This is a genomic window from Thermococcus cleftensis (assembly GCF_000265525.1).
GTDB classification, from domain to species: Archaea; Methanobacteriota_B; Thermococci; order Thermococcales; family Thermococcaceae; genus Thermococcus; species Thermococcus cleftensis.
The window spans coordinates 595,539-704,274 of sequence record NC_018015.1 but is presented as its reverse complement, the minus strand read 5'-3'; the positions used below and the strand labels follow the sequence as shown (position 1 = coordinate 704,274).

Here is a 108,736-nt window from a genome sequence, read left to right as displayed (position 1 = left end):
AAGTTTTCCAGGAGGTACATGAAGCCCGTGTAGCTGGAGGTTATGTTGTAAACCTTCACCAGTCCGGGATCATCGACGTTGAGTGAGTTGGACTTATAGTTCACGTAGATCGTGGTACCGCTACCTATTCCTATCTCTCCCGCGTAGCCGTCTTGGGCCTTGTAATCCCGGAAGACCATCTTCACCTCGTTATCGCCTGGGACGAGGTACCTCTCGAGGTTCGGGGCGTTGGGCTCTGAATAGGTCAGCGTCACCTTCTGCCCGTTTATGTACACGTCCTCTTCCTCGTAGAGCCTGTGTATGAAGTTGCCGTCGGCCTCGTATATGGAATCCTCATCTACTGCCGGAATGTTTATCTTCCTCGTGACCGTCAGGGTGTTGCTTGTACCATCACTCGACTCCGCCGCGGCGAGAACCCTGAACCAGCCGAAGAGGTCGCTCCTCGTGTACTCCGCCTTGGTCAGAAACGCCCTCGCCATATAGCCCCTGGGGGTCTGGTTGTAGGCGTAGCCGCTTATTATGAGGGTGGCGGGAATTACGTCGGGTGAGGCAGAGGAGTCGGAGCCGGTCTTTTTAAGGTACGGGCTGGTGTAGTCGTTTATCATCATCTCGTAGTTGTAGCCCTTCAGGGTGTTGTTGAGTACGTAACCCATTATTATCTCGGCCTTGTGTTTAAAATCGACTTCAGGATAGAGCGGGTCGGTGGCCCAGTAAGTTGAGACTATGTCTATCGGCGACATGTCCGGAGTCACGAGTGTTGTGTTGATGACCGGGTCGGTTCCGCTCATCCACTCCTCCAGCTTCTCCGGCGGCACCAGTTCTCTCAGCGGTACTGTTCTAAGCATCGTTAGCGTGTCCTCGGCCATGTACTTGCTCTGGGAGCGCATGTAGGTTGAGTAGACCTGGCTTGACGTGCTCGTGACCTGGACCATGCTGACCACGAACATGGTTACCAGGAGTACTGCGAGGACCGCGTCCAGGGTGAACACGAAACCCCGTCTCCTCATGAGTCATCCCACACGCTGAGTCTTAAAACTGCCAGGCTCACCTGGGGTTTCATCAGGGTGTTTATCCCGTTGAGGTCGATGAACTGCATAACGTTGACGTCCTTCATCTTGTAAACCCACACGTAGATGTCAAGGCTCTCGCCCTGCTTCACCGTGGTCAGGAAGTCGTTCCAGGGTATGACGATGTAATCCGGGCTGGGGGAGGAGTAGTAGTGCACCACGTTGTTTCCGTTGATGGTCTGGTTGATTATGGCCTTCATGGTGGGATCCTCCTCGGTGCGGTACGCGGCGAGGACGGAGTAGCCTGAGACGTTGGTGCCCCTGAGCCACGCCACGAGCACGACGTAACCCGGGTCGGAGAACTCTATCTTGAAGCTCATGTAGTCTGGAACCGTCGTGGTTAGAGTGCCCACGTACATCTCCTTTGGAAGGTCGGAGGGGGTCACGGTATACTGGCTTGAGTATATCATCTTGCTCATCGGCACGCGCCTCTCGGAGTAGGTCACCCAGGGCGACCTGTCCATCGAGGCCTTTATTTCGTCAGGATCGTTTACAAACTCGCCGTTAATCAGGGTGATGTTGTAATCGGCGTGAACGACTTCCGTAGCGTAGATGTACTTTATCACCAGATCGGACGAGGAAACCCCGCCCTGCTGTCCCCACCAGACCGTGCCTTCCCAGGTCGTCCTCACCTGCTGGCCCTGGCGGTGGTAGGGTATCCAGAGCTCGTAGGTACCGTTGTCAAGCTTTGCCCAGCCTATCAGGAGGTAGCCGGTCTCCACCTCTATGTGAACCGTGACTCCTGTGGGTATCTCGTAGTTCACCGGCCCGCCGGGACTTCCCCCACCTGGAACATCAACCCTCACGCTTCCACCTTCGATGAGCTTGAAAACGAAGGTCTCGCCGGCACTGATGTTTATCACGTTGGGAATGTTTCCAACACCCTCAAGGTCCACCCTCTCGGGGTCTATCCACTCCGCGTATATGCCCCTCCCATAGGCGTATCCCCTGACTGGGGTTATGGAGAGGTGTCCTCCTGAGGGGACATCAACCGAGCCTTCCGTGGTGGGTGGCACTACTGTGACGTCGCCCTCGATCTCGATTCTGGTAAGGAAAAAGCCCAGGCTGAAGTCCTTCCCGAGGCTGAGGTTTGAGAGCGCCTCCTTGAGAGCCTCGTCGTTGTTCTGGTACGCCTCGTTCAGGGCCTCGATTTTGTTGTAGTCAATTGTGTCGGGGTAATCTGGGTTTTCCAGTCCTAGCTGTACCATAGATGAGGGATTGGTCTCCCAGTTGTCCGGGCTTCCGGGGGTTTTCATTATCAGATCGAGCATGTTGTCGCCTATGTTGCTTCTCTCGTACCAGCCTACCATCGTGGTTATCTCGTTCTTCATTGCCGTCGAGGTCGTGCTGACCATACCGAGGATCATGATCACTATTATCAGTGAGAGCATCGCGTCCAGCGAAAGTACCTGTCCCCTCCTTCTCATGCTCTCACCACACTCACGACTATTACCACCTCTCGCCCCCCATAGTATAGGGTGTCCCCAACGAGCCTCGCGTTGCCGCTCTCGGCGAGGTCGCTGATTATGAATGCCCTTATCGTTCCGGCTATCGCGTCGTCCCCGAGGTCAATCTTTCCCGAGTACTCTATTATGATGCCTACCGTTATGGTGTCCTCGCTCTCGCTGGAGGTCACTCCCACAACACGGAATGCCTTGTAAGTGTAGTTGGACTCCGTTATGATTGCGTTGAGGATTCTTTGGGGATATCTATCTGTCGTGACTCCAGAGTTCAGGTAGGCGCAGGCGCTCGCGGCCGAGTTCTTAACGTAGGCCACTACCGTGGCCGTGTCGCTTTCCTTAATATAACCGGGTGTCATCAAGGCTATGCCGGTGAGGATTATGCCCACGATGAAGAGCACCTCAATGGCCGTCTGTCCCCTACGGCGACGTCTGGATTTCAACATACGTCACACCCCCTTCCTCTCGCGCGACGATCCAAACCTCGTCGGTATCCTGATTTAACTGCACCGAGCTGTCGGTGTATATGGGCACCGGGCTCTTCTGGACCACCGTGTACGTATTCCCTCCGATGATACCTATGACCGTTATTGTGTCGTCATCGGCGTTCAGTCTGATTACTATCCCCTCCCCGCTCTTGAGGGGGAACGGTGAGGTTTTCCTCACGCTGAACCCGTCCCCGGAGGCGTATACCTTGGCCACGGTGTCCCTGATGTCCACAGAGAACACCTTGAGCCTCGCGGTCACGTCAAAGGTTTCGGCGTTGCCCTTCTCGCTCGTGGCTATGTAGACCACGTTGAGCATCGTTATCATCACAAGCGTAACTGCGAACAGAAAGTCAAGGCTTATCTGGCCCTTTCTCATCTTCACCCACCGGGGTTGATGTTTATCGTGATTTCCAGGTAGCTGCCGACGACGGCGGCGCTCCAGTCCTCGTCCCTGCTCGGGTCCCACTCAACGATTATCCTGATGGACTTTGAAGGGAGACCGTCTGGGAACAGTATTCCCTTTCCCTTAGAAGTGTAGGGCATCTCCGTCGTGACCGTGTTCTTCTCGGCGCCGTTCGCGTCTTCCGTTATGAGGTTGTCACCGACTCCCACGAACACCAGGTTGCCGGACGACCCGACGCTCACCTTGGCCGAGCCAAAGGCCTTCTGGAGGTAGTCGGGCTCGGCCAGGTAGGTTACCTTTGCGTATGTGGTAGATTTCGCCCCAGGCCCCTGGGCGTAGACCTGCGCTATCGTACCTGCTATCGCATTGGCGAGGCTTTTCTCCTCGAGGAGCACCTGCATCTTGAGGGTTTCCGTTGATGTTGATCCTTCCTTGAACGTCACGCTGTTCACGGAGTACAGCATAAGCACGAGCATTATTCCAAACACGAGCATAAACTCCAGCGAAACCTGACCACGTCTCACTAACCTCATCTTTCTCCCCTCACTATCGGTATATCTTTGAACATCTATTTAATGGTTGCCCCTGGAGTTTTCGGCCCGTACCACTGCGAAAAGCCCCGTTCTGAGTTTCCTGGTTTCTATTCCAAAGTAATCCCCACTGAAAAGCTTGAACTTGTAACGCTCCGGGTCGAGACCGTGCTTATTGACGAGGGTTCTAAGCTCGTCTATGAAGAACTGGGTGAGTTCATGGTAGATTAGGTCAAAGCGCTCCCTGCTCGAATCCCGAATGAAAACTGCCAGCGGGAGGATTGAGAGGCCGAGGAGAAAGTACGGCTGGCCCGTGAGGGCCGAGACAACTACGGAAGCGGTTACAACGACGCTCAGAATGGTATAGCCAATTTTCTCTAGCCTCTTTAGTTTTTTTATCTCCTTCACCTTCCGCTCCCAGATGTCAAGCAGAGCGGGGTTGTAGAAGTCGAAGGCGGTGTGGCGCTTCCCCTTCGCCATTCTCTCCCTTATCAGGTCGTCCCAGTCGTCCTTGTAGTAGATGACCTCGCCGTGGAGCTTTGCCCGCTCGGCATCGAGGGAGGAGATTATCCTTATTATGTCCTCAGCACTCTCGTGGGCAATGTGGGAGTAAACTTCTCTCTCATCGAGGTCCAGCGCCGCCTCCACGGAGTCCCTGACGACCTCGCTCATTCCCCTCCCTCCCCCGCTTCGTCCTCAGCGGGATAGATGTCGTCGAAGTCGGGCAGGCCGCTCAGGAGCTCTCTCTTCCTAGTCTCTGCCTCCTCCTTGGCCTTCATGAATGACTTGGCGTAGTTCTTGGCGGTCACTATTATCTCCTCGATGCTCCTGCTCTCGTAGATTCCGCTCAGCAGGGTCACCACCTCGACCTCCCTCTCCCTGGGGTCAGGATAGAAGCCCCTGAAAATCTGCTTGCCCCTTATCTTGTTGGTGAGGTAATCCAAGGCCTCAAAGATGTCGCCGGCTTTCAGAACCTCCGGTGGACCGTGGACGGCGACGAGGCCGTAGAGGGCCGATTCGATGTTTGCGTCTAGGTAAAGGCCTTCGCTCTCGAACGACCTGATGATGAGCCTTGACAGGCTCTTGACCTTGCCTGCATCTGCCTTTGCGTAGCCGACCGTCGCGAAGCTTCCGAAGGCCTTGAGGACGAACTTCAGATCGCTGGCATCGAGGGTCTGTTCGCCAGGGACATCGACCAGGGCCAAAAGCGAGGCTATGCGCTCTACTATCGTGTAGTTGATTCTCTCGTAGGCATGGCTTATGTCGTCGTTGCCCTCCTTGAGCTTGTTGTTGTCTATGGCTATTATCGAGTCCGCTATCTTGGAGAGCTTATCTATCGTTATGGCGGCGTTGATGGTAGGCCTTATGCCCTCCTCCCTGAGGGGGAGTGCCCCAATAGCAACGACGAGTGAATCCGGGTACTCCTCCTTGAGGGCCTCCGCCAGAACCGGCGTTCCTCCAGCTCCAGTACCTCCACCGAAGCCGAAGGTGAGGAAGAAGATGTCCACGTCCTCATAGCCGATTATCGAGCCTATCTTCCTCATCACCATCGGAAGGTCCCTCTTCATTGCCTCCCTTCCGAGGAGGGGGTTAGCGTTGACGCCCTTTCCGCCCGTTATGCTCTCGCCTATGAGTATCCTCCTCTCCGCCGGAATGTGTTTGAGGTACTCGAGGTCGCCCCGGGAGGTGTTTATCGCAAGCGCCTCAAAATCAACGAGAGAAAAGAGGTCGGCGATTTTAGTTCCGCACTGGCCGACCCCGATGATTAGAGCCCTCACTTCCCTATCACCCCACCACTATTACTCTCACCCTACCGTTCTCGCTGACGAAGACCATTGCGCTTCCGCCTATGTACTTGATGAATCCGGTTGTGAAGATGTCCCTAACTGTCTCCTCGCCTCCCTGCCCGTAGAGGACGAAGAGAACAACTCCTTCTGGCGTCTTGCCGGGTATCAGGGCAACCGACCCGTTCATCGGGACGGTGACGTTGCCGACGGTGACGTTATCGCTGCCGATGTGGAATGGCAGGTAGGGGTTGTAGGGTCTTATGCTGTAGTCGCCGAAGTTGGCTATGACTATGTAGCTACCATCGCCGATCTCGGTGCCGTTGGAAGCAATGAAACCGCCGCTGAAGGCGTCGTTCAGGTAGTCCACTATCTCCGCCACGCTCTCGTTCTCCATCTCGGGGGCAATGACCTCAAAGAGGTCGGTGTCCATGTATGCCCTCACGTCGTTGAGGCTGACCGGGGGTATGTACTGGAAGCGGCTGAGGTAGAGTATCGCGCTGGCGGTTTCTATGGGTTTGTTCCTTATCAGCCCGCTGTCCCTGGCGTTCATCACGAAGTCAAGGGTCTCGGAGGTGTAGTTGTAGCCGTGCCTCAGGAGCAGGTCAGTGGCGCGGACCGTCAGCTCGACGCTCGGAGTCCCGGGGTACTCCCTGTTCTTCTGCCAGACGTAGTAGGCCTTCCAGTAGGCCCAGCCCCCGTTCACCCTCTGCTCGATCAGCCACTCAAGGTGGGGTTTGAGCTCGTCCGGGGTGGCTATTTCCTCAAGGGCCTCGAGGACGGTTATCGTGGTGAGGACGTCGGGCTTGAGCATGTAGGAGAAGTGGGGCGTCGTGACGTGGGTTCCCCAGCCGCCGCTGCTTATGCTTAAAAGCCACTCCTTGGCGGCCTGGATAAGGGTGTCGTTTGCGGGTACGCCGAGGTCGAGGAGGGCCTTTACCGCCAGGGCCGTGTCGTAGGGCTGGGGGCCGAGGACTGTGTTGCCCCAGAGGCCGTAGTCGAGCTGGGCGTTCCTTATGGTTTCTATCGCCTGGGCCTTCTCCTCCTCACCCAGCAGGCCGTAGTGGAGGAGGGTCTCAAGGGCGTAGTAGTAGCCGACGGACATTCTTCCGTTTTCCCTCACCCACAGGGAGTCCCTCTCGTAGGCCCCCCTGACCCAGCTGAGGGCCCTCTCAACGCTCTCATTGGTTGGGTAGCACTTCTCGAGCCCGAGCAGGGCATAGTAAGTGGCCTTCTCGTCGCTTGGCTCGTTGAGGACCAGCCCCCAGCCGCCGTCAGGATTCTGCATGTTCTTCAGCTCCCTGCAGGGCATGGCGTAGGGGTTGATGGCCTCGCTTGGAATGGTGACCTTTAGGGGGTGCGAGAGCGCCATCAGGGCGAAGGAAGTGGAAGCTATTACCTCGGTCTGGGAGGTCAGCTTGGGGGTGTTGAACCAGAAGAAGACGTCGCCGGAAGCCCTGCCCTCTTCCTCAAGCATCTTGAGGGCCCTGGCAACGTCGAGATCCAGGGGGGAGACGAGAACGAGGGCGTAGGTCAGCATGGCCCTCTCCTTGGTCTCAAGGTTCTCCTTCAGCAGAACGTCCTTTAGCTGGTCCGCAACCTCGCTCCCCAGCGGGTAGCCCGTGCTGTGGTAAGCTATGACCCTAAGGGCAAGGAACTCGTAGCTCGAGATCTCGCAGGAAGAGGCATTGACGCTCTCCAGGTATTTAACTGCATCACGGACGGTTCTGCTGTTGTAAGTGTAGCCGTTCTCTCCGAGGGCCCAGAGGGCCACGACGGTTGGATAGCAGGAGACCGGTGTCCCGGGTACGTAGCCCCAGCCGTTTTCCTCCTTGGCTGAGAGGAGGTAGTTAATCCCGGCGTCAATGGCTCTCTTGACGTCCCTTGCCTCCCAGACGTCCATCAAGGGGTATGCCCTGGTGAGTGCTATCACGGCGTAGGACGTGTCAAGGACGTTGCTGGGTTCGTTGAAGTAATATCCCCAGCCACCGTCTGCGTTCTGCTCCTTTAAAAGCTCGTCCACGAGGACCTCGATATCGGGAGTTACGTCCCACTTAACATCATCGCGTGCCGAGATCAGGGCCATGAGTGCCAGGCTTACCTCCCTTGTCTGCTTTGTGCTCTGGGAAACCCCGCTGAGAAACGTCACGGAGCCGTCTATCGTTCCGGCGCCAACGGCTGGAATCAGCATGAGAACAATCATTATTGTGGCCAGAGCCTTCTTCATCACCTTACACCCCTAAGCAGATTCTAAGGGCTGGGAATAAATAAACTTTTTCCATCTGGCGGCAAAATAAAGGGAAGAAGCTCAGTGCTTTATGAATCTGCCGCCGATTCCAGTTCCGTGGGAATCGACGTCGTCGCGCATTATGAGCACGACCCTGCTCGGCTCGTACTCGTCCTCGATGTGGTAGCCGGGTAGGTGTTTGACGAGCTCCTCGGCGAAGGCCCTGATCTCCCCGTGCCTCGGCATGTTGTTGATGGTGAGCCTATTGCGCGAGAAGCCGACAAACATGTAGGCCTTTGCCTCGACGAACATCGGGCTGGCGAGCCTTATCAGCTTTGCATAGCCCTCTGGGTTGTGCATATTCTCCCCCTTGACGAGGGTCAGCCTTATCACCGTCCTGGTCTGGGCGTCCTTCATGAGCCCCAGCGTCTCCTTTATCTTCTCCCACCCGTCGGGAATCATCGGGACGTTCACACGGTTGTAGGTCTCGATGTCCGGGGCTGTCAGCGAGACGTAGAGCTGGGTCGGTAGCTTGTCCTCCTTTATCATCTCCTCAAGCCTCTCCGGAACCGTTCCGTTGGTGACTATGAAGGTGGTGAAGCCCCTTTTGTGGAACTCTTCGACGAGGTCGCCCATGTAGGGGTAGAGCATTGGCTCGCCCGAGAGGCTTATTGCGGCATGCCTGGGGTTCCATGCCTCCTCGAACTTCTTCATGTTTATGCCCGGCATGCCTTTGTAGCCCACGAGGAGCTTCCTCTGGGCCTTTATGCTCTCCTCGACGATGAAGGCCGGGTCGTCCCAGGGCTGGGGCAACTCGGTTCCCAGGAAGCCCTCCATCGGGCGCCAGCAGAATATGCAGTTGTGGGTGCACCATGCCGTAACCGGCGTCATCTGCAGGCAGCGGTGGCTCGCTATGCCGTAGAACTTCTGCTTGTAGCAGAAGCGGTCGTGCTTTATGCTCTCCTTGAGCCAGTGGCAGAGCTTCACCGAGCTGTGCCTGCCCACGAGCGCGTAGTGCTGCTTCCTGAAGAGGCTCGCTATCTCCTCCGGCATGTTCGGGTTGGACTTGAACGTTAACGCCATTAGCCTCACCTAACACTCTCTCTGGGTTGGCTTTGGGCGAGCCTTTTAAAAAGGTGATGGGTCGGGACTGCGTAGTGTTTCATCGTCGAAAAATGCTTCGTCAATCTGCGAAAGGTTTAAAAGATGCCACCCGCTTTCCTCTTCATGCTCGAGGTAAAGCCCGGATCCGCGCTGAAGGCAAGGGAGATTGAGGTGGACTTTTTTGAGGAGGACGTGGACGCCCCGGAGAGGCCGAGGGTGAGGCTCCTCTTCGAGGTCAGACGCGCCCTCTTGGCATAACGGCGTTTATAAGAACGATATCCTCAAAAAAGACGTGTCTCTTAGCCACTACCTTTCCCACCAAACCAACTTCGTCCAGCATTTTTAGCGTCTCTTCCACCCCGGTTATGGAGCTCTGGACTATCTGGACGGTTCCGCCGGGTTTGAGATGTTTTGGGACCTCCCGAATGAACCGGTCGAGGACTTCCCTTCCGGTTTCGCCGCCCACGAGTGCCAGGTCTATCGGCTCCTCCGGCTCCCCGGGCAGGTAGGGGGCGTTGAAGGTTACCACGTCGAACTTCCCCTCAACCCTCTCAAACAGGTCGCTCAGGCGGAACTCGACGTTTTTCACGCCGTTTAGTTGGGCGTTTTGGTTGGCGAGCTCGACCGCGAGGGGGTTGATGTCCACGCCCAGAACAAAGCGGGCTTTTCTCGCCATCAGGAGTGCTATAAGCCCCGTGCCTGTTCCAACGTCGAGGGCGAGATCGCCCTCCCTAACCGCGAGGTTCTCCGCGAGCAGGAAGGTATCCTCTGCCGGCTCATACACCTGGGGGTGTAGTTCAATCTTAATTCCGTAGTAGGTTGGCATGGTGCACTTATGGCGTTCTCTCTTTTTTAGCTTAATGCCGGCAGGGATTCCGAAAATTTTTCGAAATTTCTCGTTGTTGTCTTCTAATTTGTCCATTTTTTAACGTATGACGTCTTTAGAAAGTCATATGACAACAAATTCCTCTTTCTGGTGTCATTGTGTCATATGCAACATGGATAAGACTTAAGTAGTCCACTATTTAGGCATGTATGCACAACTTAGTCTGGAGGTGAGTTAAAGTGGACTATAGAGCAACTATGGGGGTCTTAATGGCCCTTGTGGTACTTGGTGCTCTCTTTGTGGTGCCTGTTGCGGCACAAGGTCCTGAGATGGTAAGGGTGGTGGCACACATCGATAAGGGCCACTTCAATACCAACACGGTCAGGGGCATAGGCGGTAAAATCGTCTACGAGTTCAAGCTGATCGATGCAGTCGTCATTGACATTCCAGCAAACGCCGTCGGAAAGCTGGCCAAACTCGACGGTGTCACCAAGGTCGAGTACGACCACATGGCTCAAGTTTACAGGGGCGGTCCTCCCTGGGCGGTTGAACCAGTCCAGCCTGCACAGACTATCCCGTGGGGAATAGAGCGCGTTAAGGCTCCCGAGACCTGGAGCATAACCGATGGTTCCAGCAACGGCGTCATTGAGGTTGCAGTCCTCGACACTGGAGCCGACTGGGATCACCCGGACATTGCCGCCAACATTGTCTGGGGAGTTAGCACCATAGGGGGAGTCGTCAGCACCGATCCTGCTGACTGGTACGATGGAAACGGCCACGGAACCCACGTTATAGGAACTATAGCGGCCCTTAACAACGACATCGGCGTCGTCGGAGTTGCTCCAAACGTTGAGATCTACGCCATCAAGGTTCTTGACGACAGGGGAAGCGGAACCTACACCGACATCGCCATTGGTATCGAGCAGGCCCTCCTCGGTCCGGACGGAATACTCGACAAGGACGGCGACGGAATAGTCGTCGGTGATCCAGATGACGACGCCGCCGAGGTCATAAGCATGTCCCTCGGTGGTCCGAGCGACGACCAGTACCTCCACGACATGATAATCCAGGCCTACAACTACGGCGTCGTTATAGTGGCAGCGAGCGGCAACGAGGCCGCCGATCAGCCGAGCTATCCGGCCATCTATCCGGAGGTTATAGCGGTCGGAGCGACTGACTCGAGCGACGCTATAGCTTACTTCAGCAACCTCCAGCCCGAGGTCAGCGCCCCGGGCGTTGATGTGCTCAGCACCTATCCTGACGACACCTACGAGAGCCTCAGTGGAACCTCAATGGCCACCCCGCACGTCAGCGGTGTGGTTGCTCTCATACAGGCGGCTTATTACAACAAGTACGGCAAGGTTCTCCCTGTTGGAACCTTTGACGATATGGGAACCAACACCGTCAGGGGAATCCTCCACTCGACGGCGGACGACCTCGGAGACGCTGGCTGGGACATCTACTACGGCTACGGAATCGTCAGGGCCGATCTGGCCGTTCAGGCGGCCATCGGCTGACTTTCCCTCTTTTCTTTGCTTTTCTCTTGGAAGAAGTCCTGGAAAAGAGTTCTTGAACGGGAAGAGAAAAGAAATCACTTCCTCTTCCACTCGGTGTAGCCGCAGCGGCCGCAGCTCCAGCGGTCCTTGTGCTCGGCCATGAAGACTCCAGGACCGCAGCGCGGGCAGAACTTGCCCTTCCTCTTGACCTTACCGCCCTGAACCTCGTACATCTTCCACTTCTGGCTCTTCCTCTTGGCCATCTAAACCACCTCACTCCTCTTCCTTCTGAATCAGGCCGTCCCTTATGAGAATGTACTCGGGCTCGATGTAGAGCATTCTCTCCCTGCTCTCGTAGGCCTTGGCGTAGCCCTTGCTGACGCGGCTACCGAAGTAGCTCCTTATGTACTGGATAACGACGGTCTCCGGGTTAAGGTCGAGCATGGCCACAAGCTTGCCCTTGACGTCGGCCCTGCTCGGCGTCGGCTCGCCCTCGTGAATGACATCGAAGTATATCTCCTTCCTTCCGAGGAGCTTGTTCTCCCTTATCTCGGTAACCTTAATCTCCATCGTGAACCACCTCCATCTTGGACATGAGCTTTCCACACTTGAGCTTGCATTCGGGTGTTACCTTTATAAGCACTACTCCCTCGTCGGGCTGGCCGTAGAGCACCACGCTTCCGGGCGGGGCGTAGAGCACGGCCGGAATCGCCGCCAGATCCTCCTCTCCGTTCACCTTTATGTAAACCCGCCTGCCCCTCTCGGCCAGTCCAAAGCCCTTTCTGATTGCGTTTAATAAAGCTTTCGTTATGGTTCCGGCCGGGTTCTGGACGGTCATCACGACCGCGCCCGGGTCTATGGAAGGATTGTAGGCCTTCCTCTTCGTCCGGTGGTCGTATATCGCCAGACTTGGAGATATACCGAGCTTGATGACGTTCTCGGTAACCACGTCGCCGACCGTGACGACGTGCCGCGCTTTTTCAAGCTCTTCCCTAATCTTGACGTACGGTTCGGGAATCTCCCCCCGGACGAGTTCGCCCAGGGGCTCCTTGAGGGCTTTTCTGAGCTCGGGAGTGAGTACGAGCCTCATCATCTGACCCTTATGGCGTATTTACCGGGCACCTTGACGCCCAGCTTCTGTGCTATCCTGCTGTTCTCCGGATCTGTGATTATCACGAGGTCGAACCACTCGTCGCTTAGGTCCCTGCTCCCGCAGACGGGACAGCGGTCCTCAGTGGTTATGTAGTGACAGTGCCTGCAGGCCTTTTCCTTGACCATCACTCTCCCTCCTTGCGCTTCTCCTTCTCTATCCACTCCTTCTTTCCTAGACCTGGCTGGCGCATGGTGAGACCTATCTTGTTCTCCCTGATGACGCGGCTCTTGATGCTTATGGCTATTATCCTCGCCCTCGCCTCGTCGCCGAGCTTGAGTATCCTGTTGGTCTCCTTGCCGATGAACTGCTTGTTCTTCTCGTCGAATACGACGTAGTCGTCCATGAGCTGGCTAATATGGACGAGACCGTCCATTGGACCTATCCTGATGAAAGCACCATACGGGGCGACGTCTATGACCTCGCCATCGACGACCTCGTGCATCTCGGGCTTCCAAACCAGGACGTTGAAAACGACCTCGTGGTAGGTTGCCCCGTCTCCCGGCACGATGACGCCCTGGCCTATCTCCTCGACGTCCATAACGGCCAGAACGACTCCCTCGTCCCTGTCGTAGATGCCCTCGTAGGCCTCGCGGAGGACGAGCTTTGCCGCCTCCTTCGGGTCCATCGTGAACATCTTGGGCGGTATTCTCACAACGTCCCTAACCTTGAGGAGCTTGTACATGCCTTAACCTCCTTGAGGGAATAAGGGGAAAAGAAATCACTCCTTCTTGCCGAACTTCTCCTTGTAGAGCTCGATGGCACGGAGGATTTCCTTCTTGGCCTCCTCGGCGTTGCCCCAGCCCTCTATCTTGGTGACCTTGCCCTGGAGCTCCTTGTAGCGCTGGAAGAAGTGGGCAATCTCATCGAGGAAGGCCTTGGGGACGTCGTCTATGTCCTTCCAGTCCTTGAAGTACGGGTCCTCGACGGGAACGGCCAAGACCTTCCAGTCTTTATCGTCGCTGTCCTCCATCTTCATTATGCCTATCGGCCTGGCCTCGATGATGGTGAGCGGGTAAACCGGCTCGCGCATTATGACCATTATGTCGAAGGGGTCGCCGTCGTCGTACCAGGTCTGCGGGATTATTCCGTAGTCCACCGGGTAGAAGAACGGGCTGTAGAGCACTCTATCGAGCTTAAGAAGTCCGGTCTTCTTGTCGAGCTCGTACTTGTTCCTGCTCCCCTTCGGAATCTCTATGAGAGCGTAAACGACCTCTGGAACCTCCGGTCCGGGCTCAAGCTCGTGGAACGGGTTCATCTCTAACCACCTCTTACCTCTTGTAGAACTTCTAGGTTAGCCTTTCGGATAGGGCTTTTAAAGTTGTTGGTTACGGAAATCTAAAAAAAGATGGAGGGAGCCTCAGCTGGCTTCCTTCTCCTTTTCCGGCAGCAGCTTCCGGTACTCGTACGATACTCCGTCGTCTATTATCGCGTAGACTTCCTCATCGCCCTCCCGGTAGTGCAGTATTGGCCTGTCTATCAGCTCGAAGGTGGTCTCGAGGTCCTTCGGCGTCTTGAGCGTGACCACCTTTTCGACCTTTTCTGGGGCGCCCTTGACCATGTACCCCCGGATCCCCGCCAGCTCGTCTTTGGGTTTCCTTGAGATGTAGACGTAGCCGAGAAGGGGAATGAGCATCAGAGCTGCCAGCACGGTGCTCGCGGTCTGGGCAGTTCCAAGATTCCCGCTGAATCCAAGGACACTTGCCTCCTTTTCGGTTCGTAGGGTTTCCGTCAGCGCCCTCTTCTCGGCCTTGCTCGTGTCGGTGAAGTAGTAGAGCTCCGCCGTGGGGTCCCGTATCAGCTCGACGCTGTGGTCGAAGCTTTCCGTTATCTTCCTGTCTCCGACGGTTCCGGTCCCGGTAACGGTGGTCTCTATGGTTATCCTGTTCTTTAGCCTTCTCACCCCAAGTTCGCTGGTTATCCTGTTGCTCGTGTTGGAGAAGTCTTTCATGTCCAGAACGTACTCCGAGGTGAAGGCGCCTCCCGTTAGGTTGCCTCTCTCGTCAAAGAGTTTCTCCTCCCACAGTACTACCTCGTCGCTCCCCTTGTTCACGTAGTACTCGGCCTTTACGAGGATATGGTACGATCCTTCCTTCAGCGGTGGGCTGGAGCGGTAATCGTAGATCAGCAGGAATCTGTCCACCAGGGGTATCGGGTATTCGTCCATGGTTACTCTGTAACCGTAGAGGTCGTTCGGTTCAAGATACGCCTCGTGCTTCAGTGTTCCCTCTTCACTGTACGTCCCAACCCTCTGCGTCGTGACGACGTAGGGACTTGCGCTCATGAGTTTTACCGAATAAAAGGCGAAAACCATGAAGAGGATCAGGAATACTCCCAGAACCTCCTTCCTTCCAATAAATTTCGCCACGCTCTTTTTGTTCATCTTTCACATTCCTCCGTACAACAGTCAGATTCGATTTCAGCCCCTCCGTAGACGTCCGGTTCCTCTGGACCCTCTTCCCCGTGGCAGCCACAGGAATAGACGTGCACGTACTTGGCACAGCCGTGGCACTCGCAGCCCGCAATGCAGGGTGTAGTGGTAAGCATGACGTACGTATTTGAGCTTGTGTGGATTCCGTCAGTGTGTTCGTAGAGGTTGAGCCGGGCTACCTCGTTGTGGGCCAGGTAGAGGGTCCAGGTAACACGCGTCTTTCCGTCGGGCATGGCCTCCACAGAGACGGTTCCCTTCGACGGTACGTAGTTCGTCAGGGTGAACTGCGAGCCGATGTACTGTGTCACGACAAGCTTCCTCCCGTCCCCCATGTTCTCTACCACTGTTCTGGTGTTGTAGTCCGCGGGGGCGTCGGTGGGAAGGTGCCTGGCGCCACTGAGCCACAGGTTCCTTATGCACAGGTCACAGTCTCCACCATCACAGGTCGCGTGGACGGTTATGCCCTCACTCTTGATGCCGTACTCCACCAGCTCAGCCCCTTCGTTCAGTATGTAGTCACCGCAGGACGTGAACTCCTGCTTGCCAGCTGGGTTGAGCTTGGTGTATACCGTCACGTTCATGTGGGCGCTCTCACCCGTCCCAAGGTAAACCCCCCAGGTTATGTGGTACGCCGCCCCGGTCTGCGTTACCGTGTACGTTCCGGCGCTCGGGTCTATCGACTCTATCTCGAACTCTCCGGGGATCACGTCCTTTATCGTGAGTGTCTGCTCCTCACCGGGGTTCCCCACGGTGATTCTGAACGTCCACTCCGCGTAAGTATGGGTTGGAAGTTCCAGCGGTCCATTCAGGAGCTCCTTTTCTATCGTCGGGCTCCCCGTGATGACCAGCTTTATGGGGCAGGTGGATATCGACGCGTCTCCGCCGTCCCACGTGGCGAGCATATCAACGGGGACTATGTACTCCCCTGGCTCTGCGCTTCCGACTGTTACGTTTCCGAAGAACGTGTACTCCCCCTCGGAGACAAGCGTCCTCACGGCCCCGTTCTCTGTCTCCACGAACATGCCCACCTCGCCCGGCAGTCCTGAGTAGTCAGGGTAGAGCCTGATCGTGACGTCCTTCATCTCGTTGAGGTAATTCCTGACCGTCAGCGCGTCAAAATCGAGTTCAGAGTTCGTGCCGACCTCGATGACCGCGGCGTAGCCGTCCTCGCAGTCGAGGCCGATGTACTCCTGCTCGTGCGGCACCACCTGGACCTTGACCTCTCGGGTGGCGTCAAAACCAACGAAAGTCCCGCTTGAGCTGACGATAACAAGTGATGCTAGTGTGAGTGTTATCAGCACTGCAATGATGCCTCTCATAACCTAAACACCTCCGGTATTCCCTTCAGCTTGGAACGCTTCCTTCTCCTGATTCTAATCGCATCTTCATTCCCTATTCCCGAGAGGAGGTAAACCACTCCGAGAAAGGCCGAGACGACGGCCAGTATGGCCATCAGTGGTACCATGGGGTGCACCCGGTAGAGGGCTTCCATAATCGACTCCGGAAGCAGGGGCGGGTAGGCGTTCAGCGTGACCTTGGTTGAGTACACCGCGGTGACCTCGGGGGCGGTTATCGTGATGGTGAGGTCCTTCTCCCCACCACGTGAAAGGGCGAACTCCGGGCTTGATACCTCCGTGACGGGCTCCGGCGCGGAGACGTAGTATCTCATCGGGTACATGTTGTTGTTCTTCACCGTGATCTCTGTCTGGAACTCCTCCCCTGGCCCGTACCAGCCCTCCCGGTCCCCCACCGCGGAGGTGACGGAGTACTCCACCGGTATGACCTCCCAGGAGACGAAGATGGACACCGCTATCATGAGCAGGAGAAACGAGGAGGCGAGCAGGTAGAGGGTCTTGAACTTCAGGGTGATGAACCTCTTTCTCTCGCCCCTTCTCCTTGCCTCGCCGCTCCCGAAGGCAAGTATCCCGACGATGATGAGGAGGGCCCCGAGCAGGATCTTCCCCCTGTCCGAGAGGCCGTTCTCAATGTAGTTCCCCACTTCTGGTACGGTTATCACGCGACCGCCAGGGGCTATCACCGTCCCTCCGATCTGATCCTTCTCTATTGGGGGTATGCTGTGGCTCTGCTGGTCGGTTGCCACGTTGTTGTCTCCCTTCGTTACGTACCCATCTCCTATTATGGCAACCACCCTGTGAACCGTCCAGGTGCTCCCAACCCTGAACACTATCACGTCTCCGACTTCTGGGCTCCTGTCCAGGGGGTTGATGAAGAACAGGTCCCCCTTGTTTATCGTGGGCGTCATGCTCTCCGAATATGCGTACGACATGAAAACTGGCCTGTCCAGCAGTGCTCCAACCAGTGAGCCGATGACCAGTACTCCAAGAACCGCCAGGAGGCTGTACTCGAGGAGAGTCTTCATCGACAGTCTCCTCCCCAGGCCTCTATCGTTATCTCGCCCCAGTAATCACCCAGTTCAAGTCCGGTGGTGTTTACCCTCATGCCTATTCCGGTCCCCTCGTCGGCCCTGAGGGAGACCTCGACCACGTCGTACCAGCTCCCGTTGAATGGGCCGGTGAAGAATCCAATTCCTATGAAATCCGAGCTGATCCTCACGCAGATGACCTCGTAACCGGTCTCGCTTTGATTGTTCTCCACGATGAAAACGTCATCAAAAACGTAGGTGCTGTTGATGCTCAGTCCAGTTCCTCCCTCCGAGTAGAAGGGGTTGTCCGGGGATATGTCCACGACGAGAACGCCGCCGTCAGAGTACGAGTAAGGTGGGACGGGGGAATCTATTGAGAACTCTCCCCCATCGGGGGTCGCGTATGCTACCGCGATCGGGTCAGAGGAGTGAAGCCCCCCCGCCCCTATGAGCAGGATAATCATGATTCCAATGCCAGCAATGAATTCTGTTTTTGTCCCCATATCTCTTCCCCCTTTGAAGAATCTAAAAGGGGAGCAAACGCTCCACAACGAAAGTTTACCGGCTCATCAGCTCTCGCACTCGCCGGCCTCAGCGTAGAACTGTATCTGGCCGTCCAGTGAGTCGGGCGCGCTGATTCCGGTGGTGTTTATGATCATTCCGATCCTAACGACGTCGCCGGGCATAACGGTGACCGTGAGGTGGTCGCTACCGACGGTCTGGCCGGCAACATAGTCACCCTCAAAGAACGTGACCTCGTCGCCACCGCTGTAGGTGATCTCCATACATATCGGGGTCCCCTCCCAGAGGTCGTTGCTCACGCCGAAGACTTCCTCGAAGATGTAGGTGCTGTTCGGGCTGACGCCCTCTCCGAATCCCTCTTCCCAGTTGCCGTTGTTGTGGCTGAGGTCTATGACGAGCATTCCGTTGTCGTTGATGTACGCGTAGGGCTGCATAGGCCTGAGGTCGATGAGCTCGTTGTCGTCGGGAACAACCTGGATATGGACGTTCCTGTCCGCCTCAAAGTAGGCGAAGTTAGCACTGCTGGCGGTGACGGCTATCAGTAGCCCTGCTATAAGGACGAAGAGTCCGATTATCTTTTTCATTTTGATCACCAGCCTCCGCAGTCAATCGGTGCGTCGTCAGCGGGCCAGGCCTTGACGGTTATGGTCACGTCGTAGCTTCCAAGACTGTTCCCGGCCGCCAGCTCCATACCCACGCCAAGGGCCTCGCCTGGCTCAAGGTAGAAGCAAACGTCTCCAACAGCCGTGTCTGAGTTGTAGGGGATGTTGTTGCCGTTTGTGCTGTACATGTTCTCTCCTGGGTCATAGAATGAAACCCTGCCGGGATCCGATGAGATGACCTCGACCACTATGACCTTGTCCTCCCAGAGGTGGTTGCTCACGTTGAAGACGTGGTCAAAGTTGTACCTGCTCTGCGGGCTCAGACCGATGCCCTTGCCGGTGTACCCCTCAAGTTCTCCCTGGTACTCCGCCCAGCTAGGGTCGTCGTGCCCGGGCCAGTTCGGGTTGTTCTCTGAGAAGTCAATAACGAGTTGCCCCCCATCGTTGATGTACGCGTAGGGCTGGACGGGCGTCAGATCGATGAGCTCGTTGTCGTCTGGAACGACGGCGATGTGCGAGCTCCTCTGGACGCGGTAGTCCCTGAAGGTCGCGCTCGTGCCCAAAGCGAAGGCCGCCGCGATCATCAGCCCCAGCATACCGAGGGCCAAAACTTTCTTCATGGTGTTTTCCTCCTGGATATCAAGTCGGCATCTCTCGGCACCACCTCCAGATGGCACTTCACGGGGACACTTGTACCTCACTAAGACCCTTCTGCTATATAGGAAATTCCGGCTTACTCAAGGGTAATGTGCCGTTACCGTGAATAAAACCGGCCGTTCTGATTAAAGAAGGCCAATTAGTTCTTCATTAGCTCAAACAAGCCGGTTAATCTTTCTGTGGTGCACGATGCTTATCGCCAGATACACCAGCGCCGCGAGAAGAAGTGGCATGCTTCCCAGGTACCAACCGGCGACTATGAATATCAGCGAGGTGCCCAGGTAGAAGGCGCTCCAGCTGATGTCGTGCTTGTTCACGACCTCCATGTAGACGGTAACATCGTCCGGTATCTTCAGGAGCGTGACGATGCCATGGTTGAAAGTTACTACCCCCTCCCTTTCCAGCTTTGGGATATGGGTCTGCATCAGGCTCACGTACACGCTTTTCCTGTGCTTCCGGGCGGTGTCACCTTCCATCTCGGCGATGTACTCAACTATGTCCCTCAGCTCTGCGTGGCCGTTCTTCTTCTGGAGGAACTCCACCATGAGCATTCTCCTGTCGTTTCCTAGTATCGCTGTAGTTGCGCCCATTCTATCACCGCAGACGGTAATGCTTTCTCCTGTTCCCGTTGGTGTAAAAAGCCTCCACCTTCTTCTGCTGGATCATCTTTCTCAACGTCCTCTCCACCTTCTGCCTAGTGCAGTCCAGCCCCCTCTCGTTGAGGAACCTCGTCAGGAAAGCCACGCTCAGTGGGCCGTGAAGCCTGAGCAAGTCCTTGATTTCACCCTCCAGATTGACTGTGCTGTTCATACCTCCACCTCCGTGTTAGGTATCCGATGTGTAACACTACTCTAAATAGGCCGCATACTATTTAAAGGTTCTTAAAAAGTCCGATTTCCGAATTTTCGGCGTTCTGTTGCCCTATTCAGCTAAAATTGGTGCTGTGCGTTGTTGAAACCTTGGCTGACCTTTTATTCTTTGGATTTTAATGGTGGTTTTCCCGGGCTGTACTGGAGATTCTATAGAGTGCGGATCAAAAGATGCACTGGGTGTTGAGAATTCTCCGCCGCACTGAAGAAAGCTCCGTCTTGGGGGGAACCCCTGAGAAGGGGGTAACGCTACAACGTACGATGTGGGGTGTAACATGGAGTTTGAAATTAGAACCGGTGGTAGAGGTAGGGTGGGGTTCGAAGGTCTGGAGCCCAGTTGAATGGTAGCCCCGCGGGGATTCGAACCCCGGTCGCGGGATCCAGAGTCCCGCATGCTTGGCCGCTACACCACGGGGCTATGCCCGATGATAGGTTTCAGGTGGGATTTATAAATTTTATCCTTCTGGATCCTGCGCACGTTCGCGGTCTCGGGCTGTTGTGGGGCGAGTTCTCGATACCAAAACAGTTAAAAAGCTGGACTTCCGCTGGCGCTGAAATTCTTCGGAAACTCCCCAAGTTTGTGGTTTCAAAAAGCAAATCCCTAAAAGAGGTCCCTGGAAATCGCGGATCTTCTGAAAGTTTCCAGGTCTGGACATTCTTTCCAATGAAAATTACACGGAAATCGGCCTTTTAGAAAGGGTCACAGGTTTCGATAGAACTTTTGCCAGAAAAGTTTCCTATGGTGGGGCCGCCGAGATTTGAACTCGGGTCCCCGGCTCCCGAAGCCGGAAGGATAGGCCAAGCTACCCCACGGCCCCATGCCCGCCCTTAAGGGAATTCGTAGGGCTTATAAAGTTTACGGATTTATCTCACCCCACCGGAGGGAAAGGCAGTGAAGGTTTCAATCATCGTTCCAACCTACAACGAGAGGGACAACCTGGAGGAGCTCTTTGAGAGGATAAGCGGGGCTCTGAAGGGATACGACTACGAGATAATCATCGTGGACGATGATTCCCCTGATAGAACCTGGGAACTTGCTGAGAGGCTGGCTGAGAGGTTTCCCGTTAGGGTAATCCACCGCACCAACGAGAAGGGCCTCTCTTCGGCTGTTCTCCGGGGGTTTGCGGAGGCCGAGGGCGACGTCTTCGTGGTTATGGACGCGGATTTACAGCACCCTCCGGAGGTTATTCCCGCACTACTTAAGGCCATCGAAGAAGGCGCGGACATAGCAATAGCGAGCAGGTACGTGCCGGGCGGGGGGGTTAGGAACTGGTACTGGTACAGGAAGCTCATTTCGAAGGGTGCCATAATGATAGGCCGCCTTGCGCTTCCAAAGATACGGGACATCAAGGATCCGGTGAGCGGCTTTTTCGCCCTCAGGAGGGAGGTCGTGGAGGGGGCCGAACTTAACCCGATAGGCTTCAAAATACTCATGGAGATTCTCATAAAAGGTAAATACAAGGAAGTCAAGGAGGTTCCCTTCACCTTCGGCCTGAGGCATGCCGGCGAGAGCAAACTGGGAACGAAGACCATGGTGAACTACCTCAAGCACGTTTACAGGCTCATGCGCTGGGAGGGCGAGCTTGACAGGCTGGTAAAGTTCACTCTCGTCGGCCTCTCGGGTGTCGTCGTGAACGAGGGCTTTCTGTGGGCCTTCGTGAACTTCCTGGGCTGGGACAAGATACTGGCCAACATACCCGCGACCGAGCTGGCGATACTCAACAACTTCACCTGGAACGACCTATGGACCTTCAGGGACCTCAAGAGGAAGCCCCTTTGGGAAAGGCTCGTCACGTTTCACGCGGCCGCTTTGACGGGCGCGGTTGTTCAGCTGGCCATTTACACTGGCCTGGTTCATCTTGGGTTACACTACCTCATCGCGAACCTGATTGGAATAGTGGTCTCCTTCTTCGTCCGCTTCCTCCTCAACAGGCACGTGACATGGGGTTGATGCTCTCTCGGGGAGATGCTTAAATATCTCCCCACGCTACTTTTGGAGGGGATAGCTATGAGGCGCTTTCTCAACGATGCTGGCGTTTTTGATCCGAACCGCGTTCTGCAGTACATGGCGGAGATAAGCAGGTTCCACCGCATACAGGGTTCCCGGGAGCTGGTTGAGGCCGTTGAGTTCATCGAGGGGGAGCTCCGTTCCCTTGGAATCAAGCCCAGGCTTTACGAAGAGTCCTACGACGGAAGGAGTCGCTACCTAACCCTGAAGGCCCCGATAGCCTGGGATCTGGTGCGCGGTGAGATCGAGATCCTGGGAAAGACCCTAACTACGTCAATTAGCCCCCTCCTGGTGATGGCCCACTCACCCGGCGGGAGGGCCGAGGGTGAGGTGGTTCACATAGCCAGGGAGGAGGACTGGGATAGGGCAGAGGGCAGGATAGTCCTCGTTGGAAGGGAGTGGCGCGACGCTTACAGGAGGGCAAACGAGGTTGGGGCGGTTGGCTTCATCGCCTACCGCGAGGGGACGGGAGGAGCTTTCCCCTACATCGGCCTGTTCCTCACGCGTGACGACCTCGAGTGGGCGAGGATTCCGGCGGTCGCGGTTCCCGAGAACATCGCCAGGGAGATAATCGGAAAGCTGAACTCCGGCGAGAGGGTGAACGCGAGGATAGAGGTCGAGGTGTCAATAAGCGGGCGGCAGGTTCTTCCAATACTCTACGCCGAGATTGGAAGGCCGCTCTTCGTACTCCTCACCGCCCACGTCTGCCACCCGAAGCCAGGAGCCAATGACAACGCGAGCGGGAGCGCGATGCTCATCGAGTTGGCCAGGGTTCTCAGCGAACTATATGACGACTCCTTCCGCTTCGGCTTCGCCTTCCTCTGGGTGCCTGAGTACTACGGAACCCAGGCCTTCATAGAGCGCCACGCCGAGCTGGATAACTACTATGCCGTCATCAACCTTGACATGGTGGCGGGAAGCCCGGATCGCTCCGGTTCGGCAGTGATGCTCGTCAGAACGCCGGCATCGAGGTTCTCCGTGGTTTCAGGTCTCCTCGAGTACTACCTTGACCTGGCCAACGCCGGTGAGAAGAGCTTCTCAGGAAGCCACCTCCCGAGGCTCAGGTTTAGGAGCTACCCCTACGAGATGGGAAGCGACCACGACGTGTTCAACTTCTTCGGTATCCCCGCGGTGATGCCCATAACCTGGCCGGATCGCTTCTACCACTCCAGCGAAGACACCATCGACAAGGTGAGCCTGGAGAGCATAGATGTGATAGGCAGGGCCGTTCTGGCCACTGCTCTCGCGCTGGCGAGGGCTAAGAAGTCCGAACTCCAGCGCTTCGCCAGGGGCTACGCGATGAAGTACCTGGGGGAGCTTTCCAGGGAGAGGGAAACCGGGGAGATCGAAAGGTTGGTGATGGTGGGCCTCGCCAGGGATTCGCGCTTCCTGGGAATCGAGAGCGGCCACGAGTTCGGGCAGGAGCCCTGGCTGGTCTGGAAGGTTAAGGGCGTCATCTCGGAACGCCTCGTCAGGGAGAGAGACGCCGAACTTGCGGAGGAGTTCAGGAAGCTCACGAAGGACAGAAAGGTGCTCGCTCAGCTCCATGCGCTCTTGATGCTGGCCGAGATGCTTCCCGAGGAGAGGGTCTACGAGGCCCTTCGCGAGGAGTACGAAGAGATCGAAGAAGAAACGCTGAGGAGGCTCGTTGAGATACTCGAGAAAACTGGAATAGTAGAGAGGGCCTAGCTTTTGCTGTATTTGGAGTTTTTCAGTTCCTGTTCCAGTTCGTTTATCCTTTTTATCAGGTTCTGCTTGATGTCCTCGAGGACCTCGCTGGGCGAGACGGCGGTGTAGGTGTAGCCCAGCCAGCCCTGCTCTATGAGCGTTCTCTTGAGAATGCCCTTCCGGTAGAGACTCAGCACGTGCTCCCTCACCGAGCGCTCGCTTATGCCCAGCTCCTTTTGTATCTCCGTTATTCTCATCGGCTCCTTCTTCTCCAGAAGAAGCCTGTATATCCTCAGTTCGGTCTTCTTCACGCCTAACGAGCGGAGTAACGCTTCAAGCCTCTCGTAAACATCACTCATCTCACTCACCTTGCCTTCCCGCCTTCTTACCTATGAAGGTTTGTCTTCATATCTGTTATAAACTTTGCCCGCGAATTGGACATAAATGGGGAATGGATTACTACTCCAGCGAAACCTTACCAAGGTAAAGACCCTCTGGCAGGAAAAGCTCGATTTCCCGGGAGTTCCGCAGGAAGGGGACCATCTTTATCCCCTCCCTCACGTCGAAGCCCTCGATGAAAGGATTGGCCGTAGGCAGGACGAGAAACCTCCCCGAGCGAGCGAAGACCTTGACCTTTCTCGCAACGCCCCCGCTTTTGAAGGTGTAAGCCGGGTGTATGTGGCCGAGATAGGCTTCAGAGAACTCGACATCAGGGAGACCCGTGTGGCCGTGGAGAAAGAGCGCTTTTTCTATGAGGACGTGTTCCACCACCTCAACGTGTCTGAACTCTTTGGCCACCTCCTCTATCCTGCCGTCGTGATTGCCCTTGGTTATCAGCGTTGGAATATCCCCCAACTCCGAAAAGAAGCTCATGAGGAGCTTCTTGGCCGTGAAGCTCAGTCCTATCGGCTCTTTAACGTCTCCGAGGAGAATCAGGAGGTCCGGGTCCTTTTCGGCTATGAACTCCGCCAGCCTCTCCTCGAAGCGCGTCCTTACCCTCAGCCCGCGGGAGAGTTCAAAGCCTATGTGGGGATCCGCTACGAGAAGAGTCCTCCCCCTCTCGGTGTCAAGCTCGAGGGTCAGCCTCTCGAACTCGTCAAAAGAGTACATGAGACCACCAGGAAAATGGTGGAAAAGAAGGAGGGCATCAGATGAGTCCGCGCTCCTTCCTGCGCTGCCTCTTCAAGCGCCTGATCCTCTTCTTAATCCACTTCCACCTCATTCTTCCCTTCTTCTTCCACTTCCTCGGGCGCCTCTTCATGATCATCACCCCTGAGTTTCTCTCCGGGGTTAGCTCCGGGGGTTCCTTTTTAAGCTTTTCCGTGGTTCGGGGTTTCCCCTCCTTGCAAGGCGAAACGGGTGGTCGAGCTCCCGTGGGGACAAAAACGGGCCGCAGGAGCCTGGTTTCAGAGGCCAGATTTTTCTGTCCCTTAGATGTCTTTCGGAGGTTGTTTATCATTTAACACACTTGTAATTCTAAGATGCGTTGTGTTTAGTATCGCAATCAGACTTAAAGGCTGTTTTAAACTGGTTTTTTGTATTTTTTCCTCTTCTAATTACGTTTGTCATTCCAGATCCGTTCCGCTAACCTTATCTACTCTCCGGGCGATGTGGGTGTGGTGGTAGCATGAAGATCGCCTACGTCCAGATGGAGCCGGTTCTCCTCGAGCCCGAGATTAACTACTCGAAGGCCGAGGAGCTGATAAGAACCGCCGTCCGTGAGGGTGCCCAGCTCATAGTTCTGCCGGAGCTCTTTGATACAGGATACAACTTTGAGAGCAGGGGCGAGGTTGAAGAGGTCGCCGGCCAGATTCCCGATGGCCCGACGACCGAGTTCCTGATGGAGCTTTCAAGGGAGCTCGGCGTTTTCATAGTTGCTGGAACGGCTGAAAAGGACGAGAAGGGAAGGCTTTACAACTCCGCCGTGATAACGGGCCCTATAGGGAGCGGCTACATAGGGAAGTACCGCAAGGTTCACCTGTTCTACCGGGAGAAGCTCTTCTTCGAGCCCGGCAACCTCGGCTTCCACGTCTTCAACATAGGCATCGCCAAGGTCGGCGTGATGATATGCTTCGACTGGTTCTTCCCGGAGAGCGCCAGAACGCTAGCCCTGAAGGGTGCTGAGATAATCGCCCACCCGAGCAACCTTGTCATGCCCTATGCCCCGAGGGCGATGCCGATTAGGGCTTTGGAGAACAGGGTTTACACTGTAACCGCCAACAGAATCGGCGAGGAGAGGGGCCTTAGGTTCATAGGGAAGAGCACGATAGCCTCGCCGAAGGCCGAAGTCCTTGCCATGGGGAGCGAGGATAAGGAGGAGGTGGCCGTCGTTGAGGTAGACCTTGAACTCGCCAGGAGTAAGAGGCTCAACGACATGAACGACGTTTTCAGGGACAGAAGGCCCGAGACGTATTCCCTTTGAAGTGCCTCCAGCTTTTTATTCTTAGCTTTGCATAATACCCAGCTGTGATTGGAACTCAATGGGTTAATTGTTGTTGATATTCGTGGACGTTACAGTAATTCAGTTATTAGGCTGGAGATTTTCCCACAAAATCCCTGCTGAAGTCGCTGAGGGAGATTTGGCCGGATATTCGAAAAGATTTTAAGTTAAAGAGCCGTATAAAAGCCTGATGGTTGGAATGAAGGGCCACTTAATGCTTGCGCTTTTGCTCGTCGCTGCCCTTGTCATAGGGCTAGCAGTCAATGTCGAGGCGTTTCTCTCGGACTATTCCCATCAGGAGGGTTACTTTGGGGCGGACTCGCTTCAGGCCGAGCTTTTGCCGGCCGATTCTCATGTCCTCGGGACGATAACTGCTGATAACCCCTTCTCCGTCTACGTGGTTGTCTCCGACTCCGGCTACTTCGAGGGACTCGAGGGGGGTAGGGTGGTGATGAAGTGGGAGAACATCACAAAGTTGAACCTAAACATCACCGTTCCTGACGACGGCTACTACCTCGTTGTCAAAAACGGGAACGTGAGCCAGGAAATAAGAATAGACCTCAGCTCGGGCCGTTGAAATCTTCCAGGACGAGTTTGGCTATCTCCCTCCTGGGCTCTCTGAAGTAGAGAACGTCCCCTACCCTCACGAACCCGTGCTCCCCCGGCCTTATGAGCCTGGCTTCCCTAAAGAATATTCTTCCGATCGCCAGCTGCGTCGCCAGATCCCAATGGTGGAAGTCGAAGCTCCCGACCTTTCTGAAGCCCGGTAGCAGGTAGTAGGTTCTCCTGAAGGTGCCTCTAGTTACGTCGTAGCCCTCGTGGACTGAGGCCAAAGTGTGATCCTCTCCCCTGCTCTCGACGAAGAACTCCTTGTAGCCCGTTCCATAGAGTATCCTGTAAACCCTGTCGGTGTCTTCAATAAGGAAAACCCCGTTCTCGCTAAGCGCTAAGGTAACGTTGGCGAATATCTTAACCGCATCGAAGGGATCGAAGTGTATCATGGTGTTGCCAAAGAGGAGCGCGACCTCGTGCTCCCCAACAAGTTTCGCCGCTTCCCTCACGTCCCCGTGAACCTTTGCCGGAGCGATGCCCAGGCCGGCAAGTTCGACCCACTCCTGAACCTTCTCCAAATCCTCGGCTCTGGCGTCGAGGAGGGTTAACTTCTTGGCGTTCGTTGCCTTTGCCGCAGCGATTCCAGCTATGCCGGTTCCGGCACATAGATCTAGAACACTGCCGCCTTTAGGAAGCCCCAACCCTTCGAAGAACCCCGTGAGGTCCTTGAACCTTTTCCTGGCTCCCTCATTGCCCGGCTCCATGTACCCCCTCGCGTAGCGGTACAACTCTTCAAGGGACATAGCATCACCCCCGGGAATAATGCATGAAATTATTTAAATCTATCGGAATTGTCCAAGTAGTGACCTCACTTGCAGGCGTTGAAGAGACTAGTCTGACCTCCTTCCCGCCGTGAACGACGAGGCTTTCAAAGAAAAATGTAACTATCCCGAATCATATTTCTGGCCCGTCCAGGCCCCGAATGTTCAGATGTCGGCGATTATGGGGAAAGCTTCAATAAAGAGGCTCTTGAGGGTTCTCAGGACTTCATACGCGCTCATCTCATCGCCTTCACGAGCCTGATGGTCTCGACGACGATAATCCCCATGCTCCCAATGACCATTGCATCTAGGAAGGTTGGGGAACTGTACGAGTAGGCATTGTAGAGGATTGAATACGTGAAGGCCCCCCACAGGAGGAACTGGAGCATCGTCAGGAGTTCCAGGATTATTCTCGCGATCCTGGCGTTGCCCTTGGGAATCCTTAAGGCCACTGGGTCCCTTCCCAAGTACGTCAGTCCGAGAATGAATACTGCTCCACCCACCGGTATCAGAAACGCCCCGATGGACTTCGGTTCGAAGCGGTCGGCAATCCCTTGGACATTAAAGTGGATCGCTATAATTTCAGGCATCCTGTCCCAGCTAACCGCGAGTAATATTAGATACGAGGAGATGAGAACCAGCTGAATGGCCAGATAGGGCTTTACCTCTATCCTTTCAAGGGGTTTTGGCTCTCCCTCGGCTGGCATTGAGATGGCCTCAAGCTCAACGGTTTCCTTTGCTATGACGTAGCTCCTCCAGGTTATTAGCGAAATCCCTATGATCATTGCCATCATCAGAAGAATTATGTTTCCAGTAAAGCTCAGCACCCCAAGGAGAAGCCCGAGCCCCATGAGGGCCTTTCCCGCGAAGGTGTTGGCCTTCTTCCACGCCTCCTCTGAGATGTAAGTGTAACCTATCCTGATGCCTATCGCGTGGTTGGGTCTGTTCCGATAAAGGTATGTCAATAACCCTGCGACGAACATTGTGGTCGAGATGAAAAGACCGAAAGCGACATCGGGGTTCATTCTTTTTCCACCCCCATTCTTTCCAGGGTTTCGGTTATGGTCCTAACCTCCGCCTTCATCTCTTCGAGCACTTCCTTTCCAAGTTTGGTTAGGGAGTAGTACTTCCTCGGCCTTCCCCCAACCTCCGCCCAGGAGTCCTGAACGAGGCCCAGCTTCCTGAGGCTCTTGAGTATATCGTACAGGGCCCCCTCGCTGGGGACTATCCTTCCCCCGCTCAGCTCCTCGAGCCTCTTCCTTATCGCATAGCCGTGGAGTTCTTCCCTCTCTAGGAGCAGGAGCACCATGTATGAGTAGAGGCCGGAGCGGAGGTCTTTTCTCAGCTTTTTGAGGGCCTTCTCTTTTTTGCCCGCCAGCACTTTTCTCACCACAGCACCTCTTCCTCCCTTGGAAGCTCGGCCCTCGCCTTAGGAACCACCCTTCTGAGCAGCCAGAGCGCGGCCAGGGCCGTTATCAGCTCGGTGGCGTACATTGCAGGCTCGCTTTTCGTGAGATGGTAGTAGGCGGCCAGGGAATCGACGACCGCGTGGAGGCCGATCACCGCGATTAGGGCTTCTCTTCCGTAGCCTTCCGCGTACGCGTGGGCGAGATACGCTGCGGTCCCGACGTGGAACAGGACGACGAGGTAGCGCTCGACCATCGATAGGAGAGCGCTGATGAGAGGCACTTCTAGGGGAGTTCCAACCGCCATTGAGCCCGCCAGTGCGGCACCGGCTATTACGAACGCCTCGGTTACCCCAAAGCCCAGTCCGAGGAAGAGACCTGTCCCTATGTCCTTTCCCTTGACCAGGAGGTACTTCACGCCTTCCTGCACCGTCCCAGCCACGAGGCCGAGCCACAGAGAGACGCCGACGGTAAAGGCCAGTCCCCTCGCGACCACGTCCTCGTTGGAGGTTATCCCCATTCCGAAAAGGGACAGCTGCTGGACGGGGTTCTGGACTATCATTGCCATGAAGAACGCCGCCAGGCCGAGGAGGAACTCGCCCCACCTCTGCCTTTCAAAGCCGAGAAAGTAAAGCGTCGCCCACGCTAGAAGGGCCCCGAGTACGGGGAATGGCAGGAGGTACATACCTACTCCTCCCCGACTTTTTTCACCACGACGGCCGTGCCGTAGGCGTATATCTCTGCCATGCCCGATGCCACCGCTGAGGTCATGAAACGAACACCTATGACCGCGTTTGCGCCCATCTCCTCCGCGTGGAGCTTCATTCTCCTCAGGGCTTCTTCTCTTGCCTCGGCAAGCATCTGGGTGTACTCCTGAACCTCGCCGCCCTTGAGGTTCTTGAGAAATGCCATTATGTCCCTTCCCACGTGAGTGGCCCTGACTATCCCACCCCTCGCGAGCCCCTTGACCTCAACTACTCTGTATCCCGGCAGGCTCTCGGTGGTTGTTACGATGATGTCCCCCATACATGTCACCCCGATGCATCGAACTTCAAGGTATCGTTTGGGAAGGATCGTATAAAAGGGTTTTGTTAGGCTATGGAAAAAGGGAGAAGAGAGGTTCAGGCCTCGTGCTTGTAGATGGTGTAGGTCATCGGGTCGTCGTAGACCTCCTGCGGGGCGACGGAGTAGAAGTAGGTCCAGCTCCAGGCGCCGTCGTTCTCGTCGAGGTTCACGGTGAAGCCGCTGGCGACGAGGTAGGCGGCCCAGACGAGCTGGGAGCAGTAGTACTTGTCGTCGTAGACGTCCGGCTTGCTTATGTAGTCATAGTTGTAGGGCTTGCCGAGCTGCTGGTAGGCGAACTGAATGGCCCTCTGCTTGGTGGCGTCGTCGACCATGACCCTCTGGAGTGCCACGACGTCGTACCTGCTGAGGAACTCGCTGAGCGGGCTGATGATGACGCCCTTGCCTATCTTGGCCTCTATGACCATCCAGTCGTTGATGCTCTCGTTGTACCAGGCGACGATGGCAACGTGTATCCAGTAGCCGGGGATTATGGCGTTAAAGAGGTCCGGGCTGTGGCCGTAGACGAGGTCACCCGGCTGAACGTCGGTCGGGTACGGGTGCTGGTAAGTCCTGGTGTCCCAGATGTAGTTGAGCAGGTCTCCGGCGCTGGCACCTGGGACGGTGGCGCCGAGAAGGAGGAACACCACTGCTATTATTCCAAGCTTCCTCATTTCATCACACCTCCCTGCCCTCAATCGGGCAGAAATGGGGTATGCTCGGAGGTTAATAAGCTTTATTATGTCCCATGGGGCGCGGTCGGAAAAAATAGAAACGAGGGGTGGGTTTAGATTGAGTGGTAATAGATAACATAAGTATCCCCGTCATCATAAACCTCCTGGGGGGCCACACCGTTGAGATATGTCAGGGTCCAGCCGGGGTTGGCGTCTATGTCCGGACCGCCGGCGGCTATGTATGCTGCCCAGACGAGCTCGGAGCAGTAGTAGGAGTCACCGTAGACCTGCTTGGTGTACCAGCCCCAGTCGTAGGGCTTGCCAAGCTGCTGGTAGGCGAAGTAAACAGCGTTCTGCCTCACGTAGTCGCTGGTGGCGACGCGAAGAACCGCGACGGTGTCGTACCTGCTGAGGAAGTCAGAGAGAAGGACCAGTCTTATCCCGGACTCCCAGGCTTCTATGACGACCCACTCACCGTAGTAGCTGTCGTAGTAGGCTATCATTCCCGTGTGGGTCCAGTATCCGGGTATGAAGATGTCGCTGTTGGGGTTGTGGCCGATGACGATGTCCCCCGGGACAACGTTCCAGGGGTAGGGGTGCCAGTAGTTGGCGTCTCCCTTGCTGCTGGAAGCGGCAACCGGGTTCAGCATCGTAGTCAGGAATAGCAACACCAAGATTGCAGCAACCTTTTTCATTTGGAACACCCCCAGGGTATTGCAGAAAATCTAATACCTTAATGTCTAATAAAGGTTTCGGTTGCACGTCTATGGTATGTAATGTATTTTCATGTTCATTAAAGTGCTGTACAACTCTGCAAATCGATGATGATTTAAAGGGTTTCCCCTACCGTCGTCGGTGGGTTCGATGCACGAGGTTTCGATGGGTGAGATACTGGAGAACCTTAGAGAGCTCAACGCTAAGCGGGTGCTCATTCAGATGCCGGAAGGGTTGAAAAGGGAGGCCCAGACCCTGGCGGATTTTCTTGAGGAGAACGGAATCGAGGCGATAATAAGCGGGGACATCAACTACGGTGCCTGCGATCCGGCCGACAGGGAGGCGAAGCTACTCGGCTGCGACGCGCTGATACACCTCGGTCACAGCTACATGCGCCTTCACCTCGAGGTTCCGACGATATTCGTGCCAGCTTTCGCGGGCGTTGATGTGGTTCCTGCGCTTGAGAAAAACCTCGACGAGATACGGAATCTGGGAGGAAGGATAGCGCTCGTCACGACTGCCCAGCACATTCACCAGCTCGCTAGGGCGAAGGAGTTCCTGGAAAGACACGGCTTTGAGGTTATCATCGGGAAAGGGGACTCCCGCGTCAGCTGGCCGGGCCAGGTTCTCGGCTGCAACTTCACCGCGGCGAAGGCCGATGCTGAGGGGGTTCTCTTCATAGGGGCCGGCTACTTCCACCCCATTGGCGTTGCTCTGGCAACTCGGAAGCCAACCCTCGCGGTCAACCCATACTCGGGCGACGCTCTCTGGCTCGATGAGGAAGCCGAGCGCCTCATCAGGAAGCGCTGGGCCCAGATAGCAAAGGCGTTTGATGCCGGGCGGTTCGGGGTCATAACGAGCACCAAGAAGGGCCAGCTCCGATTGGCTGAGGCGAGAAGGATAGTCAAGCTCCTCCGCGAGCACGGCAAGTACGCGAGGCTCATAGCTATGAATCACATCAGCTACCCCGCGCTGGAGGGCTTCGACTTTGACGCCTACGTCGTCGTTGCCTGCCCTCGCGTCCCCATAGACGACTACGAGAACTGGAGGAAGCCCGTTCTAACGCCGCCGGAGGTCGAGATTCTCCTCGGCCTTAGAGATGACTACGAGTTCGACGAGATACTTGGGGCTGAAAGGGACCGGGACGAGCCCCTGGGCACAGCCCTCCACGGTGGTGGGAAGTGAGGAAGAAGCACCTTGCGATGACACTCTCCCGGCTAAGGGGCTTTCCAGAGCCGAAACCTGAGCTGGAGCAGTACAGGACACCGGGGAACGTCGCGGCCGAGCTCCTTTGGCTGGCGTACTCTTTGGGAGACATCGGGGGGAAAATCATAGCAGACCTGGGGGCTGGAACGGGGGTTCTCTCGGTAGGGGCCTGCATTCTGGGTGCTGGAAAGGTTTACGCGGTGGAGGTTGATGAAAAGGCCCTTGGTGTTGCCCGGGAGAACGCCAGCTCCCTCGGCGTTGAGGACTGTATCGAGTTCGTGCACTCCGACGTTTCGAAGTTCTCGCGCAGGGTTGACGCGGTCGTGATGAACCCTCCCTTCGGGAGCCAGAGGAAGCACGCCGACAGGCCTTTCCTTCTGAAGGCCTTCGAGCTGAGCGATGTGGTGTATTCCATTCATCTTGCCAAGCCCGAGGTGAGGCGCTTCATCGAGGCTTTTGTAAAAGGTGCCGGTTTTAGGACGACTCACAGGATTCCCCTTCCCTTTGAGATTCCGGCCCAGTTTTTCTTTCATAGGAAAAGACTGGAGCGCATTTTGGTGGACATTTATCGGTTCGAGAGGTTATGAAGCGAAAACGATATATTGGATAGGTTCCAATTTATTAAGGGTACAATGGGGGTGAGAGTATGAATCAAATCGAAGAGATAATCAAATCCTGGCGAGCCCTGGACGTCGTTAAGCTCGCGAGCACCGACAGGAGCGCAGTTCTCGCCCTTCTCGAGCTCCTCAGCAATCCCGACACAGCTGTTCGTCTCAGGACCCTCGCCGCCCTGGCCGAACTTGTCGAAGGGACGGACGATGGGACGAAGAAGTTCCTGTTGAACCATGGACTTGAACCTCTGACAAAGCTTCTGTCCGACGATGACCCTAGGGTGGTTCACAGGACCATCGAGGTTCTGGCGAGGCTGCTCAAAAGCGTACCCCTGGACGAGAAGAGGTTCCTTCAGCTCCTGAACTCCGCCGTGGAAGTTATGAAAAACGGCGACACCCTGGCCCGTCTCTCGCTCATCGACCTCTTCGGTAGGATCCAGGTGCCTTCCTTAAGTGAAGAAGGGCTGTCAAAGGTTCACTCCATAGCCTCCTCTGATTTCCTGTGGGTCAGACTTCTGGGCCTCAGGGTTCTTCTGAGCTCTGGAAGACTTGAGGGATATGAGGAGCGCTTGGTTGAAGGGCTTGAGAGTCTCCTCTTGAGCGGCAACGCACTCACCATCGAGCTGGGAATCGGCCTTTTGATGGAGATAATGAGATTCCACTCAACCCCAGGGGCAATGAAAGCCCTTTCCCGCTTCCCCTCTATACTCAAGGCGGTTGAAACGGGCGGTGGCGATGTCTTCCTCCGCAGAAAGGCCGCAGAAGCAAGGAAGAACCTCGAGGAAACTCTGCTTGCCTACTACGGCTCGCGCCACGATGAGGCCCTTGAGGCTGCCAGAGCGCTCCTTGGAGATGGGCGTGGGGAAGATGCCCTCTTCCTGTTGTTCACAATAGGGAGAACTGACCTCCTGTCCCACTTGTGGGGTGATGCCCGAGCGGCCGAATCCGAACCTATGAAGGTTCTCGGCCTTGAGAGGGCCCTTTGATCTTTCTCCCCTCGGTTTTGCGAAAGAGATATAATCCTCCACCGAGAGTCCTCCCAGGAGGAGTGACTGTGGGGAAGTTGAAGCTCTCTGACAGACAGCTTTACGCGCTGATAGAGGCGGTGAAGCTTGGTGAGGAGGTGAAGCCCAGCCAGCAGGCTAAGAGGAGGGCCTTCGCAAAGTACAGAATCGAGGGCTGGGAGAACTCGAAACTCACCGGCATTTTCTACTCTATCCAGCGAAGGCTTGGCCTTATAGATGAGGTGATTGAGGGGCTCGTTGGAGTTTCCCCCCTTATCCTGGATCCCTGGTTGAGGGCGACGCTGAGGGTTGCCGTTGAAATAGCCGTCTTCAGGAACCCGAACGAGAAAACCCTTCAGCACCTCAAGGGCCTCGCCAAGTTCCTCTCTAGCAGAACCCACCCCTACGTCGGCTATTACTACTACGACCTCCTCCCCAGGGTCATCAACTACGTCCCAAAGCTCGACTCCGAGGAGAAGAGGCTGAAGTGGGACTACCTGTTCCCGGAATGGTTCATACGGAAGATGCGCGGGCTCGTGGGGGAGGAGGCGGAGGAGCTGCTCAAAGCGCTCAACGAGACCCTGCCGACGAGCGTACGCGTCAATCTTCTGAAGGCGAACGTTGAGGAAGTTGAGGACTATCTCCGGAAAAAGAACGTCCGATTCGAGAGAAGCGAGAGGGTAGGGACTCTTTTGAGGATCCTAGACCCCTTCAACCCAGAATGGCTCTTCAACAAGGGACTGGTCATAGCTCAGGAGGAAGCCGCGGCGGTGGCTTCCCTTGTTTTAGCCCCGAAACCCGGCGAAACGGTCGTGGATCTGGCGGCCGCCCCCGGCGGCAAAACGGCCCACATGGCAGAGCTGATGAACAACGAGGGGGAAATCTACGCTTTCGACATTGATAGGACAAGGGTAAAGAGAATGAACGAGGTTCTCAGGAGGACTGGAGTTAAAATCGCCGAAACCATAGTGGCCGACGGCAGGGAGGCTCCAGAGATCCTAGGCAGTGGGATAGCGGATAGGGTTCTCCTCGATGCCCCGTGCACCAGCGATGGAACGATAGCCAAGAACCCTGAACTCAGGTGGCGCCTCCGCGAGAAGAACATTCCAAAGGTCGTGGAGCTCCAGAAGGAGCTTATCGAGAGCGCGTGGGAGATTTTAAAGCCCGGCGGCAGGTTGCTTTACTCGACCTGCTCAATGCTCAGGGAGGAGAACGAGGACGTCGTGGAGTGGTTCCTCAGAAGGCACGGCGATGCCAGACTCGTCCCACTGAGTGGGCCCTACGACGGCGGCTTTTTGCCGGGAACCATGAGAGCCTGGCCCCACAGGCACGGCACTATTGGGTTCTTCTACGCGCTGATTGAAAAGAAAGGGGACTAAGCCTGTTCTTCTTCCTTTTCCTCTTCCTGTGGCTCCTCTATCCTCACCCTCAGCTCGTTGGCGAACCAGTTCACCCTCTGCGGGAAGGGTATCTCTATTCCAGCCTCGTCGAGAGCTTTCTTGACGTCGTGGATTATCCTCATTCTGACGTCGAACCACTTCTCACTGGGCGCCCAGGCCCTTATCGCAACCACCACCGAGCTGTCGTCGAGCCTGTCCACGTAAACAAGCGGCTCCGGCTCGACCAGAACGAGCGGGATTTCATCGAGAACGCGCTTTATTATCTCCACAGCCCTTTCGGCGTCGGCGGCGTAGGCTATGTTTACATCTACATCGACCCTTCTCACGGGGTAGCGCATGAAATTGACTATGTTGCTGTTGAAGAGCTTCTCGTTTGGAATCCTGATGAGCGTGCCGTCCCAGGCCCTTATTCTCGTGGACAGTATTCTTATGTCCTCAACGACACCCTCCAGTTCGCCTATCTTTACCTGGTCCCCTATGAGAAGCGGCTTGTCGAAGTACATGAAAACTCCGGAGACGAAGTTCGAAACGACAGTCTGGGCGGAGAAACCAAGAATGATACCCGTTATTCCTGCCGCGGCGAGGAGTGCGCTGAGTTCGGTGCTAACACCCGCGAAGCTGAGGGCCATGAAGAAGGCTATCGTTATGAATACGTAGTAGAAGATCTTCGCCTTCACGATGACTTCAGGCTTGGCCTTCTTGCCGGAGCTCATTATCATATAGTCCTTGGATTTCTTGGCTATCAGGTAGGAGAAGTAGAAGAAGCCCATTGCAAAGGCTATGTTTCCAATCGTGGTGGGTCCGATCTCGTAACTCATTATGCCGAGCAGGTAGAGGGCCCAGATTATGCCGCCGAGCACGAACATTCGGAACACTATCTCTGCCGTGTCCTCGTTTATTATCCACGTCATACTGGTCTCCTTGGACTTGCGGATTATCAGCTTCCTGACTATCCTCCCTAAAACGAGCATTCCGAAGATTATCAGAGCCGCCTCCACTAGGGTGAATAGGCTTAAGTTCACCGGGATTGGGGGAGTTGGAGCTGTGGAAGAGGTGGTAGTGTTAGCGGCCATCACAACCACCTCATTCTGAAGTTGGGAAGCGGTTCGGCCCTGTGGGTCTGCCTGAGCGTTCCGTCCGGTGGATTGCCGGTGTTGTTCACCTCGTAGATCTCCTTGGTGAGGAGGATTATGAGGGGATAGTACGCCCGCTCCTCTGAATAAAACATGACGCTGTTCCTTATGGGAAAGACCACCCTCTCAACCATCTTCCAGCTCTCGGTCGGGTTGTAGATTACCAGTTTGACTACCGCGGGAGAATCTGGGATACTCTCGTAAAAGTCGCTCTCGTGGTACCTCGCTATCACCCCAACGGTCTTCTCTCCGTAGAGGCTGTACTTCTCCCGTCCAACGGTAAAGCGGTCTATCTCCAGGTCGCCGCTTCTGATCGAGATGTCTATCGGGGCGGAGAGATAGCCCACTATTCTTTCCTTTGGGGGTATGGCTATCCTTTCGGAGAGCCGTATCATGAGAAACTTAACGCCGTAGCCCTCCGCAGGGGCGGGAAGGATAAGGAACTTCCCCTTTCCCTTCTTTATTAGAACTTGAACTCCTTCGCGCCGGTAGAGAATCCAGTTCTCGGATTCCTCGACGAGGTGGATTTTTTTGTCAATGATTTTGATGAACTGGGTTCTCAGCTCGTGCTCGCCAAACATGGAATAAGATTGGCTGGAAAAGATTTAAAGTTTGCCTGAAAATGAAGCGGCTCACGCCTTCTCGAAGCCGATGTCCTCTATTTTGACGTGGGTGAACACGTTGGCTCCGCCCTGCTCTATGAAGACTCCCTTGGCCTCAACGGGCACCGGAAGGTTGGCGGCTATTATGGCCTCTCCCTGGCCGGTGATGCTCCCGAAGGTGTACGTCCAGCTCACGCTGGACACCCTGAACTCCTTCCCGCCGAGGTTCACCGTTCCGTCAGGCTTCACCTCGTAGTTGTACTGGTAGCCCATTACTCCCCAGCTGCCCGTGGTCTCCTGGTAGATGTTCTCGTCCTCGAGGGCCGTCCAGAAGCCGAAGTTGTAGAACCCGTACCAGCTCAGGTATATTGCCTCTATGTCCGCTATGTCCGAAAGCATGTTTATATCACCTTCCTGGTACGGAGCGATGCTTCCCTTGCCGACCGCTATCGGGTTGTAGAACTCGAAGGTCTGGTTCCCGTACTTCATCATCACGCCAACGACGTCTCCAGTCCCCGCGTAGAGTGATGAATATAGCGTTAGGAAGTCTAGCGTTGGGAACAGGAAGAAAGTATCCGTGTCTTCACTCCTGTTCACAACCCACAGGCGGTACTCAAAGGCGTCGCTCATGTCCTCGGCGTTTATGGGGATTATCTTGCCGTAGTACTCGTAGACCTCGAACTCACCGAGATCGACCTTCTCTTGCTTCCCAGTTTCCATGTCTATGCTGTTGCCGTAGACGTGTATTTTGACCGGCCCTCTTCTCTTCTCGACCTCGTACTCGTAGACCGGACCCCCTTCCTCCGTTCTCACCCTCAACTTGTACTTGATGTACGTTATGAGGTAACTCTCCCCGTCTATCTGAACGGGATTGTGGGCGTCCCAGGGGTTTTGCCAGGAGGCGTACCCCGTTTCAGTATCCGTTGGGGTCTCCATTTCCGTGGTCGTCGTTCCCGATTGAGTGGGGGATTCCGTTGTGTAGCCTCCGCTCGTCGTGCCGCCCGTTTCTCCGGCTCCGGGGGTTGTAGCATGTTCCCCTTCCGTGTATGACTCTGAGGCTGTTGGGCTTTCCTCGCCCCCTCCTCCGAGGCAACCGCTGACTCCGACGAAAATTAAAGTTGCTAAGAAAATAGCAATAAGACCTCGAAACTTTTTCATATATCCTCAGCTCCATATTTCTTTTATAAAAATTGGAATTTGTTGTATTTAAACTTTAAGTTTGAGTTTTAGCGGCATAAGTTTAATGGTTTCATGTCATGTGTCTCCACTGACCGTACTAAACACTCGTCTTTTCAATACGGGATTGTTGAGCTTTCCTGAGAAGTTTAACCAGGGGTTTTACGCCTCCGCGGGGCGGCCGTCCGGCGTACGCCGCCAGGTCAAAAACAGCTGGGACCCTTGAAATTATTCCCACGTCGGCTGTGGCAACCGTCTCGAACTTCTTCAGCTCGAAGTCTGGGCTTCTGACGAGGCGGACCTCTCCGGGGACTCCCTCCAGCTCCAGAATCTTCTCGGTGAGCTTCCTGACAACTCCACTCCTCGGAACCGCCGAGCCGTAGAAGAAGATGGCTTTACTCACCCCCAGTCTGGCAAGACTCTCAGCTACGTCCTCGATGACCCTTTCAGTCCCCTCGTTCAGCCGGTACTTCCCCTGGTACTTAAGGTCCCTCACGAGCCCGTCCTCGCAGAGAACCGCTTTCCCCTCGAGAATGGACTCAAGGGTTATTAGGACGTTGAATCCGTCAATCGCTAAAACCCTGTCTCTAAGTTCCTCTGGTTTGAGGAGTTTTCCCCGAACCTCGGCTATCCATTCATCTGAGAAAACGCACCTAGCCAGGAGGTGCCGTTCCTCCCGCGAGAGCCGGTAGTGGTTGGCCACAAATTCGAGGGCATAACCCTTCCGGTAGCCCCTGTTGAGGAGGTACCTGAGGTCGAGGTAGGCCTCGCACAGCATGGGAAAAGAAACGGTGGAGGGTTAAATAACCTTCTCCATTACCTCCGTCCCCGTGCGTATCCTGAGCTTCACCCTTCCGCTTAGGAGGGAGCTCTTCACCTTCTTTGTCAGTATCTCGTCCACCTGGAATATCCCTGCGGGGTGCTTCATCGATATCTCGATGAGTATTGGCTGCTCCTCGTTCCCTTCCTTTATCTCAACCCTCTCTATGGCCAGGGCCGAGACGGCGTGTATGTCTACCTTGTCCTTCTTGTGCACCAGCCTGCTCCTCCCGGCTTCCATGTCGCAGCCGTCCGCTATCGTGACGAGGGAGCCCTCGATGGTGGTGCAGGGTACGTGCTCGTCGTGGGTGTAAATGGCGTTCAGGGTCATGGCCTTCAGCAGGAGCGGGTCATCGGTTTTGAGCTCTCCCACGAGCTTCTCTATTATCGGTTCGGCCAGGAAAACGCTGAACTCGTAGTGGTTTATCCTGTGGATCATGTTGCCAATGTCGTGGAACAGCGCGCCGAAAGCGACGATGAACTTGCTCCAGCGGAAGGGCTTTCCGAGCTTCTCCGCCGTAGTATGGATCCCAAACTTCCTGATGATGTTGAGCAGCTCAAGCGCTCGCCTGGTCGTGAGGAGGACGTGTATTGGCCCGTGGTCGTTGAAGCCGTAGACGTTTAGGACGATGTAGTTGGTGGTCTCGAAGTAGTAGTGGTACTCTCTAAAGGCCCTCTCGTACATCTCGTACAGCTCTTCGTCGGCGAGAAGTTCCTTAATCTCGCCCAGCAGTTCTTCCTCCGTGTACATTCTTACCACCCCACCGGGTGGAGAAGAGGGGGTTTTAAGGATTTTGAACGGGATCCGGTGAAAAAGCGGACTTTCTGTTGGGTAGTTTTGCGTTGTTTGCCTCACTCCAACATTCCCTCAAGCTCTAGAATCTTCTTCGAGCGGAGATAAACGACCGGAACGCCCTTTTCCCTCAGCCTTCTCTTTAATCCCTTATCGTTGGTGCACACTATAACGCGCTCGTTTTCGACGGCGAACTCGTAAATCTGGTCGTCTATCGGCTTCCTCCCGAATTCACCTATCTCAACTGTATCGAACCTCTCAGCGAGCTTCTTGGCCATTCTAACCGCGAGGAGGTCCTTTCCCCGGGACTTCCGCCCTATAACCTCCAGTTCCTGCAGGACAACGTTTGGAACCGCGATTTTAAACCTCACATCGAGAACCCTGTTCAGCTCGGATATTATGTCTACGCCAAACTGTCCTGGAACAAGAAGAAAGTTCGTGTCCGGGATTACCAGCCACTCCCGCCTCTCGGCCATCGATCTCACCGAAATTAAAGGGGTAAGAAGAGCTTACTCCCTTATGAAGCCGTAGCCGATGAGGCGCCACCTGCTGCCGACCTGCCTGCTGATGGCGACCCTATCCCCCACCTCAGCGCAGATGGGTATCTGGAGCTTCAGCTCTATCTCGTCCTTTCCAAGGCCGGTAACGAGGCCCATTGTCCTGGCTGTTCCAACGTTGAGGAGAAGCACTTCCCTCCTTTTTATCGGCTCGACCTTAAGCTCCTCCTCGGTTCCGACGACGCGCTCGAGGAGGCGCACCTCAAGCCTGAGATCCTCCCACACCGGCGGGAGCTGGCCAGGCTTTCCGACGACGTTTCCTGCCATCAGGTCGCCCTTGGTGAGATACGGGTCGAGCTTGGTTCCCACTCCAACGAGTCCACCAGGATAGGCCTCTTCCACGAACCTTCCGCCGGCCTGGAGGGAAGTTATCTCGGTCGTTATCGGCTCGTACCTTATCCTGCCGTGGTCCTCGTAAGGAACGCCCGGGCGGATCTCGATCTCGTCGCCCACCCTGAGCTTGCCCTGGATTATCGAGCCGCCTATGACGCCGCCGACGAGCTTCTCCGGCTTGGTTCCGGGCTTGTTCACGTCGAAGCTCCTGAGGACGAGCATCTTGGGCGGCTTGTTGGGGTCGCGCTCCGGTGTGGGTATGAACTCCTCTATGGCGGCAAGCAGGACATCAACGTTCGCACCGTGCAGAGCGGAAATCGGGATTATCGGGGCATTCTCAGCAACGGTCCCCTTGACGAACTCCCTTATCTCGTGGTAGCGCTGGATAACCTTTTCCCTGTCCACGAGCTCTATCTTGTTGAGGGCTATGACGATGTTCCTGTTGCCGACTATCTGGAGGGCCATCAGGTGTTCCCTGGTCTGGGGCATTATCCCCTCGTTCGCCGCGATGACGAGAACGGCACCGTCCATGAGGGAAGCCCCTGCGAGCATGGTGGTCATCAGCGCCTCGTGTCCAGGGGCGTCTATGAAAGAAACGCGCCTCTCGAACTCGGTCTCGTGGCCGCAGTACGGGCACACCGGTGAGCTTGAGTACCTCCCGCAGTGGGGGCACTTCCTTATCTCGGCATCGGCGAAGCCTATCTTGATGGTGATTCCTCTCCTCAGCTCCTCGCTGTGGGTGTCGGTCCAGATTCCGGTTAGGGCCTTGGTTAGGGTGGTTTTACCGTGATCAACGTGACCAACCATTCCGATATTGACTTCCGCCTGCCTAAACTCCTTCTTCTCAGCCATCTTCTCTCACCCCTAAATTTAGAGCGCGGGGACGTTTATTAAGGTTACCTCGAGATTGAGAAGACCTGCTAAGAAAAGCTATAAGTTTGGGGAAAGGAGGAAGCTCAGAAGACGAGCTTCATATTGACCTGGACGATCTCGGGGCTGATGGTGTTGCCCCTGACGGTCTTCTTCCTCCTCTCGCCCTTCTCCTTCGGCCTGAAGCCCGGCCCCTTGGAGACGAGTATCTTGACCCTCCTCGGGCCGTGGACGTCGGGCCTCATGGGGAAGCCGTCCTTGTCGGTACCACCGGTTATCTTTAGCTTGACGTCGCCCGGAATCTCCTCGCCGAATATCTCGGTGAGGTTGAGTCCGAGCTCGCTCGCGGGGATCTCCTCCCCTATGCGCTTTCCTATGAGCTTCTCGGCCTGCTCACCGCTTATCTCAACCTGCTTGGCTATCCCGTTCTTGGGGTTGGATATAACGAGCTTAAAGGTCGCCATTTCCTCCCACCTCCTCTGTCATTAGCGGGATTCATTGGGTAAACCCCTTATCCAGTGAGCGCTGTGGCTTGGTCTTTAAAAACGTTTCTTCCACAACTTTTTTATATGTTGGACGAGCCTTATTCCCTGAAGAGGTGAGAGAAATGGCCAGGGAAAAGACCACCCTTCCCCCGACCGGCGCGGGACTGATGAGGTTCTTCGACGAGGACACCAGGGCGATAAAGATAAGCCCGAGGGGCGTCATCGCGGTGACGCTCATACTTGTGGCCCTCGAGATACTCCTCCACGCCTTCGGTCCCCAGCTCTTCGGTTAAAGGAAGCTCGTTTTCTTCAACCCTCTGGCGTTCAGTTCTTCGTTGATTATTCCCCTGACGACCTCCTCCAGCTGGGTCTGGAGCAGCCTGTCCACGTCGTCCTTTATCTTGTCTATGTCGTGCCTCAGCCCCTCGAGGAGCCTTATGTACTCCTTGGCCATCTCCAACTGCCCCTCCTGCCTTACGAGCTGCTCCTTCAGGTGCTCGAAGTCCTCCTTCATAACCTGGAGCTTCCTCAGCTCGCGCTGGAGTTCGTCGAGCTGCTTGGTCAGCGCGTAGTTCTCTTCCTTGAGCTTCTCTATGAGCCTCTCCTTCGCCTCAAGCTCCCTAACGAGGGCGTTGTACTCCTCGGCTATCTGGTTCAGCCGCTCTATTTCCCGCAGGGGTGGAACCTTGCCGTTCCCGAGGATTATGACGTCGGGACCGACGTTCACTATGTCGCTGGGCCTTATCTTGAGCTTTCTCTCGCTGGAGAACATGCTCTGGCCCTTTCCGAGGTTCTCGATTTCCCTCATCTTGAGTATGAAGTAGAACTGATCCCCTTCAACCTCGACGTTTATGTCGGTAACGTAGCCGAGTATCTTTCCCTCCGTGAGGGATATGACGAACTTGTTGATGAGCTGGTTCGCCTTGGTTTCACCGACCTCGGGCATAAAACACCACCGGGGCTATTTGGTCGGGGGAATACTTAACCTTTCCGCCAACCCTTATAAGGCCCTAATGGGGTTTATCTGTGGGGTGAGGGAATGATAATATTCGTGGGACGTTCGAACGTTGGAAAGAGCACTCTCATCTTTCGCCTGACCGGGAAGTGGGTGAAGCGTGGCAAGAGGCCAGGGGTGACGAGAAGGCCGGTGGAGGTGAACTGGCGCGGAAAGACCGTCGTGGACATGCCCGGTTTCGGCTTTATGAGCGGAGTGCCGAAGAGGGTCCAGGAGAAGGTGAAGGACGAAATAGTTCACTTCATCGAGAACAACGCTGATGACATCGAGCTGGCCGTGCTCGTCATCGACGGAAAGGCCGCTCCGGAGATAATCGAGCGCTGGGAGAAGCGCGGTGAGATACCAATTGACGTTGAGTTCTACTCCTTCCTCCGGGAGCTGGGTATTCCTACAATAGTGGCAGTCAATAAGATGGACAAGATAAAGAACCTGAACGCCACCATAAACTTCCTGGCTGAAAAGTTCGGGGTTCCCTACGGCGAAATCCCCGAAACCTTCGTTCCGATCTCGGCCAAGTTCGGAAAGAACCTCACCGAACTCAGACTGCTGATGGAGAAGAAGCTGAGGGAGGGCAAAAAGCCCCGGGAAAGCTCAGAGAACCTCGAGGACGATGTGGGTGATGGTCTCCTTGACTCCGTCGAGCGCTGATATCTCCTCGAGTATCTCGTCGAGCCTCGTCTTGTCGGCCTCGACGATGAGGTCTATGTCACCAGTGACGCGGTATATCTTCTTTATCTTGAGCCTCTTTATGGCCTCGTAAACCTGCCTCCTCTTGGTGGGCTCGATCCTCACGAAGACGAACACGTCACCCTTCTTCTCTCCGAGCAGATCAAGAGCCTTGTCGGTCAGGTCTATGAATCCTCTGCCAGTCCTTATGTAGCCGAGCTCCTTGAGGACCTTGAGGTGGTTGCTCAGGGCCTGCCTGGTTATGCCCAGCTCTTCCGCGAGCTCGTCCTGGGTCTTCTCAACGGTGTGGACTTCGATGGTCCTGCCCTCCTCGTAGAACTTCCTGAGCAGCTTGATCTGCCTCGGGGTAAGGGTGGGCTTTTCCTCCATTTTTAAACCTCCTTTGCATGATTTGCATTTACACTTTATTAAATCAACTATTTTCGGGCCAATGTCAAATTTTCACTGGCCTATAATCAGGGCGCGCCGAATCTTTTATAAGTTTTTTCATTGTACTTCGCGCGGAGGTGGCGCGTTAGATTTTTAATCTCCCTCTCCAACCCATTCCCATGAACAAGGCGGCCTACACAACAGATGTCCCGGAGGATCGCCTGACCCTTCTCGATGGGCTCTCCTCAAGGACTGGGCCGGTTAAGGTGATGCTCATCGGTGGAACGGACAGCGGGAAGACGACCCTTCTCACCTTTCTCGCCAACGGCCTGATTGAGAGGGGCCTTAGGGTCGCTGTTGTGGACAGTGACGTCGGCCAGAAGGGGATCCTTCCCCCCGCAACGGTCAGCCTGGCCTTTCCGGACGGCCCGTTCTCCAGCCCGAGCGAGCTGAGCGGTGAGGCCCACTACTTCATCGGCACAACTTCCCCGGGCCAGTACATCGGCGAGATGGCAGTCGCTGTAAAGCGCCTCTCCGACATCGCCGCGGAGAGGGCCGATGTAGTCCTAATCGACACGACCGGCTTCGTTACTGGACCAGGGTTCGACATGAAGCGCCTCAAGGCCGAGCTGGTTAGGCCAGACGTCATCGTCTTTCTGGAGAGGGAAGGCGAGCTTAACGACCTCAAGAATGCGCTCGCACCTTACGGGGAAACGGTGACCCTTAAGGTTAGTTCCAAGGCGAGGGAGCACTCCCGCGAGGAGCGCAGGGAAGTCAGGAGGGAGAAGTGGAAGGCCTACTTCGCAGGTTCAACTCTCGTGGAGGTCGATTTAACTGAGATCACTCCCGGCGGTACGGAGCTCTTCCGGGGAAGGCCCTTAATCCCTGAGGAAACCGAGCTGATCTCAGCGATCTTCCGCTGGCTCGTCCTCGCCGGCTGGAAGGGGGAGCGCTACACCGTGGTGAAGGCCGAGTCGGAGGGCCATTCGAGGCAGTACAGTAGAGCAGTGCTCAAGGCGGTTGATTTCGATCGGTTGAGTAATCTTCTTGTTGGATTCATAGACGGGAACGGCCTCTGCCTGGGAGTGGGTCTACTCAAGTGGATAAACTTCAGCGAGATGCGCGCCCACGTTCTCACGCCCCTTCCTGTGGAAGCCGTGGAGAAAGCCGTCGAACTGCGCTTCGGCCGCGTGAGGGTCCTCGAAACCGGTGAGGAGCTGGGCCTCCTCTCGAGGGACGAGCTGTAGCAAAGATTTTTAAGTCGATTGCCTAATCGAATTAGGTGGCCCTAATGGAACTCAAGGCGTTCATCGAGATAACCCGCCCCCACAACTGCGTCCTGGCTGGAATAGTGGGGCTCTTGGGTTCGATAGTGGCGGTTGGGCACTTCCCCGACACGCTGACAGCTTCGCTCGTCTTCCTCGTGGTCACCCTTGGCTGCGCGGGGGGGAACACGGTAAACGATTACTTCGACTACGAGATAGATAAAATCAACCGCCCGGACAGGCCCCTCCCAAGGGGTGCGATGGGCAGGAAGGTCGCGCTCTACTACTCGTTGTCCCTCTTTGCGGTCGGCCTTCTCCTGGCCTACTTGATAAACCTCCAGGCATTCATTCTGGCTGTCGTGGCGTACGCCGCCATGTTCCTCTATGCCTGGAAGCTCAAGCCCCTGCCCCTCGTTGGAAACCTCGTGGTGGCGGGACTGACAGGAGCGACGCCGCTCTACGGTGCCCTAGCCGTCGAGCACATTGGCTTAGCCGGCTACCTGGCGCTATGCGCCTTCTTGGTGAACGTGGCCAGGGAGATCATAAAGGACATCGAGGACGTTGAGGGGGACATCGCCAAGGGCGCGAGAACGCTTCCAATAGTCTGGGGGAAAAAGAAGGCCGCATACGTTGGAGCACTCTTCGCAGTCGTAACAGTCATCGCGTCCTTCCTTCCGGTTAAGGCCGGCGTGGGGCTGGGTTACTACGCGATGGTCCCGGTAGATGCGCTGATACTCTACGCCGCGTTCCTGATACTACGCTCCCAGGACAGGGAGACGGCCCACAGGGCCCAGAAAACGCTCAAGGTGAGTATTTTCCTGGCGGTGATGGCGTTCCTGATAGCCGCACTCGTTTAACGTAAGGAGGTGGTGCTCATGGAGTTTAAGGACGAACTCATCAACGCACTCGTGGGGGACGGCCTCTGGACGGTGCTCACCTTCAAAACTCCCCACGGGCCGGGAGTGACGCTTGAAAAGCTCGTCGAGGCCGTCGAGGAAGCCGGTTGGCGCGTGATTTTTAGGGCCAACTGGTGGACCGCCGACATACCCTACGGCCTCATCAGGCTAGACCTTCGGAGGGGAGGACGGGAGAAGATACTCCTCGGCAAGTGGATACTAGGCTCGAGGTGCGAGCTGATAAAGCTGGAGAACATGCCGCTCGAGAGGGGCCGCGACGAGTTCTTCCGCATGGTGGATAGCATAACCTCAACGCTCATTCACGACCCGGTCATCAGAACGATGAGGGAGCAGTACTGACCCCCGCTTTTCTATTTTTCAAGAGAGTTAAAAAGAGAAGAGCTCACAGCGGCTCGTAGTAGCCTATCTCTGGCTCGTATATCTCACCCTCTGCCAACAGCTGGGTTATCGCCTCCTCAAGGAGTCCCTCATCGAACTCCTGGGAGAGCTTCTTGACGATGAACTTGTGGGACAACGCCTTGCCCTTCTCGCGAAGCAGACTCAGCACGGCTTCCTTGGCCTTTTCCAGCTCGGGGTTCTCCTCATTTACCTCCTCCGTTGCGCCCTCCTCGAACAGTTCTTCCTCGAGTGTCCTCTGCTCGAGCATCATCGTGTACAGCTCGTCTATGGTAAGGAGCATCTCTTCGCTGACGCCCCTGTTCTTGGCTATGACCTTTGCCTTTGCTGTGATTCCGTATTTGTCGTATATCTCAAAGGCAATCTTCGCTTTCCTTGCGTGTTCTACCTTCTCCTTCAGCGTCTCGAAGCGGTGGAGTATCCACATATTCGGCTCGACCTTGGCTATGCCCTCAACGAGTATCTGCTTGTCGTCGCGCCACTCCGCCACTTTTCCGATTATCTGAACGAGATCGCCCTTCTTCACGAGCCTGATGAACCTTGTATCGTCGCGGAAGCCGAGCACCCATATAGTTCCGGTTCCGTCGTCGATCTGGAGCTTCCCGTAGGTCTCGTCCGCGCTTATGACAGGCTCCCTCACGACGGTAGCGACGACTTTAACGCGGTAGACCTTTCTGGCGTCGCGGGTTATCAGGTAGTTGGGCTCAAAGTCGCCCTCGCTCTTGACGTAGTAGCCCTCTATGATGTCCCTGAGGTAAACCCTGCTCGCTGGAAGGCGCTTCTTCATAGTTCCTCACCCCCGAAGAACTCTATGATGCCCTCGACTTTGGGCAGAACTTTCCTCTCAAGCTCCCGTATCTCCTCCAGCGCATCGAGGTCTGCGTTGCTGAAGTCCTGTATGACCTCGCCGAAGACGTGCACCCCCTCCTCGTTCCTGATGACCCTTCCGATGACCCTGACGATCTGCCCGTTCTCGGGAAGAACGTTGTCCTCGCTCTCGATGAGTATGACCCCGGTTCCGTCGTCGAGCCAGAATGTGTAGTCCATCTTATCGACCTTGAAGGCCTTACCTATGAGCGAGACCCTGGTGTCGTCCTCCCTTATCTCGCCTATCTTTCTCTCGACGGCGGGCTTTCTTCTGCGGAACCTTACCTCTTCCATCTCACTCACCACCCTCGAGCTCGGCTATGGCCTTTCTCAGCTCCGCCCTGACCCTTGCTATCTCCCTCCTCGGGTCCACCTCCTCCCAGCCAAAGGCCTTGAGGATAAGCCCGAGGAACTTGTCGTCCACGACGTTGCCCCTGACCACTATCTCCCTCCCGAGGAGGTGGTAGTAGTTCTCCTCGGCCAGCTTCCTGCCGGCCTCCCTCATGGTGAGGCCGCCCTCGACGAGCTCTCTGAGCTTTTCAGCTATTTCCTCCGGGTCCTCACCTATCAGTTCGGCCGCGTCGTCGCCGAAGAGGGTGGTCCTTATGTAGCCCGTTGAGTCGTCCAGGCCGAAGTCTATTATGGTGATCTTGACAGGCTTGACCTCCCCGTGCTCCGGGCAGATCCAGGAGTTAGTGGCCGGGTCGTAGTCCACCTTCCGCCTGCACTCGGGACAGGCGTCGTAAACCGTAACGCGGTAGAGTCTGGCTATGGTTCCACGAACCTCAACGAACCTCTCGCCGCCCATCAGCTCACCTATCTTCCTCCTCTGATAGTTGTAGCTCCTGACCTCCTCGAGCGGCGGTATCTCATCGACGCGTGGGTCCTCTGGATTGAGGATTATCCTCGTTCTGAAGTTGGCGTGGAGCTCGATTCCGCCCCTCCCCTCTCTCACGCTGGGGTCGATTACCTTTATCACGTCGCCCGGGTTCAGCTCGTTGTAGTACTTGCTCACCAGGCCGTCCCAGAGGACGAGCCTGGCCTTACCGGTCGAGTCATAGATTATCAGGTTTGCCACCTGTCCCGTGGAGCCGTCCCTCTTCCTGTACTCCCTCGGAGGGTACTTCCTCATAACCCTCGCAACGATGTTCACGCCGGTCATTCCCGGAACCAGGTCGGTTATGTGGAGAAGCTCATCTTCTCCTTCTACGTTTATTCCAAGCTCTTCGGCCAGCATCAGGGCCGCGGCGTGCTCGGATATGCCTTCTCTCGCCACTATCTGCGATATTCTCCCCTCGATTTCATCTCTCGAGAGGCCGCGTTCCCTCTCAATCTTCTCCACGATCTGCTCTTTTGTCAGTACCCCCATAACACTCACCTTAATGGTAATTGTGGGTCGGGGTATTTAAACCTTTCTCCAACCCTGTGAGGGGCCTTTCCCCAAACGGGCGGTTCTTTTTCTCCTTCGACCCGAAACGGGAAAACAGAGGGGAAATCATCTACCTGCCTCTGGGGCCGTCTCGGTGGTTTCTTCGGTTGTGCTTTTTTGGTCCTTTCCGTCGAGCTTCGCTATGAGGTCGCTGTACTCCGCGTGAACCACCTTTCTGAAGGCCTCCTTTATGATGTTGGGATCGTTCTCGGGGAATCCGTATAGCTCGGCGAATTTCGGCGTTGTTCCGAGGAGCTTAGTCCTCTCGTACGGTTCGGCGTAGATGAGGCCCATCTCCAGGAGCTTCCTTATGTGCTCGTAGGCCTGGCTCCCCCTGAGCTTGACGACCTTGCTCTGCTCTATCGGCTGGAGGTAGGCTATGAGAGCGAGCGTCTTCAGCTCACCGGTTCTGAGGTCGGGCCTCGGCATCAGGTGAACCACGCGCTGGCTGTACTCCTGCTTCACCTGCATGACGTACTTGTCACCCAGAACCCTGACGACCTCTATGGCGCTCTTCCTCTCGGCGTACTCGGCCGCTATAAGCTCGATTAGCTTCTCCAGGTAGTCGAGGGACCTTATGCCAAGCGCCCTCGACAGCTCCTTCACGCTGAGCGGCCTGCCAGAAACGAAGAGGGCGGCCTCGACCAGAGCCTTGTCTTCCAGCAGTCCCATTTTATCACCCTCCCTACTCCCTCGCGGGGCATCACTATAACCTTTTCCCTGACCGTAAACTTTATAAACTCAAGTCGGGAGGTCTGTACCGGTACGGCGGTCATAGCGGCGGGGTCACACCCGGTCTCGTTTCGACCCCGGAAGTTAAGCCCGCCAGCGATCCCGGGTGTACTGCCCTCCGAGAGGGGGCGGGAAACCGGGGACGCCGCCGGCCACTCAAACGCCCGGGTGGTGTAGCCAGGCCCATCATACGGGACTGTCACTCCCGTGACTCGGGTTCAAATCCCGACCCGGGCGCCATTCTAACAACCCTTTGCTTCGCAAAGCGTTGACGGAAAGTTTGTAGCTCCTTTTTGAGGTGTGGATTATTACGGAGGTTTACCTGCTTTAAGTCAATTTTAGAGAGGGAGAACCCATTAGGCGCTTCTTGTGAGTGGGTTTAACTCTAAAAAGACGCCCTTCGAGCGTCAAAGAAGAGGAACTCCTTGAGAAAGGCATTAATGGAGGAATTTTGTGTGGCGGGCCGGACGGGATTCGAACCCGCGGCCACGGGGTTAAAAGCCCCGCGCTCTAACCAGGCTGAGCTACCGGCCCACGCCCGATGGGATAACGGCCGGGAGATTTTATAAGCTTTGCCCCGAAAATTTGTCCCCTAAAGCTTCATCAAAGGAGGCTTTTAGAAAACGTTTCACAGAAGTTTGTAGCTCTCGAGTTGATGACATGTGGGAGTTCACTTTTAGATCGATGCCCGAAGGGCGTCAAAAAGGGAAACTCCTTGAAAGATTGGTGTTTGAAGCGGATTTCTTTATCTGGAGTTGGGTTTGAGGAATCACGTTGCTAAAGAACGCTCTTTGAAAAGAGTTGCTAACTTTGATGAAACTTTGCGCAGGCAAAGTTTCCCCTGCTGCGAAAACTACTTAAACATTTTTGGGTAGCCTAATCAGGTGAGGCCGTTGGAGGTAAGCAAGAGGGAAGAAGAATACTTGGAGACCATGTACATTCTCCATAAAAACAAGGGGGTCATTCGGGTTAAGGACATAGCTAAAATGATGCGCGTCAAGCCGCCGAGCGTGGTCGATGCCCTCAAGAAGCTCGCCAGCAAGGGGCTGGTCGAGTACGAGAAGTACGACAGGATCCTCCTCACCGACGCGGGAAAGGCTATAGCGGAGGAGACGTACTCCAAGCACCTGCTCCTTACTCAGTTCTTCATCGATATCCTTGGAATTCCCCCCGAGATAGCGGAACGCGACGCCTGCCAGTTTGAGCACTACGTGAGTGAAATAACGGTTAACAGGATAAGGGAGTTCGCCCAGTTCATTCAGGAGCAGTGCCCCTACGTGCTCAAGCAGTTCCTCAAAGAGAAGCTGGCCGAGAACGCGAAGTCGGAGTGATTTTCCAAACTTTTAGTTCATTCAAGAAATAAAGAAAACGAAATCAAAAGACCCCACCCAGGTAGGCGAAGTAGGCCAGGAAGATTATCGAGAGGGCGTACATCAGCGGGTGCACCTCGTCCCTCCTGCCGCTGAAGATCTTGAGTATCGTGTAGCTGATGAAGCCGATGCCTATTCCGTCCGCTATCGAGTAGGTGTAGGGTATGGTTATGAGCACAAGGAAAGCGGGAATAGCCTCTGTGTGGTCTGCGAAGTTCACTTCCTTTATGGCGCTGAGCATGTAGTAACCCACTATGACGAGTGCCGGAGCCGTTGCAAAGGCCGGTATGGCCCCGGCCAGCGGTGCTATGAAGAGTCCTATTCCGAGGAAGAGCAGGCCGGTAACGAGGGCCGTCATTCCGGTTCTTCCACCCTCCTCTATACCAGCGGCGCTCTCGATGTAGGTTGTGACGGTGGAAGTTCCGAGAATCGCTCCAACCGTCGTTCCTATCGCGTCGGTGAGGAGTATCTTCTCGGCGTCGGGAACCTTTCCGTCCCTGGTTAGAAAGCCCGCCTTGGCGCTCAGGCCTGTTACCGTTCCCAGGGTGTCGAAGAAGTCCACCATGAAGAAGGCGAAGATAACCCCGAGCGCCCCGACGTTGAGGAGTCCCTTGAGGTCCATCTGCATGAAGGTGTAGCTGATGTCGGGCGTTGAGAAGAGCTGGTCCGGCCAGGGGGCGATCCCGGTGACCCAGCCGATGACGCTCGTGGCGAGGATTGAGATGAGCAGCGAGCCCTTGACGCGGAGGGATATGAGAACCATCGCCAGGAACAGGCCGAAGAAGAAGAGCAGTATCTTCCCGCTGGTCAGTGCGGCGGTGTTGAGGCCGGTGAACTGGAGCACCCCCGCGTCGTTCACCACGGCGGTGAGCAGGCCGACGTCGTTCAGGCCGATGAAGGTCAGGAAGAGGCCTATACCGGCACCTATCGCGTACTTCTGGCTTATGGGTATCGCGTGGATTACCGCGCTCCTCACCTTTGTGACGCTGAGGACTATGAAGATTAAACCTTCAACGAACACCGCAGCGAGCGCCACCCTCCAGTCGTAGCCCATTCCAAGGACAACGCTGTAGGCGAAGTAAGCGTTCAGTCCCATTCCCGGCGCGAGGGCGAAGGGCTTCTTGGCGTACAGCCCCATGAGGATCGTTGCGAAACCAGCCGAGAGAGCGGTAACAGCTACGAGCGAGCTAAAAGCTTCTTTGCCCATGGCATCGCTGAGTATGGCTGGGTTCACGAAGAGAATGTAGGCCATGGTCATGAAGGTCGTAACACCCGCCAGAATCTCGGTTCTCATGTCGGTGCCGTGCCTATCAAACTCGAAGTAGTTCTCGAACCACCCCATGAGCCTCACCCCGTATTTGACTTGTTTCTGCCTAATAACTTGGTTTTTTAAAGGTTTTTTGACTGATAAATGTCAAAAGTAACAAGCGTTGGGTGGGTGATCGGATTCACGAACCTGGGGAGGGGTGCTGAAAATGAGAGAAAATGAGATGCCGCTATTTTGAGTGGCCGGCGGTGAAGGCTTCCGCGTAGGCTTTTACCACCGTTTCGTTGCCCATTATCATGAGGACCCTGACCAAGTCCATGCCCTTGACCTCGGCGAACTCCACGTAGAGGTACTGGCCCTCTTTGCGGTAGAGCTTGACGCTGAGCGGCCTGAAGTAATCGTTCTCAACGGGTTTTTTCTCCAGGGAGACTTCTTCAAATCCTGCCGCATTTATCGCGTCCCCGAGTTGGTCGATAACGGTCCCGATGGGACAGGTGCAGGCCCCCCTTATTGTTGTCTCCCTTTTCCCGCAGGTTGCCGGCTCCAGAAAGTTGTTCCACCCCCTACAGGCGAGGTTTTCCTGAATTACCCATGTTGTGTTGGCCCGGGGTATCACGTACGTGGCCAGGTACACCTTTCCCCCTGGCAGGAGGGGAGATTGCCTGTTAATGGCACATAGCTTGTTTCTCACCGTGGGGCAGAATGCTCCCGTGGCGTTTTCGGTGTTCCAGGTCACAAAGGCTACCTGGCTACCGGCTATCGCGCATTTGGGGGTTATCCCAATTCTAGAGGGCCAGTCCACACCGTACAAAGCTCCTGGAGGATTCTCCGAGCTGACGTTTTTCGGGGAAAACTGGGGCATGATGGTTAGACCGTCGTTGTATTCCACGTACAGATTTCCCAGAGGACGCCTGACGCTCCAGCCGGCCCAGGCATTAACGGGGGTAAATTCCGGATTCATACTGAGTTTGCAGGCGGACATGTTCGGGTGTTCAGGCCAGGATCCCGCATTAACTTCTTCTAAGGGGCCACCGGCGCTTAGGGCCCTCGAGTAGGCCTCAACCACCCCCCGCTCCCTTCCCATTACCATGAGAACCCTGATTAGGTCCAGTCCCCTAACCCTCGCGAACTCGACGTAGAGGTAGCCCTCCGGCCCTTTGTACAGCCTGGAGGCGATAAGCTCAAAACAATTGTTTTCGCTGGTTTTTAGGCTCGATTCAATCTCAATGAAGCCTCCCTTCTCGATTCTCCCCAGTGTGGCTTTTATAACCTCTTCCCGGGAGCAGTTGCATTCAGCTACCGGTGTTTCTTCTCTGGCTCTATCTTCGGGGTAAACCCCGTACTCCCTAATCCTCCATATCGCCCCGGCGGTCGGTACTGCGTAGTGTGCCAGGTACACCTCGCCTTTGGGCATTGTGGCGTTCTCCACCCCGTAATATTCGGTGAACCCCACCACCGGCCGGTATGTTGTCCCCACGTTTTCTCCATCAATGTGGAGCGCCCCCTTTGCCATGAAGCAGGGCGGCTCTATGCCCAGTGCAGACGGCCAGTCCTCCCTTTCCAGTCTATCAGTGTTCTCGAACAGAATCCTGTCATCAAAACCCTTTATTGTTCCGTTCATAACCTCCTCAACGCTCCAGTGCCATGAGTTGGACGGTGTAAAATTGGGGGCGTAGACTATGCTGCATTGGGGAAGGGGGGTGATACTGTCCTGTTCGTTTTCTGCGGTTGTATTATGGATCGCCATAAAAATGGAGAGGGAGATAATGGATATCGTTATGGCGGCCACAGTCTTCTTAGGGTCCAATTTTCTCCCTCCTCCTGGTTGGGTACACTGTTCCTGACTTTCCAGCCGGTGCCACCGTTACGGTTCCCCCAACGGTAACACCCATGGGCTTCCCAGTCCACAACTTGTGCTTTCAATTTGGGATTGCATTACAAAATATGCCGACAAATTATTTAATCCTTTCTATCATCAAAAGTGAAAACAAAGCCGGAACCAAGTTATGCCAGTTTGGACCATTACAAATATTATGGGTGTGAAACGGCACTTTGGAAAATCCTCGGGGCTTTTCACCCCAGCACCGAGAAGCTCCTCACCTCAATGCCAACCCTCTCCGGCATCTCCTCGACATCGAAGGGAATCTCGTCCAGGAAGCGCTCCGCGAGGATTACCTTATCTCCAATCCCGAGCCTCAGCCTTATCCTGCCGGGAAGGAGTTCGTAGTCGAGAACCTCCGCCGCGTCGCCGGGTTTTATGTGGACACTCTCGGGCCGGAAGAAGACCCTGACCTTTCCTTCCCTCCCCACGTCGAAGCACAGCCCTCCGAGGCAGGCCATTCCGTTCTCCGCTTCGAGCTCCAGTATGTTGCTCAGGCCAAGGAAGCGCGCCACGAACTCCGTCTTTGGACGGTAGTAGAGCTCCAGCGGCTTTCCGACCTGCTCTATCCTTCCGACGTTCATCACCGCTATCCTGTCGCTTACCGCCATCGCCTCCTCCTGGTCGTGGGTGACGTATATCGTCGTTATTCCAAGCTCGCGCTGGATTCTCTTTATCTCCCCTCTAAGCCTCTCCCTTATCTTCGCGTCGAGGTTGCTGAGCGGCTCGTCGAGGAGCAGAACGTCCGGCTCCACAACGAGTGCCCTCGCGAGGGCCACGCGCTGCTGCTGGCCGCCGCTCAGCTGCTCCGGATAGCGGTTTTCAAGCCCCTCCAGACCGACCAGCCGGAGCGCCCATCTCACCTTTCTTTCAATCTCGGCCTTCGGGAGCTTTTTCATCTCCAGCCCGAAGGCAACGTTCTTGAAGGCCGTCATGTGGGGGAACAGCGCGTAGTCCTGGAAGACTATGCCTATCCCGCGCTCGTAGGGGGGTAACCCGTTCACCCGCCTTCCGTCGAAGAGTATCTCCCCCCTGTCAGGCTTTTCAAAGCCCGCTATCATTCTGAGCGTTGTAGTCTTTCCGCAGCCGCTCGGACCGAGGAGCGTGAGGAACTCGCCGTCCCTGACTTTCAACTCGCCTATCTCAAGCCGAAAATCCTCCCACTCCTTGACCACTCCCCTTAGCTCTACCCTCACCATACTTCCTCACCAACCCTTTCTATCACCATGAAGGCCAGAGTTGAGACGGCCATCAGGAGAACCGCCAGGGCGGAGGCTGAACCGAACTGCCTCGCCCCGAGGAACTTGTATATCGCCACCGTCATGGTGGTGTATTCAGGTTTTGCCAGCATGTAGGTCGCCCCCAGCTCGGCTATGCTCATGGCGAAGGCGAATATCGCACCGACGATGACTCCACCGAGTGCCAGCGGAAGCTCCACCCTCAGGAAGGCCTTCCACTCCCTGGCTCCCAGGCTCAGCGCCGCCTCGAAGAGGTTGGGCCTTATCTTCTTCAGGCTCGTGGAAACGGCGCGGAGGACGAAGGGATACGCTATCACTGTGTGGGCAGCGATGATTATCCAGGCGGTGAAGTACAGGGGCGTGGTGTGGAAGACCCTTATGTATCCCAGACCGAGGGTTATGGCTGAACTCGCCAGCGGGAGCATTACCAGAACGTCGAAGAGCCTTTTTCCCCTGAAGTTCCAGCGGTGGAGGGCGTAGGCTATCGGCAACGCCACGAGAACCGAGAGGACTACAGTGGCGAGGCCGAAGGTCAGGGAGTTCCTTATCGCGTCGAGCGTTGTCGCTCCGAACATCGGGTTGTACTCGGTTGAGAATATCCTCCTGTACCACTCCAGGCTCCACTGACCGCTGAAGCGCAGGGAGTCGTAGAGAACGGCCAGGAGGGGGGAGACTATGAAGACGAAGACGATTAGGGAGTAGACTCCAACGAGCAGTCCCTTGACGCTCAGCCAGTCGCGCCTCGTGAAGGGAACCGGCCTCCTGAAAACCCTCTGCTCCTCGCGCTTGGCGTAGCTGTCGAGTGCCCTCAGGTAGAGGTACATGAAGCCCATGCTGAGGAGTATCTGGATTATGGCCAGCGCCGAGCCGGTCTTGAAGTCGAGGAGGACCATTATCGAGGTGAAGATGTCCACCTCTATGGTGGCGTAGCGGTAGCCGCCTATGATAAGGGGTATGGAGAAGCTCAGGAAGCAGAACACGAAGGTGAGCATCGCCGAGGCAAAAATCGCCGGGGATATCATCGGCAGGGTAACCTTGCGGAAGAGCGTCCAGCCCCTCGCCCCCAGGGCCATCGCCGCCTCCTCGTAGTGGGGGTTTATTCTCTGCCACAGCGACGAGACCATGCGTATAACTATCGGGAAGTTGTAGAAGGCATGGGCGAGGAGGATTCCCTTCCAGGAGTAGAGGATTCCGGGGTCGCGGCCGATGAGTCCCGTGATTATCCCGCTCTTCCCGAATAGGAGAATGTACCCCAGGGCGACCATCACGCTGGGCATGACGAAGGGAACCGTCAGGACGGCCTTTATGACCCTCTTCCCGGGGAAGTCGTACCTGGCGAAGATGTACGCCCCGGGGAGGCCGAGGGCGAGCGTCAGCAGGGTTGAAGCTATTGCCTGTCCTATCGTGAAGACGATGACTCTCCTGTGGTAGTCGTTTGCCAGGACGGCCGAGATGTGCCTGAGCGTGAATCCGTTTTCCCACAGAGCCGTTTTTAGTATGCTCGCTAGGGGAACGTAGAAGAAGACCAGCAGGAACGCCAGAGGAATTAGCAGGAAGAGCTTCGAAGGCTTCACCCTCATGGGCAAAACTCGGTTTTGGGGGTTTATAAGGGTTGATTGAACAAAATTGTTAAGTTCTCACGCCCAAATCACTGCGGTGGTACCATGAAGGCCCCCGAGCTGGGAATAGAGATCGGACTTCACCCTCACGGAAAGAGGAACTCAATGGCGGACTTGGGCGTTAGAGTCGGCCACTCGACGATAATCGAGGGGGAAGACGTTAGGACCGGCGTTACCGTTCTGCTTCCCCCCGTCAAGAACCCCTACAGGGAGAGGCTCTTTGCTTCAACTTTCGTCATGAACGGCTTCTCAAAGCCCATCGGTTTTATCCAGGTGGAGGAGCTCGGCTACATTGAGACGCCGATAGCTCTAACAAACACCCTGAGCGTTTACACCGTGGCAAACGCGATGGTCAAGCACATGATCAAGCTGAACCCGGAGCTGAGGAGCGTTTCTCCGGTAGTTATGGAGTGCAACGACTCCTACCTGAACAACATAAGGAAGCTCGCCGTTAAAGAGGAGCACTATTCCGAGGCCGTCAAAAGGGCCAAACTCGACTTTGAGGAGGGTTCGGTCGGAGCTGGGACGGGAATGAGCGCCTTCGAGTTCAAGGGCGGAATAGGCTCCTCCTCGCGGGTGGTGGAAATCGGCGGGGAGGAGTACACCGTCGCCTCGCTCGTCCTGGCGAACTTTGGGAGGCGGGAGGACCTGACGGTGGCCGGCGTTCCGGTCGGGCTCGAGCTGAGGGACTACCCGGGCAGGGGGACCTCTGGAAGGGGGAGCATCTCCATCGTCGTTGCCACGGACGCGCCTTTGACCGCGAGGCAGCTCGGGAGGCTCGCGAAGAGGGCAGTAGTTGGCCTTGCAAGAACCGGCGGCTACGCCTACCACGGGAGCGGTGACGTGGTGCTGGCCTTCTCCACCGCCCAGACCGTCCCTCTGGATAAGGAAGCTCATCTACTCAGCTTCCTGCCGGACAACGCTCTGAGCCGGCTCTTTAGAGCGGCGGCCGAGGCAACGGAGGAGGCTATAATCAACGCGCTCCTCCAGGCGAAAACTTTAGAGGGCAACGGACACGTAAGGTACGCGTTACCGGTCGAGAAATTTCTTGGTATAATGGAGAGGTACGGAAGAGCTGGAAAGGCCTAGACCTTTATCTCCTCGTACTTTTTCTTCATCAGGAGTGCATCGCCTTCAATGTTTGGGCTCTCGCTTATGACGACGCCCTTAACGCGGAACTCCTTGAGAACCCTGAGCAGGTCCTCCCAGTTCATGTCGCTCTCCTGAAGGTTAAGGTGGTTCCTTTCGCCCTTTGCGGTGTAGTTTATGCCGCTTATGTGGATGTGCATGTTGTCGAGTGCCTCCCTACCGAGCCTGTCCTCCATAAAGCCCAGCATCTCGCGCCACTCTTCGACGGTGTTGCACCTGCCTGCGTTCCTCGCGTGCGCGTGCGCGAAGTCTATCGTTGGCAGAACCGTCTCAAGCTCCTCGCTGAGCTTCACGAGTTCCTTCAGGTCTCCGAACTGGGTTGGCTTCCCTGTAAGCTCGGGCCTGAGCCAGACCTTGACGCCCCGGTCCATCAGCTCGCGCTCTATCGCCTTCAGCTCGTCCCTTATCCTGCCGTAGACCTTCGCCGGGTCCTGCTTGAGGTAGTAGCCCGCATGAAATACCACGCTCCAGCCGCCGGCATCGTAGAGCCTCTCGGCGCTCTGGATTATCCTCCTCTTGCTCGCCTCGACCTTTTCCCTCTCCTTCGCGTTCAGGTTGATGTAGTAGGGCGCGTGGGCCGTTAGGAGGACGTCGTGCTTCCTTGCCACGTACTTGATCTTCTTCGCCAGCTCTGGCTTGAGGTTCACTCCCCTGACGAATTCCAGCTCCATAGCGTCCAGCCCGAGGTTCCTCACGTGGACTATGCCGTCGATGGTTGAGCGTTTCGGCGTTGAGAGGGGTATTCCGGCCGTGCCAAAGCGAAGCCTGTCCACCTTGAACATGCTCACCACCGGAAGAATTAGGGGAGCCTAACTCATAAACCTATCGCTCGATTTTGGTTCCGAGGATTCCCTCGAGCTTTGCGATGCTCTCCTCGAACCCCTTCTCCAGGTGCTCCAGCCTGTTCCTGAGCTTTTTCAGTTCGGCTTCTTTCTCCTCGATGAGCCTCTCCAGTTCCCTGATTTCGTTCTCCCTGGTTCTGACATCTTCGATGAGCTTTTCCCTTTCAGCTTCCAGCTCTTCGAGCAGTTCCCTGTCCTCCTCGATTGCTCCTACCTTCTCTTCGAGGTTTTCCACCAGCCACCGGGCGGTCTTCCGGTACTTGCCCTCGAGGCGGGGGTAGACCTTTTGAAGCAGCGAGAGGGTTTTCTCCGGCTCCCGCAGGACGACCGAGCTGTCCCTGGCGAACTCGTCCGCAAAACCGCCGAGGCGCATTCTCCTCACGGGCTTCTGGAGTTTCGAGGCCTTCGACCGGAGTTCCATCTCCTCGCTTCTTATCCTGCTCGAGAGGGTGCTTATTCTCTCGTCCAGCTCGTCCAGTCCGAGTTCCCTGTACAGCCCCTCGAGCTCTCCCTCAAGCTCCCTGAGCCGTTCAACGAGTCCCTGTCTCTCGGCCTCCCCCTCGGCTATGGCCTTCTTGATCTCTTCCATCTCTTCGAGGAGTCCCCGTATCCCCAGCTCTGGAAGCTCTGCCTTCTCAAGCTCGCGGTAGTAGCTGAGGTAGTCCTCGTTGAGCTCCTTTAGAAGGCGGTTGATGGCGTAAACGTCCTTCTCGAAGAGGAGAATCAGGTACTTGCCGTGCCCCACGTGGAGCTTTGCCAGGTCGGGAAGGCGCTTCCCGAGGTCCTCCATGCTCTCGATGCTCGCCAGCGCGTTCCTCAGGGAGGTTACGTAGTTCCTCCTTTCTGCGGTAACTATCTTGCGCACTTTCTCGTCGACGTTCCTGGGGATTTTTCTCCGCTCCAGCTCGTCTATTTTCTTGAGGATTTCCTTCAGTCTCTTTTCGAGCCTTTTCTCGTACTTCCGCCTGACCTTCTCGACCACTCTTTCGGCCCTTTCCTTCTTTTTCTCATATTCTTCAAGAGCCTGCTCCAGCCTCAACTCTCTCCCATCCTCTAACTTTTCCCCTTAGATATATTCCCGCCATCACGGCTATCCCGACGTCGATCAGGGCCACGAGGAGCTTCGTGAAGACCTCTATGTCCGAGAGCGTCAGTATGGCCATCGCGTAGCGGGTGGTGAGGTCTATCGTGACCCACATCGCCGGCATCATTAGGAGCGTGGAGGCATAGTACCATATGTGGTGGTCCTTCCTCAGGTAGGACTGTATCACCTTGCCCGTTATCATCACCGCGATTCCCAGTATGAGCGACGAGTTCAGGGCGTTGATGTATATCAGCATCGCCAGCAGGGGCGTCCCGGGATAGCTGCCTATCAGCTCCAGCGAGTACTCCTCCAGCCGAAAGTAGGCGTTTATCGCGCCGCCGCCGATTATGAGCATTCCCGCTATCAGGGATATCACGAAGACGAACTGCTTGGCCACGGTCTCCCTTATGTTAAAGCGGAAGCCCTTGGTGAAGAAGTAACCGCCGATGAAGAGCAGTATCGTTCCCGTTATCGTGGCGGAGATTATCTTAACGCTCTCCGGATACCAGACGCCGATGAGGCGTGCTATCCCGTAGAGAAGGAGTATCATTCCCGGGATTCCGAGCACAACCTTTGCAACCTCCGGGTCGCTGAGTATCTCCCTCAGGTAGCGGTAGATGATGTAATAGGTCGTCTCTATGCCCTCGCTCTGCTTGACCACGACGCGGTGGGAGCTTATTATCGGCACCTTCGAGGTTATTATCGGGAATATCTGCTCGTCCTCTGCCCCATCGGTGACGGTGATGACCCCATCGGCAGGGAAGACCTTCAAAACCTCCTCCAGCTGTCTGGCCAGCTCCAGGTCGCTCTTGACGCCCACCTTGGGGTGGCCGGTTATCAGGGCAACCTGGACATCTTCAAACTCCCCGCTCTCCCTGAGCTCGTCGTGAAGCTTGACAGCGGCGTAAGCAACGTTGGCGTCGCTGTCCTCCGGATCGGCCAGACTGAGCTTGAGGGCTGCATCTATGCAGGCCTCCCTCCCGATGACGGGACCTTCCACGCCCGCCTTCTGCCCGAAATCGTCATCACGGTCTATGGCGAGAATCAGTGCCCTAATCTCAACCACCCCTCACCTTCTCCATCACGGATTTAACCTTGTCCTCCATGTGGACACGCTTGTCCCGTCTGTCGTCGATCCTTACGGTTGTTGAAACCCGTGAAGCGCCCAGTTTGAATACCAGTTCGTGCGCCTCCTCGATTATATCGAATGCTTCCCTCACCGTTGGAACCTCTATTATCGTTGCCATCGGTGTCAATTGGTATTTAACACCCTTTCTCTCTAAAAGCTTTACTACCTCAGCTACGTACCGGCTCAGGCTCTTCTCACCGAGGGGAACAATCACGAACTCCACTATCACCACTTTCGACACCCGACTTAACTTCCTTCGGCAATTTTTTAAGCTTTGCGGGAAAGGTAAATAACTCCTCCCGCCGTAGGAACTAGGGGGTGAGAACGATGTACAGAATCAGGGACGAATGGGGTGAGTTCCTCGTCAGGCTTGCGAGAAAAGCCGTTGAGGAGTACGTCAGGAACGGCAGGATGATAAAACCTCCTGAGGATACCCCTCCCGAGCTGTGGGAGAAGATGGGCGTCTTTGTGACGCTGAACAGGCACAGCGCACCGCCCCAGATGGCCCTGAGGGGCTGTATAGGCTTCCCGCTGCCGATTTACCCGCTGGTCGAGGCCACGATAAAGGCGGCAATCTATGCGGCCGTTGACGACCCGCGCTTCCCGCCGGTAAGGGAGAGCGAACTCGATGACCTCACGGTGGAGGTCAGCGTCCTGACACCGCCAGAACCCATAGAGGGGCCGCCCGAGGAGAGGCCGAGGAGGATAAAGGTCGGCAGGGACGGTCTGATAATCGAGAAGGGTATCTATTCCGGCCTGCTCCTCCCGCAGGTGCCGATAGAGTGGGGCTGGGACGAGGAGGAGTTTTTAGCTCAGACCTGCTGGAAGGCAGGATTGCCTCCCGACTGCTGGCTCGATGAGGACACGAAGGTCTACCGCTTTACCGCAGAGGTCTTCGAGGAGGAGTACCCGCGCGGCCCGGTGAGGAGGAAGCCGCTTGTTTAACTTTCTTACCTTGAATCCCAGTAGTCCTTCGGAAGGAGAACCAGCCCGGGAATTGGCCTGAAGTCATCGTCAAATGTAGCAAGACGTTTAACTCCGTTTTGGAGCATCGTTGCCACTATTCTCGCGTCGTGGGGGAGGAGGGAGTACTTCTTCATGGTGGCAATCGTTATGTAGACGTCCGCGTCCGTGAGGATTGCAACGTCCACCTCTTCAATCAGCCCCATGACGAGTTCTATGGCCTCATCGATGACTTCCTGTCCCTCGGGAGTGTGGAGGCGCTTCTTGACCTCAAAACGGTTTTTCACTCCTTTAAGAGAAAACAGCTTGCGGATTATGACGTACACACTCTCATCGACGACGGTCTCGGAAGTTAAGAGGGGAGTATCCTCCAGGACTTTCTCCGCGAATTCGGTGAGTTCAGTCTCAACGATGAGGTTTACGATAACGCTACTGTCCAAGAACGTCCCTGTATTCCTCAATGTACTCACGGAGCTCCCTCCAGGAGCCCTTTATCCTTCTTCTCCTCAGCTTTCTCGAAAAGTGGCCTGTCCGGAGCATGTTGGCCAATGCAAAGACCTCATCAAACTCCGAAACCATGCTTTCCATGTGTATGATTTAGGGGGCCCAACTTTTAACCCTTTCTCATCTTCGCTATAAAAAAGCTGTTGCAGTCGTGCCTGTGCGTCCACGCTCTAAAGACCTTCTCCCCCACCTCAAGGAAGCCCCTGTCGCCCCAGCTGAAGTCGTAGGGAACGAGCTCCAGTCCGGCCCTGTTTATCGCGAAGAGCACGTTCTCTTCGTCCTCGTCTATTCTAACCGAGCAGGTTGAGTAGGTCATCTCGCCGCCGTCGCGGAGGTTCTCGTACGCGTTGCGGAGCATGTTGCGCTGGACGCTTATGATGCGCTTTATCTTCTCCTCGTTGAAGCGCCATTTGACCTCGGGAAACTGGCGGTAGGTTCCGGAGCTTGAGCACGGTGCATCGAGGATTATCTTATCGAACTTCTCCCTGTCCTTGAAGCTCTGGCCGTCCGCGTGGACGAGCTTGACGTTTTTGATTCCGAGAAGTTTCATCTTCTCCCTCATGCGCATGAGCCTGTCGTAGGAGTAATCCACCGCCACTATCTCACCGCGGTTCTCCATTAGAGCGGCGGCGTGGAAGGTCTTTGAACCGGGAGCGGCCGCCAGGTCGAGGACCCTCTCACCAGGCTCCGGGGCCAGAACGTGGGCGACGTAAGCGCTCGCTAAGTCCTGAATCACGAACTTCCCTTCCCTGTACCAGTTGAGCCTCGTTACGGGCGTTTTGTAGTCGAGAACCTTCAGGACATCGGGGACGGGGGTTCTTGCCGTCCTTACCCCGTTCTCCTCAAGGTAATCGCGGAGGGAATCGACGTCCGTCTTAAGGAGGTTGGCCCGGACGTAATAACGCTGCGGCCTGTTGTTGCTGAGGAGCAGGCGGACGGCTTCATCGTAGCCGAGCAGTTCGATGGCGTACTCAACGTACCAGCGCGGGTGGGAGAAGCGGATGCTCAGCCACTCGATTCTGTCACGCTCCTTGAGCTTCTTGAGCGCCTTATCAACGTCGAACTTCTCTATCGAGTGCATCAGAGCGTTGACGAACTTTGCCCTGCTGAAGTCAAAGCGCTCCTTGACGACGCGGATTATCGAGTCGGTCGCTATCGCCGGCGGAACCTTTCTGAAGTGTATCTCAAAGGTTCCTATGCGAAGGAGGTTGGCCAGATAGGGGTCGAGATCTTCGACCTTTGAGCCTTTAAGCACAGAATTGATTATGAAGTCTATTTTAGCGCGCCACTTCTCTATCTCGAAGACGTAGGCGTGGGCCAATCCGCGGGCCTTGTCCCTGTCCCTGCCAGCTACCCGCTTAAAGACCCTCTCGAGGGCGTGCTTCGACGACAGCTCGCGCTCCTCAACCAGGCTTAAAGCGTCGGCCACCACTTCCTGAAAGCTCACCCTGTAAAACAGCTCCATGGACGTGGCTTTGAGCGGGAGTTTAAAAAGGTGGTGGTGTGTTTCTACTTTGTTCGCCGAAATACTTATTACCTTGGAACGTGGGATTAACGTGGTGGAGTCAATGAAGCTGAGCAGTGTGGTGGCCCTTGCGGTGTTGCTGATAGTCCTGGTTTCGGCCTTCCATCTCCACGTCCAGAGAGAGCGTTTGGACGCCTTTATTGAGGGACAAAGGAACTGTGAAAGGGGCTGGATTCACACCGTGACTTTTTCCACGATGGTTGATATCCAGTTCCACTCCAAGAACGCAATAGAGGCGCTCAACTCGAATTCCACTGCCGTGTTTAACCTTTCCACCGTTGAACTTGAGGGTGATTTTCTGAGCCTCCTCAATCACTTAATCGAGACCGCGGATTACCTTGAACTGGACACGTTCAACGATTCGGTTCTTGTAATGGTCGATACTGGGCCGTGCCTGGATTTTCTAAACGTCTCAAGAACGGCTTTCATCAACGGAACCGCCAACGTCTCCGCCGTCCGTGAGGGATTAAGCCTGATTCACGACTTTGCAACGGAATGGCGAGAGAACGGCGACTACCCCAGTGAAGAGCTTTTGAAAGCCAACGCCGAGCTTCAGCGGAAGTGCGGTGCCCTTGTTCCAAGAGTTGTGAGCCCTTGATTGTTGTTTTCTCCTCTTTTCTGGTAGCATCAATGGCGAAGTTTATTAGCTCCGGGTTCGATAATCAGGCAGGTGTTGGTCATGATCCTTGACGTTGATTACATCACCGAGAATGGAAAGCCCGTCATAAGGGTATTCAAGAAGGAGGACGGCGAGTTCAGGATTGAATACGACCGCGAGTTCGAGCCCTACTTCTACGCGCTCCTCAGGGACGACTCCGCCATCGAAGAAATCAAAAAGATAACCGCCGAGAGGCACGGCAGGATCGTTAGGGTCAAGCACGCGGAGAAGGTGAAGAAGAAGTTCCTCGGCAGGCCCGTTGATGTGTGGAAGCTCTACTTCGAGCACCCGCAGGACGTGCCGGCAATCCGCGACAAAATACGGAATCACCCCGCGGTCATCGACATCTACGAGTACGACATACCCTTCGCCAAGCGCTACCTCATAGACAAGGGGCTAATCCCGATGGAAGGTGAGGAAGAGCTTAAACTCATGTCCTTTGACATCGAGACGCTCTACCACGAGGGCGAGGAGTTCGGAACCGGGCCGATCCTGATGATAAGCTACGCCGACGAGAATGAGGCGAGGGTGATAACCTGGAAGAAGATCGACCTGCCCTACGTTGAGGTTGTCTCCACAGAGAGGGAGATGATTAAGCGCTTCCTTAAGGTCGTTAAGGAGAAGGACCCGGACGTGCTGATAACATACAACGGCGACAACTTCGACTTCGCCTACCTGAAAAAGCGCTGTGAGAAGCTTGGCGTGAGCTTTACCCTCGGAAGGGACGGGAGCGAGCCGAAGATACAGCGCATAGGGGACAGGTTTGCGGTTGAGGTGAAGGGCAGGATACACTTCGACCTTTATCCAGTCATAAGGCACACCATAAACCTGCCCACCTACACCCTTGAGGCCGTTTACGAGGCGATATTTGGAAAGCCAAAGGAGAAGGTCTACGCGGAGGAGATAGCCACCGCCTGGGAGACCGGCGAGGGGCTTGAGAGGGTCGCGCGCTACTCGATGGAGGACGCGAAGGTCACCTACGAGCTAGGAAAAGAGTTCTTCCCGATGGAGGCCCAGCTTTCCAGGCTCATCGGCCAGAGCCTCTGGGACGTTTCCCGCTCCAGCACCGGCAACCTTGTTGAGTGGTTTTTGCTCAGGAAAGCCTACGAGAGGAACGAACTCGCCCCCAACAAGCCCGACGAGAGGGAGCTGGCGAGGAGAAGGGGGGGTTACGCCGGCGGCTACGTCAAGGAGCCGGAGCGGGGGCTGTGGGATAATATTGTGTATCTAGACTTTCGTAGTCTCTACCCTTCAATCATAATCACCCACAACGTCTCGCCAGATACGCTCAACCGCGAGGGGTGTAAGGAGTACGATACAGCCCCGCAGGTCGGGCACAAGTTCTGCAAGGACTTCCCGGGCTTCATTCCGAGCCTGCTCGGAAACCTGCTGGAGGAGAGGCAGAAGATAAAGAGGAAGATGAAGGCAACGATAGACCCGCTGGAGAGGAAGCTCCTCGATTACCGCCAGCGCGCCATCAAGATTCTCGCCAACAGCCTTCTTCCCGGGGAGTGGATTGCGGTCATTGAATGGGGGAAACTCAGGCCCGTCCGCATCGGCGAGCTGGTTGATGGACTGATGGAAGCCAGCGGGGAGAGGGTGAAAAGAGACGGCGACACCGAGGTCCTTGAAGTCGAGGGACTGTACGCCCTCTCCTTTGACAGGGAGTCCAAGAAAGCCCGCACAATGCCGGTGAAAGCCGTGATAAGGCACCGCTATGCCGGGGAGGTTTACAGGATAACCCTCAACTCCGGAAGGAGGATAAGCGTGACGCGGGGCCACAGCCTCTTCGCGTACCGGGACGGCGAGCTTGTGGAGGTGACGGGGGAGGAGGTCAAGCCCGGCGACCTCCTGGCGGTGCCAAAGCGGATAACCCTCCCGGAGAGGAGGGAGAGGCTCAACGTCGTGGAACTGCTCCTCGAACTGCCCGACGAGGAAACGGCCGACATCGTCATGACAATTCCGGTAAAGGGTAGAAAGAACTTCTTCAGGGGAATGCTCAGAACCCTCCGCTGGGTTTTCGGGGAGGAGAGGAGACCGAGGACGGCCAGGCGCTACCTGGAACACCTTGCTGGGCTCGGCTACGTGAAGCTGAGGAAAATCGGCTACGAAGTGGTTGATAAGGAGGGGCTGGAAAGGTACCGCGCGCTCTACGAGAGGCTTGTGGAGGTAATCCGCTACAACGGCAACAGGAGGGAGTTCATCGCCGATTTCAACGCGCTCCGCCCCGTCCTCCGCCTGATGCCCGAGAAGGAGCTTGAAGAGTGGCTAGTTGGGACGAGGAACGGGTTCAGGATAAGGCCGTTCATAGAGGTTGATTGGAAGTTCGCGAAGCTCCTCGGTTACTACGTGAGCGAGGGGAACGCCGGGAAGTGGAAAAACCGGACCGGGGGCTGGAGCTATACGGTGAGGCTTTACAACGAGGACGGGAGCGTTCTCGACGACATGGAGAACCTCGCGAGGGAGTTCTTTGGGGGCGTGAGGCGCGGGGGGAACTACGTTGAGATTTCAAAGAAGATGGCCTACCTAATCTTCGAGGGACTCTGTGGTTCACCGGCCGAGAGCAAGAGGGTTCCGTGGCTTATCTTCACGTCCCCTGAGGAGGTCCGCTGGGCCTTCCTTGAGGGGTACTTCATCGGCGACGGCGACGTTCACCCGAGCAAGATGGTTCGGCTCTCCACCAAGAGCGAGCTTCTGGCTAACGGCCTCGTCCTGCTCCTGAACTCGCTGGGCGTCTCAGCGATAAAGCTCCGCCACGACAGCGGGGTTTACAGGGTCTACGTGAACGAGGAACTGCCCTTTACAGATTACCGGAAGCGGAAGAACGCCTACTACTCCCACGTCATACCGAGGGAAGTGCTGGAAGAGACCTTCGGCCGGGCCTTCCAGAAGAACATGAGCCCCGGGAAATTCAGGGAGCTGGTGGAAAGCGGGGAGCTCGACGCGGAAAGGGCCGGGAGGATAGGCTGGCTCCTCGACGGGGATATAGTCCTCGACAGGGTCTCGGAAGTCAGGAAGGAAAGCTACGAGGGGTACGTCTACGACCTGAGCGTTGAGGAGGACGAGAACTTCCTGGCTGGCTTTGGGTTCCTCTACGCGCACAACAGCTACTACGGCTACTACGGCTACGCCAGGGCAAGATGGTACTGCAGGGAGTGCGCCGAGAGCGTTACGGCGTGGGGCAGGGAGTACATAGAGACGACCATTCGCGAGATAGAGGAGAAGTTCGGGTTTAAGGTTCTCTATGCGGACAGCGTCACCGGTGACACTGAGGTAATAATCAGGCGGAACGGCCGGGTTGAGTTCGTGCCGATAGAAAAACTCTTTGAGCGCGTTGATTACAGGATCGGGGAGAAGGAGTACTGCGTTCTCGAAGGCGTCGAAGCATTGACCCTTGATAGCAGGGGGAGGCTCGTATGGAGACGGGTTCCCTACGTTATGCGGCACAGGGCGGAGAAGAGGATCTACAGGATTAAGTTCACCAACTCGTGGCATCTGGACGTTACAGAGGACCATTCTCTCATCGTTAGGGAAGGGAACGTGTTTAGGGAGGTAAAACCTCACGAACTTGGGGATAGAGAATTAATATCCGTCAAGAAAAGCCTATCCGAAATCGCCCCAATTACGCCCATTGATATCCAGGAGATAACTTACAACGGCTACGTCTACGACATCGAGGTTGAGGGAACCCACAGGTTCTTCGCCAACGGAATACTCGTTCACAATACCGACGGTTTCTTCGCGACGATTCCCGGGGCTGATGCCGAGACCGTCAAGAAGAAGGCCGGGGAGTTCTTAAAATACATCAACGCCAAACTGCCCGGCCTTCTTGAACTCGAATACGAGGGCTTCTACGTCAGGGGGTTCTTCGTCACGAAGAAGAAGTACGCGGTTATAGACGAGGAGGGCAAGATAACCACACGCGGGCTTGAGATAGTCCGGCGCGACTGGAGCGAGATAGCGAAGGAGACGCAGGCGAGGGTTCTTGAGGCGATACTGAAGCACGGTGACGTTGAGGAGGCCGTCAGAATTGTGAGGGAAGTCACCGAAAAGCTGAGCAAGTACGAGGTTCCGCCGGAGAAGCTGGTTATCCACGAGCAGATAACGCGCGAGCTCAAGGACTACAAGGCCACCGGCCCGCACGTGGCCATAGCGAAGCGTTTGGCCGCCAGAGGTGTTAAAATCCGGCCCGGAACTGTGATAAGCTACATCGTTCTGAAGGGCTCCGGAAGGATAGGCGATAGAGCCATTCCCTTCGACGAGTTCGACCCGACAAAGCACAAGTACGATGCGGACTACTACATCGAGAACCAGGTTCTCCCAGCGGTGGAGAGAATCCTCAGGGCCTTTGGCTACCGCAAGGAAGACCTGCGCTACCAGAAGACGAGGCAGGTCGGTCTTGGCGCGTGGCTGAAGCCGAAGGGGAAGAAGAAGTGAGGAGTTATCTGGTTTCTTTTCCCAGCATTAAATGCTTCCGACATTGCCCTATTTATGAAACTCCTGTTGTGCCTGAGTTTGTGCCAGAAAACAGCCTGTTCTGACGGCGCTTTTTCTTGCCAGGTCTCTTGAGTTTCGCAAGGGTCTTCTCGACCAGCTCAATGGTCTTGTCGTCATTGTTTTGGAGCCTAAGCACGGCCCTGATTAGGTTCTCCTTGTGGGTTTCGTCCAGGAAATCGTCCCGCAAAATGGCCCGGATTATCTGTCTCTTCGCGCGGTTATTCACTACCTCTTTGAAAGCATCATAATCCTCTCCGAGCGTCTGGAACTCCTTGTTCTTTTCACCATACCGGGGGTTGGAGAGGGTCTTGTCGTAATACTGAATGTGGTGATGGCGGTAGTGCGTGACGAGTGCGGCAATCCAGTAAGCGTACTCATCATCTGGAAAAACACTAAGTCTAAGGTAGGGGCTCCCTTCAACGAATGAGTTGCATATGGGGCAGTAAACCAAGAAACCGTCCGCGGGGAAGTCGTTTACAAGTGGCGCACTTGAGCGGAAAAACGATTTCACATACTTCAAGACGGCTTCAGCCTTTTGGTCGAATGTCAGCCTGTCCTTGGCGGCTTCTCCAAGTGGAGTGCTGAATTTCCCTAGAAAGTTTGCTTTTTCGGCAATTTCCTCTGCAATTTCGTAGAATGCAGTGCGGGCCATCCACGCCTCAACAAAGTCTTTCACCGTCAGTTCGGGGCCGAACGTCGCCTTGAGGTCTTTGAATTTCTCAATGTCCTCACAATCGGGGGCAAGGAGTAGCAAGTATTTCACGAGGGGGTGGTTCACGGTCGTGGTGTAAATTTCAGCGGTTCTGATTTTCTTTTTTCTGATTTTGCGGGTGGTGGTTCGTATGAACTTGCCCTTCCAGTCTTGATAATCGAATTTGAAGGTCCACCCGGGGACTTCATACTGGCGGTAATAGACAGGGATTCCTTCCTCAAGGACTTCCCGGAGGCATTGGAGTTTTTTGGTGGGGGTTTTCACAGGATTTGCTCACTTGTGTGATTTCTCGTTCGATTGAATCTGTCCACTTGAGGGTGTAGGTCAAGACGGTGAGCGCGTATTCCGGGAGCGGGTCTTGAGGCTCCATTTTTCAGTCCTCCTCCGGCGAAGAAGTGGAACTCAAGCCGGGTGTTAGCTTATGTTCCCAACTCCTCCAAAACCTCCAAAATCCCCTCAACTCCAGGCACTTCAAAGCCCCTCTCGTGGATTCTTCTCACTTCTTCGGCCTCGGGGTTAATCCAGACGGCCCAGAGGCCGGCCTTTAGAGCGCCTTCAAAGTCCTCCGCGTAGGTGTCGCCGATGTGGATTGCATCTTCAGGCTTCACTCCGAAGGCATCGAGCGGCTTCCTGAACATCTCGGGCATCGGCTTGAAGGCCTTCACCTCGTCGGCGAAGAAGGTTTTATCAATGTAGTCCATCAGGCCGAACCTCTCGAGTAGGAGCCTCGTGTAGGAGCCGGGCCAGAACATCACGTTGCCCGTCACGGTAACCCTCAGGCCATTTCTCCTGACTCCTTCGAGGGCTTCTTTTGCTCCAGGGAGAACTATCTCTTCGGTAACGTTCAGCGTCGCCCTCGCCGCGGCCCTTTTGACGAGCTCGACGTCTATCCCTAGAAGTTCAGCCAGCATCTCCTGGCTCTCCTCCAGCGCCTTCTCGGGGTCCCCCTGAGTCCCGGCGCGCATGCGCTTTATCCTCTCGCGCGTGAGCATCATGCCCTCCACAACGTCGACTATGCACGCTCCCATCAGCCTGGAGAGCTCAACGGCCATGACGTCGAGCATCACGTTGATGTCGAGGAGGGTGTTCCAGACGTCGAATGAGACGAGCTTCATCTTTATCACCAGTGGAAACTAGGAAGGGAACTTAAAAACTCAGCGCTCGGCAAAGGCGAGGTATCTAAGTCCCTCCATGAGCCCTGCCTCGCGCAGGACTGCTTTGAGGTTTCTGAAGCGCGAGCGCATGACGAAGAGCTCGTAGAACCCTTCGAGGTTTCCCCAGTGGCCGTATGCTGAGAGGGCCAGGTACATGACCTCCTTTGGCTTGAGCTTCCTGCCGAGGCTCCCGTTGAGGGCCTCCAGTCCGGGCCTTATCCTCTCCAGCAGGCCCTCCCTCTCTATGAGGTGGAGCATCAAATCCTCAACGGTGGGTTTCTTCCATTCTACGGCCTCGTCTTCGAAGGGAAGGCCGATTATCAGCGGAACCACCTCGGTTTTCCCGACGCGGTATCCGAGGGGTGTTTTTTCATGCCTGAACCCTGATAGCCTGCCCTTTATCGAAGCCATCGCCGCCTCTCTGTCCTCGTCAACGTCTATTGCCACGCCTATCTTTTCAACGGTGAAGCCAAAAACGTCCATCGCCCGGAGGAAGTTGCCGAGGTTCCTTATCACTCCCGAATTACCCTCGCTGGGGATTATGGCAAGATAGTAACCCTCCTCCCGCCGAAGGAGGTCGAAGTTGTCCCTTTCAAAAACCCGCTCGATGAACCTCAGGCTGTATGGTGCCTCCCTGCTCTCCCTGAACTCGAAGAGCTTCTTGAAGACCGCCTTGAAGAACTTCGCGTCTGTCTTCCCCTCGACGAACAGAACGCTTGTCTCTGCCCTCTCTCCCCCAAAGCCGCCGCGGACGTCAAAATCGAGGTACTTCCTCAGCTCGTAGACCTCCTTGAGGGTGAGGGACTTCCCGGTGTCAGAGTATACCAGAACGTTCTCTTCGCCCCGTTTGAACTTCCAGGCTATTAAGTCTATCAGTTCGAGGCTCGCGGTGACGACGGTTTCATCTCCGGTCAGGGAATCCACGAAATCAAGGAGCTCGTCGCGGTTTTTCCTGTACTCCGGAAATAGAAGGGCCTTCTCGTCGGCGAATGCCTCGAACCGGTCTCCGGTTATTACCTTCATTCACTTCACCATGTCCACCGTTATGGCTCCTATCACCGCGAAGGTGCTTATAAGTATGGTCGCGTTGATGTATTGGCCCGGGGTGAAGTCGGCCAGGCCGTTTATCCCGTACACGTATATCAGAACCGCCGATATCATGTAGGCTATCACCGTGACGGTTAGGAGTCTCTTGGGGACGTGGAAAAGCTCCTCCTTCTTCAGGTTTCCTATCCTGGACTTGGCTATGAAGAGGTAAGCCACTCCAAGCGTCATCAGGAGTATCGCCAGCGAGCGCTCAACGGATATGTCCTTGGCAACTTCCCACAGCTCGCCGGTGAAGAGGAAGGGAAGGGAGAAGGTAACTGCCCCAACTATCTCCTGGGCTATGTCGTCCCAGCCGAGCTGGTCGGGGGCCTTGCTGGTCTTTATTTCCCTTTCCAGCTCTGCTATTTCGGCGTATATTTCGTCTAGCTTCTCCTCCATTTTGGTTCGCCTTTCGTTTTCTATCCCGTGCTCAGGTTCGGGGTTCATCATCTCGTCAGCATTGGATTCACTCATCATCGCGGAAATAGATTCCCGGGAAAAGTTATAAAGGTTGAGATGAACCTTAATGGGGTGATAAACGATGAAAAGGGCTTTGGCGCTGTTCCTGAGCCTGATGATTATGTGCTTGATTCTCACGTCCTCCAGTGCGGCCTCCGTCTCGTTAAACTCCTCCAACACGGTGATAGTTCTCCCCACCACCAAGATAGTAAACGGGACCCCCCTCCACATCGGTGAGGACGCCATAACAGGTTCCAGACTGGGTGCGTTTCTAGTCCTTAATGGTATCACCACTGGAACCTACACGGCCACCGTTTCTGTCCCGGTTGAGTACCACAGCGTTCTCATATCCGACTTGGATCAGGTTTACGTTCTCAATCCGACCGATATGCCAGACGTAGGCGTTAACGTCAGCGACGAGCCCGTTGGCCGTGCGGTGGTCATTAGGGTGAACTTTTCAAGGGTTGAGTTCAACTCAACAAGGGGAATGGCCGAGTTTTTCGACAGGAGCGTGGAGATAGTGTTCAACGAGAACACCACCCCCCTGGACATTGGGGGTGACTACCAGGTGGTCTCCACGACGGTTGATGGAAGGGACACGATGTACTTCTACTCCTACAAAAAGGTGGACTCTGAGACAAAATCCCTGGGGGAGACGCTCTCCGTTGGGGGGTGGCGGATAAAGTTCTTGGACATAAACATCGACGTTTCAAAGATGCTCGTCGTCCTTACCTACCCCAGTGGGACGGTAAAGCAGAAGCCCATGGCCGAGGACAAGTACTACCTGATGTACGTGAACGCCGCCGGTGAGGAGGATTTTGAGGAGTACGACACCTACCCCTCTGCGAGGCTTAACGAACTCCTCGAGGGCGGTGCTCTCAAGGTGTTTCTCTTCAACCCGACCGATTTCTTCGTTGGAATAAACAACGCTCAGATGGTGACCTATGACTACTGGTACTATGAGAAGGTCAAGCAGTACCGGGACGGGGACGTTTACACCGGTCAGTGGGTGTGGGACATCAACCCCGCCGAGAACCTCTACACTCTCTATCTCCACGTGAACACCAGCCTCCATAGCTTCCCCCGGGTGTTTGTGGGGCCAGGGGAGTTCCTTGAACTTCCAACCGACTGGGGTTTGAGGCTCGTTCCGATTTTCAGCAGGAACGAGGACGGAGTCGTTGATGGGGTCGATGGCTACCGCTTCGTCCGAGTGGCTTCCGTGTCGCGCCAGGTCTCCATAACTGCTCCCAAGGTTCAGGCCACAGACGACGTTTATTCTTTCATCGTCAATGATACCGCGCTTTCCTCCCTTCCCGATGACAAGAACATCATCATCGTCGGCGGCTGGGTCAGTAATAGGGCTTGGGAGTTGCTTGAGGAGGTCTACGGAAAATCCACCATCGACTCCATAAAGACGGAGGTTATGACTGAGGGATACGTCATAAAGGTTCTCAACAACCCAAAGAATCCGGAGTATAAGGTTATAATACTTGCCGGGAAGACCTATGCCGAAACCAGAAAAGCCGTTGAGAGGTTTATGGAAGAAATGTGAAACCTTATTTTACTCCTTTCATTATTCTAAGCCCCTTATTCGAGCCAGCAGATCGTTCTGTTTTTCAATTTTAACGCTGAGTAATCCTTCTTTTCACTAATAAATTTTTCGGTCGGTTAGGTTTATATACTCAAACGCACGTCTAAACGTTCATGTCATTGCAGAATTACAGGGGGTTCGGCTGGGACGCCTGGTTGCTCGTTGCCTACTCCTTCGTTTCGTGGTTAGGCGGAAACCTGGCCTGGTTCATATTCCCGTTCTACCTGAAGTCCCTTGGCTACGACTACACAAGCATGGGAGTGATCTTCTCGCTGTCCACGCTAGCTCAGGCCTCAGTTCTGCTTTTCTCGGGTCCGCTCGGTGCCAGGGTCGGCTACAAGAGGGCCGTTCTTCTCGGGATTTCCCTGATGTTTCTAGGCAGGTTCCTTCAGGTTGCCCTTCCGGATATCCCCTTCCTCGCCCTTGGAGGGGTTTTAATCGGGGTTGGGCTGGCCCTCGAAGGCCCGTCCTTCATGGCCCTCCTCAGCGGTGAGGTGAGCGACGGGAAGAGGCACTACCTCTTCAGCCTGTCCTCCGCAGCCGGAACCATCGGCTCGGCCCTCGGCATACTCCTTGCCGGCTTCCTCCAGAAGTACCTGCCCTACCGGGAGGTTTTTGCACTGGTCCTCGTGATAATCCCCGTTCGCTTTGTCCTCGTGCTCTTCGTGAAGTCCGTCCTGGCCGATTCCGAGAGGGTTCTTCGCCTTGATAGAGACCTGCTCGTCAGGATAGGCCGCTTCGCCCTGCCCAGCGCGCTCATAGGGCTCGGCGCCGGGGTAACGATACCCTACGTCGGCCTCTGGTTCAACCAGCGCTTTGGAACGAGTTTGGAAAGCATAGGGTGGCTCTTCGCCTTCCAGCAGTTCGTGATGGGTATCGGAACCTTCCTCCTTCCGATGATAGCCGACAGGCTGGGGAGCGTGAAGACCATAGTCACGTTCAACGGCAGCGCCAGCGTTCTGATAGCCTTAATGCCTCTCTCCACGACCTTTCCCCTGGCCGCGGTCATCTACATCGTCAGGACGATCCTGATGAACATCGTCAATCCTATCTGGAACTCCTTCATGATGGGCTTTTTCAGAAAGGAGGAGCGCTCGACGGCTATGGCTCTCAACAACCTCTCCTGGACGGCCACCTTTGGAATCGGCCAGTACATCGGCGGCAGGCTCTTTGACGTCTCCCTGACCTGGCCGTTCATAATAACGGCCCTCCTCTACGCCCTCTCGATGGCGGTATTCTGGGGCCTCTTCCGAGAGGGGACAAAAGGTTATAAGTCCACCCCCGTTTAAACTTCCAGAACCAAGTGTTCTGGGTGATGCTTATGGTGGTTAGAGAGTGCCCCGAGTGCCACGGGACCGGGAAAATCAAGGCCGGCGAGAAGGAGTGCCCCGTTTGCGAGGGCTGGGGCTACGTTCCCGCTGATTTCAAGATAGGTGACAAGCTGAAGGGTTACCGGAACCTCGACTACATCGGCGTCGAGGACGAGGTCGATGAGATACCCTGTCCCGAGTGCCACGGTAAAGGAGTGGTTCCGGTCTACGATACCTGCCCCACCTGCGGTGGAACCGGCCGCGTTTTAGCTTGTGACATCTGCGGCAAGGTCAAGGAGCCGTGGGAACCGGGAATGGAAACCACCTGGGTCTGCCCGGACTGCATGAGGAAGTACAAGGTCGTCTACGTCCTCGACAAGACCTGCGACATCGAGGACATAGAGGTCGGGAACGTTTACAAGGGAACCATTGATAGGGTGGAGCGCTTCGGCGTCTTCGTTCGCCTCAACCCGCACGTGAGGGGACTCATAAGGCGCAAGGACCTCCTCGGCGGCAGGGAGTACAAGCCGGGGGAGGAGATACTCGTCCAGGTTCTCGACGTTCGCCCGGACAAGGGCGAGATCGACCTCATCGAGTCCGCCCTCAAGCACTACAAGGAGGTCGTGGTGAGGAAGGAGTTACCCGTCACGCTCATCAGCGACCTTAGCAAGGACATGGCAGGTCAGACCGTCAGGCTCCGCGGCAGGGTTACGCAGATACAGGTCACCGGAGGGCCAACGGTCTTTACCATAACCGACGGGACGGGCATAACGTGGGCAGCGGCATTTGAAGCCCCCGGCGTCAGGGCTTACCCGAACATCAACGTCGGCGACATCGTGGAGATAATAGGAAAGGTGGCATTCCACTCGGGCGAGATACAGATAGAGGTCAGCGACATGGCCAGGCTCTGGGGGCCGGAGGCCGCGGAGGTAAAGAAGCGCATAGAGGAGGAGCTCGACAGGCGCGCCCAGCCCCAGGACGTGGGCTTCCTCGTTCAGAGTGAGGTTCTCGAGAAGCTCAAGCCCAGGATAATGAAGGCCGCCTTCATGATACGCAGGGCCATTCTTGAGGGCAGGCCGATACTGCTGAGGCACCACGCAGATACCGACGGCTACACCTCCGGCCTGGCCCTGGAGTACGCCATAGTGCCGCTCATAGAGCAGGTTTCACCGGATTCTGGCGCGAGGTGGAAGCTCTTCAAGAGGAGGCCGAGCAGGGCTCCTTTCTACGAGCTGGAAGACGTCCTCAAGGACATAATTTTCATGATTGAGGACCACGAGAAGTTCGGTGACCCGCTCCCGCTGGTTGTCATAGTGGACAACGGCGGAACGAGCGAGGACATTCCAGCTTACAAGCGCATAAGGGCCTTCGGCGTCCCGATAGTCGTAATAGACCACCACGACCCGCGCGAGTGGGTGAGCGAGGACAAGGCAAAGGTCGATGACTACGTCGATGTTCACGTCAATCCGCACCACATAAAGCGCGGCTACTACGAATTAACGGCCGGAATGCTGGCAACGGAAGTGGCGCGCTTCATAAACCCCGAAGTCGAGGACAGGATAAAGCACCTGCCGGCCATAGCCGGAACCGGCGACAGGAGTAAAGCTCCGGAGTTCTACCAGTACCTTGAGATAGCGAAGAAGGCCAAGGGCCTCGACGAGGAGGACCTGAAGAAGATAGCGGAGGTAATCGACCACGAGGCCTACTTCTGGAAGTTCATGGACGGGCACGGCATAATAGACGAGATTCTCCTCCTCACCGGAAACCTCCAGAGGCACCGCGAGCTCATCAACGCCATCTACCCGGAGGTCAAGGAGAAGCAGGAGAAGGCTTTGAGGGCTTCGCTGCCCCACGTCAAGAGCGTCGTCCTGCCAAACGGCATAAGGTTCAACACGATAGACATCGAGCTCTTCGCCCCGAAGTTCTCCTATCCAAGCCCCGGCAAGCTCTCCGGCCTAATTCACGACCACTTCAAGGAGAAGTATGGTGAAGATGCCCCGATACTCACCCTCGCCTACGGCCCGGACTTCGCGGTTGTCAGGGCCGCGGACGGAATGGCGGCCTACAACTTCGACCTGAACGAGATAATCCCAAGGCTCCAGGAGGCCCTGCCGAGCGCTGGAATCGAGGGCGGCGGCCACAGCTACGCCGGCTCGATAAAGTTCTTCGAGGGCATGAGGAAGGAGGTCCTTGAGGAGTTCGCCAAGCAGGTGGTCAAGCTGAAGAAGGTCGGCTGAGGCCTTTCTTATTCTCCTTTCCTCCAATGCCAACCTTTTTAACGTCGTCAAACGACTGTCCCGTAGGACAGCTGGGGGAGTGATTATGAAAATCGTTCTTGAGGTTACCTTCAGAATGGGCGGTGTTTCCTACCGGGGCTACCGCTGGGAAGATGATGTCCTTGTTTTCGAGTTTGAGCGCCTTGGAGATGCCTTCATTCAGGTTCTCAGCAGGAGGAAGGTGGAGGAAGAGGTCGAACGTGAACCCTCGGCCGTGATGGTCGAGCTGAAAACGAAGGAAGGCGGGAAGATATTCGAGGCCGTCAGGGAAGGGGACGTTTACCGGGCCATGGAACCTTGATAGTCTCGACTTTTATGCCTTTTTCTGATCCCTGCAGACAGTAGTGCAATTATGACTGCCATTCCTGGTCCACAGATGGATTTTTCGGTTTTGGCACCGGGATTGTCCTCCGTTTCGTTCCCCTCGAAGAACTTTTGTGCCGGACTCGACGTCGTGGACGTGGCGTTCTCCAGAACCTCTGGAGACTTTGTCGTCGTGGTGGGTACCTTTTCCAGTACTTCTCCGATGGTGACTACGTCCCTGTCTTTAAGGGCTACTGTGATGGAATAATTCTGGTACCCGTCTTTTTTCAATTCGACGGCATACTGCCCAGGGGGTAGTTCCACTTCTAATGGGGTATTCCCTTTGAACGTTCCGTTGATGAATACCAACGCACTGGGATCGCTTTCTATCTTTAGCGTGGCGGATTGAGGGGGGAGCGTTATGTGAAGCGTGACGTTCTTTCCATAGAAAACGTGTATATCCTTCACCACAGTCCTGAACCCTTCCTTGGTCACTTTTAGAGTGTACGAACCGCGTAATATGGCCTTGAGTGGCGATTTCCCAGAGAGGGAGATGTTTTTATCCTGTTCCATGAGGACTATAGTGGAGTTTGGAGGAGTGGTTGTGATGGTGACGTACGCTGGTCCAAATACATAGTGTACGTGGTCTGGCTTTATCTCCACCTCGCAGGTGTATGGTATGAATCCCTCGTGTTGGAACCTGATCATATGAACTCCCGCGGGAAGAGTGTACATCTTCGGTCCGGCTCCAACGTACTTGCCGTCTATGTAAACGTGAGTTTCGTTCGCTATGTCCGGAAACTCAAGCTTTCCTGAAGGTCCCGGATCCCGGATTGTTGTTATCTGGGGTATCCCCTCGGTTTTCTGGGTAAGCTTGATAGTCCCCTCAGGGGGGTTGAACTTTAGGGTGTGGATTATCTCATCGAAATCCCCGTGGTACTGCCTGACATCAACGTCCCATTTTTTGAGTTCAAACCTGAACGATCCTGAATACATGTGACGCTTTTTCAATTCCCTGATGGCGGTTATATTGTCGTACGGGACTTTAATCACCAAAGTACCTTCAGTCTGGCTAGCGTATCTTTCATCAGCGAATTCGTGCACATTTAAGAAAAGCATCATTGAGTCTTCTAGGGGAGCAACGTCCATGAGCCATATCTGTGGTCTGGTAGGGTCGGTGTTGGTGGGGATACCTATCGTTTCCCCGTCTATTATATCCCTCTTTATCTCTCCTACGAACACTCCGAAATGGTTTGTGTACATCATCTCTATCAGGTAGCGTCTGCCGCCATGTTCGGCCAGGTAACTATGACTTAGGGTGAGATTCGTGGTGGGAGAAGCCAGCTCTCTGAACGAATACGAGACGACATTAAGATTCCTATCAAGCTTTAGTTCCCACAATCCCTCTTTGGATTGAACCGTAGTGTTGGGGGTATATGACCATACTCTAAACGTGCCCTCAAGAACCACGTTCCCGTCTTCCAGTACCTTAACTTTTGGAATATCCAGTTCCAGCCCTTTAACGGGGGTCCAGTTCTCGTAGGTTATGTAGGCCCTTTTCTGAACGATATCCAGCTGGGGAGTTATTTCTATAAGAAAGAGGGCCGTTTGGGGCGCTCCAAAACTCCAGGAAGTTCCTACCAGGAGGAGGTTTCCATTTTCCATCTTGATAATGCGGGATATCCCGTCCATGAATCGGCCGCCAAAGGCGTATCCTTTCTCGATTTCGCCAGTCTTGGAGTTTAATAAGGCAATGAATGCATCGCCACCGGAGTATATACTTCCATCTCCGATGATTAGAATCCCGTCGTTTACTCTCACGGCTCTCAGTATTGATGATGAAAGCTTTGTGAGGTACGCTCTGGCCCAGTTCACTTTCCCGCTCCTGCTTACGTTTGCTATCCAGAAACCACTCATATAATCGACTTTGAATGGATTGTAAATCTCAGACCTCAGGTTTCCCCAAATCAGAAAACTGTTGTTGAACGGCATAACATGAGGCTCACCGAAGTAGTACCTCGTATCATACCCGGAGACGGTCACTTCGTAACTGAAGAGTGGCTCTATGGCCCCTGAGGGTTCCATCTGCACGATTACTACACTGGAGTTATCTTTAAATGCCCAGTAGACCGTATCTCCTCTCCATGAGACGCCCCAGATTAACGGTGGTTGCCCATTAACGTGATACAGCACTGAACTCACACCGGTGTTTTCTGCTTTTGAAGGTACGGTGATTATTGTGATCATTGATATGAACAAAACTATAACCAAACTCTTTCTCATTACTCGTCACCACAGTGTTTAATTCGACGGGAAATGGCATTGAAAGATTTTAAAACCTTTTCGATGGTGACTTTACCGGTGATGCCCATGTTCATGGCCGAGTTCAAGCTTCGCTTTGGTGACAGGAAGTGGTACGTCAGGAGACTCGTTGAAGCCTCGAGCGTTGAGGAAGCCGAGGAGAAGGCGAAGCGCTACGCTGAGCTGATGAACAGGGGAGAAGTGAAGTGGGAGTTCAGCTACGTCATTGAAGCTGAGAGGCCCCTATTCATAGGCGACGAGGAGCTTGGGAAGCTCAGTGCTTGATTTTATCCCTTTTGACTTCCTCTGACCAATTTCTGTTTTCGGGAGAAAAGCGGGGAGAAACTACTCCCCCACGAAGGCCATGAGCACCATCGCAACGAGGTTCATCGCCGCCGCGAAGATGAATGCATAGGCCAGGGAGTAGGAACTCCAGAGCCAGCCCGCTATCACCGAGGCGGGAAAGACGAAGACGCCGAAGACGGTGTGGTATGCCCCTATCACCGTTCCCTTCTCGAACTCCTTCGCGAGGTCGGCCATGTAGGCCCGCGGAATCGTGTCCTCGATCGCTATGTAAATCCCGTAGAGCACGAAGGCCGCCATCAGCGTGTAGAGGTCTCTTGCATAGGCGAAAGCCACGGCCGCCAGAGCCGCCACACCGAATCCGAGGGTTATGAGCCGCTTCTTGCCGAAGCCGTCCGAGATAACCCCGAGGGGATACGCCGAGAGTGCATAGATGAGGTTGAACAGCGCGTAGAAGGCCATGCTCTGAACGACCGAATAGCCCAGCTCCTGCGCCTTCCACATCGTGAAGGCGTAGCTGTACCTTCCGAGGGCGCCTATCGCGACCACCGCGAGGAAGAGTTGGAGGTTCCTGCTCCTCAGCGTGGATATGCCCTTTATCTTTCTCTTGACCTCACCGCCCCTGTCCTTCACGAAGAGGATTATCACGAGGAGCGATATCGCCCCCGGAACCGCGGAGAGCAGGAAGATGTGCCTGTAGGTGGTCTCGGCTGGAAGGTCTTTGAGGAGTTCTATCAGCCCTATCGCAATGAGCGGACCTGCGACCGCGCCGAGGGTGTCCATCATTCGGTGGAAGCCAAAGGATTTCCCGGTTTTCCCCTTCTCGCTTGACTCCGCTATCAGCGCGTCCCTGGGGGCTGTCCTTACGCCCTTGCCAACCCTGTCCACCGCGCGGAGGAGGAGAAAGTCCCACCAGTGGCGGGTGAAGGCAAGGGCTCCTTTTGAGAGGGTCGAGAGGGCGTAGCCGGCGAAGACGAAGGCCTTCCTCCGTTTAAAGCGGTCGCTCACGTAGCCGAAGGCCACCTTGAACAGCGAGCTCATGCTCTCTATCGCGCCCATGACCGAACCGCTGAGCAGCTTTCCGGCATCGAGAACCTCCATCAGGTAGCTCGGCATTATCGGGATTATCATCTCGCTGCTCATGTCGTTGAGGAAGCTGACGATGCCGAGCAGAAAGACGTTCCAGCTTATTCCGAATATCCTCCTCTCCTTTTCCTCCATTCCTCATTCCCCCAGCAGTTCGAGGCAGAGCTCCCTCAGCTTCTCTTTGCCCTCGTCGAGGGTTCTCCGGCCGATTTCCGTTATCTCGTAGACTCTCACGCGTCTTCCGTTCTTGACCTTCCACTGACTCTTCAGAAGGCCCTCCTCTTCCAGGGAGTGAAGAAGGGGGTACATCGTACCGGGGCTGATGTGGTAGCCGTGTCTCTCAAGCTCTTTCATCAGAAACGAACCTGTGACCGGCTCTTCGCTCGCGTGGTGGAGTATGTGCAGGGCCAGAAAGTCCCGGTATTTCATATCGAACACCGATATCGAAATTCGATACTGAAGCTTAAAAAATTTTGGCTCATTCGAGCACGTGCTTCTCCAGAACGTAGCAGTGGAAGGTGCCCTCGAAGACCTTCTCCTTTCCCCTAAAAACACCAACCTCCGCCACCTTCTTACGTCCGAGGTCCTCAACAACCTCCGCCCTCGCCACGAGCCTATCACCGACCCTCACCGGCTTCAGGAACCTCACCTCGGCCTTTCCGAGCACAACGGTGGGCTCGTTTACAGCCAGCATCGCCGCGTAGTCCGCTAAACCAAAGGTGAAGCCGCCATGAACGAGGCCGTGCTCGTCAACGGCCATCTCCTCGGTGGTTAGAAGCTCCACCTCAGCCCTTCCAGGTTCTATTCTCAGCGGCCTACCCACGAGCCTTTCCGAGGTCAGCCTGTGCGTCCTCTGCTCCATCTCCATCACCCGCGTCTGTGAAATCCGCCAACGGGCAAAGGTTTATCTATCTCGATGCCTAAAAAGGTTGGGTGGTCGCGTGAACCCTCTAAAGCGCGCCGTTGAGTACAAGGGCTCGGCGGAGTTTTCGAGGGCCGAGCTGGTGGGAATCCTCGCCTTCAGCCTCCGCCTTATGGACGTGAAGGCCGCGAAGAAGCTCATAGCGGAGGGCATTGAGGGGGGCGTCATCGAGGAGCGGAACGGAAAACTCATCGTGAGGACTGAGCTTCTGGAGGAGAGCGAGCAACCTCAGAACATGCTCGGCGAGATGGTGGTTCACATCGCCAGGACCCTCGGCTGGACGGAGATTGAGGTTATGGAGGGAATAAAGGCAATGCGCGAGCGCTACGGCGACCTCGACGAGAGAATTCTGGCGTACCTCTTCGGTATGGAGAAGGGCGTTGATATGTCTCGCTTTAAGGACCGGCTCGAGCTGTGAAAGCACCTCCGCAAACCGTTTTAACGGTTCTGAGGAAATTATTTTGGGGTGATACCATGCCAGAGGAGGCGCTCATAGTTGTGGACATGCAGAGGGACTTCATGCCCGGCGGGGCTTTGCCCGTTCCGGAGGGGGACAGGATAATACCCCGGTGCAACCGGTACATCGAGGAGTTCCGGAGGAGGGGGGCTTTGATAGTTGCCACCCGCGACTGGCACCCGGAGAACCACATCAGCTTCAGGGAGAACGGCGGCCCCTGGCCGAGGCACTGCGTCCAGAACACGCCGGGGGCAGAGTTCGTCGTGGAGCTTCCAGCTGACGCTGTTATAATCTCGAAGGCGACGGAGCCGGACAAGGAGGCCTATTCAGGCTTCGAGGGAACTGAACTGGCGGAGATTCTGAAGAGAAACGGCGTAAAAAGGGTCTACATCTGTGGGGTGGCGACCGAGTACTGCGTAAAGGCCACAGCCCTAGATGCGGTAAAGCACGGCTTTGAAACATATCTCCTCCGCGATGCCGTGAAGGGAATCAACCCTGAGGACGAGGGGCGGGCTTTGAAGGAGCTTGAGGGTGCCGGTGTGAAGGTTCTCTCTCGTTTATGATCCTTTTCCACTCTTTCAGCAGGACGAGGAGGAGGTTGAGGACTATCGGGCCGATTATGAGTCCCTTCACTCCCATGGCCCAGGTTCCGCCTATCATACCGATGAACACCAGCGTCTCATCGAGGTCAGCGTCTTTCGCCACCATCATGGGCCTTATCGTGTAGTCTGGAATCGGCGAGACGAGGAGGAAGCCGTAGAGCGCTATTCCCGCGGCGTGGAGATAAGAGCCGTTCATGGCGAAGTAGGCGGCCGCTATGGCCCATATCATCCAGCCCTCGAAGAGCGGGACGAAGGAGAACAGAAACGTTAGGAAGCCGGCAACTATGGCCGTGTAGATGTCGGAGACGCCGAATATTATGAAGCCAAAGGTCATGAGGATCCCTTTGACCACGTTGAGCACCAACCAGGCCCGGACTAGGGCTCCAAGGGTCCTGTTGAGGCTCTCTAGTATTCTCTCGCCGAGCTCGCGGTTCTTCCGCGGAAGTGAAAGGTGTATCTGCCTTGAGATGTCTTCAGCGTAGGCAAGGGAGTAGTAGAACGTTAGGAGGAAAACGAAGAGCTGGAGGAGGTAGAGGGGGATCGAGAGGGTCCCACGGGATATGTAATCCGAGAGGCGCGGAATCAGCTGGTCCGAAAACCTCTGTAGGAAGTCTAGAACTTCCGGAGGGAGGGGCTGGATCATCAGCCAGTTGAAGAACTCGACGATGCTGTCGTAGAACGACGCGGCAACACGGACGGAAATCATAAGGAGCTCGAAGGTTATCACTCCCCCTAGCCCCACGGTTCCCGCCGTCAGGAGTGCCGCGGATTTCCTCTTGCCTATACGCCCTTTCAGCCGGCGGTGGATTGGGTAGGCGGCGTAGGCGAGAACCAGGCCGAAGAATATCGGGGTAACCAATGGGCTAACCGTCCTCCACGCGAGGTACACAATCGTGAGAACCGCGACCGTCCAGGCGATGACTTCAGCCCTCATCTTCCCCCGACAGATTTATTAGAAACCCCTTATAAACCCTGTGCGGTGTTGAGAGTGGAAAGGGAGCTTCTCGATAAGGTTTGGGCCTACCTCGAGCGCGGCAACTACTATCTCTCGGAGGGGCGCTTTGAGATGGCGCACATGGCACTTATGGACGCCCTCTACACCCTCGGAGCTTATCTCGTGTACCGGGATACTGGAATGCTCCTCCCTGCGGGAGGACTGGAGGGAATGCTTGGGAGCAGATATCCGGAGGTCTATGAAGTCATCAGGCGGTACGGAGGAATAACGGATCCGGACGAGGAAACGGTAACCGCTTTAAGGGAAGAACTCAAAACGCTGCTGGGAATGATGACTTTGCCGAGTCCTGAGCTGTGATGAGGTTCAGCGGCTGACCCTATTTCTTGCTTCTTCTCCTTTGCATGCCCTGGCTGCGCTCTTGAGCGTTCGTGCCAGCTTCGTGTTTCCGTGGAGAGTGACCACTATCGAACCGCCACCCTCTGGGTGGAAGACCAGCTCTATCGTACCGCTGAGCCTGTCGTAGCTCATATCTGAGGGGACCATCTTCACCGTAAACGACCCTTTATCCACCCGTCCCCATACACTTATGACCTCCACGGTCCCCTTGGAGTAAAAGATGTTCATGAAAGGTAGCGGTTCTTCCGTTGGCGTCAGGGGGTGGACCATCTCCCCGTAGAAAACTGCTTTTCCCCTCGCCGTGCCAAGGTATATCGAACCGCACAGGCCATCGATATAACTACCCAAAGCTTCATAAACTGGATTGGCTGACTCACTCAACGCTATCACCTAACCTTGATACGGCGGGGAAGTTTATTGGTAATTGCCCATTAACGGTGGTTTCCATGAGGATCGTTTCGGCCGACACCGGTGGGGCTTTGCTGACCGAGGACTACGAGCCGGTTGGGCTTATAGCGACGGCCGCCGTGCTGGTTGAGAGGCCTTACAGGACGGCGACGCTGAGCGTGGTTCGCTACGCCGACCCCTTCGACTACGACATGAGCGGCAGGCAGGCGATTAGAGATGAAGCACTCCTTGCGGTTGAGCTTGCTCGAAAAGTCAAGCCCGACGTCGTTCACCTCGACTCGACGATAGGAGGAATAGAGGTCAGGAAGCTCGACGAGCCGACCATAGACGCCCTGACGATAACAGACAGGGGCAAGGAGGTCTGGAAGGATTTGGCCAAGGAATTACAGCCTCTGGCCAAAAAGCTCTGGGAGGAGACTGGAATTGAGATAATCGCCATCGGAAAGTGGAGCGTCCCGGTGAGGATAGCGGAGATATACTCCGGAATCTACACAGCCAAATGGGCGATTGAGCGTGCGAAGGAAGAAGGTAAGGTAAGGGTCGGACTGCCAAGGTACATGCGGGTGGAGATAAGGCCGGGAAAAATCTACGGGGAAAGCTTGGACCCCCGCGAGGGCGGCCTATTCGGTGAGATTGAAGCGGAAACAGAGGGAATCGGCTGGGAGCTGTACCCCAATCCTCTCGTGAGGCGCTATATGGTTCTTGAGGTTTGGCGGGAGTGATGGGTTAACATCATTATCCAAATTTTTATTGGTGGTCACATGCCAGTCATTACCATCTGGGTAAACGTTCCTGAGAACGCTGACCCCGAAGAGCTGAAGAGGCTCTTAGAGCTTGAGCTGATTCGAAGAGAGCTCGTGAAGGAGCGGAAACTGCCAAAGGGTGATTTCAGGAAAGCTCAGGGGGATTTTAGGAAAGGCAGAGTTTGAGGAGCTGAAGGCATGCAAGCTGGAGGCTGAGTTCGGTGATTTAGATTGATGCGAACCTCATGTACAGCTATTACTCGCGGAGTATATTACTGAACGGGTAATATTTGCGGGTGAGTATAGAAAAAGAGAAGGCAGGTTAAGCCCCCTTCTCCAGCTCGCTCGGGAACTTAATCGCATCGAACGGACACGTCTGGTTGCAGACGCCACAGCCCGTACAGAGCAGGCTGTCTATCCGGACCTTGTTCGTCTCCGGGTCGTAGACTAGGGCGGGACAGCCGGTGAGGAGTATGCACGCCTTGCAGCCTGTGCACTTGTCCTCGATGACGAGCGGTATCTCGCCTATCTCACCGCGCCTTATGACCGGAATGACGCACTCCTGCTTTGCTATTATCACCGCCGGCCCTTCAACCTGCATGGCCTCCTTTATTGCCTCCCTCGTTGCCTTGAGGTCGTAGGGGTCAACTGTCTTGGCGTACCTGACTCCCAACGCCTTGACCAGAGCCTCGATGTCAATCTCGTTGAACTTCCTGCCGGTTTCGCTTCCCCCCGTTCCTGGGTGCGGCTGGTGGCCGGTCATGGCCGTTGTCCTGTTGTCGAGTATCATGACGAGAACGTTCAGGTTCTTGTAGACGGCATCGATGAGCGGCTGGATTCCGTTGTGGAAGAAGGTCGAGTCACCAATCGTGGCGATTATCTTCTTGTCCATCACGACGCTCTGGCCGTTGGCAAGGCTTATGCTCGCGCCCATGACGAACTCGGTCCATATCGCTTCAAGCGGCGGGAGGAGCGAGAGGGCGTAGCAGCCTATGTCCCCGTGTATCGGAACCGAGTAGCGACCGAGCTTTAAATCCCTCAGCGCGTCCAACGCGGCGCGGTAGCTCCCCCTGTGGGGACAGCCCGGGCACATAACAGGAGGCCTCTTCGGGGCAAGGCTTTCGGCGAGCTTTACCTCCTCGGGCTTCTCGTAGGTCTCCTCACTTTCACCGATAAGCCCCAGCAGGGCGTTCCTGACCAGTGAAGGCGTCAGCTCCCCCTCAAGGGGCAGATGGCCGGTCCTCTTGCCGTATATCGGCACGTTGAGCCCGGCCTCGTATGCGGCAATCTTGACTTCCTCCTCAAGGAAGGGCGCACCGTCCTCGATAACTATCGCGAAGTCCACACCCTTAAGGAACTCCACGACGAGCTTCCTCGGGAGTGGGTGGGGCGTTGAGAGCTTGAGAACCCTGAAGTCGCCGTCGAGCTTGGGCAGAACCTCGCGCACGTAGTTGTAGGGCGCCCCCTCGACGATTATTCCAATCCTGCCGCTCCCCTCGACCCGGTTGAAGGGCATCGAGTTGAACTCCTCCTCGATCTTTCTCAGAGTTTCGTTGAGCCACCTGTGCCTCTTCCTGTTGCCCTCCATGCTGGCCCTGACGTAGCGCTCTATGTCCTTCTTGAAGACCGGCTTCCGGTTTAGCTCGATGAACTCGCCGACCTCGACGTCGGCCGTCGTGTGGTTCACCCTCGTTGTCGTGCGGAATATTACCGGAACCTTATAGCGCTCGCTCAGCTCGTAGGCGTAGATTATCAGGTCGTGGGCCTCCTGTGGATCTGCAGGTTCGAGAACAGGCAGGAGCGAGAGCTTGCCGTAGTAGCGGTCGTCCTGCTCCGTCTGGCTTGTATGTGGCCCCGGGTCGTCGGCAACGAGGATTACCAGGCCACCTTCGACGCCAGAATAGGCTAAGCTCATCAGCGGGTCGGCGGCAACGTTCAGGCCGACGCACTTCATAGTCACGAGGGCTCTTAATCCGGTGTAGGCAACTCCCGCGGCCTCCTCGAGGGCAACCTTCTCGTTGGGCGCCCACTCGGCGAAGACCTCTGGCTTGAGCCTCGCGATGGTCTCGATGACCTCTGTTGATGGGGTTCCCGGGTAGCCTGTGGCGAAGGCGATGCCGCTCTCGAGGGCGCCGTAGGCTATGGCCTCGTTACCCATGAGAAGCTTCTTCTCGCGCTTTTCGCCCTTTACTTCGGCCGAATCAGAAGGGTAAGCCTTGACCACCTCCATGTCACCACCGTAGTTCCTTCGCAGTTAGGGTTAAAACTCTGCCTTCAGAAAAGCCCCGTCGAAAATCGAAAAATTTTCGAAACTATGGCCTTTTTCTCTCGTTCTTGTCGTAGTGAACCTCGTTGTGGGTCCTGAAGAAGGTTCTCGTTATGGTCTCGGAGCGCCATTCTATGCCCATATATCTATTTGATCACCTCCGTCTCCTATCGTCGTAGAAGTACTTGCTGAATACCCTCGCCTGGGCGTCGAGTATTCTCCTGTTCATGAGGCTACGGACGGCGACGAGGGCTATTATCAGGCCCCCAAAGAGAAGGCCGAGGTATTTTAATGCAACGTATGCCCAGATGCCGATGATCGCAAATATGCCCGCGACTATCATCCCGAAGATGGCAAGCAGTATTTTGTACCCGTACCTCTCCATGAAGAGGTCGAAGTCCACCCGGACCACCGTATGAATTTTATCTCATTCAACGTAAAAACCTTTCGGGAGGCTTAAATACCCCGGTGAGTAGCTTAGAATGTGGTGGACATGAAGATTAAGGAGCTTATCGAACAGGTAGATGAGACCATAGCGAACCTGAAGATAGCGATAATAGCCAACCAGAACCGGGCCTTTGAGAGCCCTCAAACGAGCTATGAGTTTATCCAGCGCGCCCTTGAGCTCCAGGAAGATTTAGATGACCTCATGAAGGCGAGAGAGATGCTGTCAAAACTCGATCCCGAGAGCGATGCTGAAGAACACTTCTCCAGGGAAGAAATTGAGGAGTTTTTAAAGCTCCTGGAACTTCTCAGAAGCTCCAACCCTCACGCCTTCTAAGCCGGGGTGGTGGTATGGACTTCCGGGAGCTTGAGGAAAGGCTCGTGGCCTTCCGAGATGTGAGGAACTGGGCTAAGTACCACACGCCGAAGAACCTGGCCATCTCGGCTGCGGTCGAGCTGGGCGAGCTTCTGGAGCACTTTCAGTGGGGGAGCGATGGGGAGATACTCGAAGCGGTGAAAGACCCGGCCAAGAGGGAAGCCATAGCCGACGAAATAGCCGACGTCGTAATTTACCTAACGTTACTAGCCCACGAACTGGACATAGACCTTGACGAGGCGGTTGAGAGGAAGCTGGAGAAGAACGGGGAGAAGTATCCGGCCAAGAAATATTGAAAAAATAATGGTTCACTTTTCATCTACGTGCCCCTTCCATCTCAGGATCAGGGGAGCCAACGTTAATCCAACTAACAAAGCTGGACCGCAGGTTTCTTTTCCGTTTGAGGTTGTGTCTTCGGTCCTTGAGGTTTCCGGTTTCTGTGGTGGTTTGGATCCTGAGACTCTGCATGATGGGTTTTGGGGAGTTAGGCAGACGATTTCGTCGTAGACTCCTTCATATTTTGTCGGGTATGCCCTTATAATGATGGAGTGCCCTCCCATGAGGATTACCCACCTTGTAATGTTTTCGGGATCAACGCAGGGAGATGGGGACTGAATATGATTCTGGTAGTATCCAACTACCCTATCGAGATCCCAGGTGGCTATTGTGAAATTGTATCTCGGATACGCTGGAATATATTCCTGTTCAATGCTTCCGTTCGAATAGTAGCTGACTATCTTGTAGTGGGTGTCGTTGAATGGATAAACGACTTGGATTTCATAGATTCCGGAGTCATTGAATGGGTTGCACGGCATTTTGGGGCCTGAGCCGAATATAAAAACGTCGATTACGGTTTCGTTTTTGTTTATGACGTCCCAGAGGCTGAGTGCCGTGGTGACGCTAGTGGAGGACATTAGGAGGAATCCAAGAAACAAGGAAATCAGGAGACGCCTCAATCTGACCTCACCTCCAAGTAGAACCCCTGCGCAAGGACTATTGTTGAGGATTGCCGGTTCATTAGTTTACTACCTCTTCTTCTGTTTTACGAGTAGGGGAACCAACACTAATCCAATCAGCAATCCTGGTCCGCAGGTTTCTTTATCTTCTTGTTTTGGGGTGGTTGTGGTGGTCGTTGGTGGTACCATCACTTCTATGTCTACTACTGGCTCTTTCCAGTTGCACGTCATGTTCTCCGGGTTCTGGCATTCAAAAACTACGTAGCTCAATCCTCCAATCTCCGAGACGAAGGAATACAGTGTTACCCGGAACTCACTTGCGTCTATCCAGACTTCCCACAGGTCTGCTCTTCTCACCCAGTATTTTTCGGGCCATTCGAAGTCGTCCGTGACCTTTCCAGTTATGTTGGGGAGGTAGTTCTCCAGGCCCCAATGATACTCTTCTAGAACCTTGGTGACGTTCCAAATGGAGGAGTTAAAGGGTGTTAAGTTCTCTTGTTTGGGGAGGAACTCTTCCCACCAGCCGCAACGGCCGGTGTGCTTACAGTACTCGGAATCGTAGGGGGCGTAGTAGTGATTATGTACTGGGTATCACTGTAGGTGTATCCTATGCTGACGGAGGCGATTCTGGAGTTGTTCAATGGGTCAAGTGGTGGTTCTCTTCTACATCTGCCCAATACTTTAACGAAGTACATTTCCCTGCTGGTGTTTATGTGCTCCCAGACGTTCACCGCGGTGACGGGGGGAAGGAGGAGCAAAAGTAAGAGGGCCAGGGAAGTAAGTTTATTCATCAGTACCACCGATGTTTTCCTTTCGGACTTTCTTCAATTCCCTGGAACGCGTGAATACTCGGGTATCTCTTTTGGTAATTAATAGATAAAAACATTGCGGGAGCGAATCAAATTATCACTCAAAGTGTTGTTCAAACGCCTCCCTCAGCCTCTCGACCTCTTCCCCGCTCAGCCTGTTCTTTACCCAGCGCTCTTTCAGGCTGAGGTTCTCGTCCTCCAGGTCCAGAACCGCCTTCCTGACCCCTCCCCGGGGGTGAGCGCAGTCACCTTCCCGGCGGGGAATCACGTGGAGGTGGAGGTGCGGAACGGTCTGGCCGGCGGCCCTGCCCAGGTTTATTCCGACGTTGAACCCGTCTGGCTTCAGTACCTGTGCCAGCTTCTCCATCGCCAGCTCCATGCCCCTGATCAGGGCGACCTTTTCTTCCTCGCTCAACTCCCACCAGCTCTCGACGTGCCTCCTCGGAACCACCAGTAGGTGGCCCCTGCTCGCGGGGTAAGAGTCGAGGAGTATTCTAATCAGCTCGTCCTCGTAAAGGATTGTTCCGGGTCTTGCGCTGCAGAACGGGCACTCCATCGCCAACACCAAAGGCTTAAAACCGGTTCGGAATAAAAAGCTCCCGGTGAGTGCGGTGGACGATACCCTGGAGGTTATGAGAAAGAGCTACCAGAGGTTCCTGGCCGTTGGGCTCGGCCTCATGCTGATCGCGTTCCTCCTGATGATATGGCAGCCACTGGGCAGGCAGAACTCGCTGATACTGGCCGTGATAGTCTTCCTGGTGGCGTTTTTGCCGCTGGAGTTCGCACGCAGGATAGCGAGAAAGATGGCCCTCGTGGCTCTGAAGAGTGAATAGAAAAGCTTAATTAGGCCGCCCGAGAATTACGGGAAGAGTGTGAAGGAGTGACGATAATCCTTAGAGGTGATGTAAAATGGCGTTTGTACCACCACAGGCAGGTTACGACAGGGCCATTACGGTTTTCAGCCCTGATGGAAGGCTCTTCCAGGTGAACTACGCCCGGGAGGCAGTGAAAAGGGGAGCCACCGCGGTAGGAGTTAAGTGGAAGGAAGGCGTTGTTCTCGCGGTTGAGAAGAGGATAACCAGCAGGCTCATAGAGCCGAGCAGCTATGAAAAGATTTTCCAGATTGACGACCACATAGCGGCCGCTCCGAGCGGTATAATAGCCGATGCAAGGGTTCTCGTTGATAGGGCCAGGCTGGAGGCCCAGATTTACCGCCTGACCTACGGCGAACCCGTTCCGCTCACCGTTCTGGTGAAGAAGATTTGTGATTTGAAGCAGGCCCACACCCAGTACGGCGGTGTGAGGCCCTTCGGTGCCGCCCTGCTCATGGCGGGCGTTAACGACAAGCCCGAGCTCTACGAGACAGACCCGAGCGGTGCCTACTTCGAGTGGAAGGCCGTTGCAATAGGCAGCGGAAGGAACACCGCTATGGCCATCTTTGAGGAGCACTACGACGAGAACCTCGACATGGAGGGGGCGGTAAAGCTCGCCATCTTGGCCCTAGCGAAGACCCTTGAGGAGCCGAGTCCGGAGAGCATTGAGGTCGCTTACATAACCATGGACGACAAGCGCTGGAGGAAGCTCTCCACTGAGGACATCAGGAGATACCTGAGCGAGATAATCGAGGAGGCCAAGGAGGAGGAAGTCGAGGAGAGGGAAGAGGACTACTCCGAGCTGGACAGCAACTACTGAGGTGACGGGCGATGCCCATAAGCGTTGATAAAGCAGTCATCGCCCGTCTGAAGACGCACGGCGAGACCTTCGAGATACTCGTTGACCCCTACCTCGCGAGGGACTTCAAGGAGGGCAAGGAGGTCCCCATCGAGGAGATACTGGCCACGCCCTACGTCTTCAAGGACGCCCACAAGGGGGACAAGGCGAGCGAGCATGAGATGGAGAAGATATTCGGCACCAGCGACCCCTACGAGGTGGCCAAGATAATCCTCCGGAAGGGCGACGTTCAGCTCACCGCGGAGCAGAGGAGGCAGATGCTCGAGGACAAGAGGCGCTACATAGCGACGATTATTCACAGGCACGCCGTGGACCCGAGGACCGGCTACCCGCACCCCGTTGATAGGATCCTCCGGGCGATGGAGGAAGCCGGGGTCCACATAGACCTCTTCAAGGACGCCGAGGCCCAGGTTCCAGGAGTGATCAAGGCCATAAGGCCTCTTCTCCCGATAAAGCTGGAGATGAAGGTCATAGCCGTCAAGATACCCGGTGACTACGTCGGCAGGGCCTACGGTGAGGTCAGGAAGTTCGGGACGATAAAGCGCGAGGAGTGGGCCAGCGACGGCTCGTGGATGTTCCTAATTGAGATTCCTGGAGGAGTCGAGGAGGAGTTTTATGAGAAGCTCAACGCCCTCACGAAGGGCGAGGCTGTAACTAAACTGATAGAGAGGAAGGGACTATGAGGAGGATTTTTGTAAAGAGTAGGGAGCTTGTGGTTCCTGGGACTCTGCTCGCCCAGGGGCCGTTTAAGAGTGGAAGAGGGACCTTCAGGGAAGGCAACAGGATATACTCGACCGTCGTGGGGCTTGTTGAGATAAGGGGAGATACGATACGCGTCATTCCCCTGGAGGGGCCCTACATACCCGAGGTCGGCGACAACGTCATAGGCAAGATAGTGGACGTCAGGTTCTCCAACTGGACGGTCGATATAGGTGCCCCCTACCAGGCGAGCCTCCGCGTTCAGGACGCCGTGGAAGAGCGCATTGACCTCGCTAAAACCGACCTGAGGAAGATATTCGACATAGGCGACATAATCTACGCCAAGATAAAGGCGTACAACGAGGTGAACCAGATAGACCTCACCACCAAGGGAATGCCCTTCAAGGGAGGCCCGCTCAGGGGAGGGCAGATAGTTAAGATAACCCCCTCCAAGGTGCCGAGGCTCATTGGCAAGGGCGGTTCGATGATAAACCTCATCAAGAAGCTGACCGGCACGAGGATAATAGTGGGCCAGAACGGCTGGGTCTGGGTCAGTGGGAAGAAGGAAGAGCTGGAAAAGCTTGCCATAGAGGCAATCCTCAAGGTGGACCGCGAGAGCCACACCCAGGGACTGACCGACAGGGTCAAGGAGCTCCTCATGACTAGGCTTCAGGAGCTCAAGGAGATGGGAGTGATAGACGAGGTGCCCCAGGTTGAGGAACCTAAGGCTGGAGAGGGTGAGGAAGAATGATGGGCAAGCCAGAGGGTTTAAAGCTCATAGATGAGAACGGAAAGAGAATAGACGGGAGAAAGAAGTACGAGCTAAGGCCCATAAAGATGGAGGTCGGCGTGCTGAAGAACGCCGACGGTTCTGCCTACGTTGAGTGGGGCAAGAACAAGATCCTCGCGGCCGTCTACGGCCCGAGGGAGATACACCCCAAGCACCTCCAGAGGCCCGACAGGGCAATCCTGCGCGTCCGCTACAACATGGCCCCCTTCAGCGTCGAGGAGCGCAAGAAGCCCGGGCCGGACAGGAGGAGCGTCGAGATAAGCAAGGTTATCCGGGGTGCCCTTGAGCCGGCTTTAATCCTCGAGATGTTTCCGAGAACGGCCATAGACGTCTTCATAGAGGTCCTGCAAGCTGATGCAGGAACGCGCGTTGCCGGAATAACCGCCGCCTCGCTTGCCCTGGCAGATGCAGGCGTGCCTATGAGGGACCTGGTGGCGGCGTGCGCCGCGGGGAAGATAGAGGGCGAGATAGTCCTCGACCTCAACAAGGAGGAGGACAACTACGGTGAAGCCGATGTTCCCGTTGCCATAATGCCCCTCAAGAACGACATAACGCTCCTCCAGATGGACGGCTACCTCACTAGGGACGAGTTCATAGAGGCAGTCAGGCTCGCCATCAAGGGGGCAAAGGCAGTCTACCAGAAGCAGCGCGAGGCGCTGAAGGTCAAGTACCTCAAGATAGCAGAGGAGGTCGGTGGAGGTGAGTGAGATGGAGATAATGGCCGGCATAATGCGCGACCACATCCTGGCGCTCCTCAAGGAGGGCAAGCGCGTGGACGGCCGCGGGCTCGAGGACTATCGCGACCTTGAGATCAGGGTGAACGTCATCGAGAAGGCGGAAGGCTCGGCCTGGGTCAAGCTCGGCAACACCCAGGTTCTCGTCGGCATAAAGGTGGACATGGGTGAACCCTTCCCCGACCTCCCGGACAGGGGAGTTATAACCACCAACGTCGAGCTCGTCCCCCTCGCTTCCCCGAGCTTCGAGCCAGGACCGCCGGACGAGAACGCCATCGAGTTGGCTAGGGTTGTGGACAGGGGGATCAGGGAGAGCGGGGCGGTCGAGCTGGAGAAGCTTGTCATCGTTCCGGGCAAGCTCGTGAGGGTTGTCTTCATCGACGTCCACGTCCTCGACCACGACGGCAACCTGCTCGACGCCACCGGAATTGGTGCCATAGCCGCCTTGCTCAGCACCAAGATTCCGAAGGTCGTCTACAACGAGGAGACCGACGAGGTGGAGGTTCTCGACGAGTACGAGCCCCTGCCCGTCAGAAGGGTCCCCATACCGGTTACCTTCGCCAAGATAGGTCCCAGCCTGCTGATCGATCCAAACCTCGACGAGGAGCGCGTCATGGACGGCAGGATAATCATAACCACCGACGAGAACGGAATGATATCCTCCGTCCAGAAAAGCGAGGGTGGTAGCTTCAAGCTTGAGGAGGTCATCTACGCAGTGGATACCGCCATCAAGAAGGGGGCAGAGATAAGGGAGAAGGTTCTTGAGGCCGTTAAGGCCGAGTGAACCTTTTCTTTTCCCACCGGTGGTTGTTATGAACGTTTTTATCGATGTGCTGGCCATCGTTGTGTTATCCCTGTTCCTGTTCCAGCTTTTCAGACTGGCCGTCAGCGGAGGCCCCAGGAAGGAGCTCTACCTAACGCTCGCTCTCTTCTCGCTTTTTCTTGGTGTCTGGCTCATCTACAACGCCTCCTTCACATGGGGCTGGGACCTCTACACCTACGTGCCACTTGCCTTCGCCGTTGCTACCTTTCTCCTCAGCGGTTTTGGCCTGCTTAAACTTGGACGAGAGGGCTGAAGGTTTTCAGAAAGAGATATAAACACCAACGCCCAAGTTACTCCAGCCCTTACGATAACTTGGGGGGAATATCAATGGGACTGTTTGACAGCCTTAAGAAGAAGGACTCCAAGCCCGCTCCCAAGAGGAAGCCTCCCGCGGTGGTCAAGAAGGAGACCCCCGCTCCCAGGCATGACATCGATGTCGTCCCTCTCGAGGAAGATGTTCTTGCTAAGGAGATAGTCAAGCCCCAGGTTCGCTACCTGAAGAAGATAGTCGTCACCAGCTACGCCGACCTTGAGAGGATCTCCGAGGAATTGCAGAACGGCAACATCGTTCTCGTCGATCTGAGCCCGCTCGAGGTCAAGCCCGAGGTTCTCGAGAAGGTGGCCGAGCAGCTCAAGGGAATGGTCAATGCCCTCGGCGGACAGGCCGCTAAAATCTGCAAGCACGAGATAAAGCTCGTCCTTGTCCCCTCGGACATCAAGATAGCCAAGTGATTCCCCCGCTTTTTCAATTCTCTGCGGGTAGTTTTATAAGCTCCCCGTCCTCCCCTTCTCCGGTGGTGCGAGATGGCTGAGAAGGGTGAGAAGAGGAAAACCGATGTCGAGATCCCCGAGGACGTCCAGGTCATCTCCCTTGGGGACTGCCCAATCTGTGGTGGAAAGGGGACACTCAAGGCCATACAGCACGTTCACGAGATTCCCTACTTTGGCAAGGTCATGGAGAGCACGATAATCTGCGAGCGCTGTGGTTACAGGAACGCTGACGTCATGATACTCGAGGACAGGCCGCCGAAGCTCTACACGGTCAAGGTGGAGAACGAGAAGGACCTCTTCACGCGCGTTGTGAGGAGCAAGAGCGGAACCATAGAGCTCGACGAGATTGGCGTTAAGATTGAGCCCGGGCCGGCAGCTGAAGGCTTCATAACCAACGTCGAGGGCGTTCTCGAGCGCGTCAGGGAGACACTGCTGATGGCCAGGCACTTCAAGGAGCAGGAGGGCGATGAGGAGGCGGTGAAGAGGACCGACGAGATTCTCGGCTACATCGAGGAGGTCAAGGAAGGAAAGAAACCGCTCACCGTTAGAATAATGGATCCCCTCGGCAACAGCGCGCTCATAGGCGAGAAGGTCAAGAGCAGGCTCCTCACCCAGGAGGAGATAGACTCTCTCAGCCTCGGTCCCTACGTGAAGGTCGAGCCGGAGGAAAGCGGAGGGGAGAAGCGGGAGAATGATGGCTAAATGTACACAGCTTCCCGTGTGAGCAGGTCCTCTATGAGGTTCTTCACCCACCCCTTCCTCGTCCTCCGGGAGAGGTGGATTATGCCCTCCACGTGCACCCCGTACTTCTCCTTCATCTCCTCCCTACTCACGGGCTCTTTAAAGAGGAAAGGCCTCTCTATCGTGAAGGCGTAGCCCTCTCCCCTAATGTACTCCCCCAGCCAGCGCTTCCCGTTTTCTCCGTGAACCAGCGTTAGACCGCTGGTGTCTTTCGTCAGCTCCCACAGGGTATCGAGGTTCGCCCTGATAACTTCCCCGACCTCGAAACCTCCCGCTATTGTTCCCCTCTGCGTTATCGTTTGCTCGGGGTGAAGGCCGAGCCTCCTCAGGGTGTCCCTCAGCTCGTAGGGGTTGCCCCTCGCCACGTAGAGGAAAACCGTGTCCCCCTCCTGGAAGGCCCTGCTCTTCCTCAGCTCGACCGTCTTCAGCCCGCGGAAGATCAGTTCCGCGTAAACCTGGTGGAGCGCTATCACGTGCTCCATGGTTTCACCGCCCTTCCCTCGCGGATAAGCTTTTAAAACCTTCGATGATTACTATTGATGGGGGTCACAATGGACCAGGTCAAAGTGTCCTCCGGGCGTGGAAGGCTCACGTTGGCCGCTTCATCTCTCCTGCTCTCCGTGGCTGCCTATTGGTGGGGTTTTGAGTTTTTAGGACAGTTCCTTCTGATCTTTGGATTCATAATTCTGGTACTCTCCTTCGAACGAACCGTTATCGCTGGAGATTATAGAGTTCGGGTCAGGAAAAGGGGAGCCGCCTTTGAGGTGGAGGTCTTTCAGGGCAAGAAAAGGGTGTGGCGCGGAAACGTGTCGGACTATTCCGAATTTGGTGATTTCGCCTTTGATGTTAGGGGCGGAAAGGTGGCAGTGACTTACCGGGGGGAGGAAGTGGGACTGCTCCCGTGAGGTACAAGTCGAACTTTCACAGAAAAATCCAGAAGCCCGGCAAAGGGTTAAAAAGGATTGAGCGTCATTCCCTCTGATGAAGCCGAGGGCAGAAAAGCACACGTAAGGAACGAAAGACGTTGGAAGCTCGGCCTTTCCTATCTGGCAATCTCGCTGGTTCTTCTCGCGGTGAGCATCGGCAGATGGCCGGTTCTGTCGTTGATGAACGTTTTCATCGCCTTGGCTTTCCTCGTCCTCGCGTCCCGTTCGAGGGCGGTAAGGATAACCTGTGAAGGAGAAACGCGCCTCCTCGTCCCCGACTACTCGGCCTCCACCCTGGTCGTCGAGAGGCCTGAGGAGTGGCATTGCTCTGGAGGATTTGACTGAGATTAGGAGTTCGATAAGGTATTCTGCTGAAATGAATGGCAGGCTCCACCGCTGGAGCTTCAGGAGGCTTCAGAGCATAATCGAATACAAGGCTAAGCTAAAGGGTGTTAGGGTTGTTTTCGTGAATCCCGCTTACACTTCCTCCCTGTGCCCGGTATGTGGGGAGAAGTTAAGCCCGAATGGGCACAGGGTTTTGAAGTGTTCAAACTGCGGGTTTGAGGCAGACCGTGATGTGGTCGGCTCTTTTAATATTTCCGTTAGGGCCTTGAAGATGTGGGGAGTCTCCGTTCCCCCCGAAAGCCACCCGATGAAGACGGGAGGGTGGAAGCCTACCCGTTACGAGATTAACGCTCTACACACAATTAACGGGTAGGCGGAACGGGAGGTTCTTTGCAGGGAGTTCTTTCCGCTCTTCGAGGAGAGGGAACTGGAAAACCCCTGTGGAACGCCCAGCATTAAAGCTACCCCTTACCGCTTTGGGAAGGTCGAACTCTCGATAATGGCTGGGGGAAGGGAAATCAGCCTCCCCTGAGGGCCAGCGAGGCTTTCACGATGTCGCTCACGACACCGCTCGCGGTCTCCTTTGGCCCCGCTCCGGCGCCCCTAATGACCAGCTCGCCGAGGAGGTCTGTTTCTATCACCGCCACGTTCTCGTTGCTCGAAACCGCGAGCGGACCTTCCACCTCTTCTGGAGCGACCCGGACATTCCCTTCCTCAACCGTCGCAACCAGCCTAATCTTCCTTCCCCTGGCCAGTGCTCTCTTGACCTCGTCGGCCGTTACCTCTACTATCCCCTTCACGCTGATCTCGTCGAAGGTTATCGGCTTGAACGCGACGCAGTGGAGTATGGTGGCTTTATATCCAGCATCGGTGCCGAGTAAGTCCCCACGCGGGTCCCTCTCGGCTATGCCCAGTTCCTGGGCCTGTTTAACGGCATTCTCAAAGTCAATTCCCTGCTCCATTCTGCTAAGTACGAAGGTGGTCGTCGCGTTGAGAACTGCCTTAATCCTTTTCACGGAATCGCCGAGTAAATTCTCGCGCAGAATGCCTATCACCGGCGTCCCCGCCATTACCGTTGCTTCAAAGAGGTAGGGCAGGTTCCTCCTCTCCGCTTCACCCACCAGTTCCTCGTAGTGGAACGCCAGCGGCGGCTTGTTGCTCGTGACGAGTCCCTTTCCGTCCCTGAGAGCGGCCAGGTGCCACCTCCAGGCGTCCCTGTCGTTGGTGACGTCGATGACTACCTCAGCATCGATCTCCCTCACGGCCTCCTCCGGCGTGAAATTGTACACCTCGTAATCGTTGGTCCAGGCCGAGAGCCTCCCGAAGTTCTCCTTCACCATCAGGGCCTCCCTCAAATCAATGCCCTCCGGGAGCCACACCGTTCCGCTCGTGTCGGAGATGCTCACAACGCGAAACTCGAGTCCGTATTTCTCCCTGAAAAGGGCCTCCTTCCCAATCAGAACCTCCGCCACGGCCCTTCCAACGTTCCCAAAACCGAAGAGTGAAAGTCTGACCTCCCTCAAGCGCACCACCAAAGGGAGGGGAGAAAAGGGGGATTAAATCTTTCCGGCTCACTTGTTCAGGATAACCTTGATGATGTCCATGTCCCTGACGATGCCGACCAGCTCGCCCTCTCCCCTGATGACGGGGAGCTGCTCAATGTGATACTGCACCATCTTCTGGGCAACGTCGTAGACGCTCATGTGGGGGGTAGCAACTATGAGTTCGCGGTTCATTATGTCCTTCACCGGCTTCTTTGGGAGCTGGAGCTCGGCCTTTTCGAAGAGTAGGGTGGGGTTACTCTCTAGGATCCAGTCCTCCTCGCTCGAGGCGGAGAGGGCGGTGCTCTTCATGACGCGGATAACCTCGCTGTCCTTCAGTATGTCCGTCTCGTCTACCATTCCAACGAGTGAACCCTCGTCGTCTATGACAGGAATTGCCATCGCGTTGCAGAGAAGAAGGGCCTTCAGGGCGGCTTTAAGCGGTGTCCCCTGCCACACGACGCCGACGTTCCTCTGGTAGTACTTCTCGATGGTTATGTCCTTCAGCTTCTCGTTCTTTGCCAGGTACCTCCTCACGATGTCGCCGACGGTTAGTATGCCCAGAACGCGGTTCTCGTCATCGACCACCACGACGCGCCTGTAGTCGGTTTCGAGCATCTTCCTGACGGCCTTTTTGAGGTCGTCGTTGGCCTTGACGGTCGGCACGTCCCTCTTCACCAGCATCGCCAGCTGCTCCTCGTCCGGGTGGAGGAGGACGCGCTTTATGCTTATTATTCCGACGAGGGCCTTGGTATTCTTGTTGATGACGGGGAATGACCTTACTTTATGCTTTCGGAACAGATCGAGGGCGTACTCCCTCGTGGCAGGAAGCTCTATGACGACCGGATCCGGTGTCATCAGGGTCTTCACGCGCATTTTCTTCACCACCGCTTTAAGTTAAAGCGCCCTTCTCCTATTTTAAGCTTTTCATTCAAAAATTGACAAAAAGGTAGAAAGTCACCCGAGAACCGCCAGGAAAACTCCCGCGGCCACGGCCGTTCCGATAACGCCGGCGACGTTCGGACCCATCGCGTGCATGAGTATGAAGTTCCCCGGGTCCTCCTCGCTGGCCATTCTCTGGACAACCCTTGCGGACATCGGAACCGCTGAAACTCCAGCGGCGCCTATCATCGGGTTTATCTTGCCTCCTGAGAGCTTCATCATGAGCTTACCGAAGAGCACTCCTCCAGCGGTGGCGCTGGCGAAGGCGACTATTCCAAGGCCGAGGATCATCAGGGTCTCCTGAGTAAGGAAGCTGTCGGCGCGCATCGTCGAACCGACGCCGAGGCCGAGGAAGATGGTGACAATGTTCATGAGCTCCTCCTGGGCGGCCTTGCTGAGTCTCTCGACGACGCCGCTCTCGCGGAAGAGGTTGCCTATCATCAGCATTCCAACGAGCGGGGCGGCGCTCGGAACGAGAAGGCTGATGACGATCATGCTGATTATCGGGAATATTATCTTCTCCCTCTTTGACACGGGCCTGAGCTGCTCCATTCTGATTTTTCTCTCCTCCCTGGTGGTGAGGGCCCTGATGATGGGCGGTTGAATGAGCGGAACGAGGCTCATGTAGGAGTACGCAGCAACCGCCGTCGCTCCCAGTATCTCGGGCGCGAGCTTCGTGGTGAGGTATATCGTCGTCGGCCCGTCGGCGCCGCCGATGATTCCTATCGAAGCAGCCTGGTGGAGGTTAAAGCCCAAGGCGAGGGCGGTGAGCATAGCTATGAACACACCTATCTGCGCCGCCGCACCCATGAGCGCCGTCTTCGGGTCGGCTATCATCGGCCCGAAGTCGGTCATGGCTCCAAGACCGAAGAATATCAGGAGCGGCACTATTTCCGTCCTGATGAGGGTGTAGTAGATTATGTCGAAGATGCCAGGAGGCCCGTATTGCTGGTTGAGATAGCTCAGCGTTGCGAAGATGTTGTCCGCTATGTTCTCCGGCAGGTTCGGGGCTATGGGCCAGTTGGCCAGGTGGCCGAGGGGTATGTTCACCAGCACGGCGCTTATGCCTATCGGGAGGAGCAGTAGGGGCTCCATCTCGTAGCGTATGGCCAAGTAGACGAGCGCCAGACCGACGGCTATCATCACCACGTTGCCCCAGCTGAGGTTGAGCAGCCCCATTCCCTGGAAGAACGCTATTATCGATTCCACCAGTCCCGCCATCTGTCCTCACCCGAGTTCTATTAGTGCTTGTCCGGTGTCGACGGTGTCGCCTTCCTTGACGAGGATTTTCTTGATCACTCCGTCCTTTGGAGCGGGAATCTCGTTCTCCATCTTCATTGCTTCCAGGACGACCAATCCCTGGCCGGTCTTGACTTTCTCGCCCTCCTTGACGAGTATTCTAAGAATCTTGCCCGGCATTGGGGCGGTGACAACACCCTCACCGGGGGGAGCCGGAGCGGAAACGGCTGGAGCCGGGGCTGGGGCGGGGGCAGGGACGCTCGGCGCGGTTGGGGCGCTTGGAACCGCTGGAACGGCGGCGCTCGCTGAACTGAGGGCACTGGCATCTATCCCCAGTCCCTTGGCCTCTACCGTGTACTCCCTGTCCTCAAAGGCGACCTTGAAGCGTCCCGCTCCGAGTTCCTCAACTTCCACCTCGTACTCAACACCATCAACGATGACCTTAACCTTCGCCATCTTCACCACTTCCCCATTTCGTAATTGAAGTCCTCAACTTCCTCCATCTGGCTCTGGACGCCGTAGAGGCGCCAGGCGTCGGAAATCTTCCTCTTAAACGGCAGGGGCCTGAGCTGTGAAGCCTTCTCCGCCGTGTAGGCCAGTATCGCCGCGGTTATAACGGCCAAGTCCCTCGGGGGTATGACTGGCTTATCCTCCTTCTCCACTGGAGAGGGAGTGGGGGCAGGCGAGGGAGCCGGCTTTTCCCTCTCCACCAGCCTTCTCTCGATCCAGCCGACGGCGTAGAGCACCACCGCCAGTATGCTGAGCACCATGAAGACTATCGTAACTCCCAGGACGGTCAGGTTAAGCCCTTCCATGAACTCGCTCATACTTCCACCTCACAGCGGTATGTTGCCGTGCTTCTTCGGCGGGAGCTTGACGCGCTTGCTCTCGAGGGCTTCGAGCGCCATAATCACCTTTGCCCTCGTCTCGGCCGGGTCTATAACGTCGTCTATGTAACCTCTTGCAGCGGCAACGTAGGGGTTGGCGAACTTCTCGCGGTACTCGGCAATCTTCTGCTGGCGAACCTCCTCGGGATTCTCGGCAGCAGCGATTTCCTTCCTGAATATGATGTTCGCCGCTCCCTCTGGCCCCATGACGGCTATCTCGGCCGTCGGCCAGGCGAACACGAAGTCGGCGCCGAGGTGCTTGCTTCCCATCGCGAGATAGGCACCTCCGTAGGCCTTCCTGAGGATTACGGTGACCATCGGAACCGTCGCTTCCGCGTAGGCGTAAAGGACCTTCGCGCCGTGCCTGATTATTCCGCCGTACTCCTGCTGGGTGCCCGGCAGGTAGCCCGGAACGTCCACGAGCGTGACTATCGGAATGTTGAAGGCGTCGCAGGTTCTAACGAACCTCGCTATCTTGTCGCTTGAGTCAATGTCGAGGACGCCGGCGAAGTGTATCGGGTTGTTGGCCACTATGCCGACGGTCTGGCCGTTCATTCTGCCGAAGCCAACCACGGCGTTGGGGGCGAAGTAGGGGAGGATTTCCAGGAAGTCCGGGTTGCCGTTCTCGTCCCTGTCCACTATCTCGTAGATGACCCCCCTCACGTCGTAGCCCTTGTTCGGGTCGTCGGGAACTATGGAGTAGAGGTTCTCTGTCTTCCTGAAGGGCAGATCGTTCGTCTTAACGCGCGGCGGCTTCTCCATGTTGTTTGAGGGCAGGTAGCTCACGAGACGCCTTATAAGCGCCAGAACCTCCTCATCGCTCTTGCCCACGAGGTGGGCCTGTCCGGCGCGCTGGGCGTGAACCATGGCACCGCCGAGCTGGGTCGGGGTGACCTCGACGCCGGTAACGGCTTTAACGACCTGCGGGCCGGTGATGAACATGAAGCTCGCCGGGTTGTCCACCATCAGAATGAAGTCTCCTATCGCCGGGCTGTAAACGGCTCCACCGGCGCAGGGCCCCATGATGGCTGTGATCTGCGGAACCACACCGCTGAGAATCGTGTTCATCTTGAAAATCTCGCCGTAGCCCTTGAGGGAATCGACGCCCTCCTGAATCCTGGCTCCGCCGGAGTCGTTGAGGCCGATTATCGGTGCTCCCGCTTCGAGTGCCAGCTCCATTACGCGCTTTATCTTCGCCGCGTGCATCTCGCCGAGCGAACCGCCCATCACGGTGAAGTCCTGGGCGTAGACGAAAACCAAACGGCCGTCGATGGTTCCATAGCCGGTGATGACTCCATCTGCCGGCAGTTCCTTCTTGTCCATTCCGAACTCGGTTCCGCGGTGCCTCACGAAGGCTCCTATTTCAACGAAGCTTCCCGGGTCGAGGAGCTTCTCTATCCTCTCCCTCGCCGTCAGCTTGCCCTTGGCGTGCTGCTTTTCAACGGCCTTTTCGCCGCCCATTTCCAGAATCTTCTTCTTCCTCTCATACAGCTCATTGACCTTTTCCTCCATGCTCATGAGAACTCCCCCTTGGTGACTTGGGTGCCTGGCACTTGTAGTTTGTAAAGTTTAAAAGGGTTTTCAAACCCGTTAGGGCCTCCAAAGAAAAGATGTGCACAGTCGTGCAGGGAAAATGAATGAAAGAGGGTTCAAAGGTGCTGTATGGGCGTTTCGGCTCCACAGGCCTCGCACTTGAGGAAGTGGAAGCGGCCGCGCTTGATGATCTTGGTGTCCGGACTGCCGCAGACAGGGCAGATGACGTAGTCCCTGAGGTACTTCTTCATCTTGTTCGCTATGAGGTACGGCGTAAAGCGTCCCTGGAGGACGACACGCCTGCCCTCGAGGGTTCCTGCCGTTGCGACCTCGCGCAGAATGAACTTGAGCAGGTGGTTTGGATCGCGGTTCATCGCCTCTGCTATGTCCACGAAGTTCTCGATTATGGTCCTGTTTCCGGCTATCGTGACCTGTGCCGGAGGAACCTCGAAACGGGAAGTGTGATGCTTGACGTTCTCGGGCAGCTCATCGTAAGCCTTGTCGAGTAAGCCCTCGAAATCGTAAAAATCAACCTTCTTCTCGCTCATGCTCTCACCTCCATCTTAACTATCACGGGGCGTTTATAACCTTTTGGAAACGGCGGGCCGGTTAGAGGACCTTGTAGAAGCCCGCCCTCGGCTCGTAAATTCTGGCATCGCGCTTGAGGTCGCTCAGGAGTTTCTTCACCTCGTTCTCAGAGCCTATGCCCGCCTGCTTCGCCGCTTCGATCACCTTGTCCTCCGGCGCTCCGAACTCGCCCTCCGACTCGAGGTTCTTTATTATGTCGATGAGTCTGTCTATCTTGTTTATCTTCCGGGAGCTCTTTCCGACCTCGAGTATCGAGATGTCAAGCGTTCCCTCCTCGTCGGTCGCTATCTTCCTTATCATCTCCTCGATTATCTGAATCGCCGCCCTGGCATCTTCCCGCGTTACCGTCTCGCTCAGCCTCATTCTTGCGTGGGCCTCGCTGAGCCTTATCAGAGCCTCCAGTTGCCTCGCCGTGACCGGTATCGGCTGGACTCCCTCCTCCTCGCCGGAGCGCTTGAAGCCCTTCCTCATTCTGACGTAGTAGCGCTTTATCTCGTCCATAGCTTCCCTGCTCAGCACGGGGTGGACGTTCTTCCTCGCGTAGGCGATGTACTTCTTGAGCAGGTCGTAGGGTATCTTCGGCGTCACGACCTCAGCCTCTCCCCTGCGGACCTTGAGTATGTGCTCCGCTATGCTCGCGTCGACCTTCTCGTCCGGCTCGTCCAGGAGGAGGAAGATGAGGTCGAAACGGCTCAACAGTGTGGGTGGAAGGTCGAGCTGCTCGGGGAGGCTCTTGTGGCGGTTGAAGCGGCCGTACTTGGGGTTCGCGGCGGCGATGACGGTGGTCCTGGAGTTCAGGGTGGCCGTTATTCCGGCCTTGGAGATGCTTATCGTGTTGTGTAGAACCAGCCCGTGGGAGACGAAGAGGTGGTACGGCTCGACGGTTACGTCGTAGACCCACTCCCAGCGGTCGTTTGGAACCTCCTTGACCTTGATGACCGTCAGGAAGTTCACGTTGCCGTCCCAGTACTCCATGAACCTTTCCAGATGCCCCTTAGCCTGTTCGAGCAGGTTCTTTACGAGGAGCCTTATGGTCGAGACCGCCCACCTGTCGCCCGTCACGGCCCTCTTTTTGAGGTGATCAACGGTTACCCCGGTGAGGGCGTAAACCCTGCTCCTGGGCAGTAGCTCAACGGCCTCCGCCGGGTCGCTCTCGGCGAGGCTCTCCAGCAGGGCGATCCTCTCCATGACCCTGTTGAGGTACGGCCTGAGAACTCTCTCCCCGACCAGAGGCCGTGAGAGCTTTGCCCGTTCCTCCGGCAGCTGAACGACCCCGAGAACCCTCGCGGCCTTCTTGAGATGGCTCACTATTTCCTTTGGAAACCTTCTCTCGGAGATTTCAACAACGTGCCTTCCGGCGACGCGCTTTACCCTCGAGACCTTACCCAGGGAGTAGAGGTAGTCCTGACGGTCCTCAGCGGTTTTGCGCTCCCTGAACCGTCTCCCTTCCACCTCGGGCAGTTCCAGCGGATACCTCGAAACGCCGAGGACGATATCGCGGATTTCAATTTTTGCGGCCGGCTTCTCCTTTATCTCCCCGTTCTCCCACACCATTATCGGGTGCTCCGGCGTCACAGTGATCTCTCTTCCGTTGGAGAACCTCAGCCTTATGAACTTCTCAGGAGCCTTGTGCCTGCTCACGCGGTCGGCCTTGACCCTGACGATTTCCTTCCTCTCAAGGTCGTAGGCCAAAACGTAAACGTTATCAACGGGCAGAATCTCGGTGTCTTTACCGAGGATTACCCGGTCGCGGTTGGCCTCGATGAGCGAATCGACCAGCTCGCCTATCTTGACCTTCCTGCCGTCGGCTAAGAGAAGCTCGAAGTCGTGGTGGTAGCTCTGCTGCTCCAGTGCCTCGTGTATGGCGCTCCTATCCCTGTCGCTCATCTTGTCGAACTCGTCAATGCAGTTGTGGACTATGATTCCCTCGGCCAGGAAGTTGTGCTCGCCCGGCACATAGAGGTCGTAGACGTAGCCATCGTAGGGAATGCGCTCGATGGAGACGATTTCATCGAGGAAGTAATCCCTCGTAGCGAGGACTTCAAGCTTAATCCTGATTTCTGGACTCAGAACATCGCCGAGCTTCTCCACGAGCTTTTTCAGCTGAATCCTGCTGGGCTGGTACCTGCCCTTGGCGTAGGAATAAACGGTGCTCCACAGTCCCCGCTCCTGTAGTAGCTTAGCCGGGACACTTTCGATGATGTCCCTTGCGATTCTACTCACGGGTTCGGCGGGAACTTTATCGCTCTTCGACGAGACGAGATGCTTTTTGACGGGTATTTCCTTAATCTTGACGCTGTACGCCCTAATCGCGTTAAGGAGGTTTGTTACATCTTCTCTTCCTGTTATCTGAATCCTATTCACACCCTTTCCAGGGACAATGCGTGCGTATACGTCAAACCTGCGGAGCAGGAGTGCAAAGGCCCTGTCCATCTCCAGGTCGTTCGAAAGCAGAAACTCAACGTGAACAACACTTCCCCTCTTGCTACTCTTGATTGACACACAGCCGTCCGAGTCCAAGGCCCCAGCGATAAAGGCCTTCAGGGCCTCGTCGTCCAAGGAGAATGCATTCCTGAAGTTGTCTTTGGTAATGTATTCGTAGAGGTACGCGAGCAATGGTGAGCTGACGTGGAACGTAATCGTGTTGCTCTCTATCTCGTTGCCCGCCAGTTCGCTTCTCGTGGTCCTTTCGTACTCCCTCAGCTGTCCATCGTAGAAGCTCTTGAAGGCTCGCCTTAGGTTCTCAATCTGCCGGTTATGTACCTTTGACTGTACTATGCGAACGTGAACCTTCGAG

General features: G+C 55.7%; 125 protein-coding genes, 4 tRNA genes, 1 rRNA gene and 1 pseudogene (2 of these 131 only partly in view). 46 read left to right on the top strand and 85 right to left on the bottom strand.

Annotated elements, in window-relative coordinates:
* The 9 genes from CL1_RS04035 to twy1 all read right to left on the bottom strand — a co-directional run.
* A protein-coding gene (locus CL1_RS04035) for a hypothetical protein (protein ID WP_014788614.1) crosses the window boundary here: on the bottom strand, positions 1-1,007 show its start. The gene continues 1,171 nt to the left of window position 1, outside the view; only the first 1,007 of its 2,178 coding nucleotides appear in the window; it begins with the start codon at positions 1,005-1,007; its stop codon lies beyond the left edge, outside the window.
* On the bottom strand, positions 1,004-2,494 hold the full coding sequence (locus tag CL1_RS04030; protein ID WP_237266274.1) for a hypothetical protein: 1,491 nt from the start codon (positions 2,492-2,494) through the stop codon (positions 1,004-1,006). The genes CL1_RS04035 and CL1_RS04030 overlap by 4 nt, the downstream gene beginning before the upstream one ends.
* The gene (locus tag CL1_RS04025; RefSeq protein WP_048151910.1) at positions 2,491-2,973 is read right to left on the bottom strand and encodes a hypothetical protein; all 483 of its coding nucleotides are present in this window, start codon (positions 2,971-2,973) and stop codon (positions 2,491-2,493) included. Before CL1_RS04025 ends, CL1_RS04030 begins: the two co-directional genes overlap by 4 nt.
* Positions 2,948-3,391 carry a hypothetical protein gene (locus CL1_RS04020; protein ID WP_014788611.1) on the bottom strand — a complete coding sequence of 148 codons (444 nt, stop codon included), beginning with the start codon at positions 3,389-3,391 and terminating at the stop codon, positions 2,948-2,950. The genes CL1_RS04025 and CL1_RS04020 overlap by 26 nt, the downstream gene beginning before the upstream one ends.
* A gap of 2 nt (positions 3,392-3,393) precedes the next feature.
* On the bottom strand, positions 3,394-3,951 hold the full coding sequence (locus tag CL1_RS04015) for a class III signal peptide-containing protein (protein WP_014788610.1): 558 nt from the start codon (positions 3,949-3,951) through the stop codon (positions 3,394-3,396).
* 39 nt (positions 3,952-3,990) lie between these two features.
* A complete protein-coding gene (locus tag CL1_RS04010; protein WP_014788609.1) occupies positions 3,991-4,620 on the bottom strand; it encodes a hypothetical protein in 630 nt (209 codons plus the stop codon).
* Positions 4,617-5,726 (bottom strand): FtsZ/tubulin family protein, encoded by a 1,110-nt coding sequence (locus CL1_RS04005; protein WP_014788608.1) that lies wholly within the window; start codon positions 5,724-5,726, stop codon positions 4,617-4,619. The genes CL1_RS04010 and CL1_RS04005 overlap by 4 nt, the downstream gene beginning before the upstream one ends.
* A gap of 7 nt (positions 5,727-5,733) precedes the next feature.
* Positions 5,734-7,959 carry a prenyltransferase/squalene oxidase repeat-containing protein gene (locus CL1_RS04000; protein ID WP_014788607.1) on the bottom strand — a complete coding sequence of 742 codons (2,226 nt, stop codon included), beginning with the start codon at positions 7,957-7,959 and terminating at the stop codon, positions 5,734-5,736.
* Positions 7,960-8,040: 81 nt separating this feature from the next.
* Complete coding sequence (gene twy1 / locus CL1_RS03995) at positions 8,041-9,042, bottom strand: 4-demethylwyosine synthase TYW1 (protein ID WP_014788606.1); 1,002 nt, start codon at positions 9,040-9,042, stop codon at positions 8,041-8,043.
* Positions 9,043-9,186: 144 nt separating this feature from the next.
* Between twy1 and CL1_RS10885 the strand changes: the two genes are divergently transcribed.
* Positions 9,187-9,321, top strand: coding sequence for a hypothetical protein (locus CL1_RS10885; protein ID WP_256366091.1), 135 nt, complete (start codon positions 9,187-9,189; stop codon positions 9,319-9,321).
* Here the strand turns inward: CL1_RS10885 and CL1_RS03990 are convergent.
* Entirely contained in the window at positions 9,299-9,889 is a 591-nt protein-coding gene (locus CL1_RS03990) for a HemK2/MTQ2 family protein methyltransferase (RefSeq protein ID WP_014788605.1), read from the bottom strand. The genes CL1_RS10885 and CL1_RS03990 overlap by 23 nt on opposite strands.
* A gap of 329 nt (positions 9,890-10,218) precedes the next feature.
* On the opposite strand from CL1_RS03990, the gene CL1_RS03985 reads away from it, so the two are divergent.
* Positions 10,219-11,406, top strand: coding sequence for a S8 family peptidase (locus CL1_RS03985; RefSeq protein ID WP_237266273.1), 1,188 nt, complete (start codon positions 10,219-10,221; stop codon positions 11,404-11,406).
* A 74-nt stretch (positions 11,407-11,480) separates the two neighbouring features.
* On the opposite strand, the gene CL1_RS03980 is transcribed toward CL1_RS03985, so the two are convergent.
* From CL1_RS03980 to CL1_RS03900, 16 genes are all read right to left on the bottom strand, one after another.
* A complete protein-coding gene (locus CL1_RS03980) occupies positions 11,481-11,648 on the bottom strand; it encodes a 30S ribosomal protein S27ae (protein WP_014788603.1) in 168 nt (55 codons plus the stop codon).
* Positions 11,649-11,658: 10 nt separating this feature from the next.
* On the bottom strand, positions 11,659-11,955 hold the full coding sequence (locus tag CL1_RS03975) for a 30S ribosomal protein S24e (protein WP_014788602.1): 297 nt from the start codon (positions 11,953-11,955) through the stop codon (positions 11,659-11,661).
* The gene (locus CL1_RS03970; RefSeq protein WP_014788601.1) at positions 11,945-12,475 is read right to left on the bottom strand and encodes a GTP-dependent dephospho-CoA kinase; all 531 of its coding nucleotides are present in this window, start codon (positions 12,473-12,475) and stop codon (positions 11,945-11,947) included. Before CL1_RS03970 ends, CL1_RS03975 begins: the two co-directional genes overlap by 11 nt.
* Complete coding sequence (gene spt4, locus CL1_RS03965; RefSeq protein WP_014788600.1) at positions 12,475-12,663, bottom strand: transcription elongation factor subunit Spt4; 189 nt, start codon at positions 12,661-12,663, stop codon at positions 12,475-12,477. The genes CL1_RS03970 and spt4 overlap by 1 nt, the downstream gene beginning before the upstream one ends.
* A complete protein-coding gene (locus CL1_RS03960) occupies positions 12,663-13,220 on the bottom strand; it encodes a DNA-directed RNA polymerase (protein ID WP_014788599.1) in 558 nt (185 codons plus the stop codon). Before CL1_RS03960 ends, spt4 begins: the two co-directional genes overlap by 1 nt.
* A gap of 36 nt (positions 13,221-13,256) precedes the next feature.
* Entirely contained in the window at positions 13,257-13,793 is a 537-nt protein-coding gene (locus CL1_RS03955) for an inorganic diphosphatase (protein ID WP_014788598.1), read from the bottom strand.
* 102 nt (positions 13,794-13,895) lie between these two features.
* Positions 13,896-14,918: a DUF5305 family protein gene (locus tag CL1_RS03950; RefSeq protein ID WP_014788597.1), complete on the bottom strand. Its 1,023-nt coding sequence runs from the start codon at positions 14,916-14,918 to the stop codon at positions 13,896-13,898.
* A complete protein-coding gene (locus CL1_RS03945) occupies positions 14,915-16,285 on the bottom strand; it encodes a hypothetical protein (RefSeq protein ID WP_014788596.1) in 1,371 nt (456 codons plus the stop codon). Before CL1_RS03945 ends, CL1_RS03950 begins: the two co-directional genes overlap by 4 nt.
* Complete coding sequence (locus tag CL1_RS03940) at positions 16,282-17,346, bottom strand: signal peptidase I (protein ID WP_014788595.1); 1,065 nt, start codon at positions 17,344-17,346, stop codon at positions 16,282-16,284. The genes CL1_RS03945 and CL1_RS03940 overlap by 4 nt, the downstream gene beginning before the upstream one ends.
* Positions 17,343-17,852 (bottom strand): DUF1102 domain-containing protein, encoded by a 510-nt coding sequence (locus tag CL1_RS03935; protein WP_014788594.1) that lies wholly within the window; start codon positions 17,850-17,852, stop codon positions 17,343-17,345. Before CL1_RS03935 ends, CL1_RS03940 begins: the two co-directional genes overlap by 4 nt.
* Before the next feature lie 66 nt (positions 17,853-17,918).
* Positions 17,919-18,455, bottom strand: a complete 537-nt coding sequence (locus CL1_RS03930; RefSeq protein ID WP_014788593.1) for a DUF1102 domain-containing protein — start codon at positions 18,453-18,455, stop codon at positions 17,919-17,921.
* A 5-nt stretch (positions 18,456-18,460) separates the two neighbouring features.
* Entirely contained in the window at positions 18,461-19,093 is a 633-nt protein-coding gene (locus CL1_RS03925; RefSeq protein WP_014788592.1) for a DUF1102 domain-containing protein, read from the bottom strand.
* Between the two features lie 192 nt (positions 19,094-19,285).
* Entirely contained in the window at positions 19,286-19,720 is a 435-nt protein-coding gene (locus tag CL1_RS03920) for a DUF7344 domain-containing protein (RefSeq protein WP_048151901.1), read from the bottom strand.
* Positions 19,721-19,724: 4 nt separating this feature from the next.
* Complete coding sequence (locus CL1_RS03915; RefSeq protein ID WP_014788590.1) at positions 19,725-19,940, bottom strand: hypothetical protein; 216 nt, start codon at positions 19,938-19,940, stop codon at positions 19,725-19,727.
* Between the two features lie 401 nt (positions 19,941-20,341).
* Positions 20,342-20,417 (bottom strand) — tRNA-Gln (locus tag CL1_RS03910).
* A 322-nt stretch (positions 20,418-20,739) separates the two neighbouring features.
* A tRNA-Pro gene (locus tag CL1_RS03900) sits at positions 20,740-20,817 on the bottom strand.
* Between the two features lie 74 nt (positions 20,818-20,891).
* On the opposite strand from CL1_RS03900, the gene CL1_RS03895 reads away from it, so the two are divergent.
* Positions 20,892-21,950 carry a glycosyltransferase gene (locus tag CL1_RS03895; RefSeq protein ID WP_014788589.1) on the top strand — a complete coding sequence of 353 codons (1,059 nt, stop codon included), beginning with the start codon at positions 20,892-20,894 and terminating at the stop codon, positions 21,948-21,950.
* Between the two features lie 57 nt (positions 21,951-22,007).
* The gene (locus tag CL1_RS03890; RefSeq protein WP_014788588.1) at positions 22,008-23,696 is read left to right on the top strand and encodes a DUF4910 domain-containing protein; all 1,689 of its coding nucleotides are present in this window, start codon (positions 22,008-22,010) and stop codon (positions 23,694-23,696) included.
* Here CL1_RS03890 and CL1_RS03885 read toward each other — a convergent pair.
* Positions 23,693-24,034: a transcriptional regulator gene (locus CL1_RS03885; protein ID WP_014788587.1), complete on the bottom strand. Its 342-nt coding sequence runs from the start codon at positions 24,032-24,034 to the stop codon at positions 23,693-23,695. The genes CL1_RS03890 and CL1_RS03885 overlap by 4 nt on opposite strands.
* Positions 24,035-24,134: 100 nt before the next feature.
* Positions 24,135-24,785, bottom strand: coding sequence for a metallophosphoesterase (locus CL1_RS03880; protein WP_014788586.1), 651 nt, complete (start codon positions 24,783-24,785; stop codon positions 24,135-24,137).
* 517 nt (positions 24,786-25,302) lie between these two features.
* On the opposite strand from CL1_RS03880, the gene CL1_RS03870 reads away from it, so the two are divergent.
* Together CL1_RS03870 and CL1_RS03865 are read left to right on the top strand one after the other, a co-directional pair.
* The gene (locus CL1_RS03870) at positions 25,303-26,097 is read left to right on the top strand and encodes a nitrilase (RefSeq protein WP_014788585.1); all 795 of its coding nucleotides are present in this window, start codon (positions 25,303-25,305) and stop codon (positions 26,095-26,097) included.
* Between the two features lie 208 nt (positions 26,098-26,305).
* Positions 26,306-26,692: a multidrug transporter gene (locus CL1_RS03865; protein ID WP_237266272.1), complete on the top strand. Its 387-nt coding sequence runs from the start codon at positions 26,306-26,308 to the stop codon at positions 26,690-26,692.
* Here CL1_RS03865 and CL1_RS03860 read toward each other — a convergent pair.
* The 7 genes from CL1_RS03860 to CL1_RS03830 form a co-directional block, all read right to left on the bottom strand.
* A complete protein-coding gene (locus CL1_RS03860; RefSeq protein WP_014788583.1) occupies positions 26,676-27,470 on the bottom strand; it encodes a methyltransferase domain-containing protein in 795 nt (264 codons plus the stop codon). The genes CL1_RS03865 and CL1_RS03860 overlap by 17 nt on opposite strands.
* Positions 27,471-27,724: 254 nt before the next feature.
* Positions 27,725-28,513, bottom strand: coding sequence for a DUF1648 domain-containing protein (locus CL1_RS03855; protein WP_014788582.1), 789 nt, complete (start codon positions 28,511-28,513; stop codon positions 27,725-27,727).
* Positions 28,510-28,869, bottom strand: a complete 360-nt coding sequence (locus tag CL1_RS03850; RefSeq protein WP_014788581.1) for a PadR family transcriptional regulator — start codon at positions 28,867-28,869, stop codon at positions 28,510-28,512. Before CL1_RS03850 ends, CL1_RS03855 begins: the two co-directional genes overlap by 4 nt.
* A gap of 5 nt (positions 28,870-28,874) precedes the next feature.
* Positions 28,875-29,579: a membrane protein gene (locus CL1_RS03845; protein WP_014788580.1), complete on the bottom strand. Its 705-nt coding sequence runs from the start codon at positions 29,577-29,579 to the stop codon at positions 28,875-28,877.
* A gap of 2 nt (positions 29,580-29,581) precedes the next feature.
* A complete protein-coding gene (locus CL1_RS03840; RefSeq protein WP_014788579.1) occupies positions 29,582-29,920 on the bottom strand; it encodes a heavy metal-binding domain-containing protein in 339 nt (112 codons plus the stop codon).
* Positions 29,921-30,015: 95 nt separating this feature from the next.
* Positions 30,016-30,630 carry a YiiX/YebB-like N1pC/P60 family cysteine hydrolase gene (locus tag CL1_RS03835; protein ID WP_014788578.1) on the bottom strand — a complete coding sequence of 205 codons (615 nt, stop codon included), beginning with the start codon at positions 30,628-30,630 and terminating at the stop codon, positions 30,016-30,018.
* A gap of 113 nt (positions 30,631-30,743) precedes the next feature.
* Positions 30,744-31,325 carry a YiiX/YebB-like N1pC/P60 family cysteine hydrolase gene (locus tag CL1_RS03830; RefSeq protein ID WP_014788577.1) on the bottom strand — a complete coding sequence of 194 codons (582 nt, stop codon included), beginning with the start codon at positions 31,323-31,325 and terminating at the stop codon, positions 30,744-30,746.
* Between the two features lie 169 nt (positions 31,326-31,494).
* On the opposite strand from CL1_RS03830, the gene dph2 reads away from it, so the two are divergent.
* The 4 genes from dph2 (at position 31,495) to CL1_RS03810 (ending at position 35,544) form a co-directional block, all read left to right on the top strand.
* Entirely contained in the window at positions 31,495-32,529 is a 1,035-nt protein-coding gene (gene dph2, locus CL1_RS03825) for a diphthamide biosynthesis enzyme Dph2 (RefSeq protein ID WP_014788576.1), read from the top strand.
* A complete protein-coding gene (locus tag CL1_RS03820; protein ID WP_048151893.1) occupies positions 32,526-33,137 on the top strand; it encodes an METTL5 family protein in 612 nt (203 codons plus the stop codon). The genes dph2 and CL1_RS03820 overlap by 4 nt, the downstream gene beginning before the upstream one ends.
* A gap of 59 nt (positions 33,138-33,196) precedes the next feature.
* Positions 33,197-34,147 carry a hypothetical protein gene (locus CL1_RS03815; protein WP_014788574.1) on the top strand — a complete coding sequence of 317 codons (951 nt, stop codon included), beginning with the start codon at positions 33,197-33,199 and terminating at the stop codon, positions 34,145-34,147.
* Positions 34,148-34,215: 68 nt separating this feature from the next.
* Positions 34,216-35,544, top strand: a complete 1,329-nt coding sequence (locus tag CL1_RS03810; protein ID WP_014788573.1) for an RsmB/NOP family class I SAM-dependent RNA methyltransferase — start codon at positions 34,216-34,218, stop codon at positions 35,542-35,544.
* Here the strand turns inward: CL1_RS03810 and CL1_RS03805 are convergent.
* The 8 genes from CL1_RS03805 to CL1_RS03770 form a co-directional block, all read right to left on the bottom strand.
* Positions 35,541-36,638 (bottom strand): mechanosensitive ion channel family protein, encoded by a 1,098-nt coding sequence (locus CL1_RS03805; protein WP_014788572.1) that lies wholly within the window; start codon positions 36,636-36,638, stop codon positions 35,541-35,543. The genes CL1_RS03810 and CL1_RS03805 overlap by 4 nt on opposite strands.
* The gene (locus CL1_RS03800) at positions 36,638-37,279 is read right to left on the bottom strand and encodes a DUF432 domain-containing protein (protein WP_014788571.1); all 642 of its coding nucleotides are present in this window, start codon (positions 37,277-37,279) and stop codon (positions 36,638-36,640) included. Before CL1_RS03800 ends, CL1_RS03805 begins: the two co-directional genes overlap by 1 nt.
* Before the next feature lie 51 nt (positions 37,280-37,330).
* On the bottom strand, positions 37,331-38,236 hold the full coding sequence (locus CL1_RS03795; RefSeq protein ID WP_237266271.1) for a hypothetical protein: 906 nt from the start codon (positions 38,234-38,236) through the stop codon (positions 37,331-37,333).
* 340 nt (positions 38,237-38,576) lie between these two features.
* On the bottom strand, positions 38,577-39,254 hold the full coding sequence (locus CL1_RS03790) for a DUF434 domain-containing protein (RefSeq protein ID WP_014788569.1): 678 nt from the start codon (positions 39,252-39,254) through the stop codon (positions 38,577-38,579).
* Positions 39,255-39,275: 21 nt separating this feature from the next.
* Positions 39,276-40,046: a metal-dependent phosphohydrolase gene (locus CL1_RS03785; protein WP_014788568.1), complete on the bottom strand. Its 771-nt coding sequence runs from the start codon at positions 40,044-40,046 to the stop codon at positions 39,276-39,278.
* A 101-nt stretch (positions 40,047-40,147) separates the two neighbouring features.
* Positions 40,148-40,564 (bottom strand): PIN domain-containing protein, encoded by a 417-nt coding sequence (locus tag CL1_RS03780; RefSeq protein WP_014788567.1) that lies wholly within the window; start codon positions 40,562-40,564, stop codon positions 40,148-40,150.
* A 33-nt stretch (positions 40,565-40,597) separates the two neighbouring features.
* Positions 40,598-41,830, bottom strand: a complete 1,233-nt coding sequence (gene eif2g / locus CL1_RS03775) for a translation initiation factor IF-2 subunit gamma (protein WP_014788566.1) — start codon at positions 41,828-41,830, stop codon at positions 40,598-40,600.
* A gap of 104 nt (positions 41,831-41,934) precedes the next feature.
* Positions 41,935-42,312, bottom strand: a complete 378-nt coding sequence (locus tag CL1_RS03770; RefSeq protein ID WP_014788565.1) for a 30S ribosomal protein S6e — start codon at positions 42,310-42,312, stop codon at positions 41,935-41,937.
* 143 nt (positions 42,313-42,455) lie between these two features.
* Between CL1_RS03770 and CL1_RS03765 the strand changes: the two genes are divergently transcribed.
* On the top strand, positions 42,456-42,626 hold the full coding sequence (locus tag CL1_RS03765; RefSeq protein ID WP_014788564.1) for a preprotein translocase subunit Sec61beta: 171 nt from the start codon (positions 42,456-42,458) through the stop codon (positions 42,624-42,626).
* Here the strand turns inward: CL1_RS03765 and CL1_RS03760 are convergent.
* Positions 42,623-43,279 (bottom strand): hypothetical protein, encoded by a 657-nt coding sequence (locus CL1_RS03760; RefSeq protein WP_014788563.1) that lies wholly within the window; start codon positions 43,277-43,279, stop codon positions 42,623-42,625. The genes CL1_RS03765 and CL1_RS03760 overlap by 4 nt on opposite strands.
* Before the next feature lie 93 nt (positions 43,280-43,372).
* On the opposite strand from CL1_RS03760, the gene engB reads away from it, so the two are divergent.
* Positions 43,373-43,996, top strand: coding sequence for a GTP-binding protein EngB (gene engB, locus CL1_RS03755; RefSeq protein WP_014788562.1), 624 nt, complete (start codon positions 43,373-43,375; stop codon positions 43,994-43,996).
* Here engB and CL1_RS03750 read toward each other — a convergent pair.
* Positions 43,940-44,404, bottom strand: a complete 465-nt coding sequence (locus CL1_RS03750) for an Lrp/AsnC family transcriptional regulator (RefSeq protein WP_014788561.1) — start codon at positions 44,402-44,404, stop codon at positions 43,940-43,942. The two genes, engB and CL1_RS03750, sit on opposite strands and share 57 nt — an antisense overlap.
* Positions 44,405-44,583: 179 nt before the next feature.
* On the opposite strand from CL1_RS03750, the gene CL1_RS03745 reads away from it, so the two are divergent.
* From CL1_RS03745 to CL1_RS03735, 3 genes are read left to right on the top strand one after another with little or no spacing between them, the layout of a single operon-like run.
* Complete coding sequence (locus CL1_RS03745; protein WP_014788560.1) at positions 44,584-45,651, top strand: Clp1/GlmU family protein; 1,068 nt, start codon at positions 44,584-44,586, stop codon at positions 45,649-45,651.
* 44 nt (positions 45,652-45,695) lie between these two features.
* Positions 45,696-46,526 (top strand): geranylgeranylglycerol-phosphate geranylgeranyltransferase, encoded by an 831-nt coding sequence (locus CL1_RS03740; protein ID WP_014788559.1) that lies wholly within the window; start codon positions 45,696-45,698, stop codon positions 46,524-46,526.
* An 18-nt stretch (positions 46,527-46,544) separates the two neighbouring features.
* Positions 46,545-46,925, top strand: coding sequence for a hypothetical protein (locus tag CL1_RS03735; RefSeq protein WP_014788558.1), 381 nt, complete (start codon positions 46,545-46,547; stop codon positions 46,923-46,925).
* A gap of 43 nt (positions 46,926-46,968) precedes the next feature.
* Here CL1_RS03735 and CL1_RS03730 read toward each other — a convergent pair whose 3' ends face one another.
* From CL1_RS03730 to scpB, 4 genes are all read right to left on the bottom strand, one after another.
* A complete protein-coding gene (locus tag CL1_RS03730; RefSeq protein WP_014788557.1) occupies positions 46,969-47,769 on the bottom strand; it encodes an OB-fold nucleic acid binding domain-containing protein in 801 nt (266 codons plus the stop codon).
* A complete protein-coding gene (locus CL1_RS03725) occupies positions 47,766-48,143 on the bottom strand; it encodes a replication factor A complex, RPA14 subunit (RefSeq protein ID WP_014788556.1) in 378 nt (125 codons plus the stop codon). The genes CL1_RS03730 and CL1_RS03725 overlap by 4 nt, the downstream gene beginning before the upstream one ends.
* A gap of 1 nt (position 48,144) precedes the next feature.
* Positions 48,145-49,218, bottom strand: a complete 1,074-nt coding sequence (locus CL1_RS03720; protein ID WP_014788555.1) for an OB-fold nucleic acid binding domain-containing protein — start codon at positions 49,216-49,218, stop codon at positions 48,145-48,147.
* A gap of 126 nt (positions 49,219-49,344) precedes the next feature.
* Positions 49,345-49,950 (bottom strand): SMC-Scp complex subunit ScpB, encoded by a 606-nt coding sequence (gene scpB, locus CL1_RS03715; RefSeq protein WP_014788554.1) that lies wholly within the window; start codon positions 49,948-49,950, stop codon positions 49,345-49,347.
* Positions 49,951-50,042: 92 nt separating this feature from the next.
* Here scpB and rrf point away from each other — a divergent pair.
* Positions 50,043-50,164 (top strand): 5S ribosomal RNA (gene rrf, locus CL1_RS03710).
* An 8-nt stretch (positions 50,165-50,172) separates the two neighbouring features.
* Positions 50,173-50,250, top strand: a tRNA-Asp gene (locus CL1_RS03705).
* A 216-nt stretch (positions 50,251-50,466) separates the two neighbouring features.
* Here the strand turns inward: CL1_RS03705 and CL1_RS03700 are convergent.
* Positions 50,467-50,544, bottom strand: a tRNA-Lys gene (locus CL1_RS03700).
* A 359-nt stretch (positions 50,545-50,903) separates the two neighbouring features.
* Here CL1_RS03700 and CL1_RS03695 point away from each other — a divergent pair.
* Positions 50,904-51,341, top strand: a complete 438-nt coding sequence (locus CL1_RS03695) for a metal-dependent transcriptional regulator (RefSeq protein ID WP_014788553.1) — start codon at positions 50,904-50,906, stop codon at positions 51,339-51,341.
* A gap of 43 nt (positions 51,342-51,384) precedes the next feature.
* Here CL1_RS03695 and CL1_RS03690 read toward each other — a convergent pair whose 3' ends face one another.
* The 4 genes from CL1_RS03690 to CL1_RS03675 form a co-directional block, all read right to left on the bottom strand.
* Positions 51,385-52,722: an NCS2 family permease gene (locus CL1_RS03690; RefSeq protein ID WP_014788552.1), complete on the bottom strand. Its 1,338-nt coding sequence runs from the start codon at positions 52,720-52,722 to the stop codon at positions 51,385-51,387.
* A gap of 154 nt (positions 52,723-52,876) precedes the next feature.
* On the bottom strand, positions 52,877-54,454 hold the full coding sequence (locus CL1_RS10505) for a hypothetical protein (RefSeq protein WP_148267274.1): 1,578 nt from the start codon (positions 54,452-54,454) through the stop codon (positions 52,877-52,879).
* 266 nt (positions 54,455-54,720) lie between these two features.
* Complete coding sequence (locus tag CL1_RS03680) at positions 54,721-55,725, bottom strand: ABC transporter ATP-binding protein (RefSeq protein ID WP_014788550.1); 1,005 nt, start codon at positions 55,723-55,725, stop codon at positions 54,721-54,723.
* Positions 55,719-57,344 carry an ABC transporter permease gene (locus CL1_RS03675; protein WP_014788549.1) on the bottom strand — a complete coding sequence of 542 codons (1,626 nt, stop codon included), beginning with the start codon at positions 57,342-57,344 and terminating at the stop codon, positions 55,719-55,721. The genes CL1_RS03680 and CL1_RS03675 overlap by 7 nt, the downstream gene beginning before the upstream one ends.
* Before the next feature lie 84 nt (positions 57,345-57,428).
* On the opposite strand from CL1_RS03675, the gene CL1_RS03670 reads away from it, so the two are divergent.
* Positions 57,429-58,472 (top strand): DmpA family aminopeptidase, encoded by a 1,044-nt coding sequence (locus tag CL1_RS03670; protein ID WP_014788548.1) that lies wholly within the window; start codon positions 57,429-57,431, stop codon positions 58,470-58,472.
* On the opposite strand, the gene CL1_RS03665 is transcribed toward CL1_RS03670, so the two are convergent.
* The 4 genes from CL1_RS03665 to CL1_RS03650 are packed head-to-tail and all read right to left on the bottom strand — an operon-like array spanning position 58,469 to position 61,819.
* Entirely contained in the window at positions 58,469-59,314 is an 846-nt protein-coding gene (locus CL1_RS03665; protein WP_014788547.1) for a deoxyribonuclease IV, read from the bottom strand. The genes CL1_RS03670 and CL1_RS03665 overlap by 4 nt on opposite strands.
* 40 nt (positions 59,315-59,354) lie before the next feature.
* Positions 59,355-60,413 (bottom strand): coiled-coil domain-containing protein, encoded by a 1,059-nt coding sequence (locus CL1_RS03660; protein WP_048151887.1) that lies wholly within the window; start codon positions 60,411-60,413, stop codon positions 59,355-59,357.
* Positions 60,391-61,524 carry a DUF373 family protein gene (locus CL1_RS03655; protein ID WP_014788545.1) on the bottom strand — a complete coding sequence of 378 codons (1,134 nt, stop codon included), beginning with the start codon at positions 61,522-61,524 and terminating at the stop codon, positions 60,391-60,393. The genes CL1_RS03660 and CL1_RS03655 overlap by 23 nt, the downstream gene beginning before the upstream one ends.
* Positions 61,517-61,819, bottom strand: a complete 303-nt coding sequence (locus CL1_RS03650; protein ID WP_014788544.1) for an MTH1187 family thiamine-binding protein — start codon at positions 61,817-61,819, stop codon at positions 61,517-61,519. Before CL1_RS03650 ends, CL1_RS03655 begins: the two co-directional genes overlap by 8 nt.
* Positions 61,820-61,914: 95 nt before the next feature.
* Between CL1_RS03650 and CL1_RS03645 the strand changes: the two genes are divergently transcribed.
* On the top strand, positions 61,915-62,532 hold the full coding sequence (locus CL1_RS03645) for a TIGR00296 family protein (RefSeq protein WP_014788543.1): 618 nt from the start codon (positions 61,915-61,917) through the stop codon (positions 62,530-62,532).
* Positions 62,533-62,537: 5 nt separating this feature from the next.
* Here CL1_RS03645 and CL1_RS03640 read toward each other — a convergent pair whose 3' ends face one another.
* Genes CL1_RS03640 through CL1_RS03635 form a run of 3 tightly spaced genes read right to left on the bottom strand, consistent with a single transcriptional unit; the run spans position 62,538 to position 64,519 of the window.
* Entirely contained in the window at positions 62,538-62,990 is a 453-nt protein-coding gene (locus CL1_RS03640) for a PIN domain-containing protein (protein WP_014788542.1), read from the bottom strand.
* A complete protein-coding gene (locus CL1_RS10740; protein WP_167902331.1) occupies positions 62,980-63,138 on the bottom strand; it encodes a hypothetical protein in 159 nt (52 codons plus the stop codon). Before CL1_RS10740 ends, CL1_RS03640 begins: the two co-directional genes overlap by 11 nt.
* Before the next feature lie 25 nt (positions 63,139-63,163).
* Positions 63,164-64,519: an RsmB/NOP family class I SAM-dependent RNA methyltransferase gene (locus CL1_RS03635; protein ID WP_014788541.1), complete on the bottom strand. Its 1,356-nt coding sequence runs from the start codon at positions 64,517-64,519 to the stop codon at positions 63,164-63,166.
* Between the two features lie 103 nt (positions 64,520-64,622).
* Between CL1_RS03635 and CL1_RS03630 the strand changes: the two genes are divergently transcribed.
* Positions 64,623-65,177 carry a hypothetical protein gene (locus tag CL1_RS03630; RefSeq protein WP_014788540.1) on the top strand — a complete coding sequence of 185 codons (555 nt, stop codon included), beginning with the start codon at positions 64,623-64,625 and terminating at the stop codon, positions 65,175-65,177.
* Between the two features lie 81 nt (positions 65,178-65,258).
* Positions 65,259-69,674: a DNA polymerase domain-containing protein gene (locus CL1_RS03625; RefSeq protein ID WP_014788539.1), complete on the top strand. Its 4,416-nt coding sequence runs from the start codon at positions 65,259-65,261 to the stop codon at positions 69,672-69,674.
* A gap of 52 nt (positions 69,675-69,726) precedes the next feature.
* Here the strand turns inward: CL1_RS03625 and CL1_RS03620 are convergent, their stop codons facing one another.
* The 4 genes from CL1_RS03620 to CL1_RS03605 form a co-directional block, all read right to left on the bottom strand.
* Entirely contained in the window at positions 69,727-70,710 is a 984-nt protein-coding gene (locus tag CL1_RS03620; RefSeq protein WP_014788538.1) for a flagellar protein FliT, read from the bottom strand.
* Between the two features lie 155 nt (positions 70,711-70,865).
* Complete coding sequence (locus CL1_RS03615; protein ID WP_014788537.1) at positions 70,866-71,561, bottom strand: HAD family hydrolase; 696 nt, start codon at positions 71,559-71,561, stop codon at positions 70,866-70,868.
* A gap of 39 nt (positions 71,562-71,600) precedes the next feature.
* Positions 71,601-72,623 carry a DUF3226 domain-containing protein gene (locus CL1_RS03610; protein ID WP_014788536.1) on the bottom strand — a complete coding sequence of 341 codons (1,023 nt, stop codon included), beginning with the start codon at positions 72,621-72,623 and terminating at the stop codon, positions 71,601-71,603.
* On the bottom strand, positions 72,624-73,163 hold the full coding sequence (locus CL1_RS03605; RefSeq protein WP_083830186.1) for a DUF2391 family protein: 540 nt from the start codon (positions 73,161-73,163) through the stop codon (positions 72,624-72,626).
* 64 nt (positions 73,164-73,227) lie between these two features.
* Between CL1_RS03605 and CL1_RS03600 the strand changes: the two genes are divergently transcribed.
* The 4 genes from CL1_RS03600 (at position 73,228) to CL1_RS03585 (ending at position 78,623) form a co-directional block, all read left to right on the top strand.
* Positions 73,228-74,697: an S-layer protein gene (locus tag CL1_RS03600; RefSeq protein WP_014788535.1), complete on the top strand. Its 1,470-nt coding sequence runs from the start codon at positions 73,228-73,230 to the stop codon at positions 74,695-74,697.
* Positions 74,698-74,849: 152 nt separating this feature from the next.
* The gene (locus CL1_RS03595) at positions 74,850-76,025 is read left to right on the top strand and encodes an MFS transporter (protein ID WP_048151880.1); all 1,176 of its coding nucleotides are present in this window, start codon (positions 74,850-74,852) and stop codon (positions 76,023-76,025) included.
* 32 nt (positions 76,026-76,057) lie between these two features.
* Positions 76,058-78,283: a DHH family phosphoesterase gene (locus tag CL1_RS03590; protein WP_014788533.1), complete on the top strand. Its 2,226-nt coding sequence runs from the start codon at positions 76,058-76,060 to the stop codon at positions 78,281-78,283.
* A gap of 85 nt (positions 78,284-78,368) precedes the next feature.
* Positions 78,369-78,623, top strand: a complete 255-nt coding sequence (locus tag CL1_RS03585; RefSeq protein ID WP_014788532.1) for a hypothetical protein — start codon at positions 78,369-78,371, stop codon at positions 78,621-78,623.
* Here CL1_RS03585 and CL1_RS03580 read toward each other — a convergent pair.
* Positions 78,602-80,908 (bottom strand): PEGA domain-containing protein, encoded by a 2,307-nt coding sequence (locus tag CL1_RS03580; protein WP_014788531.1) that lies wholly within the window; start codon positions 80,906-80,908, stop codon positions 78,602-78,604. The genes CL1_RS03585 and CL1_RS03580 overlap by 22 nt on opposite strands.
* An 87-nt stretch (positions 80,909-80,995) precedes the next feature.
* Here CL1_RS03580 and CL1_RS03575 point away from each other — a divergent pair, with 87 nt between their 5' ends.
* Complete coding sequence (locus CL1_RS03575; RefSeq protein ID WP_014788530.1) at positions 80,996-81,211, top strand: hypothetical protein; 216 nt, start codon at positions 80,996-80,998, stop codon at positions 81,209-81,211.
* Positions 81,212-81,271: 60 nt separating this feature from the next.
* On the opposite strand, the gene CL1_RS03570 is transcribed toward CL1_RS03575, so the two are convergent.
* From CL1_RS03570 to CL1_RS03560, 3 genes are read right to left on the bottom strand one after another with little or no spacing between them, the layout of a single operon-like run.
* Positions 81,272-82,450 carry an MFS transporter gene (locus CL1_RS03570; protein WP_014788529.1) on the bottom strand — a complete coding sequence of 393 codons (1,179 nt, stop codon included), beginning with the start codon at positions 82,448-82,450 and terminating at the stop codon, positions 81,272-81,274.
* Positions 82,451-82,453: 3 nt separating this feature from the next.
* Entirely contained in the window at positions 82,454-82,744 is a 291-nt protein-coding gene (locus tag CL1_RS03565; protein WP_014788528.1) for a PadR family transcriptional regulator, read from the bottom strand.
* 49 nt (positions 82,745-82,793) lie between these two features.
* The gene (locus CL1_RS03560) at positions 82,794-83,177 is read right to left on the bottom strand and encodes a hotdog fold thioesterase (RefSeq protein WP_014788527.1); all 384 of its coding nucleotides are present in this window, start codon (positions 83,175-83,177) and stop codon (positions 82,794-82,796) included.
* A gap of 79 nt (positions 83,178-83,256) precedes the next feature.
* On the opposite strand from CL1_RS03560, the gene CL1_RS03555 reads away from it, so the two are divergent.
* Positions 83,257-83,655, top strand: coding sequence for a DUF2240 family protein (locus tag CL1_RS03555; protein ID WP_014788526.1), 399 nt, complete (start codon positions 83,257-83,259; stop codon positions 83,653-83,655).
* Between the two features lie 56 nt (positions 83,656-83,711).
* Complete coding sequence (locus tag CL1_RS03550) at positions 83,712-84,257, top strand: nicotinamidase (RefSeq protein ID WP_014788525.1); 546 nt, start codon at positions 83,712-83,714, stop codon at positions 84,255-84,257.
* On the opposite strand, the gene CL1_RS03545 is transcribed toward CL1_RS03550, so the two are convergent.
* Positions 84,184-85,230, bottom strand: coding sequence for an AI-2E family transporter (locus CL1_RS03545; protein WP_014788524.1), 1,047 nt, complete (start codon positions 85,228-85,230; stop codon positions 84,184-84,186). The genes CL1_RS03550 and CL1_RS03545 overlap by 74 nt on opposite strands.
* Positions 85,231-85,284: 54 nt before the next feature.
* Here CL1_RS03545 and CL1_RS03540 point away from each other — a divergent pair, with 54 nt between their 5' ends.
* Positions 85,285-85,608, top strand: coding sequence for a hypothetical protein (locus tag CL1_RS03540; RefSeq protein WP_014788523.1), 324 nt, complete (start codon positions 85,285-85,287; stop codon positions 85,606-85,608).
* Between the two features lie 6 nt (positions 85,609-85,614).
* Here CL1_RS03540 and CL1_RS03535 read toward each other — a convergent pair whose 3' ends face one another.
* Positions 85,615-86,037, bottom strand: a complete 423-nt coding sequence (locus CL1_RS03535; RefSeq protein ID WP_371731564.1) for a hypothetical protein — start codon at positions 86,035-86,037, stop codon at positions 85,615-85,617.
* Positions 86,038-86,093: 56 nt separating this feature from the next.
* On the opposite strand from CL1_RS03535, the gene CL1_RS03530 reads away from it, so the two are divergent.
* Positions 86,094-86,777: a DUF4152 family protein gene (locus CL1_RS03530; protein ID WP_014788521.1), complete on the top strand. Its 684-nt coding sequence runs from the start codon at positions 86,094-86,096 to the stop codon at positions 86,775-86,777.
* A gap of 39 nt (positions 86,778-86,816) precedes the next feature.
* Entirely contained in the window at positions 86,817-86,984 is a 168-nt protein-coding gene (locus CL1_RS10735) for a hypothetical protein (protein WP_187287176.1), read from the top strand.
* A gap of 136 nt (positions 86,985-87,120) precedes the next feature.
* Here CL1_RS10735 and iorA read toward each other — a convergent pair whose 3' ends face one another.
* Together iorA and CL1_RS03520 are read right to left on the bottom strand one after the other, a co-directional pair.
* Positions 87,121-89,028, bottom strand: coding sequence for an indolepyruvate ferredoxin oxidoreductase subunit alpha (gene iorA, locus CL1_RS03525; RefSeq protein ID WP_014788520.1), 1,908 nt, complete (start codon positions 89,026-89,028; stop codon positions 87,121-87,123).
* Positions 89,029-89,218: 190 nt separating this feature from the next.
* On the bottom strand, positions 89,219-89,476 hold the full coding sequence (locus CL1_RS03520; RefSeq protein ID WP_237266270.1) for a hypothetical protein: 258 nt from the start codon (positions 89,474-89,476) through the stop codon (positions 89,219-89,221).
* An 81-nt stretch (positions 89,477-89,557) separates the two neighbouring features.
* Between CL1_RS03520 and CL1_RS03515 the strand changes: the two genes are divergently transcribed.
* Entirely contained in the window at positions 89,558-89,845 is a 288-nt protein-coding gene (locus tag CL1_RS03515) for a hypothetical protein (RefSeq protein WP_014788518.1), read from the top strand.
* A gap of 14 nt (positions 89,846-89,859) precedes the next feature.
* A complete protein-coding gene (locus CL1_RS03510) occupies positions 89,860-90,180 on the top strand; it encodes a nucleotide pyrophosphohydrolase (RefSeq protein ID WP_014788517.1) in 321 nt (106 codons plus the stop codon).
* A gap of 12 nt (positions 90,181-90,192) precedes the next feature.
* Here the strand turns inward: CL1_RS03510 and CL1_RS03505 are convergent, their stop codons facing one another.
* The 3 genes from CL1_RS03505 to CL1_RS03495 all read right to left on the bottom strand — a co-directional run bounded on the left by CL1_RS03505 (position 90,193) and on the right by CL1_RS03495 (position 92,205).
* Positions 90,193-90,840 carry a CGP-CTERM sorting domain-containing protein gene (locus CL1_RS03505; protein ID WP_014788516.1) on the bottom strand — a complete coding sequence of 216 codons (648 nt, stop codon included), beginning with the start codon at positions 90,838-90,840 and terminating at the stop codon, positions 90,193-90,195.
* A 485-nt stretch (positions 90,841-91,325) separates the two neighbouring features.
* Positions 91,326-91,631 (bottom strand): hypothetical protein, encoded by a 306-nt coding sequence (locus CL1_RS10645; protein ID WP_014788515.1) that lies wholly within the window; start codon positions 91,629-91,631, stop codon positions 91,326-91,328.
* 115 nt (positions 91,632-91,746) lie between these two features.
* On the bottom strand, positions 91,747-92,205 hold the full coding sequence (locus CL1_RS03495) for an HIT family protein (protein WP_014788514.1): 459 nt from the start codon (positions 92,203-92,205) through the stop codon (positions 91,747-91,749).
* Between the two features lie 46 nt (positions 92,206-92,251).
* On the opposite strand from CL1_RS03495, the gene CL1_RS03490 reads away from it, so the two are divergent.
* From CL1_RS03490 to CL1_RS03450, 9 genes are all read left to right on the top strand, one after another.
* Positions 92,252-92,482, top strand: a complete 231-nt coding sequence (locus CL1_RS03490; RefSeq protein ID WP_237266269.1) for a hypothetical protein — start codon at positions 92,252-92,254, stop codon at positions 92,480-92,482.
* A 76-nt stretch (positions 92,483-92,558) separates the two neighbouring features.
* A complete protein-coding gene (gene psmA, locus CL1_RS03485) occupies positions 92,559-93,341 on the top strand; it encodes an archaeal proteasome endopeptidase complex subunit alpha (RefSeq protein ID WP_014788512.1) in 783 nt (260 codons plus the stop codon).
* A gap of 11 nt (positions 93,342-93,352) precedes the next feature.
* Positions 93,353-94,063: a ribosome assembly factor SBDS gene (locus tag CL1_RS03480; RefSeq protein ID WP_014788511.1), complete on the top strand. Its 711-nt coding sequence runs from the start codon at positions 93,353-93,355 to the stop codon at positions 94,061-94,063.
* Complete coding sequence (rrp4, locus tag CL1_RS03475) at positions 94,060-94,830, top strand: exosome complex RNA-binding protein Rrp4 (protein ID WP_014788510.1); 771 nt, start codon at positions 94,060-94,062, stop codon at positions 94,828-94,830. The genes CL1_RS03480 and rrp4 overlap by 4 nt, the downstream gene beginning before the upstream one ends.
* Complete coding sequence (gene rrp41 / locus CL1_RS03470) at positions 94,827-95,576, top strand: exosome complex exonuclease Rrp41 (protein WP_014788509.1); 750 nt, start codon at positions 94,827-94,829, stop codon at positions 95,574-95,576. Before rrp4 ends, rrp41 begins: the two co-directional genes overlap by 4 nt.
* Before the next feature lies 1 nt (position 95,577).
* Positions 95,578-96,387, top strand: coding sequence for an exosome complex protein Rrp42 (rrp42, locus tag CL1_RS03465; protein WP_014788508.1), 810 nt, complete (start codon positions 95,578-95,580; stop codon positions 96,385-96,387).
* A gap of 28 nt (positions 96,388-96,415) precedes the next feature.
* Positions 96,416-96,679 (top strand): hypothetical protein, encoded by a 264-nt coding sequence (locus tag CL1_RS03460; protein ID WP_014788507.1) that lies wholly within the window; start codon positions 96,416-96,418, stop codon positions 96,677-96,679.
* Positions 96,680-96,753: 74 nt separating this feature from the next.
* On the top strand, positions 96,754-97,158 hold the full coding sequence (locus tag CL1_RS03455; RefSeq protein ID WP_014788506.1) for a cell division protein SepF: 405 nt from the start codon (positions 96,754-96,756) through the stop codon (positions 97,156-97,158).
* Between the two features lie 72 nt (positions 97,159-97,230).
* The gene (locus CL1_RS03450) at positions 97,231-97,899 is read left to right on the top strand and encodes a ZPR1 zinc finger domain-containing protein (RefSeq protein ID WP_014788505.1); all 669 of its coding nucleotides are present in this window, start codon (positions 97,231-97,233) and stop codon (positions 97,897-97,899) included.
* Here CL1_RS03450 and CL1_RS03445 read toward each other — a convergent pair.
* Entirely contained in the window at positions 97,896-98,420 is a 525-nt protein-coding gene (locus tag CL1_RS03445) for an ASCH domain-containing protein (protein WP_014788504.1), read from the bottom strand. The two genes, CL1_RS03450 and CL1_RS03445, sit on opposite strands and share 4 nt — an antisense overlap.
* Before the next feature lie 69 nt (positions 98,421-98,489).
* On the opposite strand from CL1_RS03445, the gene CL1_RS03440 reads away from it, so the two are divergent.
* The 3 genes and pseudogenes from CL1_RS03440 to CL1_RS03430 form a co-directional block, all read left to right on the top strand.
* A complete protein-coding gene (locus tag CL1_RS03440) occupies positions 98,490-98,843 on the top strand; it encodes a hypothetical protein (protein ID WP_014788503.1) in 354 nt (117 codons plus the stop codon).
* A gap of 57 nt (positions 98,844-98,900) precedes the next feature.
* Positions 98,901-99,209, top strand: coding sequence for a hypothetical protein (locus CL1_RS10875; protein WP_014788502.1), 309 nt, complete (start codon positions 98,901-98,903; stop codon positions 99,207-99,209).
* A pseudogene (locus CL1_RS03430) lies at positions 99,184-99,582 on the top strand (zinc ribbon domain-containing protein); the annotation flags it as partial. The gene CL1_RS10875 and the pseudogene CL1_RS03430, both read left to right, overlap by 26 nt.
* A gap of 145 nt (positions 99,583-99,727) precedes the next feature.
* Here CL1_RS03430 and CL1_RS03425 read toward each other — a convergent pair.
* From CL1_RS03425 to CL1_RS03390, 8 genes are all read right to left on the bottom strand, one after another.
* Positions 99,728-100,732 (bottom strand): homoserine dehydrogenase, encoded by a 1,005-nt coding sequence (locus CL1_RS03425; protein ID WP_014788501.1) that lies wholly within the window; start codon positions 100,730-100,732, stop codon positions 99,728-99,730.
* A gap of 48 nt (positions 100,733-100,780) precedes the next feature.
* Positions 100,781-101,626: a CBS domain-containing protein gene (locus tag CL1_RS03420; RefSeq protein WP_014788500.1), complete on the bottom strand. Its 846-nt coding sequence runs from the start codon at positions 101,624-101,626 to the stop codon at positions 100,781-100,783.
* Between the two features lie 81 nt (positions 101,627-101,707).
* Positions 101,708-102,913 (bottom strand): sodium ion-translocating decarboxylase subunit beta, encoded by a 1,206-nt coding sequence (locus CL1_RS03415; RefSeq protein WP_014788499.1) that lies wholly within the window; start codon positions 102,911-102,913, stop codon positions 101,708-101,710.
* Between the two features lie 6 nt (positions 102,914-102,919).
* A complete protein-coding gene (locus CL1_RS03410; protein WP_014788498.1) occupies positions 102,920-103,387 on the bottom strand; it encodes a biotin/lipoyl-containing protein in 468 nt (155 codons plus the stop codon).
* Positions 103,388-103,389: 2 nt separating this feature from the next.
* Positions 103,390-103,758, bottom strand: a complete 369-nt coding sequence (locus CL1_RS03405) for an OadG family protein (RefSeq protein WP_014788497.1) — start codon at positions 103,756-103,758, stop codon at positions 103,390-103,392.
* Between the two features lie 9 nt (positions 103,759-103,767).
* Entirely contained in the window at positions 103,768-105,336 is a 1,569-nt protein-coding gene (locus CL1_RS03400) for a carboxyl transferase domain-containing protein (protein WP_014788496.1), read from the bottom strand.
* A 131-nt stretch (positions 105,337-105,467) separates the two neighbouring features.
* On the bottom strand, positions 105,468-105,899 hold the full coding sequence (locus tag CL1_RS03395) for a translation initiation factor IF-2 subunit beta (protein ID WP_014788495.1): 432 nt from the start codon (positions 105,897-105,899) through the stop codon (positions 105,468-105,470).
* 61 nt (positions 105,900-105,960) lie between these two features.
* Positions 105,961-108,736, bottom strand: the end of a protein-coding gene (locus CL1_RS03390; protein WP_148267272.1) for an LAGLIDADG family homing endonuclease. 3,299 nt of this gene lie beyond the right edge of the window; only the last 2,776 of its 6,075 coding nucleotides appear in the window; its start codon lies off the right edge, out of view — the gene reads right to left on this strand; it ends in the stop codon at positions 105,961-105,963.

Excerpts from the sequence above, each read along its gene's own strand:
- CL1_RS04030 (WP_237266274.1), bottom strand. The coding sequence starts at position 2,494 with ATGAGAAGGAGGGGACAGGTACTTTCGCTGGACGCGATGCTCTCACTG.
- CL1_RS04025 (WP_048151910.1), bottom strand. The coding sequence starts at position 2,973 with ATGTTGAAATCCAGACGTCGCCGTAGGGGACAGACGGCCATTGAGGTG.
- CL1_RS04020 (WP_014788611.1), bottom strand. The coding sequence starts at position 3,391 with ATGAGAAAGGGCCAGATAAGCCTTGACTTTCTGTTCGCAGTTACGCTT.
- CL1_RS04015 (WP_014788610.1), bottom strand. The coding sequence starts at position 3,951 with ATGAGGTTAGTGAGACGTGGTCAGGTTTCGCTGGAGTTTATGCTCGTG.
- CL1_RS04010 (WP_014788609.1), bottom strand. The coding sequence starts at position 4,620 with ATGAGCGAGGTCGTCAGGGACTCCGTGGAGGCGGCGCTGGACCTCGAT.
- CL1_RS04000 (WP_014788607.1), bottom strand. The coding sequence starts at position 7,959 with ATGAAGAAGGCTCTGGCCACAATAATGATTGTTCTCATGCTGATTCCA.
- twy1 (WP_014788606.1), bottom strand. The coding sequence starts at position 9,042 with ATGGCGTTAACGTTCAAGTCCAACCCGAACATGCCGGAGGAGATAGCG.
- CL1_RS10885 (WP_256366091.1), top strand. The coding sequence starts at position 9,187 with ATGCTCGAGGTAAAGCCCGGATCCGCGCTGAAGGCAAGGGAGATTGAG.
- CL1_RS03990 (WP_014788605.1), bottom strand. The coding sequence starts at position 9,889 with ATGCCAACCTACTACGGAATTAAGATTGAACTACACCCCCAGGTGTAT.
- CL1_RS03985 (WP_237266273.1), top strand. The coding sequence starts at position 10,219 with ATGGTAAGGGTGGTGGCACACATCGATAAGGGCCACTTCAATACCAAC.
- CL1_RS03980 (WP_014788603.1), bottom strand. The coding sequence starts at position 11,648 with ATGGCCAAGAGGAAGAGCCAGAAGTGGAAGATGTACGAGGTTCAGGGC.
- CL1_RS03975 (WP_014788602.1), bottom strand. The coding sequence starts at position 11,955 with ATGGAGATTAAGGTTACCGAGATAAGGGAGAACAAGCTCCTCGGAAGG.
- CL1_RS03970 (WP_014788601.1), bottom strand. The coding sequence starts at position 12,475 with ATGAGGCTCGTACTCACTCCCGAGCTCAGAAAAGCCCTCAAGGAGCCC.
- spt4 (WP_014788600.1), bottom strand. The coding sequence starts at position 12,663 with ATGGTCAAGGAAAAGGCCTGCAGGCACTGTCACTACATAACCACTGAG.
- CL1_RS03960 (WP_014788599.1), bottom strand. The coding sequence starts at position 13,220 with ATGTACAAGCTCCTCAAGGTTAGGGACGTTGTGAGAATACCGCCCAAG.
- CL1_RS03955 (WP_014788598.1), bottom strand. The coding sequence starts at position 13,793 with ATGAACCCGTTCCACGAGCTTGAGCCCGGACCGGAGGTTCCAGAGGTC.
- CL1_RS03950 (WP_014788597.1), bottom strand. The coding sequence starts at position 14,918 with ATGAACAAAAAGAGCGTGGCGAAATTTATTGGAAGGAAGGAGGTTCTG.
- CL1_RS03945 (WP_014788596.1), bottom strand. The coding sequence starts at position 16,285 with ATGAGAGGCATCATTGCAGTGCTGATAACACTCACACTAGCATCACTT.
- CL1_RS03940 (WP_014788595.1), bottom strand. The coding sequence starts at position 17,346 with ATGAAGACTCTCCTCGAGTACAGCCTCCTGGCGGTTCTTGGAGTACTG.
- CL1_RS03935 (WP_014788594.1), bottom strand. The coding sequence starts at position 17,852 with ATGGGGACAAAAACAGAATTCATTGCTGGCATTGGAATCATGATTATC.
- CL1_RS03930 (WP_014788593.1), bottom strand. The coding sequence starts at position 18,455 with ATGAAAAAGATAATCGGACTCTTCGTCCTTATAGCAGGGCTACTGATA.
- CL1_RS03925 (WP_014788592.1), bottom strand. The coding sequence starts at position 19,093 with ATGAAGAAAGTTTTGGCCCTCGGTATGCTGGGGCTGATGATCGCGGCG.
- CL1_RS03920 (WP_048151901.1), bottom strand. The coding sequence starts at position 19,720 with ATGGGCGCAACTACAGCGATACTAGGAAACGACAGGAGAATGCTCATG.
- CL1_RS03915 (WP_014788590.1), bottom strand. The coding sequence starts at position 19,940 with ATGAACAGCACAGTCAATCTGGAGGGTGAAATCAAGGACTTGCTCAGG.
- CL1_RS03890 (WP_014788588.1), top strand. The coding sequence starts at position 22,008 with ATGAGGCGCTTTCTCAACGATGCTGGCGTTTTTGATCCGAACCGCGTT.
- CL1_RS03885 (WP_014788587.1), bottom strand. The coding sequence starts at position 24,034 with ATGAGTGATGTTTACGAGAGGCTTGAAGCGTTACTCCGCTCGTTAGGC.
- CL1_RS03880 (WP_014788586.1), bottom strand. The coding sequence starts at position 24,785 with ATGTACTCTTTTGACGAGTTCGAGAGGCTGACCCTCGAGCTTGACACC.
- CL1_RS03870 (WP_014788585.1), top strand. The coding sequence starts at position 25,303 with ATGAAGATCGCCTACGTCCAGATGGAGCCGGTTCTCCTCGAGCCCGAG.
- CL1_RS03865 (WP_237266272.1), top strand. The coding sequence starts at position 26,306 with ATGGTTGGAATGAAGGGCCACTTAATGCTTGCGCTTTTGCTCGTCGCT.
- CL1_RS03860 (WP_014788583.1), bottom strand. The coding sequence starts at position 27,470 with ATGTCCCTTGAAGAGTTGTACCGCTACGCGAGGGGGTACATGGAGCCG.
- CL1_RS03855 (WP_014788582.1), bottom strand. The coding sequence starts at position 28,513 with ATGAACCCCGATGTCGCTTTCGGTCTTTTCATCTCGACCACAATGTTC.
- CL1_RS03845 (WP_014788580.1), bottom strand. The coding sequence starts at position 29,579 with ATGTACCTCCTGCCATTCCCCGTACTCGGGGCCCTTCTAGCGTGGGCG.
- CL1_RS03840 (WP_014788579.1), bottom strand. The coding sequence starts at position 29,920 with ATGGGGGACATCATCGTAACAACCACCGAGAGCCTGCCGGGATACAGA.
- CL1_RS03835 (WP_014788578.1), bottom strand. The coding sequence starts at position 30,630 with ATGAGGAAGCTTGGAATAATAGCAGTGGTGTTCCTCCTTCTCGGCGCC.
- CL1_RS03830 (WP_014788577.1), bottom strand. The coding sequence starts at position 31,325 with ATGAAAAAGGTTGCTGCAATCTTGGTGTTGCTATTCCTGACTACGATG.
- dph2 (WP_014788576.1), top strand. The coding sequence starts at position 31,495 with ATGCACGAGGTTTCGATGGGTGAGATACTGGAGAACCTTAGAGAGCTC.
- CL1_RS03815 (WP_014788574.1), top strand. The coding sequence starts at position 33,197 with ATGAATCAAATCGAAGAGATAATCAAATCCTGGCGAGCCCTGGACGTC.
- CL1_RS03805 (WP_014788572.1), bottom strand. The coding sequence starts at position 36,638 with ATGGCCGCTAACACTACCACCTCTTCCACAGCTCCAACTCCCCCAATC.
- CL1_RS03800 (WP_014788571.1), bottom strand. The coding sequence starts at position 37,279 with ATGTTTGGCGAGCACGAGCTGAGAACCCAGTTCATCAAAATCATTGAC.
- CL1_RS03795 (WP_237266271.1), bottom strand. The coding sequence starts at position 38,236 with ATGGAGACCCCAACGGATACTGAAACGGGGTACGCCTCCTGGCAAAAC.
- CL1_RS03790 (WP_014788569.1), bottom strand. The coding sequence starts at position 39,254 with ATGCTGTGCGAGGCCTACCTCGACCTCAGGTACCTCCTCAACAGGGGC.
- CL1_RS03785 (WP_014788568.1), bottom strand. The coding sequence starts at position 40,046 with ATGTACACGGAGGAAGAACTGCTGGGCGAGATTAAGGAACTTCTCGCC.
- CL1_RS03780 (WP_014788567.1), bottom strand. The coding sequence starts at position 40,564 with ATGGCCGAGAGGCGGGAGTGGCTGGTAATCCCGGACACGAACTTTCTT.
- eif2g (WP_014788566.1), bottom strand. The coding sequence starts at position 41,830 with ATGGCTGAGAAGAAGGAGTTTAGGCAGGCGGAAGTCAATATCGGAATG.
- CL1_RS03770 (WP_014788565.1), bottom strand. The coding sequence starts at position 42,312 with ATGGCGACCTTTAAGCTCGTTATATCCAACCCCAAGAACGGGATAGCC.
- CL1_RS03765 (WP_014788564.1), top strand. The coding sequence starts at position 42,456 with ATGGCCAGGGAAAAGACCACCCTTCCCCCGACCGGCGCGGGACTGATG.
- CL1_RS03760 (WP_014788563.1), bottom strand. The coding sequence starts at position 43,279 with ATGCCCGAGGTCGGTGAAACCAAGGCGAACCAGCTCATCAACAAGTTC.
- engB (WP_014788562.1), top strand. The coding sequence starts at position 43,373 with ATGATAATATTCGTGGGACGTTCGAACGTTGGAAAGAGCACTCTCATC.
- CL1_RS03750 (WP_014788561.1), bottom strand. The coding sequence starts at position 44,404 with ATGGAGGAAAAGCCCACCCTTACCCCGAGGCAGATCAAGCTGCTCAGG.
- CL1_RS03745 (WP_014788560.1), top strand. The coding sequence starts at position 44,584 with ATGAACAAGGCGGCCTACACAACAGATGTCCCGGAGGATCGCCTGACC.
- CL1_RS03740 (WP_014788559.1), top strand. The coding sequence starts at position 45,696 with ATGGAACTCAAGGCGTTCATCGAGATAACCCGCCCCCACAACTGCGTC.
- CL1_RS03735 (WP_014788558.1), top strand. The coding sequence starts at position 46,545 with ATGGAGTTTAAGGACGAACTCATCAACGCACTCGTGGGGGACGGCCTC.
- CL1_RS03730 (WP_014788557.1), bottom strand. The coding sequence starts at position 47,769 with ATGAAGAAGCGCCTTCCAGCGAGCAGGGTTTACCTCAGGGACATCATA.
- CL1_RS03725 (WP_014788556.1), bottom strand. The coding sequence starts at position 48,143 with ATGGAAGAGGTAAGGTTCCGCAGAAGAAAGCCCGCCGTCGAGAGAAAG.
- CL1_RS03720 (WP_014788555.1), bottom strand. The coding sequence starts at position 49,218 with ATGGGGGTACTGACAAAAGAGCAGATCGTGGAGAAGATTGAGAGGGAA.
- scpB (WP_014788554.1), bottom strand. The coding sequence starts at position 49,950 with ATGGGACTGCTGGAAGACAAGGCTCTGGTCGAGGCCGCCCTCTTCGTT.
- CL1_RS03690 (WP_014788552.1), bottom strand. The coding sequence starts at position 52,722 with ATGGGGTGGTTCGAGAACTACTTCGAGTTTGATAGGCACGGCACCGAC.
- CL1_RS03680 (WP_014788550.1), bottom strand. The coding sequence starts at position 55,725 with ATGGTGAGGGTAGAGCTAAGGGGAGTGGTCAAGGAGTGGGAGGATTTT.
- CL1_RS03675 (WP_014788549.1), bottom strand. The coding sequence starts at position 57,344 with ATGAGGGTGAAGCCTTCGAAGCTCTTCCTGCTAATTCCTCTGGCGTTC.
- CL1_RS03670 (WP_014788548.1), top strand. The coding sequence starts at position 57,429 with ATGAAGGCCCCCGAGCTGGGAATAGAGATCGGACTTCACCCTCACGGA.
- CL1_RS03665 (WP_014788547.1), bottom strand. The coding sequence starts at position 59,314 with ATGTTCAAGGTGGACAGGCTTCGCTTTGGCACGGCCGGAATACCCCTC.
- CL1_RS03645 (WP_014788543.1), top strand. The coding sequence starts at position 61,915 with ATGTACAGAATCAGGGACGAATGGGGTGAGTTCCTCGTCAGGCTTGCG.
- CL1_RS10740 (WP_167902331.1), bottom strand. The coding sequence starts at position 63,138 with ATGGAAAGCATGGTTTCGGAGTTTGATGAGGTCTTTGCATTGGCCAAC.
- CL1_RS03635 (WP_014788541.1), bottom strand. The coding sequence starts at position 64,519 with ATGGAGCTGTTTTACAGGGTGAGCTTTCAGGAAGTGGTGGCCGACGCT.
- CL1_RS03630 (WP_014788540.1), top strand. The coding sequence starts at position 64,623 with ATGAAGCTGAGCAGTGTGGTGGCCCTTGCGGTGTTGCTGATAGTCCTG.
- CL1_RS03625 (WP_014788539.1), top strand. The coding sequence starts at position 65,259 with ATGATCCTTGACGTTGATTACATCACCGAGAATGGAAAGCCCGTCATA.
- CL1_RS03615 (WP_014788537.1), bottom strand. The coding sequence starts at position 71,561 with ATGAAGCTCGTCTCATTCGACGTCTGGAACACCCTCCTCGACATCAAC.
- CL1_RS03610 (WP_014788536.1), bottom strand. The coding sequence starts at position 72,623 with ATGAAGGTAATAACCGGAGACCGGTTCGAGGCATTCGCCGACGAGAAG.
- CL1_RS03605 (WP_083830186.1), bottom strand. The coding sequence starts at position 73,163 with ATGATGAGTGAATCCAATGCTGACGAGATGATGAACCCCGAACCTGAG.
- CL1_RS03600 (WP_014788535.1), top strand. The coding sequence starts at position 73,228 with ATGAAAAGGGCTTTGGCGCTGTTCCTGAGCCTGATGATTATGTGCTTG.
- CL1_RS03595 (WP_048151880.1), top strand. The coding sequence starts at position 74,850 with ATGTCATTGCAGAATTACAGGGGGTTCGGCTGGGACGCCTGGTTGCTC.
- CL1_RS03590 (WP_014788533.1), top strand. The coding sequence starts at position 76,058 with ATGGTGGTTAGAGAGTGCCCCGAGTGCCACGGGACCGGGAAAATCAAG.
- CL1_RS03585 (WP_014788532.1), top strand. The coding sequence starts at position 78,369 with ATGAAAATCGTTCTTGAGGTTACCTTCAGAATGGGCGGTGTTTCCTAC.
- CL1_RS03580 (WP_014788531.1), bottom strand. The coding sequence starts at position 80,908 with ATGAGAAAGAGTTTGGTTATAGTTTTGTTCATATCAATGATCACAATA.
- CL1_RS03575 (WP_014788530.1), top strand. The coding sequence starts at position 80,996 with ATGTTCATGGCCGAGTTCAAGCTTCGCTTTGGTGACAGGAAGTGGTAC.
- CL1_RS03570 (WP_014788529.1), bottom strand. The coding sequence starts at position 82,450 with ATGGAGGAAAAGGAGAGGAGGATATTCGGAATAAGCTGGAACGTCTTT.
- CL1_RS03565 (WP_014788528.1), bottom strand. The coding sequence starts at position 82,744 with ATGAAATACCGGGACTTTCTGGCCCTGCACATACTCCACCACGCGAGC.
- CL1_RS03560 (WP_014788527.1), bottom strand. The coding sequence starts at position 83,177 with ATGGAGCAGAGGACGCACAGGCTGACCTCGGAAAGGCTCGTGGGTAGG.
- CL1_RS03550 (WP_014788525.1), top strand. The coding sequence starts at position 83,712 with ATGCCAGAGGAGGCGCTCATAGTTGTGGACATGCAGAGGGACTTCATG.
- CL1_RS03545 (WP_014788524.1), bottom strand. The coding sequence starts at position 85,230 with ATGAGGGCTGAAGTCATCGCCTGGACGGTCGCGGTTCTCACGATTGTG.
- CL1_RS03530 (WP_014788521.1), top strand. The coding sequence starts at position 86,094 with ATGAGGATCGTTTCGGCCGACACCGGTGGGGCTTTGCTGACCGAGGAC.
- CL1_RS10735 (WP_187287176.1), top strand. The coding sequence starts at position 86,817 with ATGCCAGTCATTACCATCTGGGTAAACGTTCCTGAGAACGCTGACCCC.
- iorA (WP_014788520.1), bottom strand. The coding sequence starts at position 89,028 with ATGGAGGTGGTCAAGGCTTACCCTTCTGATTCGGCCGAAGTAAAGGGC.
- CL1_RS03515 (WP_014788518.1), top strand. The coding sequence starts at position 89,558 with ATGAAGATTAAGGAGCTTATCGAACAGGTAGATGAGACCATAGCGAAC.
- CL1_RS03510 (WP_014788517.1), top strand. The coding sequence starts at position 89,860 with ATGGACTTCCGGGAGCTTGAGGAAAGGCTCGTGGCCTTCCGAGATGTG.
- CL1_RS10645 (WP_014788515.1), bottom strand. The coding sequence starts at position 91,631 with ATGAATAAACTTACTTCCCTGGCCCTCTTACTTTTGCTCCTCCTTCCC.
- CL1_RS03495 (WP_014788514.1), bottom strand. The coding sequence starts at position 92,205 with ATGGAGTGCCCGTTCTGCAGCGCAAGACCCGGAACAATCCTTTACGAG.
- psmA (WP_014788512.1), top strand. The coding sequence starts at position 92,559 with ATGGCGTTTGTACCACCACAGGCAGGTTACGACAGGGCCATTACGGTT.
- CL1_RS03480 (WP_014788511.1), top strand. The coding sequence starts at position 93,353 with ATGCCCATAAGCGTTGATAAAGCAGTCATCGCCCGTCTGAAGACGCAC.
- rrp4 (WP_014788510.1), top strand. The coding sequence starts at position 94,060 with ATGAGGAGGATTTTTGTAAAGAGTAGGGAGCTTGTGGTTCCTGGGACT.
- rrp41 (WP_014788509.1), top strand. The coding sequence starts at position 94,827 with ATGATGGGCAAGCCAGAGGGTTTAAAGCTCATAGATGAGAACGGAAAG.
- rrp42 (WP_014788508.1), top strand. The coding sequence starts at position 95,578 with ATGGAGATAATGGCCGGCATAATGCGCGACCACATCCTGGCGCTCCTC.
- CL1_RS03460 (WP_014788507.1), top strand. The coding sequence starts at position 96,416 with ATGAACGTTTTTATCGATGTGCTGGCCATCGTTGTGTTATCCCTGTTC.
- CL1_RS03455 (WP_014788506.1), top strand. The coding sequence starts at position 96,754 with ATGGGACTGTTTGACAGCCTTAAGAAGAAGGACTCCAAGCCCGCTCCC.
- CL1_RS03450 (WP_014788505.1), top strand. The coding sequence starts at position 97,231 with ATGGCTGAGAAGGGTGAGAAGAGGAAAACCGATGTCGAGATCCCCGAG.
- CL1_RS03445 (WP_014788504.1), bottom strand. The coding sequence starts at position 98,420 with ATGGAGCACGTGATAGCGCTCCACCAGGTTTACGCGGAACTGATCTTC.
- CL1_RS03440 (WP_014788503.1), top strand. The coding sequence starts at position 98,490 with ATGGACCAGGTCAAAGTGTCCTCCGGGCGTGGAAGGCTCACGTTGGCC.
- CL1_RS03420 (WP_014788500.1), bottom strand. The coding sequence starts at position 101,626 with ATGCGCGTGAAGACCCTGATGACACCGGATCCGGTCGTCATAGAGCTT.
- CL1_RS03415 (WP_014788499.1), bottom strand. The coding sequence starts at position 102,913 with ATGGCGGGACTGGTGGAATCGATAATAGCGTTCTTCCAGGGAATGGGG.
- CL1_RS03410 (WP_014788498.1), bottom strand. The coding sequence starts at position 103,387 with ATGGCGAAGGTTAAGGTCATCGTTGATGGTGTTGAGTACGAGGTGGAA.
- CL1_RS03405 (WP_014788497.1), bottom strand. The coding sequence starts at position 103,758 with ATGAGCGAGTTCATGGAAGGGCTTAACCTGACCGTCCTGGGAGTTACG.
- CL1_RS03400 (WP_014788496.1), bottom strand. The coding sequence starts at position 105,336 with ATGAGCATGGAGGAAAAGGTCAATGAGCTGTATGAGAGGAAGAAGAAG.
- CL1_RS03395 (WP_014788495.1), bottom strand. The coding sequence starts at position 105,899 with ATGAGCGAGAAGAAGGTTGATTTTTACGATTTCGAGGGCTTACTCGAC.